The sequence below is a fragment of the Actinophytocola glycyrrhizae genome, assembly GCF_042653545.1.
Lineage (GTDB): Bacteria > Actinomycetota > Actinomycetes > Mycobacteriales > Pseudonocardiaceae > Actinophytocola > Actinophytocola glycyrrhizae.
In genome coordinates this window covers 855,465-966,294 of sequence record NZ_JBHSIS010000006.1, presented here as the reverse complement: position 1 = coordinate 966,294, position 110,830 = coordinate 855,465, and the positions used below count along the sequence as shown (strand labels likewise).

Here is a 110,830-nt window from a genome sequence, read left to right as displayed (position 1 = left end):
TCCGACTTCGACTCCAACCGCGCGGGCGGCCTCATCGGCATCAACCTGCGCGAGGACGACGAACTGGTCGGCGCGGTCCTGTGCTCGGCAGAGGACGACCTGCTCCTCGTGTCCGCGAGCGCCCAGTCCATCCGGTTCCACGCGAGCGACGAGGCACTGCGCCCCATGGGCCGCGCCACGTCCGGTGTGCTCGGCATGCGGTTCAACGAAGGCGACGAGCTGCTCACCCTCGGCGTGGTCCGGGAAGGCACGTTCCTGCTGGTCGCGACCAACCGCGGCTACGCGAAGCGCACGCCGATCGAGGACTACCCGGTCCAGGGCCGGGGCGGCAAGGGCGTGCTCACCGTTCAGTACGACAGCAAGCGTGGCAGGCTGGTGGGTGCAGTCATCGTCAGCGAGGACGACGAGCTGTACGCGATCACGTCCTCGGGCGGGGTCATCAGGACCACTGCCAGGGAGGTCCGCAAGGCGGGCAGGCAGACGAAGGGGGTGCGCCTCATGAACCTCGGGGACGGCACCAACCTGATCGCGATCGCCCGCAGCGCGGAGGACGTCAGCGAGAACGGCGAAGTGATCGACGGTGAATCACCGTCGGAAAGCAACGCCGGTGACGACCAAGGCGTCATCACCAACACAGCCGAGGACTCGAACGGCGAGCCGCCGGCAGAGTCGTAACAAGCCGCGAGACACGTAGGGGACCCGCGTGACACCACCTGACAAGCCCGGACGCTCCGGCCAGGAAGCGGAGACGGAGCACACCTCCGCCATCGCCACCAGCGGCCAGGCCCAGCAGGTCGATCAGACCGGTGGGAACCACGAGGGCAACGGCTCCGCACCGACCACGGCACACGTGGCCGGTGCGGAGGACCTCGAACTGAGCCACGGCACCCCACCACCGTGGCAGCGCGTGGCCAACGACACACAGCCGACCACGCACCAGCCACAGTCCCGCCCGGCAGACCCGCCGGGGGAGAAGACGGTGCAGGTCGAACGTCCGGTGGTCACCGGAAGCGCCGCCAGCCGCCTGTTCGGCGGCCCGGACGCGCCCACCGTCAACGTGCCCCAGACGTTGCCGACCACCCCCGGCACCCCACCGGGCGGCATCCCGTCCGCCGCCCGCACCACGGTCAACCTGGACGCGAGCAACCCGGCCACCGGCCCACTCCGCGTCGGCACGAGCGCCGCCGCCCCGAGCGCACTGCGCAGGCCAGGCCGCGGCCCCCGGAGGGCCAACCTGCAGATCAAGCGCTTCGACCCGTGGTCGGTGCTCAAACTGTCGCTCGTACTCGGCGTCGCACTGTTCTTCGTGTGGCTCGTCGCCGTCGGCATCCTGTACGCCGTCCTCGACGGCATGGGCGTCTGGGACAACCTGAACGGCATCTCCGACGAACTGCTGCAGGGCTCCAGCGAAACCGGCACCCCACTCATCAGCGCGGGCCGCGTCTTCGGCGTCGCCGCCATCATCGGCGCCGTCAACATCGTGCTCTTCAGCGCACTGTCCACAGTCGGCGCGTTCATCTACAACGTGTCCGCCGACCTGGCCGGCGGCCTGGAGGTCACCCTCGCTGAACGGGAGTGATACCCGTTTGAGAGCCCCAAAACGGGTGCGGTAAGGTTTTCCTCGCACCAGGGGCCTATAGCTCAGGCGGTTAGAGCACTTCGCTGATAACGAAGGGGTCGGAGGTTCAAGTCCTCCTAGGCCCACCGCAGACCAGGGCCGGTTCCCACGCAGGGGACCGGCCCTGAGTCTTTAACCGGACTCTATGAGTCAGCTTGCTCGTGCATCGATCACGGTGGCCAACGGCGAACGCCGCGGTACCGGCGGAACACTTGACCAACCGCTTTGATCGGCTACGAGCCGTGGTCGTAGAGGTCACCGAACTTGGGCTCAAGCCAGATGACGTGGAACGTGTCGAGGATCCGAACCCCCGCCATGGGCAGGAGCCCGTTGTACCTGAAGACCATGAAGCGTTCCTGATCTTGAAACCGCGCAGGGATCGGTGCACGGAGTTGTTGCTTGGGCATCAGCTCGAAGCCAAGACCATGTCGGCGTTCTGACTTGAGCTCCCGCCACTTCTTCGTGCACCTGACCTGCAACGCAGCAGCGAACGATGCGCGGGCACGATCGTCGAGCAGGCTCGGAACGTCGAAGCCTTGCTGGATGTGAGCCAGGCAGAACTTCGGCGTCATGTCGTCGTAGTCCACCTTGGGTTGAGCGACCGGGAGAGTTTCAGAACTCCGCTTCGGCTTCTTACCTCGACTCACGTCTGGCTACCGTCTCACCGACTTGAAGTACTGCTGCAGCTCGCTCTTCGGGATGACTACTGAACGGTGTCCGCTGAAGTGGTCCTTCCACGGGCGTTCGTCGTGCGTCATGTTCCGAAGCCGCCAGGCCGCATAGCCGCCGTAGGTGTTCCACACCTTGCTCAGAAACTCTGCGGTCTCCTCGTCGACCTCGTCGAAGACGAAGGGATCGTCCGGTTCCAGCGTCACGTCGTGGGAGCCGTAGTGCTTGAACTCGTGGTAGACGGCCGGAACCACCGGTCCGTGAGACCAAGCTTGGATCTCTTCCCCGAACAGGGGCGTCCCTGTAGCCGCAAGGTGGTGGCCCTGCGCGTAGTACAAGAGCTTCTGCAGCTTCAGGTTGGAGAGATCAGCTCCTTCTTCTTCCTCAGCCCATGCGATGAACCACTTCGCGATAGTCATCGCGTTGTACTCGGCGCTCACGTTTCCTCCCCTCGGCCAGCGATCATCGGGTTGTCCACAGGCCCACCCACAGTCAACAAGCACTTACCCACAATCTATCCACAGCATCTCACCTACGGTGGTGAGCGTTACCTGACTTGGGCGCGCATCGCTCCAGTTGCTCAGTCGAGTGCGGATGGGGGCCGCGAGCGCCGCAACCAGTCTATCGAACAATTGTTCTATCGAGGTGTCCTCGAACGGGTGACGCTGAACTTCCCATCAAGAGAAACCCCACGTATCCGTCGGGCAGCAGCGGCACGAAACTGCTCGGCGTGGTTGCGGGGTTGCACTTTGTGATTGTTCGAATGGGTCTACGGGTGTTGGGAGTCCTCTCCTCCTGTGGGGTGGGGGTTGTGGCAGACTTGTGGGGCCTCACGCGGGATCGACAGGGGTCGCGGGTGGTAGTTGAGCTTTTGCCGAAGGAGGCAATGAACGTGAAGAAGCTTCTCGCTCTGGTGGCTGTCGCTGGCACCGTGCTCTTTGTGGTGCGCCGGAACAAGTCAGCCAAGGCGCAGGACGAACTCTGGCGTGAGGCCACCGCGCCCGCCGGCAAGTAGGCCTGAGCCGCCGCTGCCGGCTGTTCGTGCGTGGGCCCCGCCCGCGCGCCCGGGGACGTAGCTCAATTGGCAGAGCACTGCCTTTGCAAGGCAGGGGTTAGGGGTTCGATTCCCCTCGTCTCCACGAAGATCAGCAAAGGTCGTGCCCGGGTCTGAACCTTTCCCGGCTTTCCCGCGTGTCACCAGGTGACACAGGACGGGAGTCGCGATGGCCGTGCGGGCACGTTGGGTGATGTGGGCGTTCGTCGTCGTCAACGTCCTGATCGTCGAGGTGCTGTTCCTCACCGCGGGGGCGGGGAAGAACAGCGTGCTCACGGTCGCCAAGTTCTTCGGGCTGCACGCGGCACTGCTCCTGATCTTCCAACTGCTGCTGGTCGCGCGGCTGCCGTGGCTGGACCGGCGCATCGGGATGGACCGGCTCACCAGCTGGCACCGGTGGGTCGGGTTCGGGTTGTTCTGGACGATCCTGTGCCACGCGTTCGTGGTCGTGCTCGGCTACGCGGTGCTCGGCGACGCGTCGATGGCGAGCACGTTCCTCGCGCTCGCCGGGGTGCCGGCCTCGCTGCTCGGCATGACGGCGGCCGCGCTGGTCGTCGTGGTCGCCGCGGTCTCGACCCGCGCGGTGCGGCGACGGTTGCGGTACGAGACCTGGCACGCGCTGCACATGCTGGTGTACCTCGTCCTGGCCCTCACCTTCGTGCACCAGCTGCTCGAGACGACCACCTTCACGTCCTCGGCGCTCGCGTTCGCGTACTGGTGGGCGCTGTGGCTGGGCGCCGTCGCGGCGCTGCTGGCCGGGCGGGTCGTCCTGCCGGTGCTGCGCAACGCCCGGCATCGGTTCCGGGTCGAGGCGGTCGTGCCGGAGGCCGGCAACGTGGTGTCCGTGTACGTCACCGGTCGGCGGCTCGACCGGCTCCCCGTGCGGGCCGGCCAGTTCTTCGTGTGGCGGTTCCCCGGGCACCACTCGTGGTGGCGCGCCAACCCGTTCTCGCTGTCGGCCGCACCCCGAGGGCATTCGCTGCGGCTCACGGCCAAGGCGGTCGGAGACACCAGTGCCGGCCTGCGGCACCTGCCGGTCGGCAGCCGGGTGTTCCTCGAAGGACCCTACGGGGCGTTCACCGCGGCGCACCGGACCTGCCACGGGGTGCTGCTGGTCGCGGGCGGCGTCGGCATCACACCCATCCGCGCGCTGCTGGAGGACATGACCGGCGACATCGTCGTCCTCTACCGCGTGCGGGACGAACGGGACGCGGTGCTGCTCGGTGAGGTGCGGTCGCTCGTCGCGTCCAGGGGCGGCAGGCTGCACCTGCTCACCGGCCGCACGACCGACGGCGCCCGGCCGTTCACCCCGGACGGGCTCCGCTCGCTGGTACCCGACACCACCCAGCGCGACGTCTACGTGTGCGGACCCGCCGCCATGACCGCCACCGTGCTGGCGAGCCTCAGGGAGATCGGCGTGCCGGAGCGCCAGCTGCACTCCGAACGTTTCGCGCTCGCCTAGCTGACCGCGGCCTCGAAGCGGGCGCGGTAGGCCGCCGCTGCCGGGAGGGACTCGAAGCCGAACAACACGGTCGCGACCGGCACGTCCACCACCGCGCGCACCGCCGCCGCGGGCACCGGTCCCATGCCGCCGCACAACTCGACCCGCGTCGCGCCCTCCGCGACCAGCCTCGCCGCCACCCCGGGTGTGTCGCCGGTCGACGGGACCGCCATCACTGTCGTCGAACCGAAGCGCCACCGGTGCCTCTCCGGGTCGGCAGCGGGGTCCTCGAACAGCACCACCGGCGCAGGTGACGGGCCGAGGTCCCCGGCGAAGCCCACGGGCACGCCCGGCGCCGCCGCCACCACGGCCGCCGCCGCGTCGATGCCCAGTCCGCCGTACAGCTCGACCAGGTCCCACCCACCGGCCGCGGCCGCCGCGGCCTCGTCCGCCGACGTCACCGGCACGATGGCCGTCGTCGACAGGTCGTCCTCGTGCACGACCCGCGCCGCGGGCTCTGGCACCAGCACCAGGAACAGGTTCCGGAACATCGTGACCCCCAAGCTGTCACCGCCATTCAATACCAAGCCGCGGCACCGCCCGGGAACTCGTGTGGTTGACTCTCCGGCCTATGAAACGCGTCCTCCTGCTCGGCCCCCTGCTGCTGGTCGCGCTCACCGCGTGCGCAGAGGAGCCCATCAACGGCCCGACCGTGGCCACCAGCCAGCCGACCGAGACGATCACCGGCGCGGCCGACGTGGCGGTCCCGCCCGAGCCGCAGCCGACCGCGGACGGGCCGTGCCCGTACCTCGACGAGGCCTACGTCGAGGAGACCAACGGGCAGCGCGTGTCCAAGGTGCAGACCTCGGCCGACGAGCCCCCCGCGTGCTTCTTCTACCGGCCGGATGGCAACGTGCAGCTGAGCGTCCGCGTGTACACCGGCGAGGCGCCGGTCGCGCAGGCACTGGTCGACGCCGCGGCGCCGGTCGAGAGCTCGAACCCGGCGGAGCTGACGGGTGGCTGGCAGGGCGGTGCGGAGTCGTCCGAGTCGGGTGCCGTGTACGCGGTCGCCAAGGAGGCCACCGCGGTCGTCGTGACCACCAACCAGGGGCAGACCATCAAGGCCAAGCAGGTCGCGCAGGAGACGATCTCCGCGCTCGGACTCTGACCCGGCACGAAGACACGACCCGAAGGGCCCGCTGGCACGTGACCGGCGGGCCCTTCGGTGTGATCGCTAGTTCTTCGCGGACGAGGACGTCTGCGTCTGGCCGTTGCGCTGGCCGTTCGTGGCAGCGTCCGCCTTCTGCGTCTCCGGCTTGGCCGGCGCGTCCTGGCGGGGCTCCGGCACGGCCTCCTGCCGCTCCGCCGCCTTGCCGCGCAGCACGTACGCGACACCGCCCGCCACGATCGCGAGCAGCATCACCTTCGGCCAGCGCCGCTTGCGCTTCGGCTGGTCGGAGGCCGCGTCCCGGGCACGCGCCTTGAGGTTCGTCGCCTCCGTCCTGACCTGCGACCTCAGCTTCTTGGCATCCGCCTTGGCCTGCTTGGCCGACTTGCGTGCCCGCTTGCCCGGCTTGCTCTTGGCGGCGTCCTTGCGTGCCTGCTTGGCGGCCTTCGCCAGGTCCTTGCGCGTGTGCTTGGCCGTCTTCGCCAGCTTGCGCCGTGCGCGACGGGTGGTCTTGGCGACCTCCTGGCGTGCGACCTCGGCACCTTCCGCGATTGCCTCCGCGACCTGGCGGGGCGCGAACCCGCGCTCCGTCAGCTTGCGGTCCGCGGCCTGTGTGGCCCGTGCCGTGGCCTCCGCACCGGCGAGCCCGGCTCGTTTCGCGTTGTGGCGCGCCGAGCGCCAGCCGGAGCCGACGGCCTTGCCGACCGTCTCTCCGGCCCGGTTCATGGCCTTCATATCGTCCATAGTCTGCTCCAGGGTGGCTTATCGGACACTCACCATCCTGCCCCTTCCGGAGCGATCCTGCTTGTGGATGGCACGATGACCGGGTGGCAGACAGCAACGAGTCCCTCGTCGGCGTGAAGGTTTCGGCAACCCTGCACACCTCGAAGGGCGACATCCGGATCAACCTTTTCCCTGATCACGCCCCCAAAACCGTGTCGAACTTCGTCGGCCTGGCAGAGGGCACCAAGGAGTACAGCCCGCGCAACGCCAAGGGCGAGACCACGGGCCCGTTCTACGACGGCATGATCTTCCACCGCGTCATCGACGGCTTCATGATCCAGACCGGTGACCCGACCGGCACCGGCCGCGGCGGCCCCGGCTACGAGTTCAAGGACGAGTTCTCCCCTGAGCTCCAGTTCAACAAGCCGTACCTGCTCGGCATGGCCAACCCCGGCCGCCGGGACGCGAACGGCTCGCAGTTCTTCGTCACGGTGGTGCCCACGACGTGGCTGAACTTCAAGCACACGATCTTCGGTGAGGTCGCCGACCAGGAGTCGCGCAACGTCGTGGACACGATCGCGACGGCGAAGACCGGTCCCCAGGACAAGCCGCTGGAGGACATCGTGGTGGAGCGGGTCAGCGTCGAACGCGAGGGCTGAGTGTCCGTAAACAGGCAGCCGGACCTGCCGGCCTGCGTACGACATCCGGACCGGCCGACCGGGCTGCGCTGCGTGCGGTGCGAACGGCCGGCCTGTCCGGACTGCCTGCGTGAGGCGTCCGTCGGCTACCAGTGCGTCGACTGCGTGGCAGAGGGCAACAAGTCGATCCGTCCCGCCAGGACCACCGGCGGGGCGCGGACCACCGGCCGTGCGCGCTCGCTGTTCGTCGTGCCGGTGCTCATCGGGCTCAATGTGCTGATCTTCGCGATCACCGCGCTGCAGGCCGGGAGCATCGTCGAGAACCAGCGCTCCGAGCTGTTCCTGCAGGGCACGCTGATTCCCAGCACGGTCGCGGGCGGCGAGTTCTGGCGCCTGCTGACCTCCGGGTTCCTGCACTTCGGCAACTACGGCGGCTACGGCCCGGTCCACCTGGTCTTCAACATGTTCGCCCTGTGGGTGATCGGCCGGGACCTCGAGGTGGCGCTGGGCAGGCTGCGGTTCCTGGTCGTCTACCTGCTCGCGCTCTTCGGCGGGTCGGCCGCGGTCATGCTGTTCGGTGAACCGACGGGCATGGTGGCCGGTGCGTCCGGCGCCATCTACGGCCTGTTCGGCGGCATCGCGGTCGTCGTGTTCCGCAAGAAGCTGAACCCGACACCGGTGCTGATGCTGCTGGGCATCAACATCTTCCTGAGCATCGCCCTGCCGGGCATCTCGCTGCTCGGCCACCTCGGCGGGCTGGTCATCGGCGCGCTCGCGACGGCCGCGCTGGTGTACGCGCCCCGGCAGAACCTCGTGCGGTTCCAGACGGTCGCGTGCGCCGCGATCGCCGTGCTGCTGGTGGCCGTGCTGGTGACGAGTGTCGCCACCAGCGACCTGCGCTGCGAACTCGTGTCCGCCGAGCTGCTGAACTGCTTCCCGGCCTAGCTAGTGTCCCGCGCCGGAAATGCGGTGCGTAAGTCGGTGGATCCAGGTTTCTGCTGGCAAGGCGCCGATCCTCCCTCGTACCGGGTTGTACTTGGGTGGATCGGCAACGCCGCCAGCAGGAAGCTGGGCCGCCGAATTATGTGCCGGATTTCCGGCGCGGGGCACTAGGTCCGGAGCTTCAGCAGCTCCTCGACGACGTCCTCGGGGTCGGTGCCGAGATCCAGCCTGCCCAGCACCACCAGGGCGGGCGGCTCGGCGTTCTCCGCGTCGACCTCCAGCGTGGCCGCGTCACGGCCGAGGCGACGCGTGCGGACCAGCCGCACGTTCACCTCGGCCCACGGCCAGCTGCGTGCACCGGTCAGCCCGCGGACCGTGAGTCCGTTCTGGTCCGCGGCCAGCCGGGGCCGCGCGACCGAGGTGTACACCCCGGCGAACGCCAGCAGCAGCGCGACCACCCCGAGCAACACCCGACCGGGTGGGTCCGGGTTGAACACCGCCCACGCACCGGCCGCCACGGCCAATGCCCAGGTCACGACCACGACCGAGGGCTGAGGAGACCACGTTTTGGCTGATGGCGGGGCCACGGACGACGTCACGCTCCGAATCCACGAATGCGGTCAACCAGAGTTATCCACAGCAGTTGTCCACACTGGGGATGACTTACACCCTTGTGGTTCAATCACGCTGCGCTGAACGGGTGCACCGCGGCCAACCGACGGTAGAGCGGCAGCCGGTCAGCGCCACCGCATCGTCATCAGGAGCCCGCCGATCATCAGCGCGAAGCCGATCGCGAAGTTCCAGTTGCCGAGGTCGGCCATGAAGGGAATGCTCTCCCCGGCGATGTAGTTGACCACCAGCCAGGCCAGCCCGAGCACCATCACACCGAGCATGACCCCGACGTAGAGCGGGTGGGACGGACCCGCCGACTTCACCTTCACCGGAGTGCGGCGATCGGTGGGTGGCGTGTAGACCGCCTTCTTGCGGACCTTGGACTTGGGCATCGGAGTCCTCACTGGCGTGTAGCTTTGGGCGCGTCAGTGTTGTGCCTGAACCTCACGCGCGCCTCAAGCGTAGGAACCGGCACGAACACCACTCTGCAACACGTTAACGTAGCCGAGGGCTTCGGCGAACCCATAGGTCGGGGACCGAGAGGAGCGCGCGTGGGCACCGTGGAGCACATCGGCCGTGGTGCGGGTCGTATCTCCGGCGACCTGGGCGATCTCGTCCCGTCGCCGCGTCCCCGCGCCCGCCCGCCCGCACCGCCGAGGAAGGACCCGGTCCGCACGGCGGTGCGCACGTTCGGCGAGGTCCTGATCACACTGGGGCTCGTGGTCCTGCTGTTCGTGGTCTACGAGGTGTATTGGACCGACGTCGTCTCGGCGGGCAAGCAGCGGACCGCGACGTCCGCGCTCGACGACAAGTGGAAGCAGGAGCGCGAGGAGCACTTCACCGGCCTCGGCGAGGGCGACGGCTTCGCGAAGATGTACATCCCCGCGTTCGGCGCCGACTACCAGTTCACGATCGTCGAGGGCACCACGCCCGAGAGCCTGGAGATCGGGCCGGGTCACTACACGCAGACCGCGTACCCCGGGCAGACCGGCAACTTCTCGGTCGCGGGCCACCGGGTCGGCAAGGGTGCGCCGTTCAACGACATCAACCTGATCAACTCGTGCGACGCGCTCGTCGTGGAGACCGCCGACAACTGGTTCGTCTACCGCGCGCTGCCCCAGGAGGAGGAGAAGGCGGGCTGGGCGGAGGGCAAGGGCAAGGAGGCGCACTGCAAGGGTGTCTCGGTCCTCGGCGGCCCGTACGAGAACGTGGTCGGGCAGCAGATCGTGCCGCCGACCGACGGGTCCGTCATCGCGCCGGTGCCGGGTTCGGACGTGGTGCCGAGCGCGGGTGAGCAGGCCGCGTTGATGACGCTGACGACCTGTCACCCCCGGTTCTCGGACAAGGAGCGCCTGATCGTGCACTCGGTGCTGGTCAAGCAGTGGCAGAAGGACCCGGCCAAGCCGGACTGGACGCCGCCGGAGCTGAAGGAGACCGCCTGATGTACGGGTGGATCTGGCGCCACCTGCCGGGACCGTTCGCCGTGCGGCTGGTGCTCGCGCTGGCGCTCGCCGTCGGTGTCGTCGCGCTGCTGATGTTCGTGGTGTTCCCGTGGGCGGAGCCGCTGCTGCCGTTCAACAACGTCACGACGCAGTGAGCGCGCGGCCGGCCAGCCCGACCGCGAACACGGCCAGGCCGACGAGGACGGAGCCTGTTGGCAGCGTGGCCGCGAGGAGCAGGCAGCCGACGACACCGACGATGTTGAGTGTCTTCGGCCGGCGGCGGTCCGTGCCGGTCTGGGTGGCGGCCGACAGGTTGGCGATCGCGTAGTAGACGAGCACGCCGAAGGACGAGAAACCGATCACCGCGCGGAGGTCGGTGGTCAGCACCAGCACGCACACGACCGCGCCGACGGCCAGTTCCGCCCGGTGCGGCACGGCGAAGCGCGGGTGCACGGTGGCGAGCCAGTGGGGCAGGTCGTGCTCGCGTGCCATGGCGAGGGTGGTGCGTCCCACGCCCGCGATCAACGCGAGCAGCGCGCCGAGACTGGCGGCCGCGGCACCTGCCGTCACGACCGCCGACCACTCCGGAACGGCGGTCGCCAGTGGGGTGGTGGTCTGGGAAAGTCGTTGCGCGCCAAGGGTGTGCAGCAAGGTGAGGCCGAGCGCGAGGTAGAGCAGCAACGCGCAGGCGAGTGCGCCGAGGATCGCGCGGGGGATGGTCCTCCCCGGGTCGCGTACCTCCTCGCCGAGGGTCGCGACTCGGGCGTACCCGGCGAACGCGAAGAAGAGCAGACCGGCCGCCTGCAACACCTCCAGCGGACCGACCGGTCCGGGCGCCTCGGGGTCCGCCGCTGGTCCGTCCACAAGCGACAGTGCGATCACCAGTGCCAGCACCAGAAGCACGAAGACGAGCAGTGCCTTGGTGACGAACGCGGTGCGGGTGATCCCCAGCAGGTTCACCCCGACCAGCACCACGACCGCCGCCACGGCGACCGGTCTCGCCGCTCCCGGCGCGACGTGGGTGGCGAACGTCAGCGCCATCGCCGCGCAGCTGGCGGTCTTCCCGACGACGAAACCCCACCCCGCGGTGAAACCCCACCAGGGGCCCAGCCGTTCCCGGCCGTACACGTAGGTGCCGCCGGAGGACGGGAAGGCGGCCGCCAGCTGGGCAGAGGCCACCGCGTTGCAGTACGCGACGAAACCGGCGACCAGGATCGCGACCGGCAACCAGCCGCCGGCACTGGCCGCGGCGGGGGCGAACACGGCGAACACCCCGGCGCCGAGCATCGACCCCAGGCCGATGGCGGTGGCGTCGAGGGTGCCCAGGCGGCGGGCCAGACCGGTCACGAACGTCTCCCGGGGCAGTATCGTCTGCGGTATGCGCGTGCTGGTGGTCGACAACTACGACAGCTTCGTCTACAACCTGGTCCAGTACCTGGCCCAGCTGGGAACGGAGTGTGTCGTACTGCGCAACGACGCTCCCGAGCTTGCGTCGCCCTCGGTTCTCGACGATGTCGACGCGGTTCTGCTGAGCCCGGGGCCCAGCACTCCGGAGCGGGCCGGAGCCAGCATCGACGTGGTGCGCTGGTGCGCCGCCGCTGGCCGGCCGCTGCTGGGGGTCTGCCTCGGTCACCAGGCGATCGGGGTCGCCTACGGCGGGACCGTCGACCGGGCGCCCGAGCTGTTGCACGGGAAGACCAGTCAGGTGCATCACAAGGGGGTCGGTGTGCTGGCCGGGCTGCCCGACCCGTTCACCGCCACGCGGTACCACTCGTTGACCGTGCTGCCGGAGACCGTGCCCGCCGAGTTCGAGGTGACCGGGACCACGGACTCCGGGGTCGTGATGGCGATGCGGCACCGGGAGCTGCCGATCGAGGGCGTCCAGTTCCATCCCGAGTCCGTGCTGACCGAGGGCGGCCACCGGATGTTGGCCAACTGGCTGACCGCCGCCGGCTTCGAGGCACCCGAGGAGCGCGTCCGAGACCTGGAAAACGCAATGCGAACCCTGTCCGAAGCCGCCACCCACCCCTAACCCACCCCCACGAGCCCCCCGCGAGTCCCCGCTGTAAACCCGCGAGTCCCCCGTTCAGGACTCGCGAGTCCCCGGTTCGGAACCCGCGAGTCCCCGGTTCAGGACCGGCGAGTCCCCGGTTCAGGACCGGCGAGTTGTCCGTTCCGGTTCACGAGGTTGCCGCTCCGCGGCGAGCGCGCGCACTCCACCGGTTTCGCGGAGGCTCACGAATCTTCGACTCATGGGTTCCGAACGGGGAACTCACGGGTTCCGAACGGGGAACTCGCGAGTCCTGAACGGGGAACTCGCGAGTCCTGAACGGGGAACTCGCGGGTTATTCTGGGTGGGGGGTTTTCGGGGTGAGGTTGTTTACGGCCGCGTTTGCCAGGGTTTGGCCGATGGCGGGGGCGTGTTTGAAGAGGTTCGCGCCCCAGATCACCGTTACCGGGCCCGTCGTCGACACGTGTACCCCGTCGCCGAGGCTGGTCGGGGTGTCGCAGTAGACCTCTTCGACTATCTCGTCGTCCACGCCGACCAGTGCGTCGTGGACGTAGGTCAGCGCCAGTTCGCGGGAGTGGCCGACGACCTCTTCGCGGCCGCGTTCCCACAGCTCCAGCTCCGGCGGGAGGTTCAGGCCCACCGCCCACAGGCCAGGGCCTGCCATGTGCTGGTAGCTGGTCACCCCGTCGCGCCAGGACGCGGTCTCGTCTATCCAGCACGGTGGGGACTGGTCCGGGTCCTTCAGGCGGAACGTGAACCGGACGTGGTGGGACAGCTGGGTCGGCAGGTACAGGTCCACCTGTGCCGCGAGATCCGTCGAACCTTTCCCCGCCGCGACCACCACGTGGTCGACCTCGTGCACGCCGTTCGAGCCGTGCAGTTCGACCCAGTCGTCGTGGGGCGCGATCCGGTGGATGTGTTCCCGGCGGATCCGGTTGCCGATCGCGGCGCGCAGGAACCGGCCGGTCGCCGGGGCGTCGATCACCGCACCTGCCGGGTCGATCAGTGCCGGGCCCGGCAGCGCTTCGACCGGCAGGCCCAGTTCGGCCGTGTCCAGGTCGTCGTCGTCGATGAATGTGTGGTCCGCGCCCGCTTTCTCCATCGCGTCGGCCCAGTCCTCGGCTTTCGGGCCGGTCAGGACCATCCGTTGCTGGTTGAGCAGCCGGTTGCCCGCGCGGTGTGTCCAGTCGGCCCAGAGGCCTGCCGCCGCCGCCGCGTACGCGACCAGGCCCGGATCGCCGTGTGCCAGGCGGAAGATCCGGGAGCTGCCCGCCGAGCGGGCGGCCATCGCGGCGCCGGTCTCGTACACGGTCACCTCGGCGCCGTGCCGCAGAAGCGCGTACGCCGTCGACAGGCCGACCACACCGGCCCCGACGACGGCGGTACGCATCTGCATCAGCGGATCAGCGCCCTCCACCGATCCCGGGCTTGCCGACGATGATGCCCACGTCCTCGTCCTTGTCGATCTTCGAGTTCGGGGACTGTTCCTGGTTGATGATCCGTTCGAACTCGGCCGGGTTCTGGGTGTCCTCCTCGACGACGTTGAAGCTGCCGGTCCACCCCTGCTGCCGCAGGAGCTGTTCGGCGTCGTCCTCGGTCAGCCCGGACAGGTTCGGCACCGTGATCTTGTCGTTCTCCTGCTGGTCGCCGTTCGACACCACCAGCGTGATCTCGGTGCCCGGCTCGTGCTCGCCGCCCTTGGGGTCCTGGTCGATCACCTGGTTGGCGGGCTTGTCGGACGACTCCTCCTCGCGGATCACGGTGAACCCGAGGCTCTCGAGGTTGCCCTTCGCGGTGTCGAAGTCCTGGCCGATCAGGTCCGGCACGGAGCTGGTCTCCTTGGCCTTGCCGACCGTCACCTTGATCGCGGTGCCCTTGTCGACCTGCGTGCCGCTCGGCGGGTCCTGGGCGATGATCTTCCCGACCTGGGCGTCGTCGTCGACCTCTTCCTCGTCGATCGTCGGGTTGAGGGTCAGGCCGAGCGGCTCGAGCACGGTCCTGGCCTCTTCCGGCGTCTTGCCGCTCAGCTCCGGCACCGCCTGCTTCGGCGCCGCGCGGCCGACGCGGATGACGACCGTGTCGGACCTGCTGACCTTCGTGCCGGCCGCCGGGTTGGTCTCCACGACCTTGCCGATGTTGTCCGGGCCGCACTGGCCCGGCTGGTTGGTCGGCGTCGGCTGGCAGACGAGGTCGTCGATGCGCACCTCGAAGCCGCGGCCCTCCAGCTCGGCGCGGGCGTCGATCTCCACCTGGCCGACCACGTCCGGCACGGCCACCTGGTCGGACACGGGCTCGTCGCCGAACGCGGTGCTCATCAGCCAGATCAGCACCGCGACCAGCGCGACACCGAGCACGGTCAGGAGCGCGATCAGCCAGCCCTTGCGGCGCTGGCGTCTGCGCTCCTCCTCGTCGTCCTCGTACGGGTCGTAGTCGTCGGGGTCCTCGGCGAGTGCCGCGGGCCGGTGCCTGCCACGCTGCTGCGGCGGCGCGGCGGGCCTGCCCTGCGACAGGATCGTGGTGCGGTCCTCGTCGGTCATCACCATCGGTGCGAGCGGCCGCTGTCCGGACAGCACGCGGACCAGGTCGGTGCGCATCTCGGCGGCCGACTGGTAGCGGTTCGGGGCGCCCTTCGACATCGCCTTCAGCACGATCGCGTCCAGCGCCGGGTTGACCCTCGGGTTCAGCGCGGACGGCGGCTTCGGGTCCTCCCGCACGTGCTGGTAGGCGACCGCGACCGGCGAGTCACCCGTGAACGGCGGCTCGCCCGTGAGCAGCTCGAACAGCACACAGCCGGCCGCGTACACGTCGCTTCGCGCGTCGACCTGCTCGCCGCGGGCCTGCTCGGGGGACAGGTACTGGGCGGTCCCTATCACGGCGGCCGTCTGGGTGACCGCGGCCTGGCCGTCGTGGATGGCGCGGGCGATGCCGAAGTCCATCACCTTGACCGCGCCGGTCTTGGTGATCATCACGTTGGCCGGCTTGACGTCGCGGTGGATGATGCCGTGCCGGTGCGAGAAGTCCAGCGCGGCGCAGACGTCGGCCATGATCTCCATGGCGCGCTGACCGGGGAGCGGGCCTTCGGTCTTCACGATGTCGCGCAGCGTCCGGCCGTCCACGTACTCCATGACGATGTACGGCAGCGGGCCGTGCTCGACCCTGGTCTCGCCGGTGTCGTACACGGCGACGATGGCCGGGTGGTTCAGCGCGGCCGCGTTCTGGGCCTCCCGCCGGAACCGCTCCTGGAACTGCGGGTCGCGAGCGAGGTCCTGACGCAGCACCTTCACCGCGACGTCCCGCCCGAGACGGACGTCGCGACCCTTGTGCACCTCGGACATGCCGCCGTAGCCCAGCGTGTCGCCGAGCTCGTAGCGGTTCGAGAGCAGTCTCGGTGTGGTCATCGGTCTTTCGTCTCGATCCTCGTCGGGTGTGCGCCGCTCGCGCCCATGATGCCTGTCCGGTACCGGTGAACGCCGTAAGTCATCGCGGCGGTTCCTCATCTTCATCGCAGCGCACGGCCACGTCCGTCTCCACCGGGATGCGTCCTTCCGGTGCCACCTCGGTCACGGTGCACCGGCTCATGTCCTCTGGCGGTTCCCCGAACTGGTTCGTCACCGCCGGGACCAGGCCTGCCTTCTCCAGGGTGTCGGAGGCGAAATTCGCCGGCCGGCCGACGAACCGCGACTCGTCGACCTCCACGTACTTGTTCTTGGTCGGGATACCGGTCATCGGCGGGTTGCCGGGGGCATCTTCGCCGCTGTCCTCGTCGTCGTTGACAGGGTTCTCGTTGTCGCCGGTCGGTGCCGAGGTGCTCTCCGGCGTCGACCTGCCGTCGGTGTCCCGATCGGCGCCGAGCAACGATGCCACGCCGAGCACGGCGAGCACCAGAAGTACCACACCGAGGACGACGAGCAGGGCCCAGAGCCCGGCCCTGCTCCTGCGTGGCCGCGGCGGTGGGCCCATCTGGAACGAACCCGTGCCCTGCGTCGGGCGCGGTGTGCTCGGCGGGCCGACCGGCAGCATGCCGGGGTTGCTGGCACCCGGCGCGCCTGCGTACTGCGCGACCCGGCCCGACGGCGCGGGCAGTGGGTGACCGGCGCGGACCGCGGCCACCGCGGCCGCGAACTCGCCGCCGCTGGAGTACCGCTGCGCCGGGTCCTTGACCAGCGTGGCCTCGATCACCGCGCGGGCGTACATCGGCACGTCGGGCGGCAGCGGCGGCGGCGCGTCGCGGATGTGCATCATCGCGACCGTCACCGCGTTCTCCGACAGGAACGGCCGGTGCCCGGTGAGGCACTCGTAGCCGACCACCGCGAGCGAGTACACGTCGCTGGCCGGCGACGCCTCGTGCCCGAGCGCCTGCTCCGGCGCGATGTAGTGGGCGGTGCCCATGACCATGCCGGACCTGGTCACCGGTGCCGCGTCCGCCGCCTTCGCGATGCCGAAGTCGGTCAGCTTCACCACGATCCGGCCGTCCGCGGCCGGGGTCACCATGATGTTGCCCGGCTTGACGTCCCGGTGGACGTAGCCGCGTTCGTGGGCCGCCTGCAGCGCGTTGCCCGCCTGCTCCAGGATCTCGAGGGTGTACTCGGCGGAGAGCCGCCGGTCCTTCGCGAGGATCGCGGCGAGCGGGTCGCCCTCGACCAGCTCCATGACCAGGTAGGCGGTGTCCTTCGGGCCGTCGACGATCGCGGCGGTCTCGCCGTAGTCGTGGACGGCGGCGATGCCGGGGTGGTTCAGCGACGCGGTCGTGCGGGCCTCGGTGCGGAAACGGTGCAGGAACTCGGCGTCGCCGCACAGCTCCGGCTTGAGCACCTTGATGGCGACGAGCCGGTCCAGCCGCGTGTCGGCCGCCTCCCACACCTCGCCCATGCCGCCGACGGCGATGCGTTTCGCGAGCCGGTAACGGTCGGCCAGGAGCTGCCCTGACGTCAGCATGCTCAGTTCCCCCCGACCAGCGCGTTGATCGTCGCCCGCCCGACCGCGGCGGACAGCTTGCCGCCGGTCGCGGCGACGTCCTTGCTTTCTACCACCACGGCGACCGCGATCTGGGGGTTATCGGCAGGCGCGAACGCCACGTACCACGCGAACGGGGGGGCGTTCTTCGGGTCGACGCCGGTCTCGGCGGTGCCGGTCTTCGACGCGATGGTCAGGTCGTCGCGCTTGCCGTTGCCACCGGTGTTCTCCTCCGACTTGATCATCATGTCGCGCAGCTCGGCCGCGTCGTCGCCGGACATGGCCTCGCCGAGGGACTCCTCGTCGTACCCGGAGATCTCGTCGAGGTCCGGCGCGAGGATCCGCTGCACGAGCTGGGGCCGCATCCGCTCGCCGCCGTTGGCGATGGCCGCCGCGATCGACGCGTTCTCCAGCGCGGTCAGCCGGACGTCCTTCTGGCCGATGCCCGACTGGAACAGCGCGGACCGGCCGTCGATGTCCATGCACTGGCCGGCGGGCCCGATGCAGGACGGCACCACCGACATCGGGATCTGCAGGTCGGTCTCACCGATGCCGAACTTCGCGGACTGGTCCCGCAGCTTGTCCTCGCCGAGCTGGTCGGCCATCTGCGCGAACGCCGTGTTGCACGAGTTCTGCAGCGCGGACTCCAGCGTGCCGGTGCCGCACTCGCCGCGGCTGTAGTTCGCGAGGCAGGTGTTCTCGTCGGTGTCGCAGTTCGTGTCGCCGTCGATCACGTCGATGCCGGGCGCGGTCGTCACCTGGCTGTCCTTGTCCATGCCGTCCGCGAGCCCGGCCGCGGCGGTGACCAGCTTGAACGTCGAGCCCGGCGCGTAGTTCTCCCGGATGGCCCGGTTCAGCATCGGCTTGGCCTCGGTCTGGTAGCTGTCCCACGCCTTCTGCTGTGCCTCGCCGTCCTGGCTCGCGAGCCCGTTCGGGTCGTAGGAGGGCGTGGACACCATCGCGAGGATCTGGCCGTCGTCCGGCCTGATCGCGACCACGGCGCCGGTGAAGCCGTTGGCCGTCATCGCGTCGTAGGCGGCCTGCTGGACCTTCGAGTTGACCGTGGTGACGATGTTGCCGCCGCGCGGGTCGCGGCCGGTGATCAGGTCGGACAGCCTGCGCACGAACAGCCGGTCGTCGGAGCCGTTGAGGATCTCGTCCTCGGCGTTCTCCAGGCCGGTCGCGCCGTAGCGCACCGAGTAGTAGCCGGTGACCGGCGCGTACACCGGGCCGTTGAGGTAGGTCCGCTGATACTGCAGGCGCCCGGACGTCGACTTGACGTTGGCGATGATCTGGTCGTCGGAGGTGAGGATCTTGCCGCGCTGCCGCGCGTACTCCTCGAGCAGTACCCGCTGGTTGCGCGGGTCCGTGCGGTAGTCGTCGGCCTTCACGATCTGGATGTACGTGGCGTTGGCCAGCAGCAGCACGATCATCGCGAGCATGGCGAGGCCGACACGGCGCAGCGGGGTGTTCATTGGGGCCGCTCCACCATGACCGTGTGTGCCTCCGCGATCGGCGCCTGGTTCACCGGCTTGGGCTTCTGCCCGGTCTGCGGCCGCCTGGCCGCGTCCGAGATCCGCAGCAGCAACGCCACCAGGACGTAGTTGGCGAGCAGCGACGAGCCACCCGCGGACAGGAACGGCGCGGTGATACCCGTCAGCGGGATCAGTTTGGTCACCCCGCCGACGACCACGAACACCTGCATGATGAGCGCGAACGACAGGCCACCGCCGAGCAGCTTGCCGAACGTGTCGCGCACCGCGACCGCGCTCCGCATGCCGCGCATCGCCAGCAGCATGTACACGAGCAGCAGCGCGGCGAGCCCGATGAAACCGAGCTCCTCGCCGATGGCCGCGGTGATGAAGTCGCTGTTCGCGAACGGCACGATGTCGGGCCGCCCGGCGCCGAGACCGGTGCCCGCGATGCCGCCGGTGCCGAGCCCGAACAGCGCCTGGACGATCTGGTACCCGCCTTCGTCCGGGTCGGCGAACGGGTCGAGCCAGGCCTGGACCCGCACCTGCACGTGGCCGAACAGCTGGTAGGCGATCAGGCAGCCGATGACGAACAGCGAGAGCCCGACGCCGATCCAGATGGCGCGCTCGGTCGCCACGTAGAGCATCACGAGCACGGTGCCGAAGAACAGCAGCGAGGTGCCGAGGTCCTTCTCCGCGACCAGGACCATCACCGAGACGCCCCAGCAGAACAGGATCGGGCCCAGGTCACGTGCGCGCGGCAGGTCGACGCCGAGCACGCGCCTGCCCGCCGCGATGAACAGGTCGCGTTTGGAGACCAGGAACGCGGCGAAGAAGATCAGCAACATGATCTTCGCGAACTCGCCGGGCTGGATCGACAGGATGCCCAGCCGCAGCCAGATCTTCGCGCCGTTGATCGTCGGTGCGATCACGCTCGGCAGTACCGCGGGCAGCGCCAGCAGGACCAGCCCGACCAGGCCGAACGTGTAGCCGTAGCGGGTGAGCGTGCGGTGGTCCTTGATCACGCGGAGCACCGCGAGGAACATCGTCACGGCGATCGCGGTCCACAGGATCTGCTTGGGGACCGCGTTCTCCCACTCGGACTCCGTCTGCAGCGCCGCCTCGGCCTTGGCCAGGTCGATGCGGTAGATCATGACCAGGCCGATGCCGTTGAGCAGCGCGACGCACGGCAGGATCAGCGGGTCGGCGTAGGGCGCCCACTTGCGGACCGCGACGTGCGCGATGCCGAACAGGGCGAGGTAGGCGAGGCCGTACCAGACGATGCGCAGCGTCAGCGCCTCGTTCTGGTTGGCTTCGACCAGCATCAGCGCGGCCGTCACGAGCCCGGCGGCGAAGGCCAGCATGGACAGTTCGGTGCCGCGCCGGGTCGGTGCGGTCGTGCCTTGCGCGTCGCCGGACTGTCCCGCCAGCAACCCCGCCGAGCCCGGCTGTGCCATCAGCCGCCGCCCTCACGGGGTTCGCGGCAGTTCACGCCCGGTTTCGGCTCGACCTGGGTGTCCGAGGCCTCGCTCGTTGTCTCGCCCGTTGTGGTCGTGGGGTTCGTGCCCGTCGGCTGACCGGGCGTGGTGGTCTGCCGGGGTGCCGGGGTGGTCGTCTGCCCCTGCGCCCGCTCCTGCTGCTTCTGCAGCGTCTCGCACGGTGGCAGCGGGTACTTCGTGCGCAGATCGCGGATGAACTCGCGGGCGTCGGGGATGTTGTCGAAGCTCTCGGTGCTCTCGCGAACCGTGTCGCGGCCGAGCTCCTTGAGGTCGTCGACGTAGAACTTGGGGCAGGACGGCACGGTCGGGTCGCACGAGCCCTGCACCTGACGGTTCAGGGAGACGCCGAAGATGCTGCCGCGCACACCCTGGAAGATCGCGATCTCGCCGTCGTCGGCCTCACCGACGAAGTACTGCTTGTTCACCACCACCCACGTGGCCACCCCACCGCCCGCGAGCAACAGCAGCACCACGAACACCAGCGCGAACACGCGGAAGCGTTTGCGGCGCCTTGCCTTCGGGTCCGGTGGCGGTGGTGGTGGCGGCGCCACCGGCTTCGGGATCTCCCGGGGACCGGTGATCGCGCTGGCCCGGGCCGCGGGGGAGTCCCCCGGCTGGCCCTGGTCCTGGCCGTTGCCGGCCGCGCCGCCGACGATCGGGGCGTCCTCACCGAAGTCGATGTCCACGACGTCGGCGATGATCACCGTCACGTTGTCGGGCCCGCCGCCCTTCAGCGCGAGCTCGATCATCCGGTCGGCGCACGCCTGCGCGTCCGGGATCTTGATCGTGTCGGCGAGGGTCTCGTGGCTGACCACACCGGAAAGGCCGTCGGAGCACAGCAGGTAGCGGTCGCCCGCCCGTGCCTCCCGGATCGTCAGGTTCGGCTCGACCTCGTGGCCGGTCAAGGCCTTCAGCAGCAGTGAACGCTGCGGGTGGGTCGCCGCCTCGTCCTCGGTGATGCGGCCCTCGTCGATCAACGACTGGACGAACGTGTCGTCGTGCGTGATCTGCGCGAACTGCCCGTTGCGCATGAGGTAGGCCCGCGAGTCGCCGATGTGCACGAGGCCGATCCGGCTGCCCGCGAAGAGGATCGCGGTCAGCGTCGTGCCCATGCCGTCGAGCTCTGGATCACTGGCCACCAGCTCGGCGATGGCGCCGTTGCCGGCCTGGGTCGCCTCCCGGAGCTTGCCGAGGAGGTCCTCACCCGGCTCGTCGTCGTCGAGGGGGGCCAGCGCGGCGATGACGACCTTGCTGGCCACCTCACCTGCCGCGTGTCCGCCCATCCCGTCGGCGAGGGAGAGCAGGCGAGGGCCCGCGTACACGGAGTCCTGGTTGTTCGAACGCACCAGGCCCCGGTCGCTGCGGGCAGCATAGCGAAGGACGAGGGTCATGACCGTAGCTCGATCACCGTCTTGCCGATTCGGATCGGGACCCCGAGGGGCACCCGGAGGGGTGCCGTGACCTTAGCCCGGTCCAGGTAAGTGCCGTTCGTCGAGCCCAGATCTTCCACGTACCAGTCCGTTCCGCGCAAAGAGATCCGCGCATGGCGGGTAGACGCGAAGTCGTCGTCCAGCACCAGCGTCGAGTCGTCCGCGCGGCCGATCATGATCGGCCTGCCGTCCAGTGAGATGCGGGTGCCCGCGAGCGCCCCATGGGTCACCACCATCTGACGGGGCGCCTTGCCCCGGGTCTTCTTGGCGGCCGAACGACGGAAACCGGGAACAGCGACCCGGATACCGGCTGCCGCGTACAGGTCGGAACGAACCACCCGTAACGCGGCCAGCACGAACAACCAGAGCAGGGCAAGGAACCCTGCTCTGGTCAGCTGCACAACCAGCTCTGGCACCTGTAGCGAACGCTCCCGCCTTGAGGGGATAGGTGAGACCGCCCGGTCTAGACCGTGTCAGCCCTGAGTACGAAACACCAACGAGGAGTGACCGATGCGGATCACGTCACCGTCGGCCAGCTGCCAGGTCTGCACCGGGGTGCCGTTCACCGTAGTGCCATTGGTCGAACCGAGGTCCGCCAGAGTCGCCGACTGGCCGTCCCACGTGATTTCCAGGTGTCGCCGCGACACACCGGTGTCCGGCAGCCGGAAGTCCGCGTCCTGGCCGCGGCCGACCACGTTGCCGCCCTGCTTCAGGGAGTAGGTGCGGTTCGAACCGTCGTCCAGCTGCAGGCTCGCGTTCAGCTGGCGCGGGCCGGTCTGCACGGCGGGCGGCGCGTAGCCCTGCTGGGCGTACGGGTCGCCACCACCCTGGCCGTAACCCTGCTGGCCGTAACCCTGCTGCTGGCCATAGCCCTGGTCGTAACCCTGCTGGCCGTAACCCTGGTCATAGCCCTGCTGGCCGTAGCCCTGCTGCTGTTGGCCGTAACCCTGGTCGTAGCCCTGCTGCTGTTGGCCATAGCCCTGGTCGTAACCCTGCTGGCCGTAGCCCTGCTGCTGCTGGCCGTAACCCTGGTCGTAGCCCTGCTGCTGTTGGCCATAGCCCTGGTCGTAGCCCTGCTGTTGGCCGTAACCCTGGTCGTAGCCCTGCTGCTGCCCGTAGCCCTGGCCTTGCTGGCCATAGCCGTACTGCTGTCCGTAAGGATCGCCCTCGGGCGGTTGGCCGTAGCCGGGAGGCTGGCTCATGGATCGGTCTCCTGCGTTGCGGGGTTGTGCCGACCGTGCGTCCCCGGGTGCCCTGGCCGGAGCCTTGACGTCCGGGTCGACAGTCGAGCGTATTCGGAACTGTCCGGTGTGCAGCGCGTCGGAGCGCTCCAGGGAGACTACGACGTCACCGTATGTGTCCCACTGCTGCTCCGCGAGATACTCCTCGACACAGTCCGCGAGCAGCGCGGTGGTGCGGTCGGCCTCCCCGGCGAAGTTGCCGAAGTCCTGCTCACCCAGTTGCACTATGTAGTGGTTGGGTGCCAGGAGCCGGCCGCCAGCCAGCTCGCGGAGGTTGACCTCACCTTCACGCAGCAGTGCCTGTGCCAGCTCCTGGGGCACCACACTGCCACCGAACACACGCGCGAAGGTGTTGCCCACGGCGTTCTCCAACTTGCGGTTCAGCCGCTGCCCGATGCCCATGGGTCCCTCCTCTCGCGTGTGCTCCTCGTTCGATCGTATCCGGCTCCGGCCCCAAGGACAGGGCGATGTGCAAACGAGCTTGAGGACCCTGTAGGCTTCGGCGCACACCACTCGGGGCGAGTGGCGGAATGGCAGACGCGCACGGTTCAGGTCCGTGTGTCCGAAAGGACGTGAGGGTTCAACTCCCTCCTCGCCCACGACCGATGGCCGACGTGTGCCTGCGGAGAGCGCAGGCCTTGTCGGCCGTCTTTGTTTTGGGGGGCCGAGCCCCCCACGCCCCCCACGGTGCGGTTCGTTCTGAACCAGCTGGGTTGCGTTCGTCACGTTGTCGTTGGCTGCCTCCTTGGCCGCTTCCTGTCGAGGGTGGTCGAGGGTGTGTGTTGCTCTCGATTGTATTTGAGTTCGCAACGGATCTGCCCGTTCGCTGGGGTCTCTCGGCGACCGCTCCGCGCGCCCGGCCCGTCCCTCGTCTGGTTCTGCCGTCTTCGTCTTTCTTTGCCGGGCGCTCTTCGGTCGTCCGTGCCGCCTTCTCTGTGAGGGCTCCCGGTGTCTTGGTCCTCCGGTTCCGGAGCCTTCCTTTGTCGTATCCCGGACGCGTTCTTGCTGGTGGTCTGGACCTCCCTTTGGTTTGTGACCCGCCGGGATTGGTGGCGGGTTTTTCCGGTCGAACTTCCGGGGCTTTCCGGTGGTGGTCAGGATTTTCGGCGCGGGTCCGGGAGTCGAGTGTGGACGGCGGGCTGCCGGGGGCCGGTGTTGATCTTCTTGCTGGTGAGGGGTGGCGCGTGCAAATTGCCTGGCGCAACTTTGCGTGTTGCCCTCAGTTCAACCGCCCGGCCTAGGACTCACCCAGACGGCGGCATCGTCGGGCAGAAGTCCTAATGCCAGTCGTCGACCGGTCACCGACAGCTCGGCGCCGTCGGTCGCAGGAGGGTCGTTTCCGTCTGCGGTTGGCAGGGGCGGGGAAGGTAGGACAGTGAGGTAACCAAAAACGCCGCGCTTGGCAGGGGATGGCGAAGCCGACGGCACGGCGGTAGTGGAGAGGGCTGGGTTCGTGACGGGCATACCAGGACGCACGGCGGTTTCGGACAACCTGACGGCGGTGCCATCGCCGCTCGTCCCCCCCGTCGAGCTTCCCGCCAAGGCGGACGAGCTGGCGGCAGCCGCGGCTCGTGATCTCGGGTGGCAGGGCATCGTCCTCCCCGAGATGAAGCTGCTCGGTCGGCGCATTTCCCTCGTCGCGCAGCTGATGCCCGACGCACACGCCGAGCGCATCTGCCTCGGTCAGGCCCCCGAGGTCGACCGGGCGACGGTCGCCACCTGGGTGTGGCCGGAGTTCAACGGGCGCGTGCCCGCTCCCGCCGTGCGGATCGTCGGCGCGATCGCCGTCGCCCGGCACTGGCGGACCGGGCTGATCAACGCCGTGCCGTTCCTGCGGTACTGCGACGCCGCGATGGTGCTGCCGATGTCGGTCGTCATCACGAACGACTACCTCGTCAACTGCCTGCCGAGGGCACGTGCCTACGGCGTGGCCATCGCGTCGGCCTCGCCGGGGCCCGAGGTCCGGATGGACCTCCCCGGCCGTGCCGACCGCGTGCCCGCCGACGTCGACGGCACCCACCGCTGGCTCGGTGAGCTGGCCTACGAGCAGATCCTCGCCGCCGCGTGAGGGTTGTGATCGCGGGTGGTCACGGCCAGATCGCCCTTCGGCTGACCAGGTTGCTCGCCGAGCGCGGGGACACCGCCGTCGGCATCGTCCGGAACCCCGACCACGTCGGTGACGTGCGGGAAGCCGGCGGCGACGCGGTCGTCATCGACCTCGAACGGGCCGCCGTCGATGAGGTGGCCGGCGCCCTTACCGGGGCCGACGCCGTCGTCTTCGCCGCGGGCGCGGGACCGGGCAGTGGCGTCGCACGCAAGGACACCGTCGACCGGGCCGCGTCCGTGTTGTTCGCCGACGCGGCCGAATCGGCGTCGGTGCGGCGGTACCTGCAGGTCAGCGCCATGGGCCTGGACCGCGCGGAGGACCCGTCGCTGGACGAGGTGTTCGCCGTCTACCTGCGTGCGAAGGACGCCGCGGACCAGGACGTCATGGCCCGCAGCGGCCTCGACTGGACCATCCTGCGGCCAGGGCGCCTCACCAACGATCCCGCCACCGGCACGGTCACGCTCGCCGAGCACGTCCAGCCCGGCGCGGTCACCAGGGACGACGTCGCCGCCGTGCTCGTCGCCCTCCTCGACCGGCCGGACACCGCGGGCCGCGTCTACGAGCTGGTCGGCGGCGACACCCCGATCGCTGCCGCGCTAGACGATTGATTCCGTGAAGATCATGTGAAGTGGCTTGGCGTACGGACCCGGCATCAGGGCCGATGCCGTGAAAGGCGTGTTCACAGCAAATGAGTGCCGTCAATGGGCCATTCAGGGCGCCCAGCGCCCTGAACGCGCCTTTCAGGGCATTACCACGTCGTCAACGCGGCACCAAACCCCCGGGCGCTACGCGCCCCGGGCCCGCGCAGCGGGGCCTCTGCCTGCGCAACCCTGACGGTGGCGCAAGCCCAGCCAGCACACCCGACCGAAACGACGCGACCAGCACACGACGACCGACCGCCCACTCACACCGACTTCACGGAATCAAACATCTAGGCGCCTAGCACTCGCTTCAGGTACGGGTTCAGGAACTTGCCCTCCGGGTCCAGTTCCGCGCGCAGCCTGGTGAAGTCGTCGAACCTGGGGTAGCGGGCACGCAGGTCGTCCGCGCCGAGCGAGTGCATCTTCCCCCAGTGGGGGCGGCCGCCGACCGCGCCCGCGACCTGCTCGAACAGGTCGAAGTACGCCCGGTAGGGCATGCCGGTGAACTGGTGCACCGCGATGTACGCCGAATCCCGCTCGTACGCCGTCGACAGCCAGATGTCGTCGGCCGCCGCCACCCGGATCTCCACCGGGAACATCACCGGGTCCGCCAGCTCCGGCACCCGCTTGCGCAGCTCGCCCAGCACCTCGGGCAGCGCCGCCCTCGGCACCGCGTACTCCGACTCGACGAACCGCACGTCCCGGTTCGTGACGAACACCCGGTGCGAGATGTCCGAATACGCCCGCGCGGACAGCACCGCCGACGACAAGCGGTTGAGCGGTCGGACCAGCGGTCGAACGGCCCTTCCCACACGGCAAACGGCACCGAACAGGGTGTTTTCCACGAACCGGTACTCGACGAACTGCCGCGCGGGCGACAGCGGCTCCGGCAGCGAACCGGCCGGGAGCCGGTTGTTCCGCTTGGTCAGCGCGTTGCGGCCGTAGGGGAACCAGTAGAACTCGAAGTGGTCGTTGGCCGCGCAGTTCTCGTCAAGCCCCGCGAGCACGTCGTCGAGGGGCTCCGGTCGTTCCCGCGCCGCCAGCACGAACGCGGGTTCGGTCCTCAACGTCACCGCCGACACCACGCCGAACGCGCCGAGCCCGACCCGGGCGGCGGCGAACAGCTCCGGGCGCTCGTCGGGTGAGCAGGTGACGACCGATCCGTCCGCCAGCACCAGCTCCAGCGCCGCCACCTGCGTCGAGATCCCGCCGAACCGGGCGCCGGTGCCGTGCGTGCCGGTCGAGATGGCGCCCGCAATCGTTTGCGCGTCGATGTCACCGAGGTTCGTCATGGCCAGGCCCAGGCGGTCCAGCTCGGCGTTCAGCGCCCGCAGCGTGGTCCCCGACCGGACGGTGACCAGGCCGGAGTCCATGTCCGCGGACACGACGCCGGTCCACGCGGACAGGTCGACGGCCCGGTCGTGTGCGGCGCCGACCGAGGTGAACGAGTGGCCGCTGCCGCGGGCGCGCACCGTCCGCGCGGCGCTCGTGACGGCGGCCGTCAGCTCTTCGAGGTCCCTCGGCCGCACGACCTCGGTGGCGATCGCCGCCTCGGTACCCGCCCAGTTGCGCCAAGCCGTCGTCATGGGGGGATCTTCGCAGGCCGCCGCGCCGGTCGACAGGCCGCGGCCACGAGTTGTCCACAGCCGGTCGAGTTGTCCACAGGCAAGATCGACATCCCGGTGTCCGTCGGTGGGTACCGGTAGACTGGCAAGGCGGGCGGCCCCCGGGAACGGGTGGGGGTTGCCGTCGTGTCCTGGGGGCCGGGCGCTGCGGCTGTCATGGGGTGTTGGCTGGTCGTACTGTTGGTTCGTGCCCGATGAGACGTTGCGCGCCCGCCTGGACGCGGCCACCAAGCAGCTCGAAGCCCCGCTCGCTGTCATCGACCTCGCCGCGTTCGACCGGAACGCCGACGATCTCGTCCGGCGGGCGGCCGGGCGGCCGATCCGGGTGGCGAGCAAGTCGCTGCGTTGCCGGTTCCTGCTGGAGCGGGCGCTGCGCAGGGACGGTTTCGCCGGGGTCATGGCCTACTCGCTGCCGGAGGCGCTCTGGCTCGCAGGCGAATGGGCCGGTACCGATCTGGGCGACGTCGACCTGCTCGTCGCCTACCCGACCGTCGACCACACCGCGTTGCGGCGGCTCGCGGCCGACGACCACGCCCGTCGCCTCGTCACGATCATGGTCGACTCGGTCGCGCACCTCGACCTCGTCGACGCCGCGCTCGGGGACGGGCACCCCGAGATCCGGGTGTGCCTCGAGCTGGACGTGTCGTGGCGGCCGCTACTGGGGCGTGACTTCGCTCACATCGGCGCCCGCCGGTCGCCGGTCTTCACGGCCGCGCAGGCCGAGTCGCTCGCCTCGGTCATCCGGGGGCGGCCGGGGTTCCGGCTGGCCGGGCTGATGGGCTACGAGGGGCAGATCGCCGGTCTCGGCGACGAACCCGCCGGGAAACCGGTCATGGGGGCGGTCCTGCGGTGGGTGCAGGACCGTTCGGCGCGTGAGCTGAACGGTCGGCGCGCGGCGGCGGTGCGCCGCATCGGTGGTCTGGAGTTCGTCAACGGGGGCGGCACGGGCAGCATCGAGACGACCGGTTTCGACGACTCGGTCACCGAGTTCGCGGCGGGGTCCGGGCTGGTCGGCCCGGCGTTGTTCGACAACTACCGCCGGTTCGCGCCGGACCCGGCGGTGCTGTTCGCGTTGCCGGTGGTGCGCAAGCCGCGCAGGAGGACGGCGACGTTGTTCTCCGGCGGGTACATCGCGTCCGGGCCGACCGGCAGGGACCGGGCACCCGCGCCGTACCTGCCCGCGGGGCTGTCGTTGACCGGCACCGAGGGGGCCGGCGAGGTGCAGACGCCGGTGAACGGCCGCGCGGCCCGTGACCTGCGGGTGGGTGACCGGGTGTGGCTGCGGCACTCGAAGGCGGGTGAGCTGGCGGAACGGTTCACCGAGTACCACGTGCTGGAGGACGACCGGGTGACGCGGACCGTGCCGACCTACCGGGGCGAAGGGCGCTGCTTCGGGTAGCCCTGCTGGTCCGCTGATCGGCCAGGACTTTGCACAAAGATCCGAAGGACACTAGGGCGTGCCCCGCGGATCTTGATCGCGGTATTCGCGCCCATCTGGCCGCTGGCCGCGTTGTCGGAAAGCCCGAGTACAACCCGGTACGAGGGCCTTCCTCCGCCTTGCCAGCGACCAGATGGATCACGAATCCCACCGACCAAGATCCACGGGACACGCCCTAGTCCTGCTGGTACATCTGGCCTGCGAGGTAGGCCCTGACCACCTGTTTCGCCTCGGTGATCATCTCTTCCTCGCCGAAGAGCCTGCGGCGGAACGCGAGCGCGAGGATGGCGTCGCCGATGTCGCTTGCGACGGTGATCTGCTTGTACAGGCTTTCGACCGGCAGGTCGTACTTGCTCCCGACGACGTCGGCGATCTGCTCGGCGATGACCGAGTTGTTGTCGCGGTCGTCCTCGATGAGCCGGATGTCGATGACGTCACCGAACCGCACACGGCTGAACCCGGGGACGGTCCGGTACATCTCGACGTAGATGTCGATGATCGTGTCGACGCCGTGCCACCAGTGCTCGAGGTGCGCCCAGTCGACGCGCTGCTCGATCTCGCTCGTGAAGTGGTCGAGGTGGCGTTTGGTGAGCGCCTGCACGACGGCCCGCTTGTCGGGGAAGAACTGGTAGAGCGACCCGACGGCGACTCCGGCGCGTTCCGCGATCAGCGTGGTGGTGACGCCGTCGTAGCCGAGTTCGTCGATCAGCTCCGCGCAGGCGGTGAGCATCTGCTCGACACGCTTGGCGCTGCGCTGCTGGACAGGTTGCTTTCGCAACGGAACGTGGGTCGACACAACACCATCCTGCCCCGAGTGGACCAGACCTTCCACCAGATTGTGTATGCGAGATCGGCCAAAAGAAGCAGGGTCCCCCGGCAGGCGGCACAACAAACCCCGCAACAGCGACCAAGAGCACAGGCGCGTCCCCGGAACGCCGACGGGCGACCCGGGTCCGCGGACCCGGGTCGCCCGTCACTCGTGGAGCCGCGAACCGATGCTGGTCGGGGGAGGGTGCTACAGCATCGGTTCGCGGAGTTCGTGGTTGTGGCGGCGGTTCGATCGTCTCGCTCGGGGGTGCGTACGACCGAACCGCCGCCACAGGTGGCGTCCCCGCGGCCACGCGCCGCGCGGTGCGGCGGGCGAGGGGCGCGCCTCGGTACTACCTGGTGCCCGTGGCCAGCCGGCCGGGGTGCGTCGCGCGTGTGCGGGTCGCGTGACGGGCGGGCTGCGGTGTTGGCGCGAGCCCGCCGGCAACCAGGTGCTCGTAGGCCGCCTGCCAGACAGAGCAAGGCGCCTTCTGTTGCCGCCACCGCGACGAGCACGCGGGGCAGTTTCCCTTTTCGTCCGGCTCGTGGGCGGCGAGCATGGCCCGCCAGCCCTCCGTCAGCCTGGGAAGTTCGGAACGTGCCACGGACAGCAGGGACGGTGCGTCCGCGCGGTTGGCCAGCTCCGACAGCATGTCGAGCCGCTCCCAGACCGCGTTGCGGAGCACCTGTCCGAGGATCTCGTCCATCGAAACGTCACCGCTACCTTTCCGCCTGCTCGGCGGCCTCACGAAGCGCGGTCCGCAGCTGACCGAGCTGGCCGGCTGTCAATACCGCGGTTTCGCCCGGCGGTCCCACGAGGACCACCCGATTGCGTTCCACGAGCACGGTGAGGCAGCGTTCCCGGTTGACGACGTCACCACAGTTGACGCGCCAGACCTTCCGGCCGAGGGCCGACCCGTGCAGCTCGCCACGGTGGTCCGCGTCCTCGGACTCGGTCCGGGGTGGTGCCGTCCTGACCAGTTCCACAGTCTCGGCTTCCCTCCGTGCTCGTATGCTTACAACCAACTACATTGGTGGCTTGAGACACAGATTGGTGCGTTACAGCGCCGATCGGCGGCCGTCCCACGGTAAGCGGTCGAGTAACTTCGGTCGGGCCGATCAGGTTCGCCGATCCGGACTTTTAGTGGCTCGTGAAGTGCGCTTACTCTGCGCCTGACGCCCAGCGGACTGTGAGGGGGCGGAATGAACTCCATCGGGTCTCAGAGCTCTTCTGTTACGCCGGAGGCGTGGGAAGACGCGGAGATGCGGAACGCGCTGGCGGCGCGGGAGGTCAGCACGATCTACAAGCTGCTGCGACGCAAAGGTGTGTCCCAACGCCAGATCGCCGCGATGACCGGTCAGTCACAGTCCGAGGTGTCGGAGATCCTCAAGGGTCGTCAGGTCATGGCCTACGACGTCCTGGTGCGGATCGCCGACGGCCTGGGTGTCCCCAGGGGATACATGGGCCTCGCGTACGACGAAGTCACCGCACAGCGGGTGGCGGAGCGGAGCGAGTCCCCGGAGGCTGAGGAGCCGGAGAACGTGAAGCGTCGGAAGTTCCTTGCGCACGCGGCCGCGGTCGCGGTGGGTGCGCATGTGCTCGGCGCGGACTCGGGATCGTGGGTGTCCAACCCGGTGTTGACGCCGGCGCCGGGCCGGATCGGCATGACCGACGTCCGGCAGGTCGAGGCCGCGACCAGGGCACTCCGCTCGCTGGACTACCAGTACGGGGGCGGATTCTGCCGGGACGCGGTGGTCGCCCAGCTGTCGTGGGGCCAGCAGATGCTCAACTCGTCGGGGGCCGAGGTCGTGAAGCAGCGGCTGCACGTCGCGCTCGCCGACCTGCACAACCTGGCCGGGTGGACGTCGTTCGACGTGGGCCTGATCGACTCGGCGCGCAACCACTTCGGCCGCGCGCTGGAGCTGGCGAAGGCCGGGGAGAGCGACGAGCTGGTCGCGAACATCCTGTACCGGATGGGCCGGGTCTACCTGCACAAGGAGGCCCCGGACGACGCGCTGAAGATGTTCCAGCTCGGTCAGATCGCCGCGCAGCAGTCGGGGTCCGAGCTGGCCGTCGCGGTCATCTGCGCCAACCAGGCGTGGGCCTACGCGATGATGGGTCACGAGGACCAGACGATGAAGCTCATCGGCAGGACCCGTGACGAGTTCGCCCGCGCGAACCACGGTGAGGCCGCCGACTGGGTCAAGTTCTTCAACGAGGACGACGTCTACTCGATGATCGGGACCGTGCACACGGTGCTCGCGCAGCAGGTCGACGCGCGGCACACGAAGTACGCGATCCCGGCGTTGACCAGGGCGATCGACTCCTACGGCGACGAGGTGGCGCGCAACAAGGCGTTCAACCTGTCGTCGCTGGCCACCAACCACCTGCTCGACGGCGACATCGACCACGGGGCACGGGTGGGGGTGCAGGCCGTCGACCTGGCGCAGCACCTGAAGTCCAAGCGGGTCCGGGACCGGTTGGAGCCGCTGCGCATCGAGGCGGACAAGCGGCGCAACTTCGCCGACGCCCGCGACCTGGCGGACCTGATCGGCCGGTTCTCCGACAGCCCCGAATCCAACGCGGTCTGACGAGGCCGCCGTGACCGTGCTGCCGACCCCGGAGTCCGCGGAGTCCGCGGCGTCGCTGTCGGGCACGGGCGGCCCGTTCTCCGGCGAACGCCTCGCGGAGGCGCTGACCGGGGTGTGCGCGGCGGCCGGGCTGGACCCGGAGGGTGCGACGCTCATCAAGTGCACGGCCAACGCGGTGTTCCGGCTGGCCAGCGCGCCCGTGGTGGTCCGGATCGGGGCCTCGACGGCGTTGAACCACCGGGTGGAGAAGGTCGTCCACGTGGCGACCTGGCTGGCCGAGCACGACGTGCCCGCGGTCCGGCTGCTGCCGGGGGTGGCGCAGCCGGTCACCTACGACGGTTACGTCGCCACCATCTGGGAGGCGGTGCCCACCGGCGGTGAGCGGCCGCGCGGCCGTGACCTGGGCAAACTGCTGCGGCGGATCCACGACCTGCCCGAGCCGGCGTCGTGGCTGCCGACGTGGCGACCGCTCGCCGACGTGGCGGCGCGGATCGGCGAGGCCACCGATCTCGACGACACCGACCTCGCGTTCCTGCAGGACCGGTACGACGACGTGGCCGACCAGCTGTCCAGGCTGGAGTTCCCGTCGGCGCCGTCGCTGGTGCACGGGGACGCGCACCTGGGCAACCTCATCCCGGGCCCGGCGGGCCCGGTGTGGTGCGACTTCGACTCGTCGAGCCTCGGCCCGCCGGAGTGGGACCTGACCCCGCTCGCCGTCGGCGTGATCCGGTTCGGGGAGCCTGCCGGGCGGTACCGGGAGCTGGTCCGCACGTACGGCGTGGACGTGACCCGCTGGCGCGGCTTTCCCGTGCTGCGTGCGGTGCGGGAGCTGAAGCTCATCACGAGCGTCCTGCCGATCATCGGGACGCGGCCGGCGGTCCGTGCGGAGCTGTTCCGGCGGATGGCCGATGTCCGTTCGGGTAACACTTCGGCCCGCTGGGCCCGCTACACCTGACCCGGCCGGCCCAGTGGCCGTAACGCTGCGTCGCCGGAAACCGACCCTCTTACTGTGCGCGAACGGACGTCTTTGCACGTCGTGGCCGGTGAACGAGAAATTCATTCGTTCGGGTGACAGGTAAGGCTGGTCGTTCGCGCGAAGCACGCTACGCTGAGTGGAACTAGCCTCTGTCCGCTCCCCGAACGAGGTGTCCAACTGGTGGCTAGGGCGATCAGGCAACGTCGCAGCGCACGTCGTGCGCTGGCATCGGCGCGGATTCTCGACCAGGTGGTCGAGAATCAGCTCCCGCTCGTCGCCCGGCTGCCCGAAGGCCGGAGCAGGACGCGGGCCGCCGACTTCCTCGCCGAGCTGGTCCTGCTGTCGCAGGCGTACCGGCACCACGCGGAGGGCTGGATCACCCGCCGCGAACTGGAGCGGCGCGGTCATTCGACGATGCGGAAGCTGTCCAGGATCCGCCAGCGATCCCCGCTGTCGTCCACGCAGTTCACCGAGCAGGACTGACCACTCACCGTTGGTCCGCTTTTCCGCACGTCCGGACTTTCGTGGTACAGCACACAGTGTCGGCGGGACGACGAACGGTCGCCGATGAGCCGTTCACCGTTCACCTGTACCGAACCGAGTGCTTGATCGATAAAGGCAGGCAACCGAAAGTCAGGCGACCGGCGTCCGCGTCAGCACGACCGCGAACCCGAAGGCCGCGCACATGACAGCGATCTCCAGCGCGGCCCAGCCGACGAGCGCGGTCCGCTGGTGGCGCACGATCCCCGGCAGCAGCCGCCACCGGATGTTGGCGCCGAGCGCCGCGAGCCCGGCGAAGCAGGCGAGCTTGAGGATGACCAGCGTCCCGTAACCGGTGCCGAACAGGACGTCGAACAGGTTCCTGCCCGCCACCGAGCCAAGCTCCACCGCGGCGTTGAACAGCCCGGTCGCCGCCACCACGCACAGGCAGGCGGTCGCGAGCCTCGAGAACCGGGGCAGCGTGCCCGCGAGCAGCGTGCGGTTGGCGGCGCCCGCGATGACGACCGCGCCGAGCCCGCCGGTCCACACGGCCGCGCCGAGCACGTGCAGCTCCATCGAGATCATCGCGTAGTCCTGCCACCGCCAGTTCGTGGCGTGGCCGGTGACCGGCAGCGGCAGCAACGCGAACAACGCGACGGCCGCCCGCAGCTCGGCGGGCACCGACTCACCGGCCCGCACCGCCAACAGCGACAGCCCGAACGACACGAGCGCGACCGCGGCGACGAACACCAGCGCCTTGCCCGCGCTGACCGTCGCCACGAACTCGGCGACCCGCCCCAGCGAGATGCCCGCCGCGTGCGGCAGCACCTCGGCGGTCTGCAGCACCAGCGTGGCCAGCGCGCACACGGCGAGCGCGAGCGCACTGAACGTGGCCGCCCGCCGCGCGCCGGCCAGCACCTGCTCCACACCTTTGGGCCGGGACAGCCCGATGAGGATCGGGAGCAGGTTCAGCCCGACGGTCGCGACCGCGGCCAGGTCGAACAGGACCCGGACGACCGGCAGGCCGTACCGGACCACCGCGTCCGGCTCGAGCACGCCCGTGATCTGGCGTGCCGGGGTGAGCACCAGGCCGGTCAGCACCGCGAGCAGTGCTGCCCCGAGCCCGATCCCGACCAGGTGCAGCCGGGCGAACGCGGTGGTCCTGGCCGTCATGCCTGCTTGCCGCCGCCAAGGCGCAGGGCGACGAACAGCCCGGCGCCGAGCAGCACGACCGCGCCGGCGAGCCACACCCACACGGGCATGCCGCCCTCGTCGTCGCCGGAGCCACCGCCGCCGGGGTTCATGTCGATCCAGCCGGCGTCGCCCTCGGCCGCGGGCGTGCCGTTGCCCGCCGTGTCGACCGTGAACGTCAGCTCCCCGGAGACCGGGTGGCCGTCGGCGGAGACGATCCGGTAGCCGATCGTGTAGACCCCGGACGGGCCGAGCTCGCGGACCGGCGCGCTGACGACGTTGCTGTCGACCGTCGCACCGCCACCCTGCCACTGCTCCCCGTCCGGCCCGGTGACGGCGATGGTGTTGAGCCCCTCGCCCTCCTGGACCGGCTGGTCGAACGTGAGCACGACCTCGGCGGGCCCGGTGTCGAGCACCGCCTTGTCGGCCGGGTTGCTGCCGGTCAGCGAGTTGTGCGCGGACGCGGCCGGGACCAGGGCGAACATCCCCAGCCCCGTCAGCACCAGCACCGAGAGGGCCTTGGCGAGCTTGCTCATGACTGGCTGCTGCTCGTGGCCCTGCGTGCCCGCAGGGTCGCGCCGACACCGAAGCCGAGACCCAGCGCACCGACCACGAGACCCGCGCCGCCCAGCCAGCGGGCGGTGTCGTCGGTACCGGCCGCGGCTGCCTCGGTGCTGTCACCGGACTCGGCCGCCGCGTTGTCGACCGCCGGAGCCGCGCCGCCGTGGCCGTCGCCTTCCGGCGCCAGCTCGATCACCGGCGCCGGGCGCTCCGGCTCGGAGCCGTCCTCGGCCGGCGGCTCGTCCCACGCGACGACCTTGCCGCCCTCGTAGGTCTGGATCGCGGGCATGACCAGCTGCTCGGCCACGGGCAGCGGGCCGACGGACAGCTCGAACTCCTCGAACTCACCCGGCGCGATGTGGGTGCCCGCCGCCGCGGTCCAGGTGACCGAGCTGATGGCCTCCTTGATCTCGGCGCCGTGCACGGTGACCGGCTCGTCCAGCGCGGCCTTCTGGATCTGCGCGGTCCAGCCCGCCATGGGCCGGGTGCGCGCGGACGTGACCGGCGTGTCGGCGGGCATCTTGACCTCGAGCTTCACGGTGCCCGCGGCGTCGTCCTCGTTGGGCACCCGGAAGGTGATCTTCGAGTAGCCGCCCTGCTGCGCGGCCTCGCCGAGGACCTTCGCGGTGACGTGTGCCGAGGCGAGCCCGGAGCCGAGCATCGTGGCCACCCCGGCCGCGACGGCTACGACACCGGCACGCGCGATGAAGCGAGTGGTGGACATGTCTCTCCTGAGATTTGGGTGGGAAAGGCCGGACGCGCCTGTCGCGCCCGGAGGGGTGTCGGTTCTCAGGAGCCGACGGGTGGGCCGCGGCGCGCGCAGACCTCGCGGAACAGCACCTCGATGAGCACGCCGGGACGGGCGGGCAGCGGTGTGCCCGCAGGTCGTGGTGCGTGGCCGACCGGGCCGGCGACCAGTGCCGTGAGCCGGGAGAACAGCCACGCCGCCGTGCTCGCGACCAGGCTGAGCGCCACGCCTGCCCTGGCCAGGAGCACCGCCGTCAGCACCGTGGCGACGGCGTGGGCGGCGAACATGGTCCTGGCGTCGAAAAGGGCCTGCTGGTGGCCGTGTCCCCTGGCGAGCTCGGTGAGCAGCAGGTGCTGGCAGAGCTGCGTCACGCCGAGCACCCCCACCAGCGCGGGGACCCCGCCGCGGCGGGCGAGCGTCGAGCCGCCCCACGCGAGCAGCGTCGCCAGCAGGACGGTGAACAGGGAGTCGGACACCCTGCCGCCGCCGATGCCGTGCGCGGCGATCGCGAGCGCGGCCGACGACGAGGCCAGCAGGACGCCACCGGCGTCCGCGTTCCTGGTCCGTCTCCCGTGCACGCGCCCAAGGGTAGGACGAAACGACAGGCTTGTGACCGGCCGTCCCGGTGAGGTGGACGACCCTCCGGTGAGCGGCGGCCCCGGTCCCGGGTGCTTGCCATCTCGGTTGATCTACGCCACGGTGATCAAGGTGACTCTGTTGGAGTTCGTCACCGACCGGTGGCCGCGCCTCGCCGCCGAGGCCTACCAGCACGCCAGCGTCGTCCTCCAGTGCACGGTCATCGCCACCATCATCGGTGTTCTCGCAGGTGTCGCCGTGTATCGCAGCCCGGTCGGCTCGACCGTCGCCACCGCGCTCGCGAGCACGATCCTGACGATCCCGTCGTTCGCGCTGCTCGGTCTGCTCATCCCGCTCATCGGGCTCGGGGTGCCGCCGACGGTCGTCGCGCTCGTGCTGTACGCGTTGCTGCCGATCGTCCGGAACACCATCGTCGGTCTAGGGGGCGTCGAGGCGGCGGTCACCGACGCGGCCCGCGGCATCGGCATGAACCGGCTGCGGGTGCTGACGCTCGTCGAGCTGCGGCTCGCGTGGCCCGCGATCCTCGCCGGCATGCGGGTGGCGACGCAGATGCTGATGGGCATCGCCGCCATCGCCGCGTACGCGAAGGGCCCCGGGCTGGGCACCGAGATCTTCTCCGGGCTGAACCGCGCGGGCGCCGCCAACGCGCTCAACCAGGCGCTCGCCGGCACGCTCGGGATCGTCCTGATGGCGCTGCTCATCGACGGGCTGTACCTGCTGGTCGCCCGCCTGACCACCTCGAGGGGGATCCGTGCCTGAGCAGACCAGCGTGGGCATCGAGCTGGCCGACGTGACGAAGCGGTACCCGGGCTCCCGGGAACCCGCGGTCGACGCGTTCACGATGACGATCAACCCCGGCGAGACGACGATCTTCGTCGGTCCGTCCGGCTGCGGCAAGACCACCACCATGCGGATGATCAACCGGCTGATCGAGCCGACGTCCGGCCGCATCGTCGTCGGCGGCGACGACGCGCTGTCGCTGAACGCGGACGACCTGCGGCGGCGCATCGGCTACGCGATCCAGCAGGCCGGGCTGTTCCCGCACCTGACCGTCGCGCAGAACGTGGCGGTCGTGCCCGGCCTGCTGAAGTGGCCGAAGAAGCGGATCGAGGCGCGGGTCGAGGAGATGCTGTCGCTGGTCGGCCTCGACCCCGCGGAGTTCGTGCGCCGGTACCCCAGGCAGCTGTCCGGCGGGCAGCAGCAGCGCGTCGGGGTGGCCCGGGCACTCGCGGCGGACCCGCCGGTGCTGCTGATGGACGAGCCGTTCGGCGCGGTCGACCCCATCACGCGCGGCAACCTGCAGGACGAGCTGCTGCGGCTGCAGGCGGAGCTGCACAAGACGATCGTGTTCGTCACGCACGACTTCGACGAGGCGGTGAAGCTGGGCGACCGGATCGCGGTGCTCGGTGACCGCTCGCGGATCCTGCAGTACGACACCCCGGAGGCGATCCTCGCGAACCCGGCGGACGACACGGTGGCCGGGTTCGTCGGCGCGGGCGCCTCGCTCAAGCAGCTGACCCTGTTGCGGGTGCGGGACATCGAGCTGGGCACGGCGGTGACCGCGACCGTCGACGAGGCGCCGTCCGCGGTGCGGCAGCGCCTCGCCGACGACGGCCGCAGGTTCGCGCTGGTGCTGGACGAGCGGCGGCGGCCGCAGCGGTGGGTGCACGACCGGCAGCTCGGCGGCACGTCGCTCGCCGGGGCCGGGAAACCGGTCGGGGACGTGGTGTCCACGCAGTCGACGCTGCAGGACGCGCTGGAGGCGATCCTCACCGAGGGCGGCGACGCGGTCGTCACGGGTCCGCGCGGCGAGTACGCGGGGACGGTGCAGCTCGACACGGTGGTCGCGAAGATCCGCGAGCTGCGTGCGGAGCACCAGTCGTGAGTGTCACGGACGCGGTGCTGTCGACCGAGTCCGGCTCGCGGCGCGTGGAGCTGGTCCGGTTGTTGCTGCAGCCGATCGCGGCGCTGGTGCTCGTCGGCGGCGTGCTGGTGTGGGCGTTCGGCCAGGAGCTCGACGCGATCGAGGTCGTGGCGCTCAACCCGACGACACTGCTGAAGTCGACGGGCGAGCACGTGCTGATCACGGCGGCGGTGACGGTTCTCGTCGTGGTGGTGGCGATCCCGCTCGGCATCGTCCTCACGCGACGGTGGGCGCGCTGGGTCGCCCCGGTCTTCCTCGGCATCGCGACGATCGGTCAGGCCGCCCCCGCGATCGGCGTGATCGTCCTGTACTTCCTGTGGACAGCACAGGAAGGGCTGTGGGCGGCGGCCATCCCGTTGACGTTCGTGTCGCTGCTCCCGGTGCTGCGCAACACGATCGTCGGCATCCAGCAGGTCGACCCGGCGCTGGTCGACGCGGGAAGGGGCATCGGGATGTCATCGTTCACGGTACTGCGGAGAGTCGAGCTTCCCCTTGCCGTGCCACTGATCCTGGCCGGCCTGCGCACGTCGCTCGTGCTGGCGGTCGGCACGGCGACACTCGCGTTGTTCGTCAACGGCGGCGGCCTCGGGTTCGTGATCGACTCGGGGTACAAGGTGGCCCGCCCGACGGTGCTGCTGACGGGCGCGACGCTCGCGGTGGGGCTGGCGCTGCTGGTCGACTGGCTCGGCGCGCTGGCCGAGCGGTACCTCGGTCCGAAGGGGCTGCGGTGAAGCGGCTCGCGGCGCTGGCCGCGGCGTGCACGGTGCTGGTCGGTGGCTGCGGTCTGGAGGCGGGCGCCACGCTGGCGTTCGACGTGGCCCCCGGTTCGATCGAGGCGGAACCGTCGCTGGCCGACGTGCCGATCCGGGTCGGCTCGAAGAACTTCACCGAGCAGATCCTGCTGGGCTACATCGCGGAGGTCGCGCTGACGGCGGCGGGCGCGGACGTCGAGGACATGACGAACATCCAGGGCTCGACGCCGGTCCGCCAGGCACTCGAGGTCGGCGACCTGGACCTGTACTGGGAGTACACGGGCACCAGCTGGATCAACTTCCAGCAGCAGACGGTGCCCATCCCCGACGAGCAGCAGCAGTACGACGCGGTGAAGAAGGCGGACCTGGAACGGTTCGGCATCGCGTGGCTCCAGTACTCGCCGGTGAACGACAAGTACGCGTTCGCGACCACGCGTGAGTTCGCCGACGAGCACGGGCTGAAGACGATGTCCGACATGGTGGCGCTGCTGGAACAGAACCCGTCGCTGGGCACGTTCTGCATGGAGTCGGAGTTCATCAGCCGCCAGGACGGGCTGCTCGGCGCGGAGAAGAAGTACGGCTTCGACGTGCCGGACCGCAACATCAAGACGTTCGGCGTCGGCGCCATCTACGCGACGCTCGCCACGGGCCGCACGTGCAACTTCGGCGAGGTCTTCACCACCGACGGCCGCATCCTGACCCTGGACCTGGCCGTACTGGAGGACGACAGGAAGACGTTCCCGCAGTACAACGCCGCGGTGACCGTCCGCAAGGAGTTCCTCGACCGCTACCCGGCGATCGCGGACGTCCTGGAACCGGTGTCGGCGAGGCTGAACAACGACGTGATCCTGGAACTGTCGGTGAAGATCGACGGCGACGGCGAGGACCCGGCGGAGGTCGCGCGCGACTGGCTGGTGAAGGAAGGCTTCGTCACCATCCCACCGGACTGACCCGGCCATCCGTCTCCGGGATGGCAGGGAGCCCCTGTGGGGTGGGCTTGCGCCACCGTCGGGCTTGCGTCGGCAGGGGCCCGCTTCACGGGCCCTGGTCTGCGTTGAGGGCCTGGCAATGCCCTGAAAGGCGCGTTCAGGGCGCTGGGCGTCCTGAATGGCCCATTGACGGCACCGCGGGTGTGGGGGCGTGCCTGATGACGGGGCCGTACGCCGAAGCCACTTCGCATTATCTTCACGGAATCGATCGTCTAGCGCGCGTCGTAGGCCGCCCGTGCGGTCAGCACCTCCGGCATGCGGCTTTCCAGCAGTTCGACCAGTGTGTGCAGGTGCCTGGCCACGTCGGTGCCCAGGGGGGTCAGGCTGTACTCGACGTGCGGCGGGATCGTCGGCCGCGCCTCCCGCAGCACCAGCCCGTCTCGTTCCAGGGCCTGCAGTGTCTGGCTGAGCATCTTCTCGCTGATCCCGTCGACCCGCCGCCGCAGTGCGTTGAACCGGGTCGTGCCGTCCAGCAGTGCCACCAGCGCGAGCGTGCCCCAGCGGCCGGTCGCGTGCTCCATCGTCTCCCGGGACGTGCAGTTCCGTGCGAAGACGTCGAACACCAACTCGTCCATGAGGTATATGGTAGTACTAACCACCAGTTAGTACTAACCTCAGGAGAGTGTTCATGATCGTCGTGACCGGGGCTACCGGGCAGCTCGGCCGGCTCGTCGTCGCGGGACTCCGCGAGCGGGGCGCGGCCGTGGTCGCCGGGGCACGCAACCCCTCGGCCGCCGCGGACCTGGGTGTCGAGGTGCGGGAGCTGGACTACGACCGGCCCGACACCGTCGACGCCGCGCTCACCGGCGCCGACCAGGTCCTCCTGATCTCGGGCAGCGAAGCGGGCAGGCGGGTCCCGCAGCACACGGCCGTCGTCGACGCCGCCAAGCGGGCCGGGGTCCGGCAGCTCGTCTACACCAGCGCCCTGCACGCCGACACGTCACCGCTGGTCCTCGCGCCGGAGCACAAGGCGACCGAGGAGGTCATCCGCGCGAGCGGGCTCGGGTTCACCTTCCTGCGCAACGGCTGGTACCACGAGAACCACGCCGACCAGATCACCCAGGGCGCCGAGACCGGCGAGATCGTCGGCGCCGCGGGGGACGGCCGGGTCGCCTCCGCCGCACGTGCCGACTTCGCCGCCGCCGCGATCGCCGTGCTCACCGGCGGCGGGCACGAGAACAGGGCCTACGAGCTGTCCGGTGACACCGCGTGGACGTTCGCCGAGTTCGCCGACCAGATCGCCGAGCAGGCAGGAAAACCCGTCGCCTACCGCAGCCTCGCGCCCGCGGAGTTCCAGCGGTTCCTCGTCGACCGCGGCACCCCGGCGCAGGTCGCCGGGTTCGTCGCCGCGCTGGAGCAGAACATCGCCGACGGCACCCTCGCCGACACGCCCGGCGACCTGCGCACGCTGATCGGCAGGCCCACCACGCCGATCGCCGAAACGATCAAGGCGGTCCTCGCCGCCTAGCATCGGGGCCATGGACCTTCAGCGCACGCTGGCCCAGACCGTGTCCGGTGCCGTGAACTTCGACGCGGGCACCAGAGCGCTGTACACGATGGACGCCTCGAACTACCGGCAGGTGCCGCTCGGGGTGGTGCGGCCGGACAGCGTCGACGACGTGATCGCCGCGGTCACCGCCGCGCGGGAGCACGACGTGCCGGTCGTGCCGAGGGGCGGCGGCACCAGCCTCGCGGGCAACGCGACCGGCGGCGGGCTCGTGCTGGACATGACCCGGCTCGACCGCTTCACCATCGATCCCGTGTCCCGCACCGCGCGGGTCGAACCGGGCGTGGTGCTCGACGACCTGCGGGCCGCGGCCGCGGCGCACGGGCTGACGTTCGGGCCCGACCCGTCGACGCACAGCCGCTGCACGCTCGGCGGCATGATCGGCAACAACTCGTGCGGCTCCCACTCGGTCGCGTGGGGCACGACGCTCGACAACGTGGTCGAGCTGGACGTGCTCACCTACGACGGCGCCCGCATGACCGTCGGCCGCGACCGCGAGCTGCCCGCCGACCTGCGGAAACTGGTCGACGACAACCTCGCGGTGCTGCGCACCGAGTTCGGCAGGCTCGGGCGGCAGGTGTCCGGGTACGCGCTGCACCACCTGCTGCCCGAGCACGGCCGCGACCTCGCGAAGGCGCTGGTGGGCACCGAGGGCACGTGCGTGACGGTGCTCGGCGCGACGGTCCGCCTGGTGGAGCTGCCGAAGGAACGGGTGCTGCTGGTCCTCGGGTTCGCCGACGACATCGCCGCGGCCGACACCGTGCCCGCGATCCTGGCGCACCGGCCGCTGACCGTGGAGAGCATGGACGAGCGGATCGTCGCCCTGCGCGCCGCCCGCAACCCCGAGCCGCCGCCCGCGCTGCCCGACGGTGGCGCGTGGCTGTTCGTCGAGGTCGACGGGACCGCGGCGGCGCACGCCATCGCCGCGGCGATCGGCGCGCCGCACCAGGTGCTGACCGACCAGGTGGCGCAGCGCGCGCTGTGGCGGCTGCGTGAGGAGGGCTCCGGCATCTCGACCCGCATGGCGGACGGGTCGGAGGCGTGGCCCGGCTGGGAGGACACGGCGGTGCCGCCCGCCCGGCTGGGCGCGTACCTGCGGGAACTCCGCGCGCTGCTGGACAGGCACGGGCTGCGCGGCCTGACCTACGGCCACTTCGGTGAGGGCTGCATCCACATCCGCATCGACTTCGACCTGGTCACCGACGAGGGCCGGGCGGTGTTCCGCCGGTTCGTCGAGGAGGGCGCGGACCTCGTGGCCCGGCACGGCGGTTCGCTGTCCGGCGAGCACGGCGACGGGCAGGTGCGTGCGGAACTGCTGCCGCGCATGTACTCGCCCGCGGCGATGACGTTGTTCGCGCGGTTCAAGGCGTTCTGGGACCAGCGCGACCGGATGAACCCCGGCATGGTGGTGCGGCCCTACCGGATCGACGAGAACCTGCGGTTCGTTCCGTTGTCCGCGGTGTCGACGGCGTTCTCGTACCCGCACGACGACGGCGACTTCGAGCAGGCGATGCGGCGGTGTGTCGGGGTCGCGAAGTGCCGCAACCACTCGGGTTCGGTGATGTGCCCGAGTTTCCAGGTGACGGGTGAGGAGCGGCACTCGACGCGGGGGCGGGCGCGGCTGCTGTACGAGATGCTCGCGGGTGACGTGATCACCGACGGCTGGCGGTCGACGGAGGTGCGGGACGCGCTGGACCTCTGCCTTTCGTGCAAGGGGTGCAGGAGCGACTGCCCGGTGAATGTCGACATGGCGACATACAAGGCGGAGTTCCTGCACCACCACTACAAGCGGCGGCTGCGACCCGCGTCGCACTACTCGATGGGGTGGCTGCCGTTGTGGCTGCGGCTCGCGGCGCGGTTGCCCAGGGTGGCGAACGCGCTGCTGTCGGGGCCTGTCGCGCCGTTGTTGAAGCGGGCCGGTGGGATCGCGCCGGAACGGGCGCTGCCGTCGGTCGCGCGGGAGTCGTTCACCCGGTGGTTGAGCCGGAACCCGGGGTCCGGGCGGCCGGTGGTGCTGTGGCCGGACACGTTCACGAACCACTTCACCCCGGCGGCCGGGATCGCGGCGGTGCGGGTGCTGCGGGCGGCCGGGTTCAACCCGGTGCTGCCGAAGGGTTCGGTGTGCTGCGGGCTGACCTGGGTGTCGACCGGCCAGCTCTCGGTGGCACGCAGGGTGATGCGCCGCAGCCTGCGGGTGCTGACCCCGCACCTGGACGCGGGCACCCCCATCGTCGGCCTGGAACCGAGCTGCCTTTCGGCGCTGAGGACGGACGTGCCGGAGCTGACGGGCGACACCCGCACGGTGTCGAACACCTTCACGCTGGCGGGTTTCCTGCGTGCCTACGCTCCGGAGTGGACCCCGCCGGCGGTGTCCGGTGCGGCGCTCGCGCAGGTCCACTGCCACCAGCACGCGACGCTGGGCTACACGGCGGAGACGGAGCTGCTTGCGAGGGCCGGTGTGGACCTGACGTCGGTACCGGCGGGCTGCTGTGGCCTGGCGGGCAACTTCGGCTTCGAACGCGAGCACTACGAGGTGTCGCAGGCACTCGCGGAGCGCGCACTGCTGCCAGCGGTCCGCGCGGCGGACGAGGACACGGTGGTGATCGCGGACGGCTTCAGCTGCCGGACGCAGGTGGCGCAGGGCAGTGACCGCACGGCCGTGCACCTGGCGGAGGTGCTGGCGGCGGCGCTCACCGAGGAAGGGCCACGCTGAACCGCGCGCCTCCTTCCGGCGCTGGCCCGGCGTCGACGGCGCCACCGAGCCGGGTGACGAGCCCGTGCACGAGCGCGAGCCCGATCCCGGTGCCGCCGGGGCGCACCCCGCGGTACCGCGAGTGGAGGACCCCGCGCTGGAACGCGGCGCGGTAGTCGTCGGCGGACAGCCCCGGCCCGCCGTCACGGACCTCGAGCACCGCGCCGCCGGGCACCTCCCGCAGCGCGAGCACGACCGGTGCCCCGGCGGGGGTGGCACGCACGGCGTTGGAGGCAAGCCCGTCGACGACCTGCCGGACCCGCTGCGGGTCGGTCCGCACCACGACGGGCCGCCCGGGACTCTCGACCCGGAACAGCAGGTCCGCCCCGGCACACCGGCGCTCCCACACGTGCGCGGACTCGGCGAGCAGCGCGGAGAGGTCGACCTCGACGATGTCGAGCCGGAAGTCGTCGGCGCCGAGGCGGGCGAGGTCGAGGAGGTCGGACACGAGCTGGTCGAGCCGTCCGGCCTCGATCTCGATGGTGCGCCCGACCGAGGGCACCTCGTCCCCGGTGACCACGCCGTCGGCAAGCGACTCGGCGAACCCGCGCACGGCGGTGAGCGGCGTGCGCAACTCGTGCGACACGGACAGCAGGAACTCCCGCTGCCGCGCCTCGCTGTGGGCGAGCGCGTCGGCGAGCGCGTTGATCGACTCCCCGACCGCCACCAGCTCCCTTGGCCCGTCGGCGGGCACCCGGAGGTCCCGCCGCCCGTGCCGCATGCCGACGGCGACGTCGGCGGTCCGCCGCAACGGACGCGCCAGCAACCGGGCGAGCACGATCCCGGCGATCGCGGCCACGACGATGCCGGCGCTCAACGCGAACAGCAGGCTGCGCAACAACTCCCGCCCGGTCCCGTTGGCGAGGTCGACCCGCTGGACGAGCGCGATCGCCTGCCGCCCGTCCACCGCCCGCCCCTCGACGATGAACTCGACCCCACCGACGGTCGCCGCCCCGTGCAGCGGCTGTCCGGCCGTGACCCGGGCGAACCCGGCCCGCCGGGCAGCGCGCACGGCCTGCCGGTCGGCTCCGGCGATCCCGCCGTTGGGGCCACGCCGCACCACCTCGACGTCGAGCCCTTCGAGGATCTCGGTCACCCGCCGCCCGGCCACCGGCAGGTCCGCGAACTGCGCGGACACGACGTCCGCCTGAGCGGAGAGCTGCTCGGCCAGCACCTTCCGCGACTGCCCGCTCACCAGCCCGACGGACACCAACGCCGCGACCAGCGCGGTCACCCCGGCGACGACATACCCGAGAACGGCCGTCCGGGCCCACAGCGACGACCGCCGCGCCACCCTGCCACCGGACTCCCGGGGCGGCGCGGGCCCGGACCGGCTGCCGTACGGGTCTGCTTCGGGTGGTTGTCGTGTCGTCATCGTTCCGGGCCGGTTCTGTGGTGGGGGTCCGGGATGTTCGGCCCGGGATGGGATGTCACGTCGTGGACTTCGGGGTCACGACGGGTCGGCGGCGTAGCCGATGCCCCTCACGGTGCGGATGGGGCTTGCCGTGCCCAGCTTGGCTCTCAGCTGCGCCACGTGGACGTCGACGGTTCTCGTGGTCGTCGTCGAGTAGCCCCACACCGTGCTGAGGAGCCGGCTTCGGTCGAAGACGTGGTTCGGGTGGCGCATCAGGTGGGCCAGCAGGTCGAACTCGGTGGCGGTCAGTGCGACCTCGGCGTCGTTCGCCCAGACCCTGCGCCGGGTCAGGTCCACGCGGGTGCCGCCCACCGCCAGCACCTCCGCGGCCGTCGGGCCTCTGCGCAGCACCGTGCGGACCCGTGCCACCAGTTCGCGGGGGCTGAACGGCTTCGTGACGTAGTCGTCGCCGCCCAGTTCCAGGCCAAGAACGCGGTCCACCTCGTCGTCGCGGGCGGTGACGAACAGGATCGGGGTCCAGTCGCCCTCGGTGCGCAGGGTCCGGCAGATCTCGATGCCGTCCATGCTGGGCAGGCCCACGTCCAGCACCACGGCTGCCGGGCGCATCCGCCGCACCGCCGCCAGCGCCGCCGCGCCGTCCTTCTCGACGTGCACGCCGAAGCCCTCGCGCAGCAGGTACCGCTGCACGAGGTCGGCGATGGCCGGGTCGTCCTCGACGACCAGCACGAGCCCTCTGCTCTGCTCAGCCATGGCCCGGTCCAGGACTCACTCAGTCACCAGCCATTTCCGACTCGATCGCGTCCAGCGTGGCTTCGATGTCGCCGACCTGCTGGTCGACGGCGGGTTCGGTGTCGGCGCGGCAGCCGGTGCCCAGCAGTAGCACCGGCAGCAGCGCCAGTGTGCACGCCAGCCGTTTCACTTCTGCTCGCAGTGTTCGGTGCGGAAGCCGGTGGCCCACCGTTGCACCCTGGCCAGGTCGTCGACCCGGCCTGCCCGGCGGTCGGCTCGCTCCGCCAGCAGCTGTGCGCGTGTCTCGCGGCCCGCGTCGCGTTCCTTGGCCGCGCGGGCACGCAACCACTCGGCGGAGCCGCGGACCTGCGCGCCGCCGTTGATCCGGTCGAGCAGCCGGTCCGCGCGTTTCTCGATCTTCGGTACGCGCTTCTCGCACAGGTTCCGCACCTGCTCCGGGCTGAGGGTGATCGTGACCGGGCCGGTCTGCGCGGTCGCCGTCGTCCCGCCCGCCAGCAGGAGGGCGGCGGTGAGCGCGGCGGTGATGAGCTTGTTCATGGCCCCAGGTTGGCGGGCCGAGGTGAGCGCGAGGACAGGGAAATGTTCGGGTCGTGTAAGCCGGGCGCCGGGTGGGTCAGACGCCGAGGCGGTGCAGGAGGCGCTCCTCCAACTGGTCCAGCTCGATCGACGCGGCCCGGTGCGCGGCCTTGCGGCGCGCCGACGGCATCCGTTCCGCGGCCCGGACCGCCGCGGCCAACTGGCGCAGCGTCGTGTCGCCGCGGTCGGCGAACGCCCTGTCGTCGGCCGTCGCGTCGGCGCGTTCCCGCAGCTCGGCGACGGCGGTGGCGGCACCGGAGATCCGCGCGTGCAGTGCGCCGCCGCGGCCGGAGAACCGGGACAGCTCGTCGATGGGCACGCCGAGGCGCCGCGCGCGGCCGCGGTCGTACCGGTCGCGCACCTCGCCGAGCGCACGCAGCACGTGCGGCGCCACCACGGGGAGCACGGCCGGACCGATGATCTTGACGACGGCGATCGCGTTCTTCGCCCGCTTCGGCGTGAACCTCGACTCCGCGTCACCGTCGGCGGCCTTGCGCTTCCTCAGTGCCATGCCATGAACTTATCGCTGCTGACCAGCCCCGGCACGCGCTGCCCGCCGGGTTTTGTCGGTGGCCCCGCCTAGACTGCGTACCGTGACGACATCGGTGCTTCTCGACTCGGGCGTGGTGAACCGCTGCCGCCGTCGGGTGCACCTCGAGCACGACCCGACGATGGCCGACGCACCCACCGCGCCGCCCGATCCGACGGGCGAGCAGCGCATGGCCGACGCGGCCGCGCACCGTCGCTCGATCGCCGACGAGATCGCGGGCCTGGTCGGCCCGGGCTGGACGGAGATCCCGCGCGGATCCGAGGTGCGCGCGAGCGACCGCGAGCGGATGACGCTGGACGCGATGGCGGCGGGCGCCCCGTTCATCTGGGCCGCCCAGCTGCCCCGGGACGAGGCGGGTGGCCGAAGAGGCCACATGGACCTGCTGGTCGCGGTCGACGGCGGATACGTGCCGCTGCTCGTGGTGCGGCACAAGGTCAGCGATCCCGGTTCCGGCGCGCGGACCTCGCCGCTGTCGAAGCCGTGGCCGGCCGCCAGGCGCCAGGACAAGCGGCGCCGCGTGCGCCCGCAGCCCAGGGACGTGCTGCGGCTCGCGCACACCTACCGGCTGCTGCAGGCGTGCGGGCACGCCGCGCCGGGGCCCGCCATCGCGGGTGTGGTGGGGCTCGACGGCGACGTCGTCGTGTGGCACGACCTGGAGGCGCCGACCTGGCCGGGTGGCCGGGACGCGCTCGCCGAGTACGACGTCCGGTTCGCCGACCGGCTCGCCGTGGCGAACGCGGCCGCGGCCGGTGCTGCGGCGCTGGCGCAGCCGTCCCGGATCGTCGAGTGCCGGTCGTGCCCGTGGTGGCCGATCTGCCAGGTGGAGCTGCAGCGGACCAGGGACGTCAGCCTGGTGGTGCGTGGCGAGGAGGCCGCGAGCCTGCGTGCCGCGGGGGTGCGGACCGTCGACGACCTGGCCGTGCTCGACCCGGAGGACGAGTCGCTGCCGCCGACCGGCATGCCGATGGCCGACGCCGTTGGCCTCGCCAAGGCGTGGCTCGCGGACCTGACCGTCGTGCGCAGGGTGCCCGCGATCCACGTGCCGCGCGCCGACGTCGAGGTCGACGTCGACATGGAGAGCTTCGGCGACTCCGGCGCGTACCTGTGGGGTGCGCTGCTGACCGGCGCGGACGTGGGCGAACCCGCCGGTTACCGCGCGTTCGCGACGTGGGAGCCGCTGCCGACCGACGACGAGTCGAGGTCGTTCGCCGCGTTCTGGCAGTGGCTCACGGTCGTGCGCCTCCGTGCGCGCGCACGGGGGCTGAGCTTCCGCGCGTACTGCTACAACGAACTGGCCGAGAACCGCTGGCTCCTGTCGTCGGCGAAGCGCTTCGCCGGCAAGCCGGGCATCCCCACGACCGAGCAGGTGCAGGCCTTCATCACCTCGGACGCGTGGTTCGACCTGTTCGGCAGCGTGCGGGACCACTTCCTGTGCTCGCGCGGCAAGGGCCTGAAGACGATCGCGCCCGCCGCGGGCTTCTCGTGGCGCGACAAGGAGGCGAGCGGCGAGAACAGCATGCGCTGGTACCGCGACGCCGTCGGCATGGACGGCGCCCCGCCGGACGGTGCGCAGCGGACTCGGCTGCTCGAGTACAACGAGGACGACGTGCGCGCCACCCACGCGCTGCGGCACTGGATGTCGTCACCGAGCGTGTACGAGGTGCCGTATGTGGGTGATCTGTAGCACACGGTGATCCGACTCATCCCCCAGAAGGATGGCAGAACACCCCTCTTGGGCGACGCGCTCGCAGCAGCCGCCCCACCAGGGTGGATGTCATGGAACTCCTCGCCGCCGCCGGTCTCTTCGCCGGGCTCGCCCTTCTCGCCGCCATCCCGTTGGTGCTCCTGCTCCACGTCACACACCGTCCCTCGGACAGCGAGAGCTAGCCGGAACGGCCGTGAAACCACCGGGCCGGGAGATAGCGTGACCGGGTGCTCGAAGGTGCTGTCGTCCAGCTCGTCCCGTTGACCCCGGAACACCTGCCGGAACTGCGGCGGATCCGGGCCACGCCCGAGGTGCGGGCGCGGTGGGGTGAGCCGGCCGACGACGGCACGGAGGACGACGTCACCTGTTTCGCGATCGTCGTCGGCGGGGCGGTCCGCGGGATGGTCCAGTACGGCGAGGAGGACGATCCGGACTACCGGCACGCCTCCATCGACATCTACGTGGACCCGGCGGTGCACGGCCGCGGGATCGGCAAGGACGCGGTGGCGACGCTCGCCCGGCACCTCGTCGACGACCGGGACCACCACCGGATCGTCATCGACCCCGCCGCCGACAACGTCGCCGCCATCCGGTGCTACGAGGCCGTCGGATTCCGGCCGGTCGGCGTGCTGCGGCGCTACGAGCGGGACCCGGACGGCAAGGGCTGGCACGACGGCCTGCTCATGGACCTGCTGTCGACCGAGCTGAAGTGATCGAGCGTTAACCTGTCGGCATGCTGATCAGTGACACTTCCGCCATCGTGACGGGGGGCGCTTCCGGGCTCGGTGGCGCGACCGCCATGGCGCTGGCCGACCAGGGCGCCCGGGTGTTCGCCGTCGACCTGCCGGTCGCCATCGACACCGCACCAGAGGTCGCCGGGATCACCTACGTCGGGGCCGACGTGACCGAGCCCGAGCAGGTGCGGGCCGCCGTCGACGCGGCCGCGGCGCAGGGGCCGCTGCGGACCGTCGTGAACTGCGCGGGCATCGGGCCATCGGCGCGGATCCTGTCGAAGAAGGGCCCGCACGACCTGGCGCTGTTCCGCAAGGTCGTGGAGGTGAACCTGATCGGCACGTTCAACGTGGTCACCCTCGCCGCGCAGGAGATCGCCAGGACCGAGGCCGATGAGCAGGGCCAGCGCGGTGTCGTGATCAACACCGCGTCGATCGCGGCGTTCGACGGGCAGATCGGGCAGGTCGCCTACGCCGCGTCCAAGGGCGGCGTCGTCGGCATGAACCTGCCTGCCGCGCGTGACCTGTCGTCGTCCGGCATCCGGGTCTGCACCATCGCGCCGGGCATCATCGACACCCCGATGCTCGCGACCGTCAGCGACGAGTTCCGCGCGGGCCTCGCGGCCGGGATCCCGTTCCCGAAGCGGCTCGGCCACGCCGAGGAGTACGCGAAGCTCGCGCTGTCGATCATCGCGCAGGACTACCTGAACGGCGAGGTCATCCGCCTCGACGGCGCACTGCGGATGGCACCGCGCTAGTGTCCCGCGCCGGAAATGCGGTGCGTGAGTTGATTCCGTGAAGTCGGCGTGGCAATGCCCTGAAAGGCGCGTTCAGGGCGCTCAGCGCCCTGAACGCGCCTTTCAGGGCACCGGCCCAGCCCCGTCTCGGACGCCCACGTGGGTGTGGGGGTCGTGCCTGATGACGGGTCCGTACGCCAAGCCACTTCACATGATCTTCACGGAATCAATCGTCTAGCGGCGTCCCGGCTGGCAGATCTCGTCGAGGGCCAGCAGGTCGTCGGCGCTCGGGTGCCACTGCGTCGCGGCGGCGTTCGCGATCACCTGTTCCGGCGTGGTGGCACCCGCGATCACCGAACCGACCGTCTTCTGCGCGGCCAGCCAGCCGATGGCGACCGTCGCCATCGGCAGGCCGCGTTCCTCGGCGAACGCGCGCAGCTTCTCGATGCGGTCCCACGGCGCGTCGGCCAGCAGCCGGGTCCGGCCCGCGAGCCGCGCGTTCGCCGGCGGGTCGGTGTCCCGGTGGTACTTGCCGGTCAGCAGGCCGTTGGCCAGCGGGAAGTACGGCAGCAGCCCGAGCCCGAACCGCTGGCAGGCCGGGATGACGTCCCGTTCCGCCTCGCGTTCGAGCAGCGAGTAGTGGTTCTCGGCGGCGACCACGCCGGCCCAGTGGTTGGTCCTGGACAACCAGACGGCGTCCGCCACCTGCCAGCCCGCGAGGTTGCAGACGCCCGCGTACCTGATCAGGCCCTCGCGCACGAGGTCGTCCAGCGCCGACAGTGTCTCCTCGACCGGCGTGGTGGGGTCCGCGCGGTGCAGCTGGTAGAGGTCGATCCAGTCGGTGCCGAGCCTGCGCAGCGACGCCTCGACGGCACGCTTCACGTACCGCCGCGAGCCACGCGCGCCGAAGTCGGGGCCGTTCCCGCCCTGCATGTCCACGCCGAACTTCGTGGCGATCACGGCGTTGTCGCGGCGGCCGGAGAGTGCCTGGCCGAGCAGTTCCTCGCTGCGGCCGCGGGGGGCGCCGTACACGTCGGCGACGTCGAAGAAGTTGACCCCGGCGTCGACCGCGGCCGCGATGAGCGCGCGGGAGCCCGCGAGAGATTCGGCTGCCGTTCCCGGGCGGCCCAGGTTGTTGCAGCCGAGTCCGACCGCACTGACCACGAGCCCGGATTCTCCCAGGTGACGGAGTTCCACGGCGACAGGCTACTGACGGTCCCGCCTCCGAGCCAGATGCCAATCGGCTGGCATTGACATTCGACACATCGGGTATTCCGTCCGCCATGACCATTTCCGGCGCTTCGTGAGGCAGGCTGTGCGGCATGAGCAAGGCAGCTGAGGGGGACAGACCGTCCGCGGCGGACTGGGTCGCCGGACACCTATCGAGCCAGGTCGGCCGCGTTTTCGTCGTGACGGGCGCGAACAGCGGGCTCGGCCTGGAGACCGCGCGTTCGCTCGGCGCCCTCGGCGGCGCGGTGATCATGGCCGCCCGCGACATGGAGAAGGGCGAGGCCGCGGTGGACTCGCTGCGTGCCGAGCAGCCCGACGGCCGCTTCGACCTGCGCCACCTCGACCTCGCCGACCTGGACTCGGTGCGGGAGTTCGCCGCGGGCGTCGAGCACGTGGACGTGCTGGTCAACAACGCCGGTGTGATGACGCCGCCCCGCTCGCTCACCGAACAGGGCTACGAGCTGCAGTTCGGCGTGAACCACCTCGCGCACTTCGCGCTCACGATCCTGCTGTTCAACACGCTGCTGCGCGGCGAGGACCCGCGCGTGGTGACGGTCAGCTCCACCCTGCACAAACGCGGCCGCATCCACTTCGAGGACCTGCACGGCGAGCACGGCTACCACCGCACCAAGTACTACGCGCAGTCCAAGCTGGCGAACGTGGTGTTCGCGCTCGAGCTGCACCGGCGGCTGCGGACCGCCGGGTTTCCCCTGCGCAGCGTGCTCGCACACCCCGGCCACGCGGCGACCAACCTGCAGACCAGTGGTCCGACCGGTGTTGGCAAACTGATGATGAAGATGACCAACCGGGTCATGGCGCAGGACGTCGCGACGGGTGCGTTGCCGCAGATCTACGCGGCGGCGGGCGCGGACGTGGAAAGCGGTCAGTTCTGGGGCCCGGACGGTCGCAACGAGGGCAAGGGCTTCCCGGCACTCGTCGAACCGCTCGACGAGGCCCGAGACCGCGAACTGGGGAAACGACTGTGGGACATCTCGGAGGAGCTGACCGGAGTGCACATCGACCTGGCCCCGTGACCGACCGGCACATCCGGTCGGTCGAGGACGTGCTGACCCTCCTCGATGGCCTGTTCGCCGACGCCCTGAAGTGGGAGGAGTTCTACGGCGACCGGGAACGGCCGGTCCCGTTCTTCGCGGCGAAGCCGGACGAGAACCTGGTGTCGTACCTGGAGCGCGGGCTGCTGCCACCGGGCCGGGCGCTCGACATCGGGTGCGGGCCGGGCCGCAACGCGGTGCACCTGGCGGCGGCCGGGTTCTCGGTGGACGCGGTCGACCTGTCCGACGCCGCGTTGACGTGGGCGAAGGAGCGGGCGGGGGACGCGGACATCCGGTTCCTGTGCGGGGACGTGTTCTCGATGGAGCTGGGCGAGTACGACCTGGTCTACGACTCCGGCTGCTTCCACCACCTGCCGCCGCACCGGCGGGTCAGCTACCTGTCGCTGCTCGACCGGTGCCTGAAGCCGGGCGGTCACTTCGGGCTCGCGTGCTTCGCGGCAGGTGAGATGGGGTCGGAGGCGCCGGACGCGGAGCTGTACCGGAAGGGGCGCCTGGAGGGCGGTCTCGGGTACACGCCGGAGTCGTTGCGGTGGATCTTTTCGGAGCTGACCGAGGTGGAGCTGCGGCGGATGACGGAGGAACAGGCCGACTCGCCCCTCTACGGCGTCCCGTTCCTGTGGACGGCCCTGTTCGAACGCCCCTGACCCGGGCTCATCCCTGCGGGGGAGCGGGTTCGCGCTCCGGCGGGACGTGCCACGGGGCGGCGGCGACGACGCTGAAAGCATGATCACCGTCAGGCATGCGATTGGCTGGGCCGCGGTCGCCGGTACGTTCCCCTATCTCGTGTTGAAGGCGAACTGGCTGGCCGGCGGCACCATGGGGCTGGCCGACCCGGACTTCTTCGCCGCGGAACCGAGTGCGTTCCTGCTCAACGCGGTCACCGCCGCCATGGACGTCGTCGCGATCGTCGTCGCGCTCGCCTTCACCTACTCGTGGGGGCAGCGGATCCCCGGGTTCTTCGTGCTCGTGCCGATCTGGATCGGCACCGGGTTGCTCGCGCCCATCGCGATCCTGCTGCCGACCATGGACTTCGGGAAACCGGTGCCGTTCCTCGAACCGTGGGTGCAGCCGCTCGTGTACGGCGGGTTCGCCTGGCAGGGCGTGCTGCTCGGGATCGCGTTCGTGTTCTACGCGATGGACCGGTGGCCTGCCGTGTTCCGGCTCGACACCGCCCGACGTCCCGGCGCCGGGGCCCGTCCGGGCCGTCACGGCGCACGCCGGGGCGCTGCTCGCCGCCGTCACCGGGGTGCTGCTGCTGCGGAACGGCGCCTTGGCCGACATCGTGTTCGGGGTGCTCGCGTTCGGGGCGGCCGCCGGCACCGTGGTGATGACCAACCGGGTGCGGGTGCGGTTCTGGGTGCCCGTGGCCGTGACGTGGGTCGGGGCCGGGGCGTTGTTCGCCTGGAACGTGTGGGCCGCCGTCAACCTGTTCGGCGAGACGATGCTGGACGGTGGCGCCGCAGCGTGGCCCGCCTTGCTCGGCGCCACCGCGGGACTGCTGATCGGGCTCACCTCGCTGGTGTTGCTCAGCGGGTGCGCCGGCCGGCGACCTGGCTCTCCTGCCGCGTCGGCCGGTCGTACAGCGCGACCGTGAGCCGGACCAGGAAGATCACGGCCACGACGCTCACGACGAGGATCTGCATCACCACGTGGCGCCTCCTCCTGCTCGGGACCCGACTGCGACGGAGGCGATGGTCGTACCGTTCCCACGCCGAGTGCGGGATGTGACGCGCGACACGCCCGGGGAGCTGACCCGATCGGCTGAACACGGTCGGTACCGGAGGGGTTCCCGGGGTGGGTACAGTTCCGCCGTGCCAGCACCAAGTACCGGGGTGGGCGCGGTCGCGATCTGGACGTCGGCCGACCAACCCGGCCTCGGAGACCAGCTACTCGGACGGGTGATCCAGCAGGAGCTGCTCACGCGGCTGCCGGGCTGGCGGATGACTCTCTGCTCGCCCGCCGGTTGGCGTCGCCAAGCGGTGGCGGACGGCGGGCTCGTGACCGAACCGCTGCGTGACCGCTCGCCCGCCGAACTCGCCGCGGCCGCGACGGTCACCGTCGTGTGCTCCGGCGACCCGTTCACCCTCGACCTCGCCGCCCGCCTCGATCCGGTCCACCCGGTGGTGCCGTTCGCGGTGCGGGACCTGCCCGCGGTGCTCGCGTCGCGGGCCGCGTTCGTCGCCACGGCGGACCCGGCGTTCCTGCTGGACCGGGTGGTCGACCTGGACACGCTGCCGGTGCGGGTCGCGCAGCTGCGCCAGCTCGGCGAGCTGCCCGACGGCGACTACGACGTGTCCGAGCTGCCCGACGGCCTCGTGTTCGAGGACCGGCTCGCCATCCTGTCCGGCGCGCGGTCGGTGACCACCGACGACGAGCACGTCACGGCCGTGTGCGCGGCGCTGCGCGTGCCGTGCGATGGCCCGGTGCCAAGCGGTTCGGTGACCGAGCTGCGGGACGAGCTGGACCGGGTCGCGGCACTGGCGGAGAAGACGCTGGCCGAGCGGGGCGGCGACCTGGAGTCGCGGACGGCGGTGCTGGCGCAGGAGAACCACGCGCTGCGGCAGGCGCACTGGCAGCTGCGGCAGCGGATGTTCGTCGAGCGGCAGCGCCTCGCCGAGCCGCTCGCGCAGGCGTTCCGGGAACGGGACGAGGTCGCCGACGAGGCGAACGAGCTGCGGGCGGCCAACCGCGAGCTGACCCGGCGCAACGAGGAGCTGGCCGCGCGGCTCGCGCACGTCGAGGCCGAGCTGTCCGCCTGGCGGAACACCAAGCTGGTGCGCTGGACCCGGCCGCTGCGTGACGCGTACGGGAAGGCGCGGGGATGACGCCGAGGATCACCTTCGTGCTCGTGTCCTACGGCGGGCGCGAACTGGTGGTGCGGTGCCTGGAGCTGCTCGCGGAGCACACGTCCGTGCCGTACCGGGTGATCGTCGCCGACAGCGCGTCGCCGGATGGCACCGGTGCGTGGCTGGCGGAGAACCTGACCGGCGCGACCGTGCTGCGGATGGCCGGGAACCTCGGTTTCGGTGCGGGCGGCAACCTCGCCGTGCGGCACGCCGACACCGAGTTCCTGTGCTTCCTCAACGCCGACATCGAGGTCACCGACGGCTGGCTGGAGCCGTTGCTCGCGTTCCTCGACCGGACACCGCGGGCCGCGGCCGTGTCCCCGGTGCTGCGCAACCCGGACGGCTCGGTGCAGGAGGCGGGCAGCGTGATCGGCGGCGACGGCTGGTGCCGCGCCGTCGACGGCGACATGACCGAAGGTCCGCTGTTCACCCGCGAGGTCGACTACGCCTCCGCCGCGTGCCTCGTCGTGCGGCGCACGGCGTTCCTGCAGGCTGGCGGGTTCTCCCCGGAGTACGAGATCGCGTACTTCGAGGACGTGGACCTGATGCTGTCGCTGCGGGCGCACGGCTGGCAGACGTGGCTGGAGCCCGCGTCGGCGGTGACGCACCAACGGCACGGCAGCAGCTCGTCGGCACGGGCGAACGAGCTGATGCGGCTCAACCACACCACGTTCACCAGGCGGTGGCCCGCCGAGCTTGCCAGGCGCGCGCCGGTGGTCGGGCTCGACGAGCACCCGCACCGCAGGTGGTGGCTGCGTGACCAGATCGCGCCCTACCGGGTGCTCCTGATCGACGACCGGGTGCCGCAGCCCGACCGCGGCCGCGGCGACGGCCGCACGATGGCCGTCGTGAACGCGTGGCGCGAGGCCGATCCGCGGGCGCGGGTCACGTTCTTCGCGGTGTCTGCGGAGCGGGCCGGGCAGGTGGCGCCCGCGCTCGCCGCCCGCGGCATCGAGGTCGTGTACGGCGTCGACGACCCCGGCCGCTGGTCGCGGGAGCGGGCCGGGCTCTACGACGTGGTGGTCGTGTTCCGGCCGCACAACTTCGTCGGCTACGGCCTGCCGATCGCCGACGCGCAGCCGCAGGCGGTGAAGGTGTACGACGCGGAGGCGTTGTTCCACCGGCGCCCGGAGCAGCACTTCGGCACGGCGACCGACGTTCAGGACCGCCGGTCGTGGGCCGTGCAGGCGGACCTGTTGCGGCAGCAGGAGGTCGACGCGTTCACGTGGGCCGACGTCGCGGTGTGCGTGAGCGAGGAGGAGGCCCACTGGGCCGCCAGGGTCGCGCCCGGGTTGTCGGTGCACGTCGCCTGCTATCCCGCGCACGTGCCTGCCGAGGTGCCCGGTTTCGAGGCGCGGCGCGACATCGTGTTCTTCGGCGGGTTCGACTCGACGCCACGCACCCCCAACGAGTTCGCCGTGCTGGAGCTGGCCGACGAGGTGCTGCCGCCGCTGCGGGAACGGCACCCGGACCTGCGGTTGCGGGTGGTCGGCGCGGACCCGTCGCCCGCGGTGCTCGCGCTGGACGGCCAGGCGATCGAGGTGGTCGGCAAGGTGCCGGACCCGAGGCCGCTGCTGGAGTCGGCGCTGCTGCACGTGGTCCCGATGCGGTACGGCGCCGGTGTGAAGATCAAGTTCGTGGACTCGATGGCGGCCGGGCTGCCGTTCGTGACCACCCCGGTCGGCGGTGAGGGCCTGCACCTTGGCTGGACGGCACGGCACCTGATCGGCGCGTCCCCGGCCGAGCACGTCGAGCTGTGCCACCGGCTGCTGACCGACCCGGCGCTGTGGACCGACGTGCAGCAGGGGCTGATGGAGATCTGCCGCGTCCACTTCTCACCGGAGGAGTTCCGCCGCCGCATGGGGGACGTGCTGGTGGCGTGCGCGGTCCCGCCGCCAGTGCCTGTCTGAGCCCGTCTGAGCCCGTACACTGGGCGCATGGTGCGGGTTTCCGTGGTGATGCGGGCGAGGCTGGTGCTCGCCCTCTTCCTGCCCGCACTGTTCGTCGCGCTGCCCGTCGCGGGCGGGCTCGGCGGCATGGCGACCGCGCTGACCGCTGGTCTCGCCGCCGCGCTGGTCGTCGCCGTGGTGCTGCACGTGCGGCTGGAGACGACCCCGGCGCTGGTACGCACGCTCAGCCTGCGTGAACGCGCGAAACAGACCGTCTTCCTGCGGTTGCGTGACCCGGACGCGCCGGGGCGCCCCCGCCCGCGAGCTCCCGGACTCGGCAGCGCGGCTGCCTGACGTCCACTTCGACACCCGTAAGGCAGTCGCTCCCGCCTGCCCATGTCAACGCGCATGAACTCCCGGAGCGACCCTTGTTCGACATCTTCCTGTACCCGGTCTCGGCCATTCTCTGGTTCTGGCACACCGTTTTCGGCGCCCTGCTCAACCCCGACAGCGGGACGGCGTGGGTGCTCGCCATCGTGTTCCTCGTCTTCACCATCCGCACCCTGCTCATCCGGCCCGCGCTCAGCCAGGTCCGCGCCGGGCGGCGCACGCAGGAACTCGCGCCACAGCTGAAGAAGATCCGCGAGAAGTACGGCAAGGACCGCCGGCGCATGGCGCAGGAGATCCAGAAGCTGCACGCCGACAACGGCACCAGCCCGTTCGGCGGCTGCCTGCCCGCACTGCTGCAGATCCCGGTCTTCCTGAGCCTGTACTGGGTGTTGCGCGACTTCACCCCCGGCGCCACCGCCAACCACGTCTTCGACCGCGCGGGAGTGGAGTCGTTCCTGAACGCGGACCTGTTCGGCGCGAAGCTCGGCAACTGGGTGAGCCAGCCCGCCGCCGATCTGGCGGCGTTCGGCACCGGCAGGCCCGCGATGCTCGCCGTCGGCGTGCCGCTGATGCTGATCGCCGGTGCGGCGACGTTCCTGTCGCTGCGGATGTCACACCGGATGTCACTGCGGCGGCAGACCGAGATGGACCCGCGGATGGCCGGCCTCAGCAGGACGATGATGTACCTGGCTCCGATCGGCATGCTCGGGTCCGGTCTGTTCTTCCCGGTGCCGATCGGGGTGCTGCTGTACTTCCTCGCCAGCAACGTGTGGACGTTCGGCCAGCAGCACGTCCTGACCGCGAAGGTCGACCGCGAAGAGGCCGCGCGGGAGAAGCCAAGGCGAAAGGCGGTCACGCCGCGCCCGGGTCAGAAGCCGGAGAAGCCCTAGCTCAGTGGGTGCGGTGGGCGAGCGGGCACGCGCAACCGCTTGCCGCGCAACGACTTCCACCGCACCGCCGCGGCCAGGAGCCTGCGTTCCGCGCCGGCCGTCTGCGGGCGGTCGGCACGGGCGCGGCGCACCAGTGGTTTCAGGTCCCGCTCCACCCGGGTCAGTTCGGCGAGCGTCTCCCGCACCGGACCGAGCCGGTGCCAGTTCCGCATCAGCAGCACGGTCGCGTACTGGGCGACCCGCCGCAGCTCGAACTCCGCGACCGCCTCCAGCTCGGGGTCGTCCCGGCGGGCGCCCATGGCGAGACCCAGCCAGCCGAGCCCGGTCGGCAGACCGTCGTCGAGGCGGTCGTCGCGGCGGCCGGTGACCGCCTCACCGTGCTGGCGGTAGGAGTACAGCGGCCGGTCCACGAACTCGATGCGGCCCGCGGCGAGCGCGGTCGTGGCCATCCAGTGGTCGTGGAACGCGGACGGGGTGCCGGGCGGGAACGGCAGCACGAGGTCGCGCACGACGTCGGCGCGCACCATGCTCGCCGCGCCGGTCACGGTGTTGAGCAGCAGCATCGCGTCCAGGTCGGTCCGCTGGTTCTGCCGGTGCCGCCAGAACGAGGTGCCGACGACCTCGTCGTGCTCGTCGATCAGCCGCATGTCGGAGTACGCGAGCGTGACGTCCGGGTCGTCGAACCGTTCCAGCAGCGTGTCCAGCTTGTCCGCGTCCCACACGTCGTCCTGGTCGGACAGCGCCACGAACTCGGCGTCGGCGGGCACGTGGGTCAGCGCGCGCTCGAAGTTGCGGTAGAAGCCGACGTTCTCGTCACCGGCCAGCACCACGAACCGGTCGTCGCCGTCGGTGAGCCGCCGGATCGTGGCGACGTGCTCGTCGCCGGACGCGTCGTCGGCGATCACGCACACCCAGTTCGAGTGCTTCTGCGCGCGGATCGAGTCGAGCTGGTGTGCCAGGAAGTCCGGGTCGGGCCGGTAGGTCGCCATGCAGATCGCGACCTTCCCGCCCTCCGAGGGCCAGCGCACCGCCGTGGGCGCCAGGTTGGTCCGCGTCAGCGTCACCGTGGGCAGCGGCCGGGTCAGCGTGGTCCCGTCGACCAGGTCCACCACCAGCGTCAGCGGGAGCCTTCCCGGCGCGTCGGCACCGGCGACGGGGATCCGGAACGACACGCCGCTGCCGTCCGGCACCCGCACCCCGCCGGGCCGCAGCGCCGCCGCGACGTCCGGGCGGTGATGGCCGAGGCTGCCGGGCACGTGCCGCGACCCGGCCCGCACGGACACCGCCCGCACCCCGACCGACGCGTGCGCGACCCACCCGTTCAGTTCGAGCACCTGGCCCGCGCCGACCGGCACCGTGTCCGGCACCCGGAGGTCGTGGTGCAGGCCGTCGTCCCGCGCGGAGGCGGCGGAACGCCGGTACCGGCCCGCGAGTTTCCTCGTCAGCCCCGGCGCCTTCGCGCCGAGCTTGCGCAGCAGCCCGTCCGGCTCGTCGCCCGGCCTGCCGAGCGCCAGGTCGCGGACGCCGCGCACCAGCCTTCCGGCGGGCCACAGCGACTTGTGCGCGACCCGCACCAGCTTCGCGTTCTCCAGCGCGTCCAGCCGGGCCCGCGTGCGGTGCAGCCGGTCCCGCAGGGCCGCCGCCTCCGCGTCGAGCGCGGCGCGGGCCGCCTCGGTCCGCTCGTTGGCCTGCCAGGCTTCTGCCGCCTCCGCGACGGCCGCGGTGAGGTCGTTGAACGCCCGCCCGATGCGGTCGTCCTTCAGGTCCATCTCGGACCGCGCCATCACGAGGCCGTGCTCGGCCTGCGCGAGGCGTTGGGTCAGGTCGTCGACGTGCGCGCCCTGCCTGGTCAGCTCGTCGGTAAGCCGCCGTTCCCGTTCGAGGGCGGCGTCCCGCTCGTGCCCGGTCGCGCGGAGCGCGTCGGCGTCGGCACGCAGCCGCCGCAGCCCACCGGGGAGCTGCCACAGCGGGCTGCCGTGGTCGGCTGTGACGTCGTGGTCGAGGGCGGCGGCGATCCTGGCGGCCGGGTGGCCGGTCACCTGCTCCTGCAGCGCGGCCTCGGCGGTCACCAGCTCGGCCCAGCGGTGTTCGAGTGCGGCGGTCAGGCCGGTCAGCGCACACAGTTCCGCGAGCACGCCGCGGACGGTGGTGCGGGCGGTCCACGGGTGCGGCGCGTGGCCCTGCACGGTCTCGCGGGCGAACTCCAGCAGTGCCCGCAGCATCACCAGCTCGGCGTCCACGCCGTGGCCCGCGTGCCACTCCAGGTCGACGCGGGTGACCGTGCCGTCCGGGCCGATGATCAGGTTGCCGGGGTGCACGTCGAGGTGGTCCGGCGGCAGCACCGGCACGTCCTGCCGGTGCGGCAGGAACGGGTGCGCGAGGTCGGCCGTGTCGAGCGCCCGCGCCCGCGCGGTGCAGGTGCTGCGCCACAGCTCGCACAGGCGGGCCAGTTCGTCGTGGTCGCCGGTGCGCATGGCGTCGTGCAGGCACGCGTCGAGCGGGCGGCCGGGGTGCAGCGGCTCGGCCACCAGGTGAACCTGCCGCAGCCACGAACCGGAGTCACCGAGTCCGCTGTGGGTGGTCCGGAGCGTGCCGTCGGCCGTGAGCTGCCGCGTCCGCCGCCACACGGGCCTGCGCGCGCCGCTGATCAGCCACGCGAGCCCGGGCTGGACCACGTTCTCGAGCGCGGCCCGCGACTTCGACGCCACGACGAGGAAGGACGGGGCGACCGAGGTGCCCATGCCCTCGGCCATCGCGAGCCGGTGCGCGACCCGGCCGGACACCACGCCGTCGTTGCCGCCGAACGAGCCCTGCAGCGGGTCGCGGACGAGCTTCTCCACCAGCTCGGGCCCGTGCCGGAACGCGGCCTCGTCCAGCACCACCCTCGGCAGCTTGTAGTCCGGGTACGGGAACAGCCACCGCTGTGCCGTGAGCCCGGCGCCCGTGAGCAGCTCGGCGAGCGTCCGGTGGGTCCACGTGCGCGGGCTGCGCTTCGCGCCCGGGTAGTCCGCGAGCCCGACCCACGCCTTGTCGTGGTGGTCCTCGACGCCGCCGAGCAGGTACCGCAGTCCCAGCTGGTTCTCGATCGCGAGCACGACCACGCCGTCGTCGGACAGGGCGGCCGTCACGGCGGGCAGCAGCGCCGCCGGGTCGTTGTACTCCAGCACCCCGCACAGCAGCGCGAGGTCGAAGGGGCCAGCACCGGCGAGCCCGTCGGCCAGCGTCGCCTCGACGATCCGCACGTCGGCGAGGTCACGGCAGCGTTCCCGCGCCGCGGCCGCCCGGTCGGGCACGCCCTCGATGCCGAGGACGGACGCGCCCGCCTCGCCAAGCGCCCTGGACAGCACACCGGAGCCGCACCCGAGGTCCACGACCCGCAGCCCGGGGGCGATCCGCAGCGGCGCGAGCAGGCCGAGCCGTGCGGGGGAGAAGTGGTAGGCCGTCTCCCACGTCTCGACCAGCCGGGACAGCTCGGTCGACCCGGCGCTCACGTCCCGCGCGGACCGCAGGGCCGCCAGCACCGCCGACTCGGCTCCGTCCGCGTAGTCGAAGGTCATGAGCCCATGGTCGTCGAAATCGCCCTCGCCGACCTCACGAAACCGGCGGGAACTCGTCGGTCTCCTCCGGGAGCAGCTCGTTGAACACCGACTCCACGTTCGCCGAGTCCTTGCCGTACACCTCGACCCGCACCAGGTAGCCGTCGTCGGTCAGGTAGTGGGCGCGGTACGCGGTGTCCGCCTCGGGCTTGTCCGCGGGCAGCCGCCGGACCTTGACCCCGTTGTCGTCGCTGAGCAGCTCGTACTTGGCCGACTGGTAGAGCTGGTCGATCGCCGTGAGCACCGCGGCCGGGTCGGCCGCCTCGCCGACCTTGAACGCCCACAGACCGGTGCGGACCCCGGACTCGACGTCGGTGACGAGGCCGCTGACCTCGGACACGCCGACGGACTGCAGCAGCTTCGCCTCCGCCTCGGTGGGCACCTTCTCCGCGACCGCCTGCGCGATCGGCACGGTCCGGTTGTAGACCTTCGCACCGGGCAGGTCGAGGAACGGGCCCTCCGGGATGTCCGGGGGCGGCGGCTTCGGGCTGGTGGTCTTCGGCTGCGTCTGCTCGCTGGTCTTCTGGTCGTCGGCCTGGTTGCCGCCGCTGTCCTTGAAGCCGAAGAACCAGATGGCGCCGCCGGCGAGCGCGAGCACCACGACGACCGCGACGATGATGCCCGCGACCTTGCCCGCGCCGCCGCGGGACTTCTCCTCGAAGACCTCCGGGCCCTGCCGCGGCCAGCTCTGCTGCCCGAACTCCGGCGGCAGGTCCTCGTTCGCCCACGGGGGCGGGGTCATGGCCTGCGGGTGCGGCTGCTGGCTCTCCCACGGCGGGGGCGGCGGCGGCGGCGGGAAGTGCGGGTGTTGCTGCTGCTGCGCCTGCACGTTCGGCACGATCTGCGTGCTGTCCGCGTCGGTGTGGCCGACCACCTGGGTGTGCTCGTTGCCCGGGGGCTGCCCGGACACGATCTGCGTGCGGTCGGCGCCCTCGAAGCCCTGCTGGGGCTGCACGGGCCGGAACACCGCCGTCGGTTCGGCCCCCTGCTGCTGTGGCTGTTCGGGCGCGCTCTGACCGGACGCCTGGGCGATCACCCGGTCGCGCCGCGTGCGGTACTCGTCCGCGGAGATCTGGCCGGCCGCCAATGCGCTGTCGAGCTGTGCGAGCTCGTCTTGCCAGGACATGAAGTGCCCTCCAACCAGATGAAATGGCCGCCGGCGCAGTGCCCCGCCGTGGCCTGGGAAAGACTATTGGGTGCGGGGTGCGGTCACACTCCCGGGTGGTTCTACTCCGCCGGTGGTGCCGCGTCCGTAACCGCGGTCATCGCCCGTTGGAACTGAACGCGCATCTCGTCGACGTCACCGGCGGGGATCTGCAGCACGAACATCAGGATCGTGGTGTCCCCGTAGGTGTACACCCCGCGCGTGCCGGAGGCCTCCGCGTTGGTGACCGTGGACACGTCCACCGTCTCCGGTACGCCCTCGACCCCGGTCGGCTCGAAGCCGAGCTGCCGCTGGATGTCGATGATGCTGGCGGTCAGCTCCTGCGCCGCCTCCGCGTCCTCGCTCTGGAACGAGTAGAGCAGGAAGCTGTAGTCGCCCTCGGACGTGCCGTTGTGCACGAGCCGGTCGGCGCCCGCGCCCGCGAGCAGCGTCGCCTCGGCCGGTGCGATGACGTTCAGCTCGCTGGCCCGCTGGATGTTCATCTCGCCCGTGTTCAGACCGGGCTCGCCGGGCAGCTCGATCTTCGTGACGTCGACCGGCTCAGGGGCCGGTTCCTCCACGGCGGAGGTCTGCTGCTCGTCGCCGTCCGCGGCCTGCTGCGGGTCGTCATCGCCGCGGAGCCCGAAGAACCACACGGCGCCGCCCGCGAGCGCGAGCACGACCAGCACGACGATCCCGATCAGCCACGGTTTCCGGCCGCCACGTGGTGCCTTGTTGCTGGTGAACAGGTCCTGCGCGTCCATGGGCGTGACGGCGGGGGCCGGCATCGGCTGCGACTGGCGCGGGAAGGCGCCGGTGGTGGCGGCAGGGTCGGGTAACTGGGTGGCCCACACGGGCTGCTGCGGCGCCATCTGCCGTGGTTGCTGCTGTGGTTGCTGCTGCTGTGGGGGTGACGCCTCGGCGGTGACGACCTGCGTGCGCTCGACGTCACCGTTCGCGCCGCCGTTGCCCGCCTTGCCGGTCGCGCCGTCCATCGTGGCGACGTCGATGATCTGGGTTTGCTCCGCCTCGGCGCCCTCGACGTTCACGACCTGCGTGACCTCGGCGTTCTCGCCAGGTCCCGCACCCTCGGCCGGGACGACGGGCTGCGGGCCGGTCGGCGGGCCGATGACCGGCGACGGTGGTTGTGCGGATGAAGCGGCCGCGAGGATCTCGTCCCGGCGCTTGCGGTACTCGTTCGCGGCGAGCTCACCGCCCGCGAGCGCGCTGTCGAGTTGCCTCAGCTCTTCCTGCCAGGTCATCCGGCGCCCTTTCCGCAGTGTTCTGTCCGCGATTTTCCCATCCGCACCCCACCGCACCGCAGGTGCCTCCACGAAGCGGTACGAGAGCGCAGCGGTGACCGCCGTCCCCGCCATGGTGACGAGAAAGGCCAGTGTCGTACCGCGGGTGTCGAGATTAGGTGAGAAGTCACGTACCGCACTGGCACATGGACCAGAAACACGGCACGAGTTCGCCATGCCACCGGTGGGCGGCGAGCGTGGTTGCCGGACACGGCAGGGTCACACGCCCGCGGGTTGTCCCGCCTCGGCCGCCCGGTTCGCGCGGGCGCGGACCAGGCCGTACCGCAGCGCCAGGAGCAGGTCCGCGAGCGTGTGGCCGACACGCAGCATCAGGGCGACCGTCGCCGCGGCGGGGGCGCCGAGCAGCGGCGTGAGCGTCAGGATCAGCACCGCCTCCCGCGCGCCGACCCCGGCAGGCGCCAGGAACACGAGCAGCCCCACGAGCCAGCCGAGCGCGAACGCGCCGGTGCACACCAGCGCCAGCGTCAGCACCGAGTCCGTGAACGGGTCGGCGAGCACGTAGCCCGCGCCGCCGTAGCCGGCCCATGCCGGCAGCATCCACAGCAGCGGCTTCACGAGCCCGGACCACCGCAGCACCGGCGGCTCCGACCCGGACCGCTTCGCGAGCTTGCGCGCCAGGAAGTTGATCACCTTGGGGTGCAGCACGACCAGCGCCAGCGGGACACACAGCCCGGCCCAGCCGAACCTGTTCACCAGCGCGGGCTGGCTCACCAGCAGCAGCGCGCCGACGAGCACCGACGTCACCGTGTGCACGACCAGGAACACCGACCCGGCCAGCAACGCCATGCCGCCCGGCACACCCCGTTCCCGCGCGAACCTCATCTGCGCGAGGAACGGCCACACCGAACCCGGCAGGTACTTGCCGACCTGGGCGGGGAAGAAGATCTCCCGCGCCGCCCTGGACGTCACCGGCGAACCGAGCGCACCGAGGCAGTGCTTCCACACCTCGGCGGTCGCCAGCAGACCGAGCACGATCCCGGCCATCGCCACGACCGGCCGCCACCACGCGATCTCCCCGACCGCGTCGAGCATCGAAGGGAAGTCGTCGCGCAGTGCCCACACGGCGATCCCGACGGCGACCACCACGAACACGATCGCCAGCAGGTCGGCCCGCCGGCTCGGTTTCGGGGTGGCCGGTTCAGACACGCCGCTCGCTCCGCAAGCTCCGCTCAGACACCATGCTCGCTCCGCAAGCTCCGCTCAGACACGCCAGATCAGCCCGGTCGTCGTCGGATAGGGCAGGGTCGGCGTGCCGCCCTTGAGCAGCTCGAAACGCAGGCCCGGCATGGCCGAGATGACGTCCCAGTACCGCTTGCGCTTGATGTTGTCGAACACGACGACCCCGCCCTCGGCCAGGTGGTCGAGGGCGCGGCGGAACGCGTCGACCCTGGCGCGCCCGTCCACCACGATCAGGTCGAACGGGCCGCCGACCTCGTCGATCGCGGACACGTAGTCGGCGAAGTCGAGGTCGGTGTGCCCGACGCGACCCGAGCGCACGACCGTGTCGGCTGTCGCCGCGATCGGCGGCACGACGTGCAGCTTCACGTTGCCGGGGGAGTCGGCCAGCATCTCGCGCACCGACTCGGCCCACCGGGTGTCGTGCTCGACGCTGTCGACCTGCGCGGCGCGCTTGGCGAGCCACAGCGTGCTCGCGCCCGCGCCGTACTCGAAGATCCGCGCGTCCGGCCGCGACGCGAGGAACTCCTCCACCCTGCGCATCGCCGGGTAGCTCCACCAGGCCATGTCCATGCGGACCATGTCACCGGCGTCGAAGATCGAGAACAGGGTGCGGACGTGCCGCGCCTTCGGCGACGCACTGTCCTCCAGCTTGCCCAGCAGACCGGTCTTCTCCGCGGCCTTGCGGAGGGTCCTGACGCCGCTCACGTAGGCGCCACGCACACCACTCATGCCTCAACCTTCTCGGTGACCGTGACCGCCGCGTCGCGGACGGTCGGTTCGGCAGGGGTCCGGTGGGAGATCAGGTCCGTCGCTTCTCGCCGGTTCGCTGTCCGGTGCAGCACGATCTCGGCGATCAACCCGATCGAGATCAGCTGCACGCCGAGGATCACCAGCAGGATGCCCAGCATCAGCAGCGGCCGGTCGCCGATGGCCTGACCACCGAACAGCTTCACGACGGTCAGGTACGCCAGCACCAGGAAACCGATGAACCCGGACGCCATGCCGAGCCCGCCGAACAGGTGCGCGGGGCGGCGGCCGTACTTGGTGATCGTCATGACCGTCAGCAGGTCGATGGCGCCGCGGACGTACCGCTCCAGGCCGTACTTCGACTTGCCGTGCTCGCGCGGGCGGTGGTTGACCGCCAGCTCACGGACCTTGTAGCCGGTCTGGTGCGCGAGCGCCGGGATGTAGCGGTGCAGCTCGCCGTACAGCGGCACCCGCCGGTACACCTCGGTCTTCGCCGCCTTCAGGCCGCAGTTGTGGTCGTTGATCTTGAGGCCGGTCATGACGTTGGTCATGAGGTTGAAGAACTTCGACGGGATCCGCTTGCCCAGCGGGTCCTTGCGGTCCGCCTTGTGCCCGGACACCAGGTCGGCGCCGTCGTCCAGCTCGGCGAGCAGCCGAGGCACCTCGGCCGGGTCGTCCTGCAGGTCGGCGTCCATCGTGACGACCCGCTCACCGCGGGCCTCGTCGACGGCGGCGGACAGCGCGGCGGCCTTGCCGAAGTTGCGGCGGAGCCGGATGGCCCGCACGCGCGGGTTGTCCTCGGCGAGCCCGGTCATCACGTCCCAGCTCGAGTCCGTGCTGCCGTCGTCGACGAAGATGACCTCGTACCCGATCGCGAGCGGCGCGAAGGCCGTGTCGATCTGGCCGACCAGCGTCGCCAGCGTCGCTTCTTCGTCCTTGACCGGGATCAGGACGCTGACCTGCACTTCCGCCTGCGCTTCTTTCGCTGTCTCCATACTCACTTCTGGTCCTCGTCGTCCGGAACTTCCGCGGGCATCCAGCGTTTCGCGCCGCTCTCCAGGATCACCACGACGCGGAGGCCGTCCTCGTCCGGGCCCACCATGCCGAATCCGGTGTCCGCGTTGATGCCCAGGTACTGCTGGGCGATGTCCGAACGCACCCGGTCGCTGACGCCGCCCCCCACGACCTTGCCGGAGGAGTCGACAAGAACGGTACAGCGCACCGGGTCCTTCACGCCCGTCGCCCATCCCCACACGAGGCGTGACCCCGGCTTCTCCTCCACCAGGTCGACCACGCCCGACGGGGACGCGGGTGTGCGCCCGCCCGTCGGGAACCCGATCTCCTCGACACCGGTGAGGTCGATCGTGTCGCCCAGTTCCGGCCCGCCGCAGCCGAGCGTGAAGTCGTCGTTGAACGGGTAGTGGCCGAGCACCTCGAGCCTTGGCACCAGGTTGTGCCCGGTCGGGGGCAGTGCCCACCCGAACGCGTTGGGGTAGCCGGCCCGCAACCCGACGGACTTGATCTCGTGGTCGGCGTTCTCGGCACGCACGGTGTCGGCGGTCGGCACCCCGAGCGCGAACCCGGTGACGCCCGCGACCGCGAAGGCGACCGCGACCTTGCGCCAGTGCCTGGCCGCGAACCGGTGCACGACGGTGCCGACGATGACCAGCAGCGGCAAGGAGGCCAGGACGGACACCGAGGTGTAGCGGCTGTGCTGGCTGTAGTCGAGGCCGAAGTCGATGCGCGAGATGGCGATCATCGCGGCGCCGAAGAACCCGTGGCAGCCAAGACCCCACCAGAACCGCAGCTCCGGCGCCTTGGCCGCCTTCACGGTCGCCATCGCCGCGTACCCGGCGACGATGATGGCGCCCGCGAACACGGCCATGCCGGTGTTGTTCGCCGTCCAGATCTTCCCGATGACCGCGAACAGGCCGTAGATGGCGGTGCCGATGTCGCTCTCGGTGCCGGAACCGGCCGCGTTGTGGTTGACCGACATCCAGCCGGCGACGATCACCGCGCCCAGCGCCAGCGGCAGGACCCGCCGCCACATCGGCTCCTTGCGCAGGATCGCGACCAGCGCGAGCGAGGGCCACACGGCGAACGCGGTGCCGTAGGTGATGCTGCCGAGCAGCGCCATGCCCCACGCGGGCCCCCACCTGCCCTTCACCGCGAACAACAGCGTCCCGACCGAGATCAGGTTCGCCGTCAGCCACGCGGCGCCGCTCATCGCGTGGGTGAAGTTGTGCAGCCCGTGCAGGCTGAAGATCAGCGCGGACGACGCGAGCACGATCGACGCGCGCACCACGACGGGCAGCGACCTCGGGATCGCGAACCGGATCAGCACCACGGTCGCGAGCGCGATGAGGATGTCGAGGTAGCCGAGGATCCGCTGGTCGCCGCCGAAGAGCGTGGCGTCGCCGTAGTACAGCAGCTGCGGGATCGCGATCAGGTGCTCGTTGGACGCCTTGAACAGGCCGCCGAAGTTGAGCGACCCGTCCATGTTCACGAACCGGACCAGCGCGTACCAGTAGTCGACGAAGTGCAGCCGCGGCGACTTCGCCACCTCGATGGTCATCGCGGCGGCCGGGACCAGCGCGAGGAGCTCGATGAGCCGGGCCAGCCAGCGGGTCGTCGTGAACCGCTCCAGCCGCTGGCGCCAGGTGCCGGCGGGTGCCGATGCCTCGCCGGCGCGCTCCCCGGGCGCCGAATCCGGCTCCGACTTGTCCGTCACCGTGCTCGTCACGTCACATTCCTCCGCACCAGGTCCACACCGACCAGCCTGTCAAAGCCCGGACCACGGGCGGCGCGCGGCCCGTCGAACGGCCCCTATTCGGTTGTTGTCGGCGTGGGGAGCCAGAACAGCCAGTCGTCCTCCAGGACGACGACCAGCCGACCGGCCGGATCGGTCGGTGCCACCACCGCGAAACCCGTGTCGGAAGGCACCCAGTCGAGCAGATCCACCACGTCCGGCCTGGGCAGATGGTACTGGCCACCGCCCGTCACCCTGCCCTCGGCGTCGACGACGAGGACGCATCGGACATCGCTGCGGCCGCCGGTGGCCCACCCGCGCATCAGGGTCGTGTCCCCGTGGGTCTCGAACTCGTCGACCGCGCCCGCCGGTCGCCGCTGGTCCTCCTCGATCTCCGGCATGGGCCGCATCTCGTCGACGTCGAGGCGGTCACCGAGCTCGGGTCCGCCGCAGCCGATCGTGTAGTCGTCGGTGAACGGGTAGTGGTCGAGTGCCTCGAGGCGGGGCGCGAGCCTGTCGGTCCGGGGGATGCCGTACCAGAAGCGGTGATCCAGCTCGGCGCGCAGCGCGACGGCCTTCAGCGGCGCGTCGTCGAGGTAGGTCCCCACCGCCGTCACCGTCGGCGCGCCGATCGTGAACCCGACGAGCCCGGTCACGCCCACCGCGATCGCGAGCCGCGACGCGTTCCGTGGCGCCCGGCGGAACAAGACGGTCACCCCGATCACGAGCAGCGGCAGCGACGTGAGCACCGACAGCGAGGTGTACCGGCTGGCCAGCCCGATGCCGTTGCCGAAGTCGACCCGCGCGGCCGCGATCATGCCGCACGCCAGCACCCCGTACAGGGCGAGTGCCCACCAGAACCACAGCAGCCGGGTGCGCGCGGCCGGCACGGTGAGCAGCGCGAGGAGCCCGCACAGGACGGCCCCGCCCGCGATGACCGCGAGACCGGCGGACGAGCCGGTCCAGAGGTGTCCGAGCAGGGTGACGAACGCGTGCAGCAGCGTGCCGACGCCGTCGCTCTCGGCGCTCGCGCTCGACTCGAGACCCGACTGCAGGTGGAGCCATTCGGCGATGACCACGGCGCCGATGCCGAGCGTCGTGAGCCGGCGCCACAGGGGTTCCCCGTGCAGGACCGCGATCAGGAACAACGCGGGCCACACGGCGAACGCGGTGCCGTAGCTCAGGCACGCCACCAGCCCGGCCAGCCACGCCGGAAGCCACTGCCGTTTCATCGCGAGGACCAGCGACGTGATCACCAGCAGGTTCGCGGTGAGCCACGCGGTGCCGCTCATGCCGAGCGCGAAGTTGTGGTAGCCGTGCAGGCTGAACACGAGCGCGGACGCGGCCACCACGAGGCCCGCGCGCAGCACGTCGGGCAGGATGCGCGGCATCGCGTGGCGCAGCAGCACGACGGTGCCCGCGGCGATCACGACCGTGAGGTAGCCCAGCATCCGGTTGTCGCCGCCGAAGTACTTCGCGTCCACCCAGTAGAGGAACGACGGCACGATCAGCGGGTGCTCGTTGTGCAGGTTCCACACGCCGCCCCACCGGAAGCCGCCGTCCGGGTTGGTGATCCGCAGCAGCACCGACCAGTAGTCGAGCTGCTGGAGCCGGGGCGCCCCGGCGACCTCGAACGCCATCGCGATGGCCGGTAGCAGGGCGAGCAGTTCGATGCCGAACGCGAGCCTGCGGTGGTAGAGCCACGGCCGGCGCACGGGCGCGCGAACCGTGTTCTGTTCCTGCTCGCTGTTCTGCTGCTGCCCCGGGTTCTGCTCCCCGGTGTCCTGTTCCTGCCCGGCCCAGGTCTTGGGCGCGGCTCCGTCCGTCACCGCTGAACTCTAACCAACGGGGTGTTTCCGCAGCTCTTCGTCCAGTTGGTCCAGGAATCGCTGGTCCAAAAGGTCGATCACGCCCGCCGCGATGTTCCGTTCGACGACTTCGAACACGACGATCTCGGCGTCGGTGAAGGTGTCGATCACCTCGTCCGGCCGGTTCTGCGCCGACCGGTAGTACTGCATCGTCAGGTCCGCGAACGCGGCAGGCAGGTAGCTGGACGCGTTCACCAGGAACGAGTCGCCGAGCACGGCGGTCGGCGCGTACACCATGCCCTGCAGGCGCTCGGCGTCGTAGTGCTTCTGCTCGATCAGGTCGATGGTGGCGTCGCGGGCCCGGTCGTAGCGCCCGTCGGGCTTGAGCCGGTAGTTGACGACCTTGTTGTCGCCGTCCCTGCCGACGAGCCTTGGCAGGTCGGCGGTCACCAGCTCCTCGTCCTTCTTCTGGATGCGCCACTTCTCGGCGACCCCCGGCTTGACCTCCTGGGCGACGGCCTTGACCATCTCCAGCGCGCCTTCCGAGGTCCAGTGGGTGTCGAGCGGGTAGTACATGGGCCTGTCGTGGCGCTCGGCCGCGGCGGCGAGGCGGGGCCGCATGTCCAACCCGCCCGCGACCTCGATGGCCTGCTCCCACACCTGTGGCGTGACCGGCGCGGCGCATTCCTTGCCAGGGTAGGAGTCGGGCAGGTACTCGGGCACCATCGTGGTCTTGTCCGGCACGAGGACCAGCACGAACGTGCGCCCGGACCGCTCGACCACGTCCCGCAGCTTCGCGAGCTGGGCGATGGTCTCCGCCAGCGGTTTCGTCGGATGGCACTTGGACAGCGCGTCGGAGCCGTAGTAGAGCCAGCCGTCCGTGCCCTCGACGACGTTCCGGAACCCGGCCTGCTCCGTCCCGGCGGGCGGCCCCGCGACGGGCGCGTCCTCGTCGGGTTCTGGCTTGCCGCTCTGCTCACCCGGCGTGCCCGGCAGCGGTCCGGTCGGCGTGGCGCCGCCCTGGTCGAACGGCGGGGGTTCACCGAAGATGGTGCGGCTGACCCAGTCGGCGGCGCTGATGGCCTCCTCGCGGAACACGAGGTTGTCGGTCGCCCACGGCTCCAGCCCGGTGAACAGCCCCCAGCCGTCACCGGCGCTGGGGAAGCTCGCGAGCTCGTGGTTCTCGATCTCGCTCGGCCGCATGCCGAACACCCACATGAGCGCCGGCGTCGCGAAGAAGACCAGCGCGCTGATCAGTGCGGTGAGCTGCCGCTTGCCGTGCCGAGGACGGTGCAGGGAGTGCTCCCTGGGCAACCACGCCTCGTGGACGGGCGGCAGCTCGGTGGTCACGGGTGCACGCTAGCCGGTCTCACGTCGCGGGACCGTCAGGTTCCGCCGACTTGTCGGCGATCGAGGTGTTGACCACGGTCGTCCTGTCCTGCGTCCCGACGATCTGCGTCATCTCCCCCGACGGCGCCTCCCACGCTGCCGACACCGGGATGTGCACCTTCGGCTTCTCCTCGGGCTGTGCCGCCGCGGCCGCGGCGGCGTCCGCCTCCGCGAGGATCTCCTCGCTCAGCCGCCGGTAGTCGTTCGTGGTGATCTCCCCGGACGTCAGCCGGTCGCCGAGGTCCCGCAGCCGCTCCTGCCAGCTCATGCCATGTTGTTACACGACGTCCGTAAGGTGGCGCCATGGCTGACCCGACCGGCTGGTTCGACCAGGCGCAGGCCCCCGCGACCGACAAGGCCCGCTTCGAGGCGGCGGACTGCGGCAGGCTGGTCGCGATCGTCCGCGCGGAAGAGGGCTGGGACCACGCCCGCCTTGCCGGCGCCGCCGGGGTCACCGAAACGGCCGTCGCCGACTTCGAGGCAGGCAACACCTCCCCGGTCGAGCCGATGCTCTCGACCCTCCTGCGCGCGATGGGCCGCACGTCCTGATCGTCGCTCTCGCCCAGGGTGATCAGATGAGGACACAGCGTTGATATAGCATCCTTGGTATGGACTGGGGTATGGTCGAACTCGAACCGGAGGTTCGGGACTGGCTGGAGAGCTTGTCCGTGGCCCATTTCGCAACGACCGCGTTCTACGTCGACCTGCTCGCGGAACGTGGTCCACTGCTGAGTGAGCCGTACACGAGGCAACTGGATGGCAAGTTGCGTGAACTGCGGTTTCATCTGGACGGTGAAGCTGTCCGGGTGACCTACTGGATCGCATCCGGTAGGCGAATCGTGCTCCTGACCGTGTTCCGCAAGACGCGGATGAGGGAGGAGCGGGAGGTGGAGCGCGCGCGTCGGGCGCTCCACCGGTGCATCGCGCAGGCTCACACGGCGGAGGGTGGGGAACATGTCCGATGAGCGGGACTGGGCAGAGCTTCGCGATCGGCGCATGGCCGAGCCGGGAGCTGCTGAGGCCTATGAAGCGGCACGGCTGGCGTTCGAGCTGGGCAAGGCAGTTCGTGACCTGCGCGAGGGTTGTGGCTGGACGCAGGCGCAGCTCGCGGAGGTGGCGCGCATGACGCAACCTGCGATCGCGCGGTTCGAAGCCGGTGGGACCGTTCCCACTCTCCCCGTGCTCGACCGTCTCGCGCACGCGCTGGGCGCGGAACTGGTGGTGCGGTTGACGCCGCGTTCGTCCGCTGCGTGACCCCTGGCGTCGGTGATCGACTGGTGGTGGAATGCGCGCCATGAGCACGACGTGGTTCCGCGCGGTGGACGTGACCGAGGCGCAGCGGGCCCGCTGGGACGCGGAGGACTCGGGGCGGCTCGTGCAGAGCCTGCGGGAGGAACGCGGCTGGACCCGCACCCGTCTCGCGAAGCTCGCGGGTACGTCCCACGCGGAACTCGCGGGCTTCGAGATGGGGAGGACGGTCCCGGCGCAGCCGCTGCTGGTCCGCTACCTGAACGCGATGGGCTACGGCCCGCGCTGAGCGGAGCAAGCCGCGGGTGGGGCACTCCCGCAGACACCGCGAGTGAGCCCGGCAAGCGATCTCCGCGAGCGTGGGCTCACTCGAACGAGCGGACGACGGGATTCGAACCCGCGACCCTCACCTTGGCAAGGTGATGCGCTACCAGCTGCGCCACGTCCGCAATGGCGAGAAGCATACCCGAAGGTGGTCAAGGCCTTCGCATGGGGCCATAAGGTGCATTATGTTACGGAGAATGGCCTAATACCTTCGTAGGTATCGCCTTCACGTTCTTAACGTTTGCCGTCCACTCGAAACGGTGTGTGGCATGTTTGGCGAATCCCGTGGCGGTCGGGATGGAGGTGTCGTGACCAGCGAGGCTGTGGAAGCACCCGAAGGTGAGGACCGGAAGCTGCTAGAGCGGCTCCGTGCGGGCGATGACGCTGCTTTCGGTGAGTTGTTCTCCCGTCATTCGGCCGCTGTGTTCCGGCTCGCGCTCGGGCTCGCGAGCGACCGGGCCGAGGCGGACGACCTGACCGCGGAGGCGTTCTTCCGGGTGCTGCAGGCCATCCGGCGTGGTTCGGGGCCCGTCGACAACGTGCGTGGCTACCTGCTGATCGTCGCGCGGCGCGTGGCGTGGGAGTGGAGTCTGCGGCGCAGGGACGTTCCGGTCAGCGACGAGGAGCTGACCCACCGCGCCCCGTCGAACCCGGACACCTCGGGCCAGTTCACCGAGCGCAACCTGATCCGCAACGCGTTCACGTCGTTGCCGGAGCGCTGGCGCAGGGTGCTCTGGAAGATGGAGGTCGAGGGCGAGCGCCCGGCGGCCGTCGCCACGAACTTCGGCCTGTCGCCCAACGCGACGGCCGCGCTGGCCCGCCGTGCGCGGCAGGGGTTGCGGGCCGCCTACCTGCAGGCGCACCTCGCGTCCGAGCGCGGTGCCGTCGGCTGCCGGTCGGTGCTGGAGAAGCTCGGCGCCTACACCGCGGGCACCACGTCGGGCATCGAGCGCCGCCGCATCCGGGCGCACCTGTCCACCTGCACGTCCTGCACCGCGATGTACGCCGAGCTGCGGGACATCTTCGTCGGGCTGCGCCCGCACAACGGGCTCGCGACCGTGCCGGTGGTCGGGGCCGCGCTCTGGCAGCTCGGCGCGACGCTGAAGGGCCTGCTCGCGAGCACCAAGGTCCAGATCGGGGTGGCCGCGACCTCCGCGGCCGCGGCCGGGGTCCTCGGGTTCGCGTTCGCGCCGTGGGGCGGCGCCGACGACTCGAAGCCGATGGAGCTGGCGGGCAAGCGGGCCATCGAGACCCACGCGGACGCCCGGCCGGTGCGGCCGCCGACCACGATCGACGTGCGGCGCGGCAGCCTCGAGGGCTCGATCGTGCCGCCAGAGCGGACCGAGGAGCTCCCGGCGGGCCGGGAGCACGGCGCGCAGGAGACCGACGCGCCCGTGACGCCGACGGCCGGGGCGTCCTCGCCCGCGGCGGCCAAGGGGCGGGTGGCGACGACGTCCACCGGCGGCCGCAGCGACGTGCCCATGTCGACCGAGAAGGCGGCGTTCGACGAGGACGCTCCGATCGTGTACCGCGAGACCACGGTCGAGACCTACAGCCAGGATTACGAGGACTACACGCTCGTCCAGGAGATCACCACGGTCACCGAGGTGAACTCACTCGACCAGACCCGCACCACCCGGTCGACGACCTCCTACACCCACCCCCGGGAACCCGAGGTGACCGCGATGAGTTCGCCAACCACCTGACCGGGCCCTGACAACGCCCCCCACGATGCGCCATCATTGAAGTTGATGTTGCCGGGCGTCGGGAGGCGATCGAATGACGCGCGTGGTGCGCGGGGCCGACGGACGGATGTGGACCATCCGTGGCGAGATGGAGTGGCGCCAGCCGGCCACCGACGACGACTTCGAGCACGACGTGAGCGTCGGCAACCTGTCGGCGTTCTTGCTGCTCGCGCTGGTGGTGTCGCTGGCGGTGGTCCTGGTGGTGGCGATCCCGGACGACGTCGTCGCGCCGTGGAGCAGCAAGATGCTGTGGCTGGGTCTGCTGATCGTGCTCGCGATCCTGTTCTTCCCGGCCCGCTGGGCGCTGCGCAGGCCGTGGACCGTCGTGGCCGAGACCGGGGACAACGGCGAGGGCGAACCGGAGGAACGCTGGGTGGGCATCGTCCGCGGGCTGTTCACGGTGCGCGGGCAGGTCAACCGCATCGCCAAGGACATCCAGCTCGACTCGCAGCCGGGTCTGGAAGGTCCGCTGCAACCCGTGGCGTAACGGCCGGAATCGGGCAAGACTGGGGCCGTGCCAGAACTACCCGAGGTCGAGGCGCTCGCACAGCACATCCGCGAGCACGGTGTCGGTCGCACCGTGGCGCGGATCGACGTCGCCTCACTGTCCGTGCTGAAGACCGTCACCCCGCCGTGGACCGAGCTGCACGGCAGGGAGGTGACCGGTGCCGGCAGGCACGGCAAGTTCCTGGACATCGAGATCGGGGACCTGCACCTGGTCATCCACCTCGCGCGTGCTGGCTGGCTGCGCTGGGCCGACCACCTCGCCGCGGCGCCGCCGAAGCCGGGCCGGGGCCCGCTCGCGTTCCGCGTGCACCTCGGCCCGCCCGGTGAGGGCCCCGGCTTCGACCTCACCGAGGCGGGCACCAAGAAGGGTCTCGCGGTGTGGATCGTCGGCGACCCGGAGGAGGTGCCCGGCATCGCCGCGCTCGGCCCGGACGCGCTGGCACTGACCCGTGACGAGTTCGTCACAGTGCTCTCCGGGCACACCGAACGCCTGAAGAACGCGCTGACCACCCAGAGGATCATCGCGGGCATCGGCAACGCGTACTCCGACGAGATCCTGCACATGGCGAGGCTGTCGCCGTTCGCGACCGCGGGCAAGCTCGACGACGACCAGGCCGACCGGCTGTACGAGGCGCTGCGCGAGATCCTCACCAGTGCCGTGAACAGGTCCGTGGGCCAGCACGCGGCCACGCTGAAGGGCGAGAAGCGGTCCGGTCTGCGGGTGCACAACCGCACCGGCATGCCGTGCCCGGTGTGCGCCGACACGGTGCGCGAGGTGTCGTTCGCCGACAAGGCGTTCCAGTACTGCGCGACCTGCCAGACCGGCGGGAAGCCGCTCGCGGACCGGCGGTTGTCGAGGTTGCTCAAGTGACCCTCCCTTGCCACGGAGGGTGTCGGGGCCGGAGCATTGACCGGTGACCGACCTGCTGACCGAGCGCACGATCGCCGCGATCGCGGTACTCATCGCCCTCGCCGCGGTGTTGGCCATCTGGATGCGGTCCCGCAAGTCGGACAGCTCCGTCGACGACGCCGTGCTCGACGCCGTGCAGCGGTTGTCGAAGGCGGCGCCCGCGATGCGCAGCGGGCTCACCGAGGAGGCCGCGGACCAGGCCGCCAAGCACCTGGTCGAGATGCTCAAGTGCGTCGCCATCGGCATCACGGACGCGACCGGGCACCTGCTGTCGTGGGACGGCGGCGCCAACGAGCACTACGCCGACCTGACCGGCGCGATCGACATGGCCATCCGCAACGGTCAGCGCGCGGCCATCCACCACACCAACCTGTCGTGCGACCACCGCGGCCGCTGCCCGATGCGCACGGCCGTGATCGTGCCGCTGATCCCGGACGGCCAGGTCGAGGGCACGCTGATCGTGGTGGGCGGGGTCAACTCGAAACGGCTGATCCGCGCCGCCGACGAGGTGGCCCAGTTCGTGGCCATCCAGCTGGAGCTGGCGAAACTCGACGAGTCCAAGCAGCAGCTGGCCAAGGCCGAGGTGCGGATGCTGCGCGCCCAGATCTCCCCGCACTTCCTGTACAACGCGCTGAACTCGATCTCCTCGCTGATCCGTACCGACCCGGAGCGGGCGCGGGACCTGCTGCAGGAGTTCGCGGACTTCACCCGGTACTCGTTCCGCACGTCGGGCCAGTTCACGACGCTCGCGGAAGAGCTGCGCAACATCGACCGCTACCTGACCATCCAGAGCCAGCGGTACGCCGACCGCCTCAACGTGCGCATCAAGATCGCGCCGGAGGTGCTGTCGGTGGTCGTGCCGTTCCTGGTGCTCCAGCCGCTGGTGGAGAACGCGGTGCAGCACGGCCTGTCCCCGAAGCCGGGCGGCGGCACGGTGACGGTCGTGGCGCAGGACAACGGCAACGAGGCGCTGATCAGCGTGGAGGACGACGGCGTCGGGATGGACGCCGACCGCCTGTTCGCCGACCTGCGCGACGCGCACAAGACGGGGTCGCACGTCGGCATCGGCAACATCAACCAGCGCATGCGCCAGGTGTTCGGCGACGAGTACGCGCTGATGGCGGAGACGGCGCCGGGCGCGGGCATGAAGGTGATCCTGCGGGTGCCGAAGTTCTTCCCCGGCGTCCGCCCCGACCTGCCGAAGTTCGGCGAGGACGCCGAGGCGAAGGCGAGCCAGCCGACGGGCTAGGGCGTGTCCCGTGGATCTTGGTGGGATGTGTTCGGTAGAACGAGGGAATGTTTGATCGGCATGATTTGGCTGATGAGGAGTGGGCGCGGCTGGAGCCGTTGTTGCCGGATCGGACGCCGTGTCGGGGTGGTCGGTGGATGGATCACCGACAGGTGATCAACGCGGTGTTGTGGCGGACGCGGGCGGGTGCGTCGTGGCGGGATATCCCTGAGGCGTATGGGAATTGGAAGACGATCTATAACCGGCACTATCGGTGGGCGATCGAGGGTGTGTGGGCGGACATCCTCGACGAGCTGCGTCGTGGATGCGATCAGCCGGAGGGCCCGGACTGGACGATCGCGGTCGATGGCACCGTGGTCCGTGCCCACCAGCACGCCGCCGGTTCCCGTCACACCCCACCTGCTCACACAGGGGGATCGGTCGAATGACAAGAATTCCGGCGAGTTGTCCGCGAAACAGGTCGCTGAGCGGGAGGCTCTGGGACGGTCTCGGGGTGGGTTGACCACGAAGATCGTGCTGGCCGGTGACTCGCGGGCACGCCCGGTTTCGCGTGTAACCACAGGCGGGCACCGGCATGACTCGACCGCTTTCGCCGCGGTGATGGACGGTATCCGGATCGGCCGCACCGGTCCGGGGCGTCCTCGCGCCACGCCGGGACATCTGCTGGGGGACAAGGCGTTCTCCAGCAAGGCCATCCGCGAACAGTGCCGCCGGCGTGGGATCACCGCGACAATCCCCGAGAAGACCGACCAGATCCGCCACCGCGCCAAGCGCGGCAGCCGCGGCGGACGACCTCCCGCCTTCGACCCCGAACGCTACAAGCAACGCAACACCGCCGAACGCTGTATCAACAAACTCAAGGGATTCCGGGCCGTGGCCACCCGCTACGACAACGCGACTTCATGTACCAGGCCACCATCGACGTCGCCTCGATCCGGATCTGGCTCAAAGACCCCGTTCCATGATCCACAGGACACGCCCTAGCACCCCGGGCACACCCAATGCCGTCAATGGGCCGTTCAGGGCGCTGAGCGCCCTGAACGCGCCTTTCAGGGCATCACCCGTCCCGACCCGCAGCCGACATGAGATCTAGCCGCGTGCGCGGTGGCCGGGGCGGTGCCAGTGGACGTGTCCGTCGACCACGTCCGCGTCCAGGCCCGCCCAGTGCGGGTCGAGCGCCCAGCGGGTCGCGGCCCCCGGCGTCCCGTCCAGGTAGACCCCCCGGTCGACCGACCCGAACACGGCGAGCCCCGGCCGCGCCCACACCGCCGACAGCCGCCGCTCGACCCAGGCCCGCGCCGCCGCGCACGACGCGAACTCCGCGACGTCGATCCGCGACAGGTGCGCGGCGTCCCCCATGCCGAGCCACGCCCGCCAGCGCACCTGCGTCCCCATACCGAACATGAGCGGGCGAACCCGCGCGGGATACGTAGGGTGGTTCCATGAGTGTCACGGAGAAGCTGACCGCCCGCCTCCCCATGAACCGGGGCACCGCCAAACCCGTCGTCGCGGTGGTCAAACTGCACGGCGTCATCACCCCGACCCCGTCGCCGCTGAGCCGCGGCACGATCAACGTCAACACCGTGGAACAGGCCCTCGTCAAGGCCTTCGACCACGAGCGGCTGTCCGCGGTCGCGCTCGCGATCAACTCGCCGGGTGGCGCGCCGACGCAGTCCGCGCTGGTGAGCGAGCGCATCAGGGAACTGGCCGACAAGAAGAAGGTCCCGGTCCTCGCGTTCTGCGAGGACGTCGCGGCGTCCGGCGGCTACTGGCTCGCGTGCGCCGCCGACGAGATCTACGCGCACTCGTCGTCGCTGGTCGGCTCGATCGGTGTGGTCACCGCGGGTTTCGGGCTCAACGGGCTGCTGGAACGGGTCGGTGTCGAGCGCCGCGTGTACACCGCGGGCGCGCACAAGGTGCGGCTCGACCCGTTCCGTCCGGAGAAGGACGAGGACGTGGAGTGGTTGAAGGGCCTGCAGTCCCAGCTGCACGACCAGTTCGTGTCGTGGGTGAGGGAACGCCGCCGCGACCGGCTCGACGACGGCGACGACCTGTTCAACGGTGAGATCTGGACCGGCGCGAAGGCCAAGGAGCTCGGCATCGTCGACGGCATCGGCAACCTGCGCGCCGTGCTGACCTCGCGGTTCCCGGCGGCGGAGCTGGTCGTGGCCGAGCCGAAGCGGCCGCTGCTCGCCCGTCTCGGGGTGGGTGGCGCGGCCCAGTCGCTGCTCACGGCCATCGAACACCGGGCGATCTGGTCGCGTTACGGGCTCTGACCGCGTCACCCACGAGTGGTAACACCATGGACAGAAGACACTTCCCATCGGCAAGATGCGGGTCACCGTGAGCACTTCACCGAACACCCCGGGTCTCGTCGTCCTCGCCGTGGACGACGAGAAGGACGGCATGGACCTGATGGTCGAACGACTCGACGCGAACCGCTACGTGCGGCGCGTCATCCAGGCGTTCGACGCGACCGAGGCGCTGCGCGAGCTGGGTGGCGGCGACCCCGAGCTGACCGCGCGCAGAACCGCCGGCAAGCCGATCGTGGACGCGGTCTTCTCCGACCTGAAGATGCCGGGGCTGACCGGCATGGAGATGGCGAAGGTCCTCGCCGGGTTCAAACCGTCGCCGGTGCTGGTGTTCATCACCGGGCACGGCGAGGGCAACGACGCGGTCGAGGCGTTCGACCTCGGCGCGGTCGACTTCATCCCGAAGCCGTGCGACCAGACCCGCATGGACCGCGCGGTGCAGCGGGTGATCTCCAAGCTGCGCGGCGACGGGCTGGTCGGCGAGGCGCCGCAGGTCGCGTCGGAACCGGCGGACGACGAGGTCATTCCGGTCGAGCTGGCTGGCAACACGAAGCTCATCCCGCGCTCGTCGGTCCGCTGGGTGGAGGCGCAGGGCGACTACGCGCGCCTGTTCACCACCGAGGGCTCGCACCTGGTGCGCATCCCGCTCGCGCAGCTGGAGGAGCGGTGGGAGAAGGCGGGTTTCGTCCGCATCCACCGCTCGTACCTGGTGCCGATCAACCTGATCACCGAGCTGCAGCTCGGCGGCAACGGCTACCACGTGGTGATCGGCGACGAGGAGCGCAAGCTGCCGGTGAGCCGTCGGCACACGCGGGAGCTGAAGGACCGGATCGTGCGCCGCGGCGGCTTGTGAACGGAGCTTGCGGAGTCATGAGCGGAGCTTGCGGAGCGAATCGTCAAGCAGAGCATCAGGCGCGGGGCGACCGGTCGTGAGTCGTCATTCGGCTGGTCCTGGGCGCGAGGAGCAGGGGGCGCGGCGGTCGTACTCCGATCCGCCGACGAAACCGCGCCGCAAGCGTGTGGTGCTCGCCGACTCGCGTGCCCCGGTCACCCGGCTGCGCACGGTCATCGAGCTGGAGGAACAGACCAGCTACGGCGAGGAGCTGGTCCGCCAGCTGATCCGTGCGCAGTTCCGCACCGCGCTGAAGTTCTGGCTCTCGACGTTCGCGTTCTTCGCCGCCCTGCCCGCGTTGTTCTTCTTCCTCCCGCAGCTCTCGCAGATCACCCTCGCGGGCGTGCGGCTGCCGTGGCTGGTTCTCGGGCTGGCGCCGTTCCCGTTGTTGTTCGGCGTCGGGTACTGGTACAACGTGGTTGCCGAGCGGCAGGAACGCGACTTCGTCGCGATGGTCGAGAAGTAGCGGTGACAACGTAAGAGGACCGGTGAGCGCAAACATCTGGGCCCTGTCCGGTGCCGTTGCGGTCATCGTCGCGACCTTCTCCATCGGCTGGCGGTCGTCCCGCGCGGCCAGCACCGCGCAGGACTTCCTCGTCGCCCGCCGCACCGTCCGTTCCCGCCGCAACGCGGCCGCCGTCTCCGGCGAGTACCTGTCCGCCGCGTCGTTCCTGGGGGTCGCGGGGCTGGTGCTGAAGGACGGCGCCGACGCGCTCTGGTACCCGATCGGCTTCACCGCGGGCTATCTGGCGCTGATGTTGTTCGTCGCCGCGCCGCTGCGCCGCTCGGGTGCCTACACGCTGCCCGACTTCTGCGAGGCCCGGCTGGGCTCCCGCGCGCTGCGTGGCCTGGCCGCGGTGTTCGTGGTGTTCATCGGGATCCTGTACGTGGTCCCGCAGCTCCAGCTGGCCGGGCAGGCGCTCGCGGACATCCTGCCGGTGCCGACGTGGGTCGGCGCGACCGTGGTGACGGTCGTGGTGATCGTCAACGTGTTCGGTGGCGGCATGCGCGCGATCACGGTCGTGCAGGCGTTCCAGTACTGGCTGAAGCTGTTCGCGATCGCCGCGCCGACGTTCGTGATGTGCCTGCTGTTCATCGGCAACGGCGGGGTGCGTGACGGGGAGGCGACGACGCTGACCGAGGCGTTGCCGCCGACGTTCACGCAGAACGTCGAGATCGACGTGCAGACCCCGGTGTTGTTGCAGGTGACCGAGCCGGTGGTGCTCGCGGCCCGCGGCGAGACCGACGGCGAGCCGGCGAGCGGGACGGTCTACTGGGCGCCCGGCATCCACGAGGTCGGCGCGGGCACCACGCTGAACTTCTCGAAGGGATCCTCGGTCCCGGTGGTCGTCGGCGCGCCGACGGACAACGCGAGCTGGCTCGCCCCGACGTCCAGCGGGGGTGACCTGTTCACCACGTACTCGCTGATACTGGCGCTGTTCCTGGGCACCATGGGCCTGCCGCACGTGCTGGTCCGCTTCTACACCAACCCCGACGGCCAGGCCGCCCGCCGCACCACGCTGCACGTGCTGCTGCTGCTGTCGCTGTTCTACCTGTTCCCGATCATGCTCGGTGCGCTGTCCCGGCTGTACGTGCCGGAGCTGCTGGTCACCGGCAAGACCGACGCGGCGGTGCTGAACCTGCCGAGCGGGATCGCGCCGGGCCTCCTCGGCGACATCCTCGGCGCGGTGCTCACGGCCGGTGCGTTCGCGGCGTTCCTGTCGACGTCGTCCGGTCTGGTGGTGAGCGTGGCGGGGGTGCTGTCGACGGACGTGCTGCGCGGCCGGGTGCGGGACTTCCGGTTCGCGACGGCCGTCGCGGGCGGGGTGCCGCTGGTGCTCGCGATCGCGGTGCGGCAGACGGACATCTCGCTGACCGTCGGCATGTCGTTCGCGCTGGCCGCGTCCACGTTCTGCCCGATCCTGCTGCTGGGGGTGTGGTGGCGCAAGCTCACGTGGGTCGGTGCCGCCGCGGGCATGGTCGTCGGCGGTGGGCTGGTGCTGACCGCGTTGGTGGTCAACACGATCAGCAACCTGACCGGTGGCTGGGCGCCAGGGGTGTTCGGTCAGCCCGCGTTGATCACGGTCCCGGTCGCGTTCCTCACGGTGATCATCGTGAGCAAGGCGACGGCGGCGCGGATCCCGGCCGACGTGGCACAGATCCGGCTGCGCATGCACGCGCCGGACAACCTCGGCCTCACCCGCGACCGCGCGGTGGCGAGCTTCGGCACGGCGGAGGAACGGTCCCGGCTGGCGGACGGCCGCCACCGCAAGTAGACCGGTCAGGAATCGAGAAGCGCCGGTCAGCGGGCCGCGCCTAGCGTTTCCGGCATGACATCGATCGACGACATCACCATCGAGGTGACCGACACAGCGGCCGCGGAACGCTTCTACGCGGCGGCCTTCGGGCTGGACTCCCGCGTGCGCCTGCGCGCCTCGGCGGAACCGGCCACCGGCTTCCGCGGGTTCACCCTGTCCCTCATCACGGCCCAGCCCGCGGACGTCACGGCCCTGTTCGACGCCGCCGTCGAGGCCGGGGCGACCCCGCTCAAGCCCGTCGCGAAGTCGATGTGGGGCTGCGGCGCCGTGGTGGCCGCGCCGGACGGGACGATCTGGAAGATCGCGACCCCGGCGAAGAAGGACACCGGCCCGGCCACCGGGAGGTTCGACGAGATCGTCCTCCTGCTCGGCGTCGCCGACATCCCGGCGAGCAGGAAGTTCTACGTTGAGCACGGCCTCACCGTGGCGAAGAGCTTCGCCCGCATGTACGTCGAGTTCGCCGCAGAACCGGGCGCTGTCAAGCTGGGCCTGTACCGGCGCAGGGCCCTCGCCAAGGACGCGGGTGTACCTCCCGAGGGCACCGGCTCGCACCGGATCACGCTCGGCGGCGGCACCTTCACCGACCCGGACGGTTTCACGTGGGAACAGTCGTCGATCGCGGCGACGTCCTGATGTGCCGCCAGTACCTGCGCACGGCACTCGCCGCACACCTCCGCGACCACGACGCGAACCCGGGAACCGGCCATGACCGGCAGCACGTACGGGTGATTCCCGGCCGAGGAGCGGGCCGTGCGGAAGGAACACCCCAGGAAGCGGAAGCGGCGGGGATCGAGGAGTGCGCCGCCGCGCGGTAGCGGGATCGGGCAGGTCCGCCATTAACATCTACGCGAGCCCAGTCGCGGACGATGGGAGCCCGGATGGCGGTGTCAGTGCTCGGCATGGCACGCCACATCGCCGAGGAGCTGAAGGACGGCCTGTCCGGCGCGGGTGTGCGCACGGCGGCCCGCGGTCTGCGCAGGCTGCTGGACGCCGACTACGTGGCGCTGGCCGACCTGTCCGGCCGCGCGGTCTGGGCCCCGGACGAGCCGCCGTTCTACGCGGACGCGAACGCGCTGGTCGAACGCGTCCTGCACAGTGAGAACCGCGAGGGACGTTCCCCGCTGGTCGCGGTCCCCCTGCACGTTGACCACGAACTGGCCGGTGTGCTGGTGGTGGCGGGCGCGTCCCGCCGGGCCGCGGTGCGGGAAGCGTCCTCCTGGGTCGTGGAGGCCCTCGAACGCGGCAGGCTGGCGGCGTCGGCCGAACAGGCGGCGCAGGCCGAGCTGCGGGCGCTGCGTGCGGAGATCTCGCCGCACTTCGTCTACAACGCGCTGACCGTCATCGCCGCGCTCGTCAGCTCCGAACCGGACCGGTCCCGTGAGCTGATGCTCGACTTCGCCGACTACATCCGCTACAGCTTGGCGAAACACGGCGAGTACACGACCGTGGCGGACGAGTTTCACGCGATCGAGACCTACCTCGCACTGCAACGCGCGGTGCTGGGGGAGCGACTGCAGGTGCAGGTGCGGGTCGCGCCGGAGGTGCTCGCGGTGGCGCTCCCGTACCTGGTGCTGCAGCCTCTGGTGGAGAACGCCGTCCGCCACGGGATCGAGCCGCGTACGGGCACCGGGCACGTGCAGGTCCGCGGCGAGGCGGAAGGGAACGACTGCGTGATCAGCGTTGAGGACGACGGGGTCGGCATGGACCCGGCCCTCGCGGAGGCGATCCTGGCGGGCCGCGGCGGTGCGGACAGCGTCGGGCTCGCCAACGTGGACCGCCGGCTCCGCAGCGTCTACGGCCCCTGGTACGGGCTGGTGGTGGAGACGGCGGTCGGCGAGGGAACCCGGGTGGTCGTGCGGATCCCGAGGTTCCAGCCGGGGGTGATGCCGGGATGACGGTTCGCTCCGCGCACGCGGTGACCCGCCTCTCGGTGCTGGCGGTCGACGACGTCCCGCCCGCGCTGACCGAGTTGTGCCGCCTGCTGGCCGACAACCCGGACGTGTCGGAGGTGGCGAGCGCGGGCGACGCCCTGTCCGCGCTGCGCATGATCCAGAACGGCCGCTACGACGCGGTGTTCCTGGACATCTCCATGCCCGGCCTCGACGGCCTGGAGCTGGCGACGCTGCTGGCCCGCCTGAACGAGCCGCCTGCGATCGTGTTCGTGACCGCCTACGAGCAGCACGCGGTGGCGGCGTTCGGCATCGGCGCGGTCGACTACCTGCTGAAACCGGTCCGCGCGGAACGCCTCGCCGACGCGCTGGCCCGCGTGCACCGCATGATCCCGGACGCCCGCCCGACATCGGAGTCCCCGGACGCGATGGCCGCGCTGCCGGTGGAGTCCGACGGCCGCACCCGCTACATCCGCCGCACGGAGGTCCACTACGTCGAGGCGCACGGCGACTACGTGCACCTGCACGCGGTGTCCGGGGTGCACGTGGTCCGCATGCCGATCTCGCGGCTGGAGGAGTACTGGGAACCGGCCGGTTTCGTCCGGGTGCACCGCAGTTTCCTGGTGGCACTGGACGCGGTCCGCGAGCTCCGCAGCGACTCCGTCGGCGGCCTGCTGGCGCACACCGACCTCGGCGACGTCCCGGTGTCCCGCCGCCACGCCCGCGACCTGCGCGAGAAGCTGTTGTCCGCCGCGAAGTCCGGCCAACTGGACCGCCGGTAGATGCCGGGGCAGAAGCGCATCGCGGTGATGAGCCCGCAGACCCGCCTCGCCCATTCCCGCCGCCGGGCCAGAGGCCGCTGGCGGGTGCCCAAACTCGACGGTCCCGGCGCGGAACGCGCCGTCGAACTGCACCACCGCCAACTGCGGCTCGCGGTGGCCCCGCTGGCGTTGCTGTTCGCGGGCATCCTGGGCCTGCCGCTGCTGTTCGCCGTGTTCCCGGGGCTGGACGAGGTTCGGCTGCTGGGCATCCCGGTGTCGTGGCTGGCGCTGGCCGTCCTCCCGTACCCCGCGCTGGCACTCCTGGCCGCCTGGCAGCTACGCCGCGCGGAGAAGGCGGAGGACAGCCGGTGACGGTGGGCCGACCACCCGGCACCGGCGCGAGTTGTCCACAGCCGACACAGTTGTCCACAGGCGAGGTCGCCGACCCCGCCACTGTCGGCCCCCACCGATAGACTGGACCAGGGACGCCCCCCGGGTTCGGGTGGGGGCTGGGCGAGCGTGGTTTGGACGCACTGTGATTCTTGCCTTCGCCGTCGCCCCGGTCGTGCTCATCACGCTCCTCATCGGACTCCGTGGCGTCGCGGCCATGCGCACCACCTCCGACTTCCTCGTCGCCTCCCGCCGCGTCTCGCCGCTCCTCAACTCCGCCGCCGTCTCCGGCGAGTACCTCTCCGCCGCGTCGTTCCTCGGCGTGGCAGGCCTGGTCGTCAAGGACGGCATCGGCGCACTCTGGTACCCGGTCGGCTTCACCGCCGGCTACATCGCGATGCTCGTCCTCGTCGCCGCCCCCATGCGCCGCTCCGGTGCGCTGACGGTTCCCGACTTCGCGGAAGCCCGCCTCAACTCACCCGCGCTCCGGCGCGTCACCGCCGCGGTCATCCTCGTCATCGGCGGCCTCTACCTCGTGCCCCAGTTCCGCACCGCGGGCCTGGTCCTCTCCGCGGTCAGCAACACCCCGTACTGGGTCGGTGTGGTCATCGCGGGCACCGGCGTGGCGATCACCCTCGCGCTCGGCGGCATGCGCGCCGCCACCTACGTCCAGGCGTTCCAGTTCGTCCTGAAGCTGGTCCTGTTCATCGTCCCCGCGGTCTGGCTCCTCATCCAGGTGAGCCCGCAGACCAGGGCGGACGCGGTCAACCCCGTCGAGTTCACCCATTTCACCCAGGACACGACGGTCCACTTCCGCATCGGCACCACCCTCGAACTGGACGGCGAACGCTGGGAGGTCCCCCAGGGCGCCACCGTCGACTTCGAGGAAGGCGCCCAGGTCCCCGAGGTGGTCGGCGAGGCCCGCCCGGGCGGCACCGGCTGGGGCCGCCCGCTCCTGGACCTGGAGGACGCGGGCCACCCGCTCCTCAGCACCTGGGCCCTCACCGTGGCACTGGCGCTGGGCACCATGGGCCTCCCGCACGTGATCATGCGCTTCCACACCAGTCCCGACGGCCGCGCCGCCCGCCGCACCGCCGCCTTCACGGTCGGCCTGCTCGGCATCTTCTACCTGTTCCCCGGCATCTACGGCGTCCTCGGCCGCGTCCTGGTCCCGCAGCTCTACCTCTCCGGCGCCACCGACACTGCGGTCGTCGCGCTCCCGGCGCAGGTCGACACCGGCTGGCCCGGCAGCGTCTTCACCGCGTTGCTCACCGGCGGCGCGTTCGCCGCGTTCCTCGCCACCTCGCTCGGACTGCTCCTGGTCGTCTCCGGCGCCATCGCCTACGACCTGCTCCCCGGCGGCCTGCGCCGCCTCCGCGTCACGGTCGTGCTGGCCGCCGCGGTCGTGGTCCTCCTTGCCCTGCAAGCGATCCGGCTCGACGCGGGGGTGCTCGTCACCTGGGCGTTCACCGTCGCCGCCTCCACGTTCTGCCCACTGCTCGTGCTCGGCATCTGGTGGTCACGCCTCACGGTCACCGGCGCCATGTCCGGCGTCGTCGTCGGCCTCGTCACCTCGTCGAGCGCCATCGCGGCCACCCTGCTGGGCGTGCCGGTCACGGGCTGGCTCGCGATCCTCGTGGCACAGCCCGCGCCGTGGTCGGTCCCGCTGGCGTTCCTCACGATGGTCGCCGTGTCGCTGCGCGGCAGGCCACCGCCATGGGCCCGTACGGCCATGCTTCGCCTGCACCTCAACGACAACCGCGACCAGACCCAGGCGGATCGCCTCAGGGCGCTGCGCGACCGCGCTCAGTCCTCCCAGACCAACCGCAAGTGAAATGTCCTGCCGTACCGCCGCAACGCGGATTCCGCGTTCGAGTGCAGCCCGAACACTGTCTGATTGGTGACCGGGTTGCGGCAATAGGTCACGGCTTCCTGCTCGCCGGGTGCCGTGATCTCCATTCCCCATGCGAAGATATCGGCCTCGTTCTCGACGCTGACAAGTGTGAAGAGTCGTCCTTCCATGGCATTTCAGTGTCCCGATGAACTCGCAGCAGTGGGTTTCCCAGCATTGGGCCCGACAACTGCGATCATGAGTCGTGGGCAAGCGAGCACCGTTCCTCCGGCGCAGGCTGGGGCGTCGTCTGAGGGAGATCCGCGAGGAAGCCGACTTCACGCTGGCCGAGGCCGCGAAGCGCCTGGACAAGACGCGCAGTGCCTTACAGCGCATCGAAACCGGCGCCACTCGCGCGGACGTGCATTTCATCCGCTCCGCCATGGACATCTACGACCACTACGACGAAACCCTCGTCGAAGAGGCCCGCGAAGCAGCCAAACCCCCATGGTTCCGCGCCTACGGAATCAAGGACATGGGTTACGTCGACGTCGAAACCTACGCCTCCACGGTCCGGGAGTTCTCCGGCCTGATGCTGCCCGGCCTCCTGCACACCGAGGAATACATCCGCGCGCTGTTCGCCCACAGCCGCCGAAGGCGATCAGCCGAGGAATTGCACAACGACATCGAGGTTCGCCTCATCCGCCAGGAGCGTCTCACGAGCGAGCATGACCTGCTCGAACTGTCGGTGATCGTCGATGAATCGGCGCTACGCAGGGATGTCGGCGGCCGGGACGTGATGCGCCAGCAGCTCCAGCACCTGATCGAGATGGCCGGACTACCGAGCGTCTGCCTGCAGGTGCTGCCGTTGAAGATGCACAGCGCCTTGGACGGAGGCTTCACATTGTTGTCATTCCACGACCGCGACGAACCCGACCTGCTCTACGTCGAGTACGCCACGGGAGCCCTGCATATCGAGGAGGATGACGAGGTCCGGGCCCTGTAGACTGAAATTCGACCGGCTGGGCGTCGAAGCGCTGAGCCCTGATGACTCGGTCGCGTTGATCAAGCGCATCAGCCACGAATGACAGAGGCGGCCACAGTGGATCTTGCCTGGCGGAAGAGCAGCCGCAGCACGCAGGACGGCAGCAACGGCAACTGTGTCGAAGTGGCCTTCGTCGGGCTTTCCGTGGCGGTGCGCGACTCCAAGTCACCCGAGCGAGGGATGCTGCGCCTCCCCGAATCTGGTTGGACAGCTTTTCTGCGCGTGTCCAAGATGTGACCTGCGCCACTCGTCGCGCATTTGGACCGTTCGTCGACCACTCGTCGTGCGACCAAGCGGTTGATCCACGATCGATTCACGCCACGTTAACGCCTTCCTAGGGTCTTACCACCCGGTTCACACCCCATGGAGGCAACGTGAGCACCACCGACGAGGGCCCACCGGGCCCCGACTGGGAGACCATCCAGCAGAGCGCGGAGTTCGTCCAGTTGAGGCGCCGCCTGCGCGGCTTCGTGTTCCCGATGACCGTCGCGTTCCTCGCCTGGTACCTGCTGTACGTGCTGCTGTCCGACTACGCGCACGAGTTCATGGGCACGAAGGTCTTCGGCAACATCAACATCGGGCTGATCTTCGGTCTGCTGCAGTTCGTCTCGACGTTCGTGATCACGAGCCTGTACGTGCGGCACGCGAACAAGAAACTCGACCCGATCGCGGACAAGATCCGTGAGGACGCCGAGGGGGTCGCGTGATGAAGCTGGCACAGGGCGTCGAGGGCAGCAACACCTGGCTCAACCTCGGCATCTTCGCGTTGTTCGTCGCGGTCACGATGGTGATCGTGTTCCGGGCGAGCCGCACGTCGAAGACCGCCGTCGACTACTACGCGGCGGGTCATTCGTTCACCGGCGCGCAGAACGGTGTGGCGATCTCCGGTGACTACCTGTCGGCGGCGTCGTTCCTCGGCATCGCGGGCGCCATCGCCGTCAACGGCTATGACGGCTTCCTGTACTCGATCGGCTTCCTCGTCGCGTGGCTCATCGCGTTGCTGCTGGTCGCGGAGCTGCTCCGCAACACCGGCAAGTACACGATGGGTGACGTGCTGAGCTTCCGGATGCGGCAGCGCCCGGTCCGCGCGGCGGCGGCGACGTCCACGCTGGTCGTGTCGTTCTTCTACCTGCTCGCCCAGATGGCGGGCGCGGGCGGCCTGGTGTCGCTGTTGCTGAACGTCGACAGCAAGGTCGGGCAGGCGCTGGTCATCGCGGTGGTCGGTGTCGTGATGATCCTGTACGTGATCATCGGCGGCATGCGCGGCACCACGTGGGTGCAGATCATCAAGGCGACGCTGCTGATCACGGGTGCGCTCGTGATGACCGTGTGGGTGCTCGGCAAGTACGGCTTCAACCTGTCGAGCCTGCTCGGCGCCGCGGTGGACAAGGTCGGCGAGGGCGGCGAGGCGCTGCTCGCCCCGGGCAAGCAGTACGGCATCTCCGGCCTGTCGCGGCTCGACTTCGTGTCGCTGGCGCTCGCGCTGGTGCTCGGCACCGCGGGCCTGCCGCACATCCTGATGCGCTTCTACACCGTGCCGACCGCCAAGGAAGCGCGGAAGTCGGTCGTGTGGGCGATCTGGCTGATCGGCATCTTCTACCTGTTCACCCTGGTCCTCGGCTACGGCGCGGGTGCGCTGGTCGGCGCGGAGACGATCCAGGCGGCACCCGGCGGGGTGAACTCGGCGGCCCCGCTGCTCGCGTACGCGCTGGGCGGCACGGTGCTGCTGGGCATCATCGCGGCGGTCGCCTTCGCGACGATCCTCGCGGTGGTCGCGGGCCTGACGATCACGGCGTCGGCGTCGTTCGCCCACGACATCTACGCCAACGTGATCAAGAAGGGCGCGGCCGACGACAAGGCGGCCGAGGTCCGCGTCGCCCGCATCACCGCACTGGTGATCGGTGCGGTCGCGATCGTGGGCGGCATCGTGGCGAGCGGCCAGAACATCGCGTTCCTGGTGGCGCTGGCGTTCGCGGTGGCGGCGTCGGCGAACCTGCCGACGATTCTCTACTCGCTGTTCTGGAAGGGCTTCAACACCCGGGGCGCGCTGTGGAGCATCTACGGCGGCCTGATCGTGTGCGTCGGCCTGATCGTCTTCTCGCCCGCGGTGTCGGGCACGGAGACCTCGATGTTCCCCGGCGTGGACTTCTCGTGGTTCCCGCTGCGCAACCCGGGCCTGGTCTCGATCCCGGTCGCGTTCGTCCTCGGCTGGATCGGCTCGAAGACCTCGAAGGAGTACAACGGCGCGAAGTACGCGGAGATGGAGGTCCGCAGCCTCACCGGCGCCGGCGCCGAGAAGGCGGTGGCCCACTAGTCCCCCTGTTGAAGCGGCCCCCGGCGACCACGCCGGGGGCCGCTCGCGTCACCTGGGCACCAACGTGTTCTGACGGGCCGTGATCAGCCAGCGGCCGTCCTCCTTGACCAGCACGTACAGCGCGCACATGGTGTGGTCGACGTCGATCGGCGCGCCGTCGGCGGTGATCGCGTACGCCTCCTTGTACGCCAGCGCGACGTCCGGCCGCACGAAACGCACGTCCTTCACCTCGTACCTGGCGTACTGGTCACGCAGCGGCCCGGCGAGCCCTGCCTCGCTCGCCGCCATCACCTCGTCGATGCCCGTGAGCCGCACGCCCATGGCACTCACCAGCGTCGCGTCCGGGGCGACGTGCTTGTTCATCAGGGCGGCGTCATGGGTGTTGAACCCACGTTCGACGTCCGCCACCACCTGTCTGATCTCGTCGATGTCGTTCACCTCACCAGCCTCGAACCTCGACCAAGCACGATGTCAACCTTCGCGTGCAACCTTCGCGCCGGGCACCGCGTAGTAGGGACGGAGCCACCGGACACGACCGCGCCCGCCGACGCAGGGCCAGGGGAGCGGCTCGCGCTGCGGGCCGCGCTCCTCGCCGTGCCGCCAGGGCAGCGCGCGGTGCTGGTGCTGAGGTACGTCGCCGACCTCTCCGTCGAGCAGGTGGCCGAGACGCTCGGCTGCACGGCGGGCACGGTCAAGAGCCAGACGGCGCGCGGCCTTGCCGCCCTGCGCACCGCCTACCACAAGGGTGACGTCAGCATGGAGATGCGAGGTGCGTGAGATGTTCGACGACGACAACGCGGCACGCCACGCGCTCCGGACCTTAACGACGAGCCGGGCCCACCGGTGTCGACGACGGTCGACCAGGTGCTGCGCCGCGTGTTCGCGCAGCGTGCGAGCGCCGTGGCGGTGTGGTGGCGGTGGTCGCCGCGATCGGCGTCACGGCGGTGCTGTTGCGGCCGGCCGGGCAGGGCGGCGGCGGGGTGCGCGTGGCCGGCTCCACCACACCCACGACCCGCCCGGCGCCGGCCGGACCGCTGCCGGGCTGGGAGACGATCCCGATCGACGAGGCGGTCTGCGACCGGAACCCGTCGAGCCACGTGCCGGGGACACCGCCGGACTCGCTGCTGCCGCGGGCAGTCGTGGAACCGGCGTTCACCGGCGCGGTCCAGGCGGTGACCGGTCCGGTGGCGAGCGCCACCAGGGCCACGTGGGAGTCCTACTCGGCCAAGCTGGACGGCCCGAGCGGCTACCTCGAGGTCGAGGTCCCGATGGACAACGGCAACGGCCAGCTCCAGCTGGAGGTCCGCGTGTACGGCGGCACCCCGGTGGCGATGGCCGGCGCGTCGCTGTATTTCTACGGCGAGTGCCTGCCACCCGCACGGCACGTCCTCGCCGACGGCACCGTGCTGCAGCTCCACCAGGTCCATCCTGGCAACCCGCAACAGCCTGTGCAGCACCTGCGGATCTACCGGCCGGACGGGCGCGAGTACATCCTCACGGCCGCGGGGTGGAGCGAAGCGGACCTGGTGCCGACCGGCGGCGGCGCGTTCACCATCGCCGGTGGCCGGGGGAAGCTGCCGACCACCGGGGCGCAGCTTGCGGAGATCGCGACGAGGCTGGTGACGAACCTGGGTTGACCGGCTCACAGGCGTCCTACGGGCCGACGTGGCAGCATCGTGGTCGTGATGCCACAGCAGGTGCCGACCGTGACCGTCCCGGACCTCCCGGAGCCGCTGCCGGACGATGTGACGCTGCTCGACGTGCGCGAGCCGGACGAGTGGGCGGCAGGACACGCCCCGGGAGCGGTGCACATCCCGATGGGCGAGCTCGCGGAGAGGCTGGGCGACCTCCCGGCGGACAACGAGGTGTACGTGGTGTGCCGCAGCGGCGGCCGCTCCGCCCGCGTGACCGCCTACCTGAACGCCAACGGCTGGGACGCGAAGAACGTCGACGGCGGCATGCAGTCGTGGGCGGCGGCGGGCCGCCCGATGGACGCGGACAGCGGCGCCCCGGCGGTCATCTGAGGTGACGCAGCCCCGCCAGCGCTGGACAGCGACGGTGCCCCCGGGCACCGGCCGCCGTCCCCGGCCGCGCAGGCGCCTGCCGTACCTGGGCCCGCCCGGCTACCGCACACCACCGCGGTGGGGCTTCCCGGCACTGGCCTGGCGCTGGCCGACGACCGTCCCGGGCACCCTGCCGGACCAGCCGGTGACCGTCGACCGCGTACGCGCGGTGGCTGGTCACGCCTCGGCGATGATGTGGGCACTGGCGTGCCTGGCCCTGATCACCGCGGGCGGCGAGATCTGGCGGTACGTGCTGCTGCTGGAAAGCCGCACGGGCGCCCTGTCGGCCCGTCTGGTGAGCACGTCGGACGCGGTGGTGACCATCGCGGGTGTGCTGACCCTGGCGTTCACGGTGCTGGCGGCGATAGTCGCCCTGTGGTGGCTGCACCTGGCCCGCCACGCGGCGGCCGACCTGGCACACCAGCAGGTGACCCGCCCGGACTGGCAGGTGCTGGTCTACCTGCTGGTCCCCGGCGTGAACCTGGCCATGGCAGGCGTGATCCTCACGGAACTGGAACACCAGGTCCTCCACCGCCCGGCCACCACCCGCCCCCGCCCGACCAAGCCCGTGGCGATCTGGTGGGCGACGTGGGCAGCGGCAGGCGTCCTGTTCGCGACCACGGTGGCGTGGCGCTTCCGCGACAGCGTCCAGGCCCACGCGGACAGCATCGTCCTGAGCGCACTGACGGACCTGTCGGCAGCCGGGGTGGCGGTCCTGACCGCCCTGCTGATCCGCCGCCTGACAACACTGCTGGCCCCCATAAACCCCACAACAGTCCGCTACCTACGAGTAATCCAAATAAAAAACGCCCCAACCCCCCCACTACGCCAAACCCGCCCCACCCCCTCCCGCCGCTAACCCCGCGAGTCCCCCGTTCAGAACCCGCGAGTCCCCGTTTCGGAACCCGCGAGTCCCCGGTTCAGGACCTGCGAGTCCCCGGTTCGGAACCCGCGAGTTCCCCGTTCCGGACCCGCGAGTTTCCGGTTCGGCGCTCGTTCTTGGCGAGTTGTCCACAGCTGCCTCAGTTATCCACAAGCAAGATCGACAACCCCTCGACTGTCACCCACCCCTGGTAGACTGGCAAGGCGGGATGCCCCCGGGATCGGGTGGGGGCTGCCTTCCGGGCGGTTTCGGTCGGTGGCGCGTGGTTTCCGGGTTCTTGGGGGTGCGGGCCCGGCGTCACACCGTGACCGGCAGGGAGTGCAGGCCGCGGATCACGAACTCCGGGCGGCGGTCCGGTTCCTCGGCCAGGCGCAGTCCCGGCAGCTCCGTCACCAGCGCCTCCAGCGCCGCGGCGATCTCCACCCGCGCCAGCGGCGCACCCACGCAGTAGTGGATCCCCGCCCCGAACCCCAGGTGCGCGTTCGGCGACCGCCCCACGTCCAGCCGGTCCGGTTCCTCGAACACCTCGGGATCACGTGCCGCCGCACCGAGCAGCGCCGCGATCCTGTCGCCCGGCTCCAGCGCGTACCCGGCCACCGTCGTCGGCGCGGTCGCGGTCCGTTCGAACAGCTGCAGCGGCGCGTCGAAGCGGATCAGTTCCTCCACCGCGGTCGGCAGCAGCTCGGGCGACGCCACAAGCCGGTCCCACTCCGCGCGGTGCCGCAGCAGCGCCAGCACCCCGTTGCCGATGACGTTCACCGTCGCCTCGTGCCCCGCCATCAGCAGCAGCACCGCGGTGCCGACCAACTCGTCGCCGGTCAACCGGTCCGTACCGGCGCGCACCGCCACCAGGTCACTGATCAGGTCCGGGCCCGGCGACGACACGCGCGTGGCCGCCAGCGCACGCAGGTAGTCCACGAACTCGGCCGCCGCGTCCTCGGCGGCGGCCGCCGCCACGGCGGGCAGGTCGTACTCGTACATCTTCACGATCGCGTTCGACCACGGCTGCAGCTTCGCCCGGTCCGCCGCCGGCACACCGAGCAGCTCGGCGATCACCTCCACCGGCAGCGGCGCCGCGACGTGTGCCAGCAGGTCCGCCGCGCCGTCCGCCTTGATCGCCGACGCCAGCGACGTCACCAGCGTCGAGGCCAGCGACCGCACCCACGGCCGCAGCCGCTCCGTGTGCCCGCGCGCGAACGCCGTCGAGATCAGCCGCCGCAGCCGGGTGTGCCGAGGGGGCTCGTTCTCCAGCAGCGAGTTCTGGTGCAGCAGGTTGAACGCGACGAAATCGGACGCCGGCTCCTTGTCCCGCCACAGGCGCCCGGCCGACCGGTTGCGCAACACCTCGGAGCACGCCTGGTGCGACACCGCCACCGCGAGACCGAGCTGCTCGTGCCAGTGCACCGGGCCGTCGGCCCGCAGCTGCGCGAACACCGGGTACGGATCGGCGAGAAAGGCCGGGTCACGAGGGTCGAACACCATGTCCTCACGGTAGCTGTGCGATGATCCCGGCCGTGCAGCCCGCTGTTGTCGCGCACCGGGGTGCGTCCGCGCACCGGGCCGAGCACACAGTCGCCGCCTACGCGCTCGCCATCGAACAGGGCGCGGACGGCCTCGAATGCGACGTGCGCCTCTCCCGCGACGGTCACCTCGTCTGTGTCCACGACCGCCGGGTCGACCGGACCTCCTCCGGGCGCGGCGTCGTCTCCACCCTCACCCTCGACCGACTGTCCGAACTGGACTACGGCAGCTGGCACCCAGGCATGCCGGAGCACGCCGACGAGCTGGTGCTGCGCACACCGGACGAGTCCGAACGCGGCGTGCTCACCCTCGAGTCCCTTCTGGACCTGGTGAAGGCGTCACCGGGCGTGAAGCTGTTCGTGGAGACCAAACATCCCGTCCGGTACGGCGGTCTGGTCGAGGCGAAGCTCGTGGCCATGCTGCGCCGCTACGGTCTCGCCCGCCCGAGGTCCAAAGAGGACTCGCAGGTGGTGATGATGTCGTTCTCGTCGCGGGCGGTGCGGCGCGTGCGCGGACACACCGCCACCCTGCCGACCGTGCTGCTGCTCGAGACCCTGTCCGTCGTCCGCTGGGACGGCACGCTCCCGCCCTACGCCGACTACGCGGGCCCCGGGGTGCACCTGCTGCGGACCGACCCGGACTACGTGGCGCGGGCGCGGTCGTTCGGGAACGAGAGCTACGTCTGGACCGTCGACGAACCGGCCGACGTGAACCTGTGCGCGAACCTGGGCGTCCGTTACCTCGCGACGAACTCCCCGGCCAGTACCCTGCGGCTACTGAACCGGTAGCGTCTCGCTCCATGGCCAAGCGTTCCGCCGTGAAGAGCAAGAAGACCACCGACGGCATCAACCCGAGGCAGGCCTGCCCGTGCGGGTCGGGCAAGCGCTACAAGGCGTGCCACGGCCTGACCGGCGGCCCGATCGAGGTGCCGGTCGGCCGCCCGTTCGAAGGGCTCGCCGGTGAGTGCGAGCTGATCGCGCTGCGTGAGTTCGTGCCGTCGGCGACCGCGCCGCTCGCGGTGTCGGTGGACACCGACCGCACGGTGACGCTCGCGACCGTCCTGCCGATGGCCGCGGCCGCGCTGGTCCGCGCCGACGGCAGCGCGTTCGTCGGGCTCCAGGTGCAGACCCGTTCCAGCGACGTCAGCCGCGACCTGGCCCGTGCACTGCGCTGGGCCCTCGATGCGGCACCCGGCGACGTGCTGCCGGTCGTCGGCCCGGAGGCCGAAGAGGGCGAGCGCGAGCGCCTGCAGGACATGCTGGACGTGAAGGCGGGGCTGGAACCGGCGCTGCACGGCGACTTCTCGTGGTGGCTGCCGGAGGGCGAGGAGCCCGCGGGTGAGGTCACGCTGTCGCTGGAGCGCGCGAACCAGGCCATCATGCCGACGGAACGCATCGGCCCGGCCGCCTACTGGGTCGACGCGGGCGACCGCGCGCACCTGCGGTGGGTGCGGCCGGAGCCGGAGGAGCAGCTGCTGTTCGCGCTGTCGCGGCTGCACGCGCGGGGCGAGCTGGGTCTCGGCGAGGGTTCGCGGTACGCCGGTTCGTTCCGCGCGCACGGCCTGCTGGTGCCGGTGTGGGACCTCGACTCCGAGCTGCACGCCCGCGAGTGGGCCAAGCCGGCCGAGGAGCTGGGCGCCCGGCTGGACGAGGCGCTGGCTTCGCTGGAGAAAAACCCGCTGACCAGCGAGGAACGCCGCGCCCGCGACGGTCTCATCGGCCGTCAGGTCACCATCCGCTAGCCGGGCACCCGCAGGCCGGGCCGATGCCCTGAAAGGCGCGTTCAGGGCACTCAGCGCCCTGAACGCGCCTTTCAGGGCATCGCAGCCCCGTTGGTGGCGCAAGCCCACCAACTAGAGCTTGCCGCCTGCCGCGTGCGGGGCGAGCGGGTCGTCGCCCGTGTCGCCGACCGACTCGCGCGCCAGGAAGTTCTCGATGTCGAACAGGTTGCCGTTCGCACGACGCACCACGTTGAGCAACGTGGTCATCTGGGCCACCTCTTCGACCTGCTCCTTGAGGAACCACTGCATGAACTGCTCGCCCTTGTAGTCGTCCTCGTCGCGGGCGACTTTGGCGAGCCCGATGACGTCGTCGGTGACCTGCTTCTCCTGTTTGAGCGCGAGCGCGACGAGGTCGGCGGCGTCGGAGAAATCGTTGCGCACCTCGTCCACGCCGGGAATTGCGGGCTGGAGGTCGTTGTCGAGCAGGTACTGCACGATCATCATCGCGTGGTTGCGCTCCTCCAGCGACTGCCGGTAGAAGTGCTTGGCGAGTTGTGGCAGGTCCTGGCCGTCGAACCACACCGCAAGCGCGACGTACTGCTGGGACGCGGTGAACTCGTTCCGGATCTGCTCTTGCAACATGGAGTTGAACTTCGACATGATTTCAACAATACGCGGCACGATGATCATCGGCAATTTTCTATTTGATTAGGTAAGGCTATCTGAATGCAATTCAGGTAAGGCATTCCTAACCGAAAACGGGTAACTGGATTGCACCGGGCGGCCCGGCCACCGACCATGGTGCGATGGCCCTCACGTTTCCGGACGACGTTCCCACGCTCACCGATGGCGAGATCACGCTGCGTGTCCACACGCTGTCCGATGTGGATGACGTGGTCGTGCAGTGCACCGACCCGGAGTCGATCAGGTGGACGACCGTTCCCGTGCCCTACCAGCGTGCGGATGCCGTCGGGTTCGTCAACGAGATCGTGCCGTCCGGCTGGCTGACCGGGAAGGACCTGAACTTCGCCATCGAGGCGCCGCACGCGGACGGGACGCGCCGGTTCTCGGGTTCGATCGCGCTGCGGCCGATGGAGGCCGGTGTCGCGGAACTCGCGTTCGGCCTGCACCCCGGCGTGCGCGGCCGTGGCGTGTGCAGCCGGGCGGTGAAGCTGATCCTGGACTGGGGTTTCTCGCGGCCGGACATCGAGCTGATCGTGTGGTACGCGCACGTCGGCAACTGGGCGTCGTGGCGCGTGGCGTGGGCGAACGGCTTCTCCTACGACGGCAAGGTCGCGAAGTTCCTTCTGCAGCGCGGCGAACGTCACGACGCGTGGTGCGGCTCGCTGCGCGCCGACGACACCCGCGAACCGAAACACGAGTGGCACGTCCCCCCGACCGTCGAGACCGGCCGCCTGCGGCTGCGCCCGCACGCCGATGCCGACAGCCACCGTTTCGTCGAGATGATGACCGACGAACGCAGCCGCCACTTCGGGGGCCGCTACTCGTGGCTGAACGACATGCCACCCGTGGAGAAGGTGCTGCTGCGCCCGCTGGAGGCCGACGCGCGAGGTGAACGCTTCGACTGGACCATCGCCGACCGTGCCACCGACGAGCTCATCGGCCACATCCAGCTCTTCAACCTCGGCGGCCTGGACAAGACGGCCGCGGAGATCGGCTACGCGGTGCACCCGGACGCCCGGGGCAAGGGGGTGCTGACCGAGGCGCTGCGCGCGCTGGTGGAGTGCTCGTTCACCGACAGGAAGAAGGGCGGCCTGGGTCTTCGCCGCCTGAGCCTTGGCACGGCGGCGAGCAACACGGCGTCCCGGCACGGCGCCGAGAAGGCGGGCTTCACCCATGTGGCGAGCCTGCCGGAATCGTTCCCCACGGGCGCCGCCGGCTTCGAGGACGAGGTGGTCTACGCGCTGGTCAACCCGAACTGGACCGAGTTGTCCACAGCCGACCGAGTTGTCCACAGGTGAGCCAGGACCCCTTGATTTGTCGGTGGGTCCCGGTAGACTGGCATGGCGGGACGCCCCCGGGTTCGGGTGGGGGTTGCGTCCCGGGCGGTTCGCGGGTTTTCGCAGGTCGGCACGGTGTTGGCGCTGGTGGCGGTTAGCTGGACTGTGTTTCGTTCAGGGCCTTCACCAGGGCGTTCACCACGCCTCGCCAGTGTGTGCGTTGCTGTTCGCGCTCCTCGGCGTTCGCCAGTCGTTCCTGGTGGACGCCCAACCGTGCCCGGCCCGCGCCCGCGGACGACACCGTCAGTTGCAGTGTCGTGTCGTGGCGCCAGCCCGGTGGCTGCCACGTGAGCCGGAGCCGGTCCAGTTCGCGGTAGCTGCGTGTCTCGCCCCGCACGCCGTCCGCCGTCTCGTAACCCTCGCCGGGTTCCGACAGCACCGAGACGCCATCGCCGAGCCAGATCGCGATCCCCTCCGGCGACGTGACGAAGCTCCACACGTCCTCGACCGGGTGGTCGACCGTCTTCGACACCCCGATCTGCCAGCCCGCGTCGCGGGTGAGCCCGACCGCCGACCGTCGTCCTGCGGTCACGGTGCCACCGCCGCGACCGCGCTGACCTCGACCAACGCGCCCGGTACGGCCAGCCCGGCGACCCGCGCGACCACGACCGCGGGCGCCGCGCCGCCCAGTTCGGCGGCGGCGACCGGGTAGGCCGCGCCGACGTCGACACCGTCGACCACCAGGATCGTCATCATCACCAGATCGTGGACGCTCGCGCCCGCCGCGGCCAGTGCTGTGTGCAGGTTCCTCATCACCTGACCGGTCTGCGCGGCGGCGTCGTCCCCGCCGACGAGCGCGCCGGTGCCGTCGACGGCGTTCTGGCCGCCGACGTAGACCGTGGCCGCACCCGGCGGCACCACCGCGACATGGCTGAACGCGGGCGACCGGACAAGTCCCTCAGGACGGAGCAACGACTTCATGTTTCCCATCATGCGGCGATACCCGGACGGATCGTGTCCGGGTTTTCGGGGATCATCGAGATCGTGAGCACCACCAACCGCCGCCTCGAAACGCTCTCGCTCCTCCAGGCGCACCCCGGCATCTCGGCCACGCAGCTCGCGGCGCGGCTCGGCGTCACCGAGCGCACGGCGCGCCGTGACGTCGCCCAGCTGCGTGAGCTCGGCTACCGCATCGACGGTGAGGCTGGCAGGACCGGCGGTTACCGGCTGGCGTCCGGCGCCGCGATGCCGCCGCTGTTGCTCGACGCCGACGAGGTGGCCGCGGTCGCCCTCGGTCTGCGCACCGCGGTCACCGTCGATGGGCTCGAGACCGCGGCGGTCACGGCGCTGGCGAAGCTCACGCAGGTCGTGCCGTCCCGCTGGCGCACCCGGCTCAGCGCGCTCGCCGACGTCGAGGCGCTACCGGGGCAGCCGACGCGCCGCGCGGGCCGGGACGTGCTGATCCCGGCCGCGTTGGCGTGCCGCGCGGCCGAGGCGATCCGGATCCGGCACCGCGGCAAGCCGGTCGACGTGCAGCCGCACCGGCTGGTCACGCTGCGCCGCCGCTGGTACCTGGTCGCGTGCCCGCGCGGGGCGAGCGACTGGCTGGTGTACGCCCTCGACCGGGTCGGGCAGGTGCAGCCGCTCGGGACCCGGTTCCCGGCGCCGGAGCCGCCGCCCGACGTGGCCGCGTTCGTCGCCGACTCGCTGGCGCACGGGCCGTGGCGGCACCGGGTCCGCGTGCGGGTGTACACGTCGGCGGACCTCGTCGGGGAACTTGTCGACCCGGCCGTCGCGGCCGTGGTCGACCACGGCGACGAGTGCGAGCTCCGCTTCGGCACGGACGACCTCGACTGGGCGGCCCGGTGGCTCGCCTACCTGAACCTGGACCTGGACGTCATCGAACCGGCCGCGCTCACCGACCGGTTGCGCATGCTGGGCCGTTGGCTGGCGGAACGATACTGAAGTTGTCCACAGCCGACCGAGTTGTCCACAGCTGAGCCAGGACCCCTTGATTTGTCGGCGGGTGCCGGTAGACTGGCATGGCGGGACGCCCCCGGGTTCGGGTGGGGGTTGCGTTCCGGGCGGTTCGCGGGTTTTCGCAGGTCAGCGGTGGTGTGTGGTGCCCCTCGTGGGTGGTTGATGTCCTGAAGGGCACCCACACCGCGGGTTACAGCTGTGCGCGCACGATCGGGCACGACATGCAGCGGGGGCCGCCTCGGCCGCTGCCAAGCTCCGAGCCGCGGATGCGCAGGACCTCGATGCCCGCCGCTTCGAGGCGTTCGTTCGTCTCCACGTTCCGTTCGTAGGCGACGACGACGCCAGGGCCCACGGCCAGCGTGTTGTTCCCGTCGTCCCACTGTTCGCGTTCCGCCGTCACGGGGTCGAGGCCGGTGTCGATCACCCGCAGCCGGTCGATGCCCATCGCCGACGCCGCCGCCTCCAGGAACGGGACGGGGCCTGCCACACGCACGCCCTTCGCGTCGTCCGGCCGCAGTGGGTAGGCGACCAGCGTGTCCCGCACCGCCGGGTACATCACGACGGCGTCCCGGTCGACCATCGTGCACACCGTGTCCAGGTGCATCGTCGCCCGGTCCTGCGCGATCGGGACCGCGAGCACCGTGTGTGCCAGCCCGTCCGCGAACGCCGACCGCGCCAGCGACTCCGCGCCGGCGGGGGAGGTCCGTTCGCCGACGCCGATCGCCATCACACCGGGGGCGAGCAGCAGCACGTCACCGCCCTCGACCGGGGCCGAGTGCGCGCCGTACGCGCGGCCCGCCGACCGGAACCGGGGGTGGTAGGCGTAGATCAGGTCCAGCAGCGCCGTCTCCCGGTTCCGCGCGGGCAGCGCGAGCGACGCGATCGCCACCCGGTTGCCGATCCACACCGACGAGTCCCTGGTGAACAGCAGGTTCGGCAGCGGGTCGACGACGAAGTCGTGCGGGTGGTGCATCCTGCGCACCAGCGACGCGCCCTCCGCGGCGGGCAGCTCCTCGAACGTCATGCCCGCCATCAGCACGTCCGCCAGCCCGGCGGGGTTCAGCGTCGACAGGTGCGAGCTGAGCGCGTCGGCCAGCTCGTGCCCGACGCGCCGCCGGTCCACGGCGGTGTCGGCCGCCGCGGCGTGGGCTCGTTCGTCGCTCAGCGCGGTGACCAGCGCGTCCACGAGCAGCAGCACGTCGACGCCGCGGGACTTGAGGGTCTCCGCGAACGCGTCGTGTTCCTCCTGCGCGCGGTCGACCCACGGGATGCTGTCGAACAGCAGCTGGTCGTTGTTGCGTGGCGTCAGGCGCTTCAGCTCGTCGCCCGGCCGGTGCAGCAGCACGGCGCGCAGCGGCCCGACCTCGCTGTCCACCCGGGGCTGCTCGTGCACTTCGAGATCAGGTGCGGTCACGCCAGCGAGCGTAATAACCCGGTAAGTAGGTTGTCGCGGCCACCTCCGCCAGGATGAGGGGCATGCGACGACTGCTGATCTGGGTGGGTGTGCCCGTTGCGCTGATCGGGCTCGGTGTGGGCCTTGCGCTGTTCGAACCGTGGCGTGCGTTCACGAGCAGCAACCTGGACGAGCCGGTCCCGGTGGCGGCGGCGCAGAGCACGACGGCGACCGGCACGGCACCGGCCCCGCGGCCCGCGGTGCTCGCCGAGGGTGAGTTCGTCAGCCAGGAACACGACACCAGCGGCACCGCCCGGGTCCTGGAGCTCCCCGACGGCTCCCGTGTCCTGCGGCTGGAGGGCTTCTCCACCTCCGACGGGCCCGACGTGCACGTCTGGCTGTCCGACGCGACCGCGGGCGGCGAGTGGGGCTCCTACGACGACGGCCGTTTCGTGGCGCTCGGCGAGATCAAGGCGACCGACGGCAACCACAACTACCTGATCCCGGCGGACGCGGACCTTGCCGGCCTGCGCAGCGCGGTCATCTGGTGCGACCGCTTCAACGTGGCGTTCGGCTCGGCCGCGCTCGCGCTCTAGTGTCCCGGCACGGGCCTGGGGCGTGTCCTTCGGATCTCTGTGCAAGGTCTTGGCCTGATCAGCGGTACCTCAGGGGAACGTGACGACACAGGACCACCAACCGCCTGCGGTCCGCGGGTGTCGCTGGGTCGGGACCAACACTTTGAATCCGGGGAGGCGGACTAGCCAAGCTCCGGCGGGAAGCCCCCGGTCGCGACCGGGCCCCAGCGGTCGACCGTGACCCGGATCAGGCACTTGCCCTGCCTGCGCATGGCCGCCCGGTACTCGTCCCAGTCGGGGTGCTCGCCGGAGATCACGCGGAAGTACTCGACGAGCGGCTCGACCGCGTCCGGCAGCTCCAGCACCTCGGCGGTGCCGTCGACCTGCACGTACGCGTCGTCGAACTCGTCGGACAGGACCAGCACCGACACCTTCGGGTTCCGCTTGGCGTTCTTCGCCTTCGCGCGTTGCGGGTAGGTGGCGATCACGACGCGGCCTGCCGTGTCCAGCCCGCACGTCACCGGCGACAGCTGCGGGCTGCCGTCGGCGCGCGCGGTCACCAGCACGGCGTGGTGGCGCGGGCGAACGAAGTCGTTCAGGGCGGCGCGGTCGACCCGGTCCGCCGAAGCGATCTGTGGCACGGACACCACACTACGTCGCCCGGTACCGTGCGGCCGTGATCCGCACCTGGCTGAACCCGCCGCGCCCGGCGTTCCCGGAACCGGTCGCCGACCCGCGCGAACGCCGGGGCATCGTCGTCGAGCTGGTGATCGTCTTCGCCGTCACGCTGGGGCTTTCCGCGCTGCGCAGCCTGTTGTCGCTCGTCGACTCGCTGCTGCGGGAGGCGCGGCTCGCCGACCAGGCGGTGGCGCTGAACGTCTCGCAGGCCACCAACCAGCTGCTCGACTTCCTCCGCCAGCTCCTGTCCGCGACGCAGCTGTTCGCGTGGGGAGCGCTCGGGCTGTACCTGCTGTGGCGCGCGGGGATCCAGCTGCGGCAGGTCGGCCTGGCCCGCGGCCGGTTCGGGCGCGACCTCGCTGGCGGCGCGGGGCTCGCCGCGCTGATCGGGGTGCCTGGGCTCGGGTTCTACCTGGTCGCGCGGGCGGTCGGCGCGAACCTGACCGTGGTGCCGACCGCGCTGGACCACTGGTGGCAGTTCCTCACGCTGCCGCTGTCGGCGTTCGGCAACTCGTGGGCCGAGGAGGTGCTGGTCGTCGGCTACCTGATCACGCGGCTGCGGCAGCTCGGGCTCGGGGAGAACGCGTCGCTGCTGGTGTCGTCGGTGCTGCGCGGGTCCTACCACCTCTACCAGGGCTTCGGCGGGTTCCTCGGCAACGTCGTCATGGGCCTGGTGTTCGGCCGGGTGTGGCAGCGGACGAACCGGCTGTGGCCGCTTGTGCTGGCGCACTTCCTGATCGACTTCGTCGCGTTCGTGGGGTACGCGATACTGCGTGGCCGCGTCTCCTGGCTGCCGTGACGCCGAACGGGTACGAATAGGTCATGGCCGGCCTCGACGAGTACCGCAGGAAACGCGATCCGGGAAAGACCCCGGAGCCGGTGCCCGCCGACGAGCCGTTGCCCACCGGCAACAACGACACGTTCGTCATCCAGGAGCACCACGCAAGCCGGCTGCACTGGGACGTGCGGCTGGAGCGGGACGGTGTGCTCGTGTCGTGGGCGGTGCCCAAGGGACTGCCGGACGTGCCCGGTGACATCCGGTTGGCGGTGCACACCGAGGACCACCCGATGGAGTACGCGACGTTTTCCGGGGAGATTCCGAAGGGTGAGTACGGCGGCGGCCGGATGTTCATCTGGGACCGCGGCCACTACGAGACGCTGAAGTGGTCCGACCGCGAGGTCGCGGTGATCTTCGCCGGGGAGCGGGCGAAGGGCCGGTACACGTTCTTCCGCAGCGGCAAGGACGCCAAGGACTGGATGGTCCGGCGTTCGGAACCACCGCAGCGGGCCGGTTTCCTGCGGCTGCCGGATCTGGTGGAGCCGATGCTGGCCTCGCCGGGCACGCTGCCCGACGACGAGTCGGACTGGTCGTACGAGTTCAAGTGGGACGGGGTCCGCGCGCTCGCCAGGGTCGAGGGCGGCCGGCTGCGGCTGCACTCCCGCAAGGGCAACGACATCACGGTCACCTACCCGGAGCTGCGGGCGCTCGGCGAGGAGCTGGGGTCCACACAGGTGTGGCTGGACGGCGAGATCGTCGCGTTGACCGACGGGCGGCCGAGCTTCTCCGCGTTGCAGCAACGGATGCACGTCCAGAACGACCGGCAGGCACGCAGCCTGGCGAACTCGGTTCCGGTGACCTACCTGATCTTCGACGTGCTGCACCTGGACGGGAAGTCCTGTGTGGACCTCCCGTTCGCGGAGCGCCGCGAGCTGCTGGAGGGTCTGGAGCTGCGTGGTCCGAACTGGCTGGTGTCGCCGTCGTTCACCGGTGACGGCGCCGCGGTGGTGGAGACCGCGCGCGACCAGCGGCTGGAAGGCGTGATCGCGAAACGCCGGTCCTCCCGGTACTACCCGGGCAGGCGGACCGCCGACTGGGTGAAGATCACCGAGGTGCTGACGATCGAGGTGCTCGTCGGCGGCTGGCGCCCCGGCGAGGGCAGGCGCGCGGGCACGATCGGCTCGCTGATGCTGGGGGTGCCGACCGACGCGGGCCCTCGGTACGTCGGCCAGGTCGGCACCGGCTTCACCGACGAGGCGCTGGCGGCACTGCACGACCGGCTGAAACCGTTGGTGCGCAAGGAGAACCCGTTCGTCAACGAGGTGCCGCGCGACCGCGCCAAGGGTGCCACCTGGGTGGCGCCGGAAGTCGTCGGCGAGGTGGAGTTCCGCAACTGGACGACCGACGGCCGCCTGCGCGCGCCGTCGTGGCGTGGCCTGCGGTCGGACAAGGACGCGGCGGACCTGGAGCCGGAGGTGACGGCGGGGGCGGAGCCGGCCGACGAGCCGCCGTGGGAGGACGACGAACCGGCGGAGCCGCAGCCGCAGAACGTGGTGGTGGAGGTCGACGGCAGGCGCCTGCGGCTGTCCAACCTGGACAAGGCGCTGTACCCGGCGTTCACCAAGGCGCAGGTGATCGACTACTACAGCCGTGTCGCGCCGTACATGTTGCCGCACCTCAAGGACCGCCCGGTGACGCTGCGCCGGTGGCCCGACGGCGTGCTGGGCCAGCCGTTCTACGAGAAGAACGCCGCGCGGCACGCGCCGGAGTGGCTGCGCAAGGTGCGGGTCGAGACGCCGGGCAGCACCCGAGGCCACGAGACGCTGGACTTCGTGCTGCTGAACGACCTGCCGAGCCTGGTGTGGGCGGCGAACATGGCGGCGCTGGAGCTGCATCTCCCGCAGTGGAAGGTGGACCGGGCGGGGGAGCGGCTGGCCCCGGACCTGCTGGTGTTCGACCTGGACCCCGGTCCGCCCGCGACGATCGTCGAGTGCTGCGCGGTGGCGCTGCGCCTGCGGGAGCTCCTCGCGGAGCACGGCCTGAGGACGTTCGCGAAGACCAGTGGCAACAAAGGGATGCAGCTGTACGCGCCGATCACGACGAGCGCGGTGGAACGGACGTCGGAGTACGCGAAGGCGGTGGCCGAGCACCTGGCCCGCGAACAGCCGGACCTGGTCGTGGCCCGGATGGCGAAGGACCTGCGGCCGCGCAAGGTGTTCATCGACTGGAGCCAGAACAACCGCTACAAGACGACGATCGCGCCGTACTCCCTGCGCGGCCGCGAGAACCCGACGGCGTCCACCCCCGTCACGTGGGACGAGGTGGCCGCGTGCCGCCACCCCAACGACCTGACGTTCACGGCGAGGAACGTGCTGTCCCGCGTCGAGGAGCACGGCGACCTGCTGAAACCGCTGCTGGTGAGGAAACGCCCGAAGCTGCCGGAACTGCCGTGACCGGCCGCCGGGCTCCGCGGCGCGGTCGGTCTCCTGCTGGATGATTGATTGTGAAGTCGGTGTGTGCTGGCTGCGGCTTTTGTTGTGGGTTTGTCCTCGCCGGACGGGCAGGTCTCGGGGGTGGCGGAGGGGCATGTCGGCGGCGGTGGGGTTCGGGTCTGCCTGCCATCCCGTCGACCTCCCAGGGGCTATCACACCGCGCCAAGGGGGGCGGATTCGTGCTTGGTGTGATTCGGGCTTTTGGCCCCCCTTGACGCGGTGTGATCGGGCTTCGCCAGGTCGACGGGATGGCAGGGAGCCCCTTGGTGGTGGGCTTGCGCCACCGTCGGGATTGCATGGGGTTGCGGGCCCGCTTCGCGGGGCCTGGGCGCGTAGCGCCCGGGGCTTTTGGTGCCGTGAAAGGCGCGTTGACGGCGTTGGCAATGCCGTCAAAGGCGCGTTGACGGCGCTGGGCGCCGTGAATGGCCCATTGACGGCACTTGTTGTGCCGTGAACGCGCCTTTCACGGCATCGGCCCAGCCTCGTCGGGCGACCGCAGGGGTGTGGGGGTCGTGCCAGATGACGGGGCCGTACGGCAAGCCTCGAACAGCAGGTTTCGTGGGGCGGTTGGGAGCACTCCGCATGATCTTCACCGAAGCAATCGTCTAGGCCCCGTTCTGCAGCGCCAGGAACGGGCAGCCGACCATCCTGCGCAGCTCGTCCGACAGCTCCGTGGGCGTCGAGATCGGGCGCGAGAACGCCAGCCGGATGTCGTGGTCGCCCTCGATGTCCTCGACCCGCAGCCGCAGGCCGTACCGGTCGAGGCCAAGCGGGCGGAGGTGCCCGCCCCGCAGCGGTTCGGGCAGGTGGCGGCGCAGCGTGTGCACCACCTCGGTGTGCGACAGTTCGAGGTGCCGCAGCCAGCCGGCCTCCTCGTGGCAGAACGGGTCCGGTTCGGCGGCCGCGAACGTCGCCTGCGTGACCGGGTGCGTGCCGTCGGCGTCGGCGATCACCATCGACACCGGCGTGAGCCGCAGCAGCGACGCGCCGTGGCCGAGGTCGAGCAGCCGGGGGTCCGGGCGCTGCGCCGCGATCGTCAGCGCGACCCCGCGCGCGGCGGGCAGCGGCAGCACGGCGAGCTGCCCGGTGATCCACAGGAGGCCGCGCACCGACTCGCGCAGCGGCACCGGCGCCATGTCGACGACCTCGACCATCGACGTCAGCACACCGGCGGCGAGCGCGGTGGGCAGCTGGTGGTCGTCGGGCAGCAGCACCGACACCACGCCGTCGTCGTGCACGTGGTGCAGCAGCGGCGTCACCCGGTCCGGCACCGCGCCCGCCGGCGGCAGCGACGGCATGGGCGGCAGCAGGGTCGCCGGGCCACGCGCGGCGATGGTCCTGGCGCGTTCGCCCGGGCTCGGGGTCGGCGGTCGATCGGTCAACGGAGCACCTCCGCGAGTTAGGGTAACCTAAGTACCGCCGGAAGGACAGCCGACCGGCTCGGTAGGCTGACCGGGTGAACGTGACTCAGGCGCTCGGCCTCGCGGGCGTCATCCTCCTCGCGGCCATCTCACCAGGTCCGGACTTCGTCATCATGCTGCGCAGCGTGCTCTCCGGCGGCCGCCGGGCGGGCATGGCGTGTGCGGCCGGCATCGCGTCCGGGGTGCTGGCCTGGGCGGTCGTGACCTCGGTCGGCATCGCCGGGCTGCTCGCCGCCTCCTCGGTCGCGTTCACCGTCGTCAAGCTCGCGGGCGCCGCCTACCTCGTGCTGCTCGGCGTGCAGGCGCTCATGGCCGCCCGCCGCGGCGGGTACGAGCAGACCGCGGCACCCGAGG

General features: G+C 70.6%; 116 protein-coding genes, 4 tRNA genes and 2 pseudogenes (2 of these 122 only partly in view). 69 read left to right on the top strand and 53 right to left on the bottom strand.

Features of this window, described 5'->3' with window-relative positions; translation table 11 throughout:
* The 3 genes from gyrA to ACFPCV_RS15370 form a co-directional block, all read left to right on the top strand.
* Positions 1-675 carry the final stretch of a DNA gyrase subunit A gene (gene gyrA, locus ACFPCV_RS15380; RefSeq protein ID WP_378056806.1) on the top strand. It extends 1,911 nt beyond the left edge of the window, so only the last 675 of its 2,586 coding nucleotides appear in the window; its start codon lies off the left edge, out of view; it ends in the stop codon at positions 673-675.
* A 175-nt stretch (positions 676-850) separates the two neighbouring features.
* Positions 851-1,579 carry a DUF3566 domain-containing protein gene (locus tag ACFPCV_RS15375; RefSeq protein ID WP_378056944.1) on the top strand — a complete coding sequence of 243 codons (729 nt, stop codon included), beginning with the start codon at positions 851-853 and terminating at the stop codon, positions 1,577-1,579.
* Positions 1,580-1,630: 51 nt separating this feature from the next.
* Positions 1,631-1,704, top strand: a tRNA-Ile gene (locus ACFPCV_RS15370).
* Between the two features lie 147 nt (positions 1,705-1,851).
* Here ACFPCV_RS15370 and ACFPCV_RS15365 read toward each other — a convergent pair.
* A complete protein-coding gene (locus tag ACFPCV_RS15365) occupies positions 1,852-2,205 on the bottom strand; it encodes a hypothetical protein (RefSeq protein ID WP_378056805.1) in 354 nt (117 codons plus the stop codon).
* A 66-nt stretch (positions 2,206-2,271) separates the two neighbouring features.
* A complete protein-coding gene (locus ACFPCV_RS15360; RefSeq protein ID WP_378056804.1) occupies positions 2,272-2,727 on the bottom strand; it encodes a Panacea domain-containing protein in 456 nt (151 codons plus the stop codon).
* Positions 2,728-3,179: 452 nt separating this feature from the next.
* Here ACFPCV_RS15360 and ACFPCV_RS15355 point away from each other — a divergent pair.
* The 3 genes and pseudogenes from ACFPCV_RS15355 to ACFPCV_RS15345 form a co-directional block, all read left to right on the top strand.
* Positions 3,180-3,290: pseudogene (locus ACFPCV_RS15355) on the top strand (DLW-39 family protein); the annotation flags it as partial.
* 63 nt (positions 3,291-3,353) lie between these two features.
* Positions 3,354-3,426, top strand: a tRNA-Ala gene (locus ACFPCV_RS15350).
* Positions 3,427-3,510: 84 nt separating this feature from the next.
* The gene (locus ACFPCV_RS15345) at positions 3,511-4,803 is read left to right on the top strand and encodes a ferredoxin reductase family protein (RefSeq protein ID WP_378056803.1); all 1,293 of its coding nucleotides are present in this window, start codon (positions 3,511-3,513) and stop codon (positions 4,801-4,803) included.
* Here the strand turns inward: ACFPCV_RS15345 and ACFPCV_RS15340 are convergent.
* On the bottom strand, positions 4,800-5,345 hold the full coding sequence (locus ACFPCV_RS15340) for a DUF6506 family protein (RefSeq protein WP_378056802.1): 546 nt from the start codon (positions 5,343-5,345) through the stop codon (positions 4,800-4,802). The two genes, ACFPCV_RS15345 and ACFPCV_RS15340, sit on opposite strands and share 4 nt — an antisense overlap.
* 68 nt (positions 5,346-5,413) lie before the next feature.
* Between ACFPCV_RS15340 and ACFPCV_RS15335 the strand changes: the two genes are divergently transcribed.
* Positions 5,414-5,950, top strand: a complete 537-nt coding sequence (locus ACFPCV_RS15335) for a DUF2020 domain-containing protein (RefSeq protein ID WP_378056801.1) — start codon at positions 5,414-5,416, stop codon at positions 5,948-5,950.
* A 66-nt stretch (positions 5,951-6,016) separates the two neighbouring features.
* Here ACFPCV_RS15335 and ACFPCV_RS15330 read toward each other — a convergent pair whose 3' ends face one another.
* Entirely contained in the window at positions 6,017-6,694 is a 678-nt protein-coding gene (locus tag ACFPCV_RS15330; protein ID WP_378056800.1) for a hypothetical protein, read from the bottom strand.
* An 83-nt stretch (positions 6,695-6,777) separates the two neighbouring features.
* On the opposite strand from ACFPCV_RS15330, the gene ACFPCV_RS15325 reads away from it, so the two are divergent.
* Together ACFPCV_RS15325 and ACFPCV_RS15320 are read left to right on the top strand one after the other, a co-directional pair.
* On the top strand, positions 6,778-7,332 hold the full coding sequence (locus tag ACFPCV_RS15325; protein ID WP_378056799.1) for a peptidylprolyl isomerase: 555 nt from the start codon (positions 6,778-6,780) through the stop codon (positions 7,330-7,332).
* Positions 7,333-8,256 (top strand): rhomboid family intramembrane serine protease, encoded by a 924-nt coding sequence (locus ACFPCV_RS15320; protein WP_378056798.1) that lies wholly within the window; start codon positions 7,333-7,335, stop codon positions 8,254-8,256.
* A gap of 164 nt (positions 8,257-8,420) precedes the next feature.
* On the opposite strand, the gene ACFPCV_RS15315 is transcribed toward ACFPCV_RS15320, so the two are convergent.
* Positions 8,421-8,789, bottom strand: a complete 369-nt coding sequence (locus tag ACFPCV_RS15315; RefSeq protein WP_378056797.1) for a PH domain-containing protein — start codon at positions 8,787-8,789, stop codon at positions 8,421-8,423.
* A 201-nt stretch (positions 8,790-8,990) separates the two neighbouring features.
* A complete protein-coding gene (gene crgA, locus ACFPCV_RS15310; RefSeq protein WP_378056796.1) occupies positions 8,991-9,257 on the bottom strand; it encodes a cell division protein CrgA in 267 nt (88 codons plus the stop codon).
* Between the two features lie 159 nt (positions 9,258-9,416).
* Here crgA and ACFPCV_RS15305 point away from each other — a divergent pair, with 159 nt between their 5' ends.
* Positions 9,417-10,307, top strand: coding sequence for a class E sortase (locus ACFPCV_RS15305; protein ID WP_378056795.1), 891 nt, complete (start codon positions 9,417-9,419; stop codon positions 10,305-10,307).
* Positions 10,307-10,462, top strand: a complete 156-nt coding sequence (locus tag ACFPCV_RS15300) for a hypothetical protein (protein ID WP_378056794.1) — start codon at positions 10,307-10,309, stop codon at positions 10,460-10,462. The genes ACFPCV_RS15305 and ACFPCV_RS15300 overlap by 1 nt, the downstream gene beginning before the upstream one ends.
* On the opposite strand, the gene ACFPCV_RS15295 is transcribed toward ACFPCV_RS15300, so the two are convergent.
* Positions 10,449-11,654 carry an APC family permease gene (locus ACFPCV_RS15295; RefSeq protein WP_378056793.1) on the bottom strand — a complete coding sequence of 402 codons (1,206 nt, stop codon included), beginning with the start codon at positions 11,652-11,654 and terminating at the stop codon, positions 10,449-10,451. The two genes, ACFPCV_RS15300 and ACFPCV_RS15295, sit on opposite strands and share 14 nt — an antisense overlap.
* A 31-nt stretch (positions 11,655-11,685) precedes the next feature.
* On the opposite strand from ACFPCV_RS15295, the gene ACFPCV_RS15290 reads away from it, so the two are divergent.
* Positions 11,686-12,339 (top strand): aminodeoxychorismate/anthranilate synthase component II, encoded by a 654-nt coding sequence (locus ACFPCV_RS15290; RefSeq protein WP_378056792.1) that lies wholly within the window; start codon positions 11,686-11,688, stop codon positions 12,337-12,339.
* Positions 12,340-12,652: 313 nt separating this feature from the next.
* Here the strand turns inward: ACFPCV_RS15290 and ACFPCV_RS15285 are convergent, their stop codons facing one another.
* The 8 genes from ACFPCV_RS15285 to ACFPCV_RS15250 all read right to left on the bottom strand — a co-directional run bounded on the left by ACFPCV_RS15285 (position 12,653) and on the right by ACFPCV_RS15250 (position 23,315).
* A complete protein-coding gene (locus ACFPCV_RS15285; protein WP_378056791.1) occupies positions 12,653-13,708 on the bottom strand; it encodes an NAD(P)/FAD-dependent oxidoreductase in 1,056 nt (351 codons plus the stop codon).
* Between the two features lie 13 nt (positions 13,709-13,721).
* On the bottom strand, positions 13,722-15,716 hold the full coding sequence (pknB, locus tag ACFPCV_RS15280) for a Stk1 family PASTA domain-containing Ser/Thr kinase (RefSeq protein ID WP_378056790.1): 1,995 nt from the start codon (positions 15,714-15,716) through the stop codon (positions 13,722-13,724).
* A gap of 79 nt (positions 15,717-15,795) precedes the next feature.
* The gene (locus tag ACFPCV_RS15275) at positions 15,796-17,253 is read right to left on the bottom strand and encodes a serine/threonine-protein kinase (protein WP_378056789.1); all 1,458 of its coding nucleotides are present in this window, start codon (positions 17,251-17,253) and stop codon (positions 15,796-15,798) included.
* 2 nt (positions 17,254-17,255) lie between these two features.
* On the bottom strand, positions 17,256-18,746 hold the full coding sequence (locus ACFPCV_RS15270) for a penicillin-binding transpeptidase domain-containing protein (protein ID WP_378056788.1): 1,491 nt from the start codon (positions 18,744-18,746) through the stop codon (positions 17,256-17,258).
* A complete protein-coding gene (locus ACFPCV_RS15265; RefSeq protein ID WP_378056787.1) occupies positions 18,743-20,200 on the bottom strand; it encodes an FtsW/RodA/SpoVE family cell cycle protein in 1,458 nt (485 codons plus the stop codon). The genes ACFPCV_RS15270 and ACFPCV_RS15265 overlap by 4 nt, the downstream gene beginning before the upstream one ends.
* Complete coding sequence (locus ACFPCV_RS15260; RefSeq protein ID WP_378056786.1) at positions 20,200-21,633, bottom strand: PP2C family protein-serine/threonine phosphatase; 1,434 nt, start codon at positions 21,631-21,633, stop codon at positions 20,200-20,202. The genes ACFPCV_RS15265 and ACFPCV_RS15260 overlap by 1 nt, the downstream gene beginning before the upstream one ends.
* Complete coding sequence (locus tag ACFPCV_RS15255; protein WP_378056785.1) at positions 21,630-22,088, bottom strand: FHA domain-containing protein FhaB/FipA; 459 nt, start codon at positions 22,086-22,088, stop codon at positions 21,630-21,632. The genes ACFPCV_RS15260 and ACFPCV_RS15255 overlap by 4 nt, the downstream gene beginning before the upstream one ends.
* Positions 22,089-22,145: 57 nt before the next feature.
* Positions 22,146-23,315 (bottom strand): DUF3662 and FHA domain-containing protein, encoded by a 1,170-nt coding sequence (locus ACFPCV_RS15250; protein ID WP_378056784.1) that lies wholly within the window; start codon positions 23,313-23,315, stop codon positions 22,146-22,148.
* A 114-nt stretch (positions 23,316-23,429) separates the two neighbouring features.
* Here ACFPCV_RS15250 and ACFPCV_RS15245 point away from each other — a divergent pair.
* From ACFPCV_RS15245 to ACFPCV_RS15235, 3 genes are all read left to right on the top strand, one after another.
* Positions 23,430-23,512 (top strand) — tRNA-Leu (locus ACFPCV_RS15245).
* Positions 23,513-24,414: 902 nt separating this feature from the next.
* Entirely contained in the window at positions 24,415-24,981 is a 567-nt protein-coding gene (locus tag ACFPCV_RS15240) for a hypothetical protein (RefSeq protein WP_311771079.1), read from the top strand.
* Positions 24,978-25,628 (top strand): SDR family oxidoreductase, encoded by a 651-nt coding sequence (locus tag ACFPCV_RS15235; RefSeq protein ID WP_378056783.1) that lies wholly within the window; start codon positions 24,978-24,980, stop codon positions 25,626-25,628. The genes ACFPCV_RS15240 and ACFPCV_RS15235 overlap by 4 nt, the downstream gene beginning before the upstream one ends.
* 323 nt (positions 25,629-25,951) lie before the next feature.
* Here the strand turns inward: ACFPCV_RS15235 and ACFPCV_RS15230 are convergent, their stop codons facing one another.
* Positions 25,952-27,247: a D-arabinono-1,4-lactone oxidase gene (locus ACFPCV_RS15230; RefSeq protein WP_378056782.1), complete on the bottom strand. Its 1,296-nt coding sequence runs from the start codon at positions 27,245-27,247 to the stop codon at positions 25,952-25,954.
* Positions 27,248-27,473: 226 nt separating this feature from the next.
* On the opposite strand from ACFPCV_RS15230, the gene ACFPCV_RS15225 reads away from it, so the two are divergent.
* Positions 27,474-28,685, top strand: coding sequence for an amino acid deaminase/aldolase (locus tag ACFPCV_RS15225; protein ID WP_378056781.1), 1,212 nt, complete (start codon positions 27,474-27,476; stop codon positions 28,683-28,685).
* Between the two features lie 214 nt (positions 28,686-28,899).
* Here the strand turns inward: ACFPCV_RS15225 and ACFPCV_RS15220 are convergent, their stop codons facing one another.
* From ACFPCV_RS15220 to ACFPCV_RS15210, 3 genes are all read right to left on the bottom strand, one after another.
* Positions 28,900-29,454 carry a TetR/AcrR family transcriptional regulator gene (locus tag ACFPCV_RS15220; protein ID WP_378056943.1) on the bottom strand — a complete coding sequence of 185 codons (555 nt, stop codon included), beginning with the start codon at positions 29,452-29,454 and terminating at the stop codon, positions 28,900-28,902.
* A gap of 430 nt (positions 29,455-29,884) precedes the next feature.
* A complete protein-coding gene (locus tag ACFPCV_RS15215; RefSeq protein WP_378056780.1) occupies positions 29,885-30,238 on the bottom strand; it encodes a hypothetical protein in 354 nt (117 codons plus the stop codon).
* 13 nt (positions 30,239-30,251) lie between these two features.
* Positions 30,252-30,518: a hypothetical protein gene (locus tag ACFPCV_RS15210; protein WP_378056779.1), complete on the bottom strand. Its 267-nt coding sequence runs from the start codon at positions 30,516-30,518 to the stop codon at positions 30,252-30,254.
* A gap of 216 nt (positions 30,519-30,734) precedes the next feature.
* Between ACFPCV_RS15210 and ACFPCV_RS15205 the strand changes: the two genes are divergently transcribed.
* The 3 genes from ACFPCV_RS15205 to ACFPCV_RS15195 all read left to right on the top strand — a co-directional run bounded on the left by ACFPCV_RS15205 (position 30,735) and on the right by ACFPCV_RS15195 (position 33,582).
* The gene (locus tag ACFPCV_RS15205) at positions 30,735-32,123 is read left to right on the top strand and encodes a helix-turn-helix domain-containing protein (RefSeq protein ID WP_378056778.1); all 1,389 of its coding nucleotides are present in this window, start codon (positions 30,735-30,737) and stop codon (positions 32,121-32,123) included.
* Between the two features lie 10 nt (positions 32,124-32,133).
* On the top strand, positions 32,134-33,078 hold the full coding sequence (locus tag ACFPCV_RS15200; RefSeq protein WP_378056777.1) for a phosphotransferase family protein: 945 nt from the start codon (positions 32,134-32,136) through the stop codon (positions 33,076-33,078).
* Positions 33,079-33,279: 201 nt separating this feature from the next.
* Positions 33,280-33,582, top strand: coding sequence for a hypothetical protein (locus ACFPCV_RS15195; protein ID WP_378056776.1), 303 nt, complete (start codon positions 33,280-33,282; stop codon positions 33,580-33,582).
* 150 nt (positions 33,583-33,732) lie between these two features.
* On the opposite strand, the gene ACFPCV_RS15190 is transcribed toward ACFPCV_RS15195, so the two are convergent.
* From ACFPCV_RS15190 to ACFPCV_RS15175, 4 genes are all read right to left on the bottom strand, one after another.
* The gene (locus ACFPCV_RS15190) at positions 33,733-34,752 is read right to left on the bottom strand and encodes a copper resistance D family protein (protein WP_378056775.1); all 1,020 of its coding nucleotides are present in this window, start codon (positions 34,750-34,752) and stop codon (positions 33,733-33,735) included.
* The gene (locus tag ACFPCV_RS15185) at positions 34,749-35,306 is read right to left on the bottom strand and encodes a copper resistance CopC family protein (protein ID WP_378056774.1); all 558 of its coding nucleotides are present in this window, start codon (positions 35,304-35,306) and stop codon (positions 34,749-34,751) included. The genes ACFPCV_RS15190 and ACFPCV_RS15185 overlap by 4 nt, the downstream gene beginning before the upstream one ends.
* The gene (locus ACFPCV_RS15180) at positions 35,303-36,055 is read right to left on the bottom strand and encodes a YcnI family copper-binding membrane protein (protein ID WP_378056773.1); all 753 of its coding nucleotides are present in this window, start codon (positions 36,053-36,055) and stop codon (positions 35,303-35,305) included. The genes ACFPCV_RS15185 and ACFPCV_RS15180 overlap by 4 nt, the downstream gene beginning before the upstream one ends.
* Positions 36,056-36,120: 65 nt before the next feature.
* The gene (locus tag ACFPCV_RS15175; RefSeq protein WP_378056772.1) at positions 36,121-36,657 is read right to left on the bottom strand and encodes a hypothetical protein; all 537 of its coding nucleotides are present in this window, start codon (positions 36,655-36,657) and stop codon (positions 36,121-36,123) included.
* A 130-nt stretch (positions 36,658-36,787) separates the two neighbouring features.
* On the opposite strand from ACFPCV_RS15175, the gene ACFPCV_RS15170 reads away from it, so the two are divergent.
* Genes ACFPCV_RS15170 through ACFPCV_RS15155 form a run of 4 tightly spaced genes read left to right on the top strand, consistent with a single transcriptional unit; the run spans position 36,788 to position 40,302 of the window.
* On the top strand, positions 36,788-37,435 hold the full coding sequence (locus ACFPCV_RS15170; protein ID WP_378056771.1) for an ABC transporter permease: 648 nt from the start codon (positions 36,788-36,790) through the stop codon (positions 37,433-37,435).
* On the top strand, positions 37,428-38,561 hold the full coding sequence (locus ACFPCV_RS15165; RefSeq protein ID WP_378056770.1) for an ABC transporter ATP-binding protein: 1,134 nt from the start codon (positions 37,428-37,430) through the stop codon (positions 38,559-38,561). Before ACFPCV_RS15170 ends, ACFPCV_RS15165 begins: the two co-directional genes overlap by 8 nt.
* Positions 38,558-39,331 carry an ABC transporter permease gene (locus ACFPCV_RS15160; RefSeq protein ID WP_378056769.1) on the top strand — a complete coding sequence of 258 codons (774 nt, stop codon included), beginning with the start codon at positions 38,558-38,560 and terminating at the stop codon, positions 39,329-39,331. The genes ACFPCV_RS15165 and ACFPCV_RS15160 overlap by 4 nt, the downstream gene beginning before the upstream one ends.
* Entirely contained in the window at positions 39,328-40,302 is a 975-nt protein-coding gene (locus tag ACFPCV_RS15155; protein WP_378056768.1) for a glycine betaine ABC transporter substrate-binding protein, read from the top strand. The genes ACFPCV_RS15160 and ACFPCV_RS15155 overlap by 4 nt, the downstream gene beginning before the upstream one ends.
* Before the next feature lie 251 nt (positions 40,303-40,553).
* Here ACFPCV_RS15155 and ACFPCV_RS15150 read toward each other — a convergent pair whose 3' ends face one another.
* Entirely contained in the window at positions 40,554-40,916 is a 363-nt protein-coding gene (locus ACFPCV_RS15150; protein WP_378056767.1) for a winged helix-turn-helix transcriptional regulator, read from the bottom strand.
* 53 nt (positions 40,917-40,969) lie between these two features.
* On the opposite strand from ACFPCV_RS15150, the gene ACFPCV_RS15145 reads away from it, so the two are divergent.
* A complete protein-coding gene (locus ACFPCV_RS15145) occupies positions 40,970-41,809 on the top strand; it encodes an SDR family oxidoreductase (RefSeq protein ID WP_378056766.1) in 840 nt (279 codons plus the stop codon).
* Positions 41,810-41,819: 10 nt separating this feature from the next.
* On the top strand, positions 41,820-44,561 hold the full coding sequence (locus ACFPCV_RS15140) for an FAD-binding and (Fe-S)-binding domain-containing protein (RefSeq protein ID WP_378056765.1): 2,742 nt from the start codon (positions 41,820-41,822) through the stop codon (positions 44,559-44,561).
* Here the strand turns inward: ACFPCV_RS15140 and ACFPCV_RS15135 are convergent.
* From ACFPCV_RS15135 to ACFPCV_RS15115, 5 genes are all read right to left on the bottom strand, one after another.
* Positions 44,539-45,975 carry a HAMP domain-containing sensor histidine kinase gene (locus ACFPCV_RS15135; protein ID WP_378056764.1) on the bottom strand — a complete coding sequence of 479 codons (1,437 nt, stop codon included), beginning with the start codon at positions 45,973-45,975 and terminating at the stop codon, positions 44,539-44,541. The genes ACFPCV_RS15140 and ACFPCV_RS15135 overlap by 23 nt on opposite strands.
* Before the next feature lie 75 nt (positions 45,976-46,050).
* Positions 46,051-46,725 carry a response regulator transcription factor gene (locus ACFPCV_RS15130; RefSeq protein WP_378056763.1) on the bottom strand — a complete coding sequence of 225 codons (675 nt, stop codon included), beginning with the start codon at positions 46,723-46,725 and terminating at the stop codon, positions 46,051-46,053.
* A 19-nt stretch (positions 46,726-46,744) separates the two neighbouring features.
* Positions 46,745-46,894, bottom strand: coding sequence for a hypothetical protein (locus ACFPCV_RS15125; protein WP_378056762.1), 150 nt, complete (start codon positions 46,892-46,894; stop codon positions 46,745-46,747).
* Entirely contained in the window at positions 46,891-47,262 is a 372-nt protein-coding gene (locus tag ACFPCV_RS15120) for a hypothetical protein (RefSeq protein WP_378056761.1), read from the bottom strand. Before ACFPCV_RS15120 ends, ACFPCV_RS15125 begins: the two co-directional genes overlap by 4 nt.
* A 76-nt stretch (positions 47,263-47,338) precedes the next feature.
* Positions 47,339-47,812, bottom strand: coding sequence for a DUF6474 family protein (locus ACFPCV_RS15115; RefSeq protein ID WP_378056760.1), 474 nt, complete (start codon positions 47,810-47,812; stop codon positions 47,339-47,341).
* A gap of 82 nt (positions 47,813-47,894) precedes the next feature.
* Between ACFPCV_RS15115 and ACFPCV_RS15110 the strand changes: the two genes are divergently transcribed.
* From ACFPCV_RS15110 to ACFPCV_RS15100, 3 genes are all read left to right on the top strand, one after another.
* Positions 47,895-49,535, top strand: a complete 1,641-nt coding sequence (locus ACFPCV_RS15110; protein WP_378056759.1) for a TM0106 family RecB-like putative nuclease — start codon at positions 47,895-47,897, stop codon at positions 49,533-49,535.
* A 248-nt stretch (positions 49,536-49,783) separates the two neighbouring features.
* Complete coding sequence (locus ACFPCV_RS15105; protein ID WP_378056758.1) at positions 49,784-50,269, top strand: GNAT family N-acetyltransferase; 486 nt, start codon at positions 49,784-49,786, stop codon at positions 50,267-50,269.
* A gap of 20 nt (positions 50,270-50,289) precedes the next feature.
* The gene (locus ACFPCV_RS15100) at positions 50,290-51,045 is read left to right on the top strand and encodes an SDR family NAD(P)-dependent oxidoreductase (RefSeq protein ID WP_378056757.1); all 756 of its coding nucleotides are present in this window, start codon (positions 50,290-50,292) and stop codon (positions 51,043-51,045) included.
* A 213-nt stretch (positions 51,046-51,258) separates the two neighbouring features.
* Here the strand turns inward: ACFPCV_RS15100 and ACFPCV_RS15095 are convergent, their stop codons facing one another.
* Entirely contained in the window at positions 51,259-52,221 is a 963-nt protein-coding gene (locus ACFPCV_RS15095; RefSeq protein WP_378056756.1) for an aldo/keto reductase, read from the bottom strand.
* 125 nt (positions 52,222-52,346) lie between these two features.
* Here ACFPCV_RS15095 and ACFPCV_RS15090 point away from each other — a divergent pair, with 125 nt between their 5' ends.
* Both ACFPCV_RS15090 and ACFPCV_RS15085 read left to right on the top strand, forming a co-directional pair.
* Entirely contained in the window at positions 52,347-53,288 is a 942-nt protein-coding gene (locus ACFPCV_RS15090) for an oxidoreductase (protein WP_378056755.1), read from the top strand.
* Positions 53,285-53,971 (top strand): class I SAM-dependent methyltransferase, encoded by a 687-nt coding sequence (locus ACFPCV_RS15085; protein ID WP_378056754.1) that lies wholly within the window; start codon positions 53,285-53,287, stop codon positions 53,969-53,971. Before ACFPCV_RS15090 ends, ACFPCV_RS15085 begins: the two co-directional genes overlap by 4 nt.
* Positions 53,972-53,978: 7 nt before the next feature.
* On the opposite strand, the gene ACFPCV_RS15080 is transcribed toward ACFPCV_RS15085, so the two are convergent.
* Positions 53,979-54,839 (bottom strand): hypothetical protein, encoded by an 861-nt coding sequence (locus ACFPCV_RS15080; protein ID WP_378056753.1) that lies wholly within the window; start codon positions 54,837-54,839, stop codon positions 53,979-53,981.
* Between the two features lie 14 nt (positions 54,840-54,853).
* A complete protein-coding gene (locus tag ACFPCV_RS15075; protein WP_378056752.1) occupies positions 54,854-54,976 on the bottom strand; it encodes a hypothetical protein in 123 nt (40 codons plus the stop codon).
* A gap of 162 nt (positions 54,977-55,138) precedes the next feature.
* On the opposite strand from ACFPCV_RS15075, the gene ACFPCV_RS15070 reads away from it, so the two are divergent.
* From ACFPCV_RS15070 to yidC, 4 genes are all read left to right on the top strand, one after another.
* Entirely contained in the window at positions 55,139-56,152 is a 1,014-nt protein-coding gene (locus ACFPCV_RS15070; protein WP_378056751.1) for an SH3 domain-containing protein, read from the top strand.
* Positions 56,149-58,083 (top strand): glycosyltransferase, encoded by a 1,935-nt coding sequence (locus ACFPCV_RS15065; RefSeq protein ID WP_378056750.1) that lies wholly within the window; start codon positions 56,149-56,151, stop codon positions 58,081-58,083. The genes ACFPCV_RS15070 and ACFPCV_RS15065 overlap by 4 nt, the downstream gene beginning before the upstream one ends.
* Before the next feature lie 27 nt (positions 58,084-58,110).
* On the top strand, positions 58,111-58,416 hold the full coding sequence (locus tag ACFPCV_RS15060; protein WP_378056749.1) for a DUF6412 domain-containing protein: 306 nt from the start codon (positions 58,111-58,113) through the stop codon (positions 58,414-58,416).
* 74 nt (positions 58,417-58,490) lie between these two features.
* Positions 58,491-59,342 (top strand): membrane protein insertase YidC, encoded by an 852-nt coding sequence (yidC, locus tag ACFPCV_RS15055; RefSeq protein ID WP_378056748.1) that lies wholly within the window; start codon positions 58,491-58,493, stop codon positions 59,340-59,342.
* On the opposite strand, the gene ACFPCV_RS15050 is transcribed toward yidC, so the two are convergent.
* The 10 genes from ACFPCV_RS15050 to ACFPCV_RS15005 all read right to left on the bottom strand — a co-directional run bounded on the left by ACFPCV_RS15050 (position 59,339) and on the right by ACFPCV_RS15005 (position 73,544).
* Positions 59,339-62,899 (bottom strand): glycosyltransferase, encoded by a 3,561-nt coding sequence (locus ACFPCV_RS15050; RefSeq protein WP_378056747.1) that lies wholly within the window; start codon positions 62,897-62,899, stop codon positions 59,339-59,341. The genes yidC and ACFPCV_RS15050 overlap by 4 nt on opposite strands.
* Before the next feature lie 34 nt (positions 62,900-62,933).
* Complete coding sequence (locus tag ACFPCV_RS15045) at positions 62,934-64,064, bottom strand: hypothetical protein (RefSeq protein WP_378056746.1); 1,131 nt, start codon at positions 64,062-64,064, stop codon at positions 62,934-62,936.
* 101 nt (positions 64,065-64,165) lie between these two features.
* The gene (locus ACFPCV_RS15040; RefSeq protein ID WP_378056745.1) at positions 64,166-65,344 is read right to left on the bottom strand and encodes a flagellar basal body-associated FliL family protein; all 1,179 of its coding nucleotides are present in this window, start codon (positions 65,342-65,344) and stop codon (positions 64,166-64,168) included.
* Positions 65,345-65,602: 258 nt separating this feature from the next.
* Positions 65,603-66,550, bottom strand: coding sequence for a lysylphosphatidylglycerol synthase domain-containing protein (locus ACFPCV_RS15035; protein WP_378056744.1), 948 nt, complete (start codon positions 66,548-66,550; stop codon positions 65,603-65,605).
* A 54-nt stretch (positions 66,551-66,604) separates the two neighbouring features.
* Entirely contained in the window at positions 66,605-67,312 is a 708-nt protein-coding gene (locus ACFPCV_RS15030) for a class I SAM-dependent methyltransferase (RefSeq protein ID WP_378056743.1), read from the bottom strand.
* The gene (locus ACFPCV_RS15025; RefSeq protein ID WP_378056942.1) at positions 67,309-68,325 is read right to left on the bottom strand and encodes a glycosyltransferase family 2 protein; all 1,017 of its coding nucleotides are present in this window, start codon (positions 68,323-68,325) and stop codon (positions 67,309-67,311) included. The genes ACFPCV_RS15030 and ACFPCV_RS15025 overlap by 4 nt, the downstream gene beginning before the upstream one ends.
* A gap of 2 nt (positions 68,326-68,327) precedes the next feature.
* Positions 68,328-70,073: a hypothetical protein gene (locus ACFPCV_RS15020; protein WP_378056742.1), complete on the bottom strand. Its 1,746-nt coding sequence runs from the start codon at positions 70,071-70,073 to the stop codon at positions 68,328-68,330.
* Between the two features lie 83 nt (positions 70,074-70,156).
* The gene (locus ACFPCV_RS15015; RefSeq protein WP_378056741.1) at positions 70,157-71,908 is read right to left on the bottom strand and encodes a DUF2339 domain-containing protein; all 1,752 of its coding nucleotides are present in this window, start codon (positions 71,906-71,908) and stop codon (positions 70,157-70,159) included.
* Between the two features lie 9 nt (positions 71,909-71,917).
* Positions 71,918-73,237 carry an alginate O-acetyltransferase AlgX-related protein gene (locus ACFPCV_RS15010; RefSeq protein ID WP_378056740.1) on the bottom strand — a complete coding sequence of 440 codons (1,320 nt, stop codon included), beginning with the start codon at positions 73,235-73,237 and terminating at the stop codon, positions 71,918-71,920.
* A 19-nt stretch (positions 73,238-73,256) separates the two neighbouring features.
* Positions 73,257-73,544: a hypothetical protein gene (locus tag ACFPCV_RS15005; protein ID WP_378056739.1), complete on the bottom strand. Its 288-nt coding sequence runs from the start codon at positions 73,542-73,544 to the stop codon at positions 73,257-73,259.
* A 35-nt stretch (positions 73,545-73,579) separates the two neighbouring features.
* Between ACFPCV_RS15005 and ACFPCV_RS15000 the strand changes: the two genes are divergently transcribed.
* The 4 genes from ACFPCV_RS15000 to ACFPCV_RS14985 are packed head-to-tail and all read left to right on the top strand — an operon-like array spanning position 73,580 to position 74,813.
* Positions 73,580-73,825, top strand: coding sequence for a helix-turn-helix domain-containing protein (locus tag ACFPCV_RS15000; RefSeq protein WP_378056738.1), 246 nt, complete (start codon positions 73,580-73,582; stop codon positions 73,823-73,825).
* A gap of 59 nt (positions 73,826-73,884) precedes the next feature.
* A complete protein-coding gene (locus ACFPCV_RS14995; protein ID WP_378056737.1) occupies positions 73,885-74,241 on the top strand; it encodes a type II toxin-antitoxin system RelE/ParE family toxin in 357 nt (118 codons plus the stop codon).
* Positions 74,231-74,530 (top strand): helix-turn-helix domain-containing protein, encoded by a 300-nt coding sequence (locus ACFPCV_RS14990; protein ID WP_378056736.1) that lies wholly within the window; start codon positions 74,231-74,233, stop codon positions 74,528-74,530. Before ACFPCV_RS14995 ends, ACFPCV_RS14990 begins: the two co-directional genes overlap by 11 nt.
* A gap of 40 nt (positions 74,531-74,570) precedes the next feature.
* Positions 74,571-74,813, top strand: coding sequence for a helix-turn-helix domain-containing protein (locus tag ACFPCV_RS14985; protein WP_378056735.1), 243 nt, complete (start codon positions 74,571-74,573; stop codon positions 74,811-74,813).
* Between the two features lie 87 nt (positions 74,814-74,900).
* On the opposite strand, the gene ACFPCV_RS14980 is transcribed toward ACFPCV_RS14985, so the two are convergent.
* Positions 74,901-74,973: transfer RNA gene (locus tag ACFPCV_RS14980), tRNA-Gly, on the bottom strand.
* 183 nt (positions 74,974-75,156) lie between these two features.
* Here ACFPCV_RS14980 and ACFPCV_RS14975 point away from each other — a divergent pair.
* The 5 genes and pseudogenes from ACFPCV_RS14975 (at position 75,157) to ACFPCV_RS14955 (ending at position 80,224) form a co-directional block, all read left to right on the top strand.
* Entirely contained in the window at positions 75,157-76,554 is a 1,398-nt protein-coding gene (locus ACFPCV_RS14975; RefSeq protein WP_378056734.1) for a sigma-70 family RNA polymerase sigma factor, read from the top strand.
* Positions 76,555-76,627: 73 nt separating this feature from the next.
* Entirely contained in the window at positions 76,628-77,080 is a 453-nt protein-coding gene (locus tag ACFPCV_RS14970) for a DUF983 domain-containing protein (protein ID WP_378056733.1), read from the top strand.
* Between the two features lie 27 nt (positions 77,081-77,107).
* Entirely contained in the window at positions 77,108-77,971 is an 864-nt protein-coding gene (locus tag ACFPCV_RS14965) for a DNA-formamidopyrimidine glycosylase family protein (protein WP_378056732.1), read from the top strand.
* Between the two features lie 43 nt (positions 77,972-78,014).
* Positions 78,015-79,259 (top strand): GAF domain-containing sensor histidine kinase, encoded by a 1,245-nt coding sequence (locus ACFPCV_RS14960; RefSeq protein WP_378056731.1) that lies wholly within the window; start codon positions 78,015-78,017, stop codon positions 79,257-79,259.
* Between the two features lie 47 nt (positions 79,260-79,306).
* Positions 79,307-80,224: pseudogene (locus ACFPCV_RS14955) on the top strand (IS5 family transposase).
* 124 nt (positions 80,225-80,348) lie between these two features.
* Here ACFPCV_RS14955 and ACFPCV_RS14950 read toward each other — a convergent pair.
* Positions 80,349-80,654 (bottom strand): hypothetical protein, encoded by a 306-nt coding sequence (locus tag ACFPCV_RS14950; protein ID WP_378056730.1) that lies wholly within the window; start codon positions 80,652-80,654, stop codon positions 80,349-80,351.
* A 47-nt stretch (positions 80,655-80,701) separates the two neighbouring features.
* Between ACFPCV_RS14950 and ACFPCV_RS14945 the strand changes: the two genes are divergently transcribed.
* From ACFPCV_RS14945 to ACFPCV_RS14900, 10 genes are all read left to right on the top strand, one after another.
* Positions 80,702-81,535: a S49 family peptidase gene (locus ACFPCV_RS14945; RefSeq protein ID WP_378056729.1), complete on the top strand. Its 834-nt coding sequence runs from the start codon at positions 80,702-80,704 to the stop codon at positions 81,533-81,535.
* A 55-nt stretch (positions 81,536-81,590) separates the two neighbouring features.
* Positions 81,591-82,424, top strand: coding sequence for a LytR/AlgR family response regulator transcription factor (locus ACFPCV_RS14940; protein WP_378056728.1), 834 nt, complete (start codon positions 81,591-81,593; stop codon positions 82,422-82,424).
* 76 nt (positions 82,425-82,500) lie between these two features.
* Positions 82,501-82,929, top strand: a complete 429-nt coding sequence (locus ACFPCV_RS14935; RefSeq protein ID WP_378056727.1) for a hypothetical protein — start codon at positions 82,501-82,503, stop codon at positions 82,927-82,929.
* A 22-nt stretch (positions 82,930-82,951) separates the two neighbouring features.
* Positions 82,952-84,739, top strand: coding sequence for a sodium/solute symporter (locus ACFPCV_RS14930; RefSeq protein WP_378056726.1), 1,788 nt, complete (start codon positions 82,952-82,954; stop codon positions 84,737-84,739).
* Between the two features lie 54 nt (positions 84,740-84,793).
* Positions 84,794-85,414: a glyoxalase gene (locus ACFPCV_RS14925; RefSeq protein WP_378056725.1), complete on the top strand. Its 621-nt coding sequence runs from the start codon at positions 84,794-84,796 to the stop codon at positions 85,412-85,414.
* On the top strand, positions 85,381-85,596 hold the full coding sequence (locus tag ACFPCV_RS14920; RefSeq protein WP_378056724.1) for a hypothetical protein: 216 nt from the start codon (positions 85,381-85,383) through the stop codon (positions 85,594-85,596). Before ACFPCV_RS14925 ends, ACFPCV_RS14920 begins: the two co-directional genes overlap by 34 nt.
* Before the next feature lie 63 nt (positions 85,597-85,659).
* Positions 85,660-86,676, top strand: a complete 1,017-nt coding sequence (locus tag ACFPCV_RS14915) for a sensor histidine kinase (RefSeq protein WP_378056723.1) — start codon at positions 85,660-85,662, stop codon at positions 86,674-86,676.
* Positions 86,673-87,452, top strand: a complete 780-nt coding sequence (locus tag ACFPCV_RS14910) for a LytR/AlgR family response regulator transcription factor (RefSeq protein WP_378056722.1) — start codon at positions 86,673-86,675, stop codon at positions 87,450-87,452. The genes ACFPCV_RS14915 and ACFPCV_RS14910 overlap by 4 nt, the downstream gene beginning before the upstream one ends.
* Positions 87,453-87,803, top strand: a complete 351-nt coding sequence (locus tag ACFPCV_RS14905) for a hypothetical protein (RefSeq protein ID WP_378056721.1) — start codon at positions 87,453-87,455, stop codon at positions 87,801-87,803.
* A 163-nt stretch (positions 87,804-87,966) separates the two neighbouring features.
* A complete protein-coding gene (locus ACFPCV_RS14900; RefSeq protein WP_378056720.1) occupies positions 87,967-89,655 on the top strand; it encodes a sodium/solute symporter in 1,689 nt (562 codons plus the stop codon).
* On the opposite strand, the gene ACFPCV_RS14895 is transcribed toward ACFPCV_RS14900, so the two are convergent.
* Positions 89,628-89,843, bottom strand: a complete 216-nt coding sequence (locus ACFPCV_RS14895; protein WP_378056719.1) for a hypothetical protein — start codon at positions 89,841-89,843, stop codon at positions 89,628-89,630. The two genes, ACFPCV_RS14900 and ACFPCV_RS14895, sit on opposite strands and share 28 nt — an antisense overlap.
* A gap of 74 nt (positions 89,844-89,917) precedes the next feature.
* Here ACFPCV_RS14895 and ACFPCV_RS14890 point away from each other — a divergent pair, with 74 nt between their 5' ends.
* The 4 genes from ACFPCV_RS14890 (at position 89,918) to ACFPCV_RS14875 (ending at position 93,011) form a co-directional block, all read left to right on the top strand.
* A complete protein-coding gene (locus tag ACFPCV_RS14890; protein WP_378056718.1) occupies positions 89,918-90,658 on the top strand; it encodes a Scr1 family TA system antitoxin-like transcriptional regulator in 741 nt (246 codons plus the stop codon).
* A 78-nt stretch (positions 90,659-90,736) separates the two neighbouring features.
* Positions 90,737-90,934, top strand: a complete 198-nt coding sequence (locus tag ACFPCV_RS14885) for a DUF397 domain-containing protein (protein ID WP_378056717.1) — start codon at positions 90,737-90,739, stop codon at positions 90,932-90,934.
* Between the two features lie 137 nt (positions 90,935-91,071).
* Complete coding sequence (locus ACFPCV_RS14880; RefSeq protein ID WP_378056716.1) at positions 91,072-91,404, top strand: DUF485 domain-containing protein; 333 nt, start codon at positions 91,072-91,074, stop codon at positions 91,402-91,404.
* Complete coding sequence (locus ACFPCV_RS14875; protein WP_378056715.1) at positions 91,404-93,011, top strand: solute symporter family protein; 1,608 nt, start codon at positions 91,404-91,406, stop codon at positions 93,009-93,011. Before ACFPCV_RS14880 ends, ACFPCV_RS14875 begins: the two co-directional genes overlap by 1 nt.
* A gap of 48 nt (positions 93,012-93,059) precedes the next feature.
* On the opposite strand, the gene ACFPCV_RS14870 is transcribed toward ACFPCV_RS14875, so the two are convergent.
* Positions 93,060-93,449, bottom strand: a complete 390-nt coding sequence (locus tag ACFPCV_RS14870) for an SgcJ/EcaC family oxidoreductase (protein ID WP_378056714.1) — start codon at positions 93,447-93,449, stop codon at positions 93,060-93,062.
* 30 nt (positions 93,450-93,479) lie between these two features.
* Here ACFPCV_RS14870 and ACFPCV_RS14865 point away from each other — a divergent pair, with 30 nt between their 5' ends.
* From ACFPCV_RS14865 to ACFPCV_RS14850, 4 genes are all read left to right on the top strand, one after another.
* Complete coding sequence (locus ACFPCV_RS14865; RefSeq protein ID WP_378056713.1) at positions 93,480-93,788, top strand: sigma-70 family RNA polymerase sigma factor; 309 nt, start codon at positions 93,480-93,482, stop codon at positions 93,786-93,788.
* Between the two features lie 131 nt (positions 93,789-93,919).
* Positions 93,920-94,648, top strand: coding sequence for a hypothetical protein (locus ACFPCV_RS14860; protein ID WP_378056712.1), 729 nt, complete (start codon positions 93,920-93,922; stop codon positions 94,646-94,648).
* Positions 94,649-94,696: 48 nt separating this feature from the next.
* Complete coding sequence (locus tag ACFPCV_RS14855; protein WP_378056711.1) at positions 94,697-95,035, top strand: rhodanese-like domain-containing protein; 339 nt, start codon at positions 94,697-94,699, stop codon at positions 95,033-95,035.
* A gap of 1 nt (position 95,036) precedes the next feature.
* Complete coding sequence (locus ACFPCV_RS14850) at positions 95,037-95,933, top strand: DUF4328 domain-containing protein (RefSeq protein WP_378056710.1); 897 nt, start codon at positions 95,037-95,039, stop codon at positions 95,931-95,933.
* Between the two features lie 321 nt (positions 95,934-96,254).
* Here ACFPCV_RS14850 and ACFPCV_RS14845 read toward each other — a convergent pair whose 3' ends face one another.
* Positions 96,255-97,439, bottom strand: coding sequence for a cytochrome P450 (locus ACFPCV_RS14845; RefSeq protein WP_378056709.1), 1,185 nt, complete (start codon positions 97,437-97,439; stop codon positions 96,255-96,257).
* 32 nt (positions 97,440-97,471) lie between these two features.
* Here ACFPCV_RS14845 and ACFPCV_RS14840 point away from each other — a divergent pair, with 32 nt between their 5' ends.
* Entirely contained in the window at positions 97,472-98,266 is a 795-nt protein-coding gene (locus ACFPCV_RS14840; protein WP_378056708.1) for a glycerophosphodiester phosphodiesterase, read from the top strand.
* A gap of 11 nt (positions 98,267-98,277) precedes the next feature.
* On the top strand, positions 98,278-99,219 hold the full coding sequence (locus ACFPCV_RS14835; protein WP_378056707.1) for a DUF5926 family protein: 942 nt from the start codon (positions 98,278-98,280) through the stop codon (positions 99,217-99,219).
* Positions 99,220-99,330: 111 nt separating this feature from the next.
* Here ACFPCV_RS14835 and ACFPCV_RS14830 read toward each other — a convergent pair whose 3' ends face one another.
* Positions 99,331-99,858, bottom strand: a complete 528-nt coding sequence (locus ACFPCV_RS14830; protein ID WP_378056706.1) for a ferritin — start codon at positions 99,856-99,858, stop codon at positions 99,331-99,333.
* Positions 99,859-100,004: 146 nt separating this feature from the next.
* Between ACFPCV_RS14830 and ACFPCV_RS14825 the strand changes: the two genes are divergently transcribed.
* Entirely contained in the window at positions 100,005-101,180 is a 1,176-nt protein-coding gene (locus ACFPCV_RS14825) for a GNAT family N-acetyltransferase (protein WP_378056705.1), read from the top strand.
* A 133-nt stretch (positions 101,181-101,313) separates the two neighbouring features.
* On the opposite strand, the gene ACFPCV_RS14820 is transcribed toward ACFPCV_RS14825, so the two are convergent.
* Entirely contained in the window at positions 101,314-101,751 is a 438-nt protein-coding gene (locus ACFPCV_RS14820; RefSeq protein ID WP_378056704.1) for an SRPBCC family protein, read from the bottom strand.
* On the bottom strand, positions 101,748-102,140 hold the full coding sequence (locus tag ACFPCV_RS14815; RefSeq protein WP_378056703.1) for a RidA family protein: 393 nt from the start codon (positions 102,138-102,140) through the stop codon (positions 101,748-101,750). Before ACFPCV_RS14815 ends, ACFPCV_RS14820 begins: the two co-directional genes overlap by 4 nt.
* Positions 102,141-102,203: 63 nt before the next feature.
* Here ACFPCV_RS14815 and ACFPCV_RS14810 point away from each other — a divergent pair, with 63 nt between their 5' ends.
* Positions 102,204-103,124: a helix-turn-helix transcriptional regulator gene (locus ACFPCV_RS14810; protein WP_378056702.1), complete on the top strand. Its 921-nt coding sequence runs from the start codon at positions 102,204-102,206 to the stop codon at positions 103,122-103,124.
* A gap of 205 nt (positions 103,125-103,329) precedes the next feature.
* Here the strand turns inward: ACFPCV_RS14810 and ACFPCV_RS14805 are convergent, their stop codons facing one another.
* A complete protein-coding gene (locus ACFPCV_RS14805; protein WP_378056941.1) occupies positions 103,330-104,514 on the bottom strand; it encodes an arginine deiminase in 1,185 nt (394 codons plus the stop codon).
* A 101-nt stretch (positions 104,515-104,615) separates the two neighbouring features.
* On the opposite strand from ACFPCV_RS14805, the gene ACFPCV_RS14800 reads away from it, so the two are divergent.
* Complete coding sequence (locus ACFPCV_RS14800; protein WP_378056701.1) at positions 104,616-105,128, top strand: DM13 domain-containing protein; 513 nt, start codon at positions 104,616-104,618, stop codon at positions 105,126-105,128.
* 161 nt (positions 105,129-105,289) lie between these two features.
* Here ACFPCV_RS14800 and ACFPCV_RS14795 read toward each other — a convergent pair whose 3' ends face one another.
* Positions 105,290-105,748, bottom strand: a complete 459-nt coding sequence (locus tag ACFPCV_RS14795; RefSeq protein ID WP_378056700.1) for a PPOX class F420-dependent oxidoreductase — start codon at positions 105,746-105,748, stop codon at positions 105,290-105,292.
* A 35-nt stretch (positions 105,749-105,783) separates the two neighbouring features.
* Between ACFPCV_RS14795 and ACFPCV_RS14790 the strand changes: the two genes are divergently transcribed.
* Positions 105,784-106,584 (top strand): CPBP family intramembrane glutamic endopeptidase, encoded by an 801-nt coding sequence (locus tag ACFPCV_RS14790; RefSeq protein WP_378056699.1) that lies wholly within the window; start codon positions 105,784-105,786, stop codon positions 106,582-106,584.
* A 23-nt stretch (positions 106,585-106,607) separates the two neighbouring features.
* Positions 106,608-109,016: a DNA ligase D gene (gene ligD, locus ACFPCV_RS14785; protein ID WP_378056698.1), complete on the top strand. Its 2,409-nt coding sequence runs from the start codon at positions 106,608-106,610 to the stop codon at positions 109,014-109,016.
* A gap of 644 nt (positions 109,017-109,660) precedes the next feature.
* Here ligD and ACFPCV_RS14780 read toward each other — a convergent pair.
* Entirely contained in the window at positions 109,661-110,437 is a 777-nt protein-coding gene (locus ACFPCV_RS14780) for a DUF2470 domain-containing protein (protein ID WP_378056697.1), read from the bottom strand.
* 74 nt (positions 110,438-110,511) lie between these two features.
* Here ACFPCV_RS14780 and ACFPCV_RS14775 point away from each other — a divergent pair, with 74 nt between their 5' ends.
* Positions 110,512-110,830: the 5' portion of a LysE family translocator gene (locus tag ACFPCV_RS14775; RefSeq protein ID WP_378056696.1), read on the top strand. It continues 311 nt past the right edge of the window; 319 of the gene's 630 nt are visible here — the first part of the coding sequence; its start codon is at positions 110,512-110,514; its stop codon lies beyond the right edge, outside the window.

What these genes read in the sequence shown, in the direction of transcription:
- ACFPCV_RS14835 (WP_378056707.1), top strand. Translation starts at nt 98,278, where the DNA reads ATGGCCAAGCGTTCCGCCGTGAAGAGCAAGAAGACCACCGACGGCATC.
- ACFPCV_RS15230 (WP_378056782.1), bottom strand. Translation starts at nt 27,247, where the DNA reads ATGACGACGGCTTGGCGCAACTGGGCGGGTACCGAGGCGGCGATCGCC.
- ACFPCV_RS14940 (WP_378056728.1), top strand. Translation starts at nt 81,591, where the DNA reads ATGCGGGTCACCGTGAGCACTTCACCGAACACCCCGGGTCTCGTCGTC.
- ACFPCV_RS14855 (WP_378056711.1), top strand. Translation starts at nt 94,697, where the DNA reads ATGCCACAGCAGGTGCCGACCGTGACCGTCCCGGACCTCCCGGAGCCG.
- ACFPCV_RS15185 (WP_378056774.1), bottom strand. Translation starts at nt 35,306, where the DNA reads ATGAGCAAGCTCGCCAAGGCCCTCTCGGTGCTGGTGCTGACGGGGCTG.
- ACFPCV_RS15120 (WP_378056761.1), bottom strand. Translation starts at nt 47,262, where the DNA reads ATGAACAAGCTCATCACCGCCGCGCTCACCGCCGCCCTCCTGCTGGCG.
- ACFPCV_RS15180 (WP_378056773.1), bottom strand. Translation starts at nt 36,055, where the DNA reads ATGTCCACCACTCGCTTCATCGCGCGTGCCGGTGTCGTAGCCGTCGCG.
- ACFPCV_RS14895 (WP_378056719.1), bottom strand. Translation starts at nt 89,843, where the DNA reads ATGGAAGGACGACTCTTCACACTTGTCAGCGTCGAGAACGAGGCCGAT.
- ACFPCV_RS15275 (WP_378056789.1), bottom strand. Translation starts at nt 17,253, where the DNA reads ATGCTGACGTCAGGGCAGCTCCTGGCCGACCGTTACCGGCTCGCGAAA.
- ACFPCV_RS14970 (WP_378056733.1), top strand. Translation starts at nt 76,628, where the DNA reads ATGACGCGCGTGGTGCGCGGGGCCGACGGACGGATGTGGACCATCCGT.
- ACFPCV_RS14925 (WP_378056725.1), top strand. Translation starts at nt 84,794, where the DNA reads ATGACATCGATCGACGACATCACCATCGAGGTGACCGACACAGCGGCC.
- ACFPCV_RS15290 (WP_378056792.1), top strand. Translation starts at nt 11,686, where the DNA reads ATGCGCGTGCTGGTGGTCGACAACTACGACAGCTTCGTCTACAACCTG.
- ACFPCV_RS14950 (WP_378056730.1), bottom strand. Translation starts at nt 80,654, where the DNA reads ATGGGGACGCAGGTGCGCTGGCGGGCGTGGCTCGGCATGGGGGACGCC.
- ligD (WP_378056698.1), top strand. Translation starts at nt 106,608, where the DNA reads ATGGCCGGCCTCGACGAGTACCGCAGGAAACGCGATCCGGGAAAGACC.
- ACFPCV_RS15135 (WP_378056764.1), bottom strand. Translation starts at nt 45,975, where the DNA reads ATGACGACACGACAACCACCCGAAGCAGACCCGTACGGCAGCCGGTCC.
- ACFPCV_RS15150 (WP_378056767.1), bottom strand. Translation starts at nt 40,916, where the DNA reads ATGGACGAGTTGGTGTTCGACGTCTTCGCACGGAACTGCACGTCCCGG.
- ACFPCV_RS15050 (WP_378056747.1), bottom strand. Translation starts at nt 62,899, where the DNA reads ATGACCTTCGACTACGCGGACGGAGCCGAGTCGGCGGTGCTGGCGGCC.
- ACFPCV_RS14995 (WP_378056737.1), top strand. Translation starts at nt 73,885, where the DNA reads ATGGACTGGGGTATGGTCGAACTCGAACCGGAGGTTCGGGACTGGCTG.
- ACFPCV_RS15065 (WP_378056750.1), top strand. Translation starts at nt 56,149, where the DNA reads ATGACGCCGAGGATCACCTTCGTGCTCGTGTCCTACGGCGGGCGCGAA.
- ACFPCV_RS15000 (WP_378056738.1), top strand. Translation starts at nt 73,580, where the DNA reads ATGGCTGACCCGACCGGCTGGTTCGACCAGGCGCAGGCCCCCGCGACC.
- ACFPCV_RS15140 (WP_378056765.1), top strand. Translation starts at nt 41,820, where the DNA reads ATGGACCTTCAGCGCACGCTGGCCCAGACCGTGTCCGGTGCCGTGAAC.
- ACFPCV_RS15145 (WP_378056766.1), top strand. Translation starts at nt 40,970, where the DNA reads ATGATCGTCGTGACCGGGGCTACCGGGCAGCTCGGCCGGCTCGTCGTC.
- ACFPCV_RS14825 (WP_378056705.1), top strand. Translation starts at nt 100,005, where the DNA reads ATGGCCCTCACGTTTCCGGACGACGTTCCCACGCTCACCGATGGCGAG.
- ACFPCV_RS15215 (WP_378056780.1), bottom strand. Translation starts at nt 30,238, where the DNA reads ATGGACGAGATCCTCGGACAGGTGCTCCGCAACGCGGTCTGGGAGCGG.
- ACFPCV_RS15330 (WP_378056800.1), bottom strand. Translation starts at nt 6,694, where the DNA reads ATGGACGATATGAAGGCCATGAACCGGGCCGGAGAGACGGTCGGCAAG.
- ACFPCV_RS14915 (WP_378056723.1), top strand. Translation starts at nt 85,660, where the DNA reads ATGGCGGTGTCAGTGCTCGGCATGGCACGCCACATCGCCGAGGAGCTG.
- crgA (WP_378056796.1), bottom strand. Translation starts at nt 9,257, where the DNA reads ATGCCCAAGTCCAAGGTCCGCAAGAAGGCGGTCTACACGCCACCCACC.
- ACFPCV_RS15130 (WP_378056763.1), bottom strand. Translation starts at nt 46,725, where the DNA reads ATGGCTGAGCAGAGCAGAGGGCTCGTGCTGGTCGTCGAGGACGACCCG.
- ACFPCV_RS14945 (WP_378056729.1), top strand. Translation starts at nt 80,702, where the DNA reads ATGAGTGTCACGGAGAAGCTGACCGCCCGCCTCCCCATGAACCGGGGC.
- ACFPCV_RS14845 (WP_378056709.1), bottom strand. Translation starts at nt 97,439, where the DNA reads ATGGTGTTCGACCCTCGTGACCCGGCCTTTCTCGCCGATCCGTACCCG.
- ACFPCV_RS15205 (WP_378056778.1), top strand. Translation starts at nt 30,735, where the DNA reads ATGAACTCCATCGGGTCTCAGAGCTCTTCTGTTACGCCGGAGGCGTGG.
- ACFPCV_RS15190 (WP_378056775.1), bottom strand. Translation starts at nt 34,752, where the DNA reads ATGACGGCCAGGACCACCGCGTTCGCCCGGCTGCACCTGGTCGGGATC.
- ACFPCV_RS15250 (WP_378056784.1), bottom strand. Translation starts at nt 23,315, where the DNA reads ATGGGCATCGGGCAGCGGCTGAACCGCAAGTTGGAGAACGCCGTGGGC.
- ACFPCV_RS15335 (WP_378056801.1), top strand. Translation starts at nt 5,414, where the DNA reads ATGAAACGCGTCCTCCTGCTCGGCCCCCTGCTGCTGGTCGCGCTCACC.
- pknB (WP_378056790.1), bottom strand. Translation starts at nt 15,716, where the DNA reads ATGACCACACCGAGACTGCTCTCGAACCGCTACGAGCTCGGCGACACG.
- ACFPCV_RS14910 (WP_378056722.1), top strand. Translation starts at nt 86,673, where the DNA reads ATGACGGTTCGCTCCGCGCACGCGGTGACCCGCCTCTCGGTGCTGGCG.
- ACFPCV_RS15005 (WP_378056739.1), bottom strand. Translation starts at nt 73,544, where the DNA reads ATGAGCTGGCAGGAGCGGCTGCGGGACCTCGGCGACCGGCTGACGTCC.
- ACFPCV_RS15025 (WP_378056942.1), bottom strand. Translation starts at nt 68,325, where the DNA reads ATGGAGACAGCGAAAGAAGCGCAGGCGGAAGTGCAGGTCAGCGTCCTG.
- ACFPCV_RS15300 (WP_378056794.1), top strand. Translation starts at nt 10,307, where the DNA reads ATGTACGGGTGGATCTGGCGCCACCTGCCGGGACCGTTCGCCGTGCGG.
- ACFPCV_RS15115 (WP_378056760.1), bottom strand. Translation starts at nt 47,812, where the DNA reads ATGGCACTGAGGAAGCGCAAGGCCGCCGACGGTGACGCGGAGTCGAGG.
- ACFPCV_RS15260 (WP_378056786.1), bottom strand. Translation starts at nt 21,633, where the DNA reads ATGACCCTCGTCCTTCGCTATGCTGCCCGCAGCGACCGGGGCCTGGTG.
- ACFPCV_RS15270 (WP_378056788.1), bottom strand. Translation starts at nt 18,746, where the DNA reads ATGAACACCCCGCTGCGCCGTGTCGGCCTCGCCATGCTCGCGATGATC.
- ACFPCV_RS14985 (WP_378056735.1), top strand. Translation starts at nt 74,571, where the DNA reads ATGAGCACGACGTGGTTCCGCGCGGTGGACGTGACCGAGGCGCAGCGG.
- ACFPCV_RS15060 (WP_378056749.1), top strand. Translation starts at nt 58,111, where the DNA reads ATGGTGCGGGTTTCCGTGGTGATGCGGGCGAGGCTGGTGCTCGCCCTC.
- ACFPCV_RS14885 (WP_378056717.1), top strand. Translation starts at nt 90,737, where the DNA reads ATGACAGAGGCGGCCACAGTGGATCTTGCCTGGCGGAAGAGCAGCCGC.
- ACFPCV_RS15030 (WP_378056743.1), bottom strand. Translation starts at nt 67,312, where the DNA reads ATGAGTGGTGTGCGTGGCGCCTACGTGAGCGGCGTCAGGACCCTCCGC.
- ACFPCV_RS15345 (WP_378056803.1), top strand. Translation starts at nt 3,511, where the DNA reads ATGGCCGTGCGGGCACGTTGGGTGATGTGGGCGTTCGTCGTCGTCAAC.
- ACFPCV_RS15090 (WP_378056755.1), top strand. Translation starts at nt 52,347, where the DNA reads ATGAGCAAGGCAGCTGAGGGGGACAGACCGTCCGCGGCGGACTGGGTC.
- ACFPCV_RS14800 (WP_378056701.1), top strand. Translation starts at nt 104,616, where the DNA reads ATGCGACGACTGCTGATCTGGGTGGGTGTGCCCGTTGCGCTGATCGGG.
- ACFPCV_RS14875 (WP_378056715.1), top strand. Translation starts at nt 91,404, where the DNA reads ATGAAGCTGGCACAGGGCGTCGAGGGCAGCAACACCTGGCTCAACCTC.
- ACFPCV_RS14990 (WP_378056736.1), top strand. Translation starts at nt 74,231, where the DNA reads ATGTCCGATGAGCGGGACTGGGCAGAGCTTCGCGATCGGCGCATGGCC.
- ACFPCV_RS15045 (WP_378056746.1), bottom strand. Translation starts at nt 64,064, where the DNA reads ATGTCCTGGCAAGACGAGCTCGCACAGCTCGACAGCGCATTGGCGGCC.
- ACFPCV_RS14905 (WP_378056721.1), top strand. Translation starts at nt 87,453, where the DNA reads ATGCCGGGGCAGAAGCGCATCGCGGTGATGAGCCCGCAGACCCGCCTC.
- ACFPCV_RS14865 (WP_378056713.1), top strand. Translation starts at nt 93,480, where the DNA reads ATGTCAACCTTCGCGTGCAACCTTCGCGCCGGGCACCGCGTAGTAGGG.
- ACFPCV_RS14830 (WP_378056706.1), bottom strand. Translation starts at nt 99,858, where the DNA reads ATGTCGAAGTTCAACTCCATGTTGCAAGAGCAGATCCGGAACGAGTTC.
- ACFPCV_RS15285 (WP_378056791.1), bottom strand. Translation starts at nt 13,708, where the DNA reads ATGCGTACCGCCGTCGTCGGGGCCGGTGTGGTCGGCCTGTCGACGGCG.
- ACFPCV_RS15220 (WP_378056943.1), bottom strand. Translation starts at nt 29,454, where the DNA reads ATGCTCACCGCCTGCGCGGAGCTGATCGACGAACTCGGCTACGACGGC.
- ACFPCV_RS14815 (WP_378056703.1), bottom strand. Translation starts at nt 102,140, where the DNA reads ATGAAGTCGTTGCTCCGTCCTGAGGGACTTGTCCGGTCGCCCGCGTTC.
- ACFPCV_RS15100 (WP_378056757.1), top strand. Translation starts at nt 50,290, where the DNA reads ATGCTGATCAGTGACACTTCCGCCATCGTGACGGGGGGCGCTTCCGGG.
- ACFPCV_RS15040 (WP_378056745.1), bottom strand. Translation starts at nt 65,344, where the DNA reads ATGACCTGGCAGGAAGAGCTGAGGCAACTCGACAGCGCGCTCGCGGGC.
- ACFPCV_RS15265 (WP_378056787.1), bottom strand. Translation starts at nt 20,200, where the DNA reads ATGGCACAGCCGGGCTCGGCGGGGTTGCTGGCGGGACAGTCCGGCGAC.